Source organism: Pseudomonas marincola (genome assembly GCF_900116605.1).
Lineage (GTDB): Bacteria > Pseudomonadota > Gammaproteobacteria > Pseudomonadales > Pseudomonadaceae > Aquipseudomonas > Aquipseudomonas marincola.
In genome coordinates, this window is the sequence record NZ_FPBC01000014.1 from 1 (window position 1) to 115,343 (window position 115,343).

The window sequence follows — 115,343 nt, forward strand, 5'->3', positions numbered from 1 at the left end:
GACCTCAGCTATGACATTCCTGGCTCACTCGGGTGGCTCTCTGGTGTCAAGGTTTACGGTAACTACAGCCTGTTCGACAAGGATGAGTCCAGCTTCGAGGATTCCCAGCGCTTCATCCTTGGCACATCTTTCTCGCTGAAAGACCTATGGATCGCCGTCGAGTGGTTGCACGGCAAGCACGATCCCTACATCGGTGGCGGTAGCTACACCCAGAGCCTGGGCGCCGGCGGTAGCGAACGCTGGGAAAACCAGTTGTATACCAATATCGGTTACTACTTCTGAGGCAATAAGCGCCCCTAGCAACCACTCACGCTCCTATTTTCGCCAGCCATGTGCTGGCGTTTTTTTATGGTGCGCCAGGCATGGCGCGTAGCGCCGTGACTGGCGCTGTCGGGTTCACTGTGGTGGTGAGCCTGGCGACTTGGAGGTGAAAGTCCTCTACACACCCGGCAAGGGGAAGTGTTAGCTGAAGGCAAGGGTGTCGCGGGCGACTGCGAATCTGAAGGAAGCCCGAGACAAAATGCTGGCCTGACGAACAGGAAGCGGATGAGGCGGCGCAGCGGGGTGAGGTGGCCATAATCGCCAAAGCCCGATACTTGCACGGAACGCTGCGACGTAGATCCGACAGGCATAAGCAGGAAGGTCGCGCGAATTACCCTGGGAGATCTGTACGCTTGCCATTGTGCTACCGATTGTCGAGAGGCGACGGGATGGGCGTGCAGAAGTCAGCCGAGGCCGTAGTAAGTGGCGGTCAACCACGCCATCAAGGGCCGAACAGGTCATGCCGCCAGTAGGCGTCAGCGTCTCGTCGATAACCGAAATGCAGAAATTTCTCCAAGAGAAGACTGTCACCCCGAGTCCCGGCCAGAGGCCGAGGATGACGCCTGACAGCGCAGAGGTATCGGCGGCGTCGGTGACGTGGATGAACGCGGAGCCGGACACGCTGATGGAGCGGGTGCTTGCGCCGCTCAATCTCAAGCGTGCGTATCAGCGCGTGGTCAGCAACAAGGGGGCGCCGGGTGCCGATGGCATGACGGTCGCCGACTTGGCAGGCTACGTGAAACAGTATTGGCCCATCCTGAAGGTCAGGCTGCTGGCAGGTGAATACCATCCCCAGGCAGTGCGGGCGGTCGAAATTCCCAAACCGCAGGGCGGTATGCGGCAACTGGGCATTCCCAGTGTCGTGGATCGCCTGATCCAGCAAGCCCTGCTGCAACAGCTCACGCCGATCTTCGATCCGCTGTTCTCGGACTATAGCTACGGCTTCCGTCCGGGCAGAAGCGCTCACCAGGCTGTCGAGATGGCCCGCACCCATGTGGCGGCGGGTCATAGGTGTTGCGTGGAACTCGATCTGGAGAAGTTCTTTGATCGGGTCAACCACGACATCCTGATGTTCTGTGTTGAGCGCCATGTCGAAGACAAACAGGTGCTCAGACTCATCCGCCGTTACCTCGAAGCGGGCGTCATGTCGGGCGGGGTTGTCAGCCATCGGCAGGAGGGGGCGCCGCAAGGCGGCCCGCTTTCGCCGCTGCTGTCGAACATCCTGCTCGATGAACTCGACCGTGAGTTGGAGCGGCGAGGCCATCGCTTCGTGCGCTATGCCGATGACGCGAACATTTATGTCCGTAGTCCGCGTGCTGGCGAACGAGTGCTGGCCAGTGTCGAGCGGTTCCTGAATCACCGTCTGAAACTGAGACTGAATCGGGACAAGAGTCGCGTGGCTGGGTCGTGGAAATGCGACTACCTGGGGTATGGGATGAGTTGGCACTCGCAGCCTAGACTGCGAGTGGCAACCATGAGCCTGCGCCGTGTGCGCGACCGTCTCAGGGAACTGCTGCGAGGGGTGCGGGGCCACAAGATGGCGAATGTCATCGAGCGGGTAAACCCGGTGCTGCGAGGCTGGGCAGGCTACTTCAAGCTCAGCCAGAGCAAGCGTCCACTGGAAGAGCTGGATGGCTGGGTCAGGCACAAACTTCGCTGTGTCATCTGGCGGCAATGGAAGCAGCCCTCTACGAGGGCGCGCAACCTGATGCGCCTGGGATTGAGCGAGGAGCGTGCCTGCAAGTCGGCCTTCAATGGCCGAGGCCCGTGGTGGAACTCAGGAGCGCCGCATATGAATCAGGCGCTGCCGAAGAAGCTATGGGACAGACTTTGACTGGTCTCGATACTGGATACGATCAATCGGCTTAACCGCATGGCCTGAACCGCCGTGTACGGAACCGTACGCACGGTGGTGTGGGAGGACGGCGGCCGTGAGGCCGCCTCCTACCCGATCGCAGCGTTCCGGCCTCCCGGCATTAGATCTTGAGTAGATGCACCAGTAGAAACAGTTCACTTCAGGCCAAAAAACGGTGCGCTTGAAGACAAGCCAGCCGCTAGGCCCGCGCGTAGCTTAGCGATGTGGGCAAGACATCCGTCACGCCTCCCCAGACAAAAACAAGATTTGTGGTGACCCATGAACATAGTAGACCCGATCACCCTGGCAGTCGTGCGCGGTGCGCTCGAAACAGCCCAGCGAGAAATGACCCTGACGCTGGAAAAGACCAGTCGCTCGAGCGTGTTCAACCTCGCCCACGACTATTCCAACGCACTCTTCGATCACCTCCCGGAAATGATCCTGCAAGGCCAGGACCTTCCTATTCATCTCGGTTCGCTTATCCCAGCGATGAAATGCGTTGCTGGCTTCTTCGGTGATGAGATTGCCGAGGGCGATGTTATTTATCATAACGATCCAGCCTACATGGGCAGTCATATCCTCGACTGCTGCATGTACAAACCGGTGTTCTATAAGGGCGAGCTGGTGTTCTGGACGGTCTGCAAGGGCCACCTGACCGATATTGGCGGCCCGGTACCGGCCGGCTACAACCCGGACGCAAAAGAAATCTACGCAGAGGGCCTGCGCATCCCGCCTGTCAAGTTGTGGGCCCAGGGCCAGCGCCGGGAAGACGTAATCAACCTGCTGCTGACCAACATGCGCGCCCGCGCCTATCAAGAAGGCGATCTGAATGCCCAGTACGGTGCTTGCAGCGTGGGCGAGCGTCACCTGATCGAGTTGCTCGATCGCTATGGCGTCGACCAGGTCCGAGCGTGCATTACCGAGCTGAAAGATATGGCAGACCGTCATATGCGCGCATTGTTGCGTGATGTGCCAGACGGTTTCTACAGCGGCACTGCCATTCTCGAAGACTCCGGTCATGGTCTGGGAGAATTGTCGATCACTGCCCAGGTGGAAATTCGCGGCGACGAGGCGCACGTTCTGATAGAGAGCCCGCCGCAGGTGCCTTACTTCATCAACTCCTACGCGGGCAATTCGATCTCCGGGGTTTACCTCGGACTGATGATGTTCGCCCAGGTGCCACCGCCCTACAATGAAGGCCTCTATCGCTGCGTGAGTGTAGACCTTGGCCCGTCCGGTACTCTGTGCAACGCCCAGGAGCCGGCACCGCACGTCAACTGCACCACTACTCCGATGGAAACCCTCGCCGATGCCGTGCGTCTGGCCCTTGAACAGGCGGCTCCGGAGCGTGTGACCGCCTCCTGGGGGCATGCCAGCGGGATCAATATCGCTGGGCACGACCCACGCAACAACAACGATGAATATGTGACCATGGTGCTGGCCTCGGTCATCTCCGGCGCTGGCGCTAACAAGGCTATGGATGGTTGGCCTGCTTGCGGCCCGCTGTGCTGCTTCGGCGCGCTGACGTCCGGCGATATCGAACTGCTTGAGTACTCCTATCCGGTACTGATACACCGCTACAGCCTGATGACCGACAGTGGTGGCGCCGGTGAATTCCGCGGTGGCTCTGGTACTCGCCTGGAGCTCGAGCCGCTGAAGCACGCCATGACCGTGGTCGGTTTCGGTGAGGGCCGGCAGCTGCCTACCGCCGGTGCGGCAGGGGCGAAGAATGTTCTGCTCGAGCCCAAGCTCGGCCGCTTGATCCATAGACATGTCGACGGTGAGGAAGACCATTACATCCAGAACACTCTGCTGACCGCACAACCAGGTGAGCGCGTAATCAACGTCAACCCGGGCGGTGGTGGCTATGGCGACCCACTACGTCGTCCGCTGGCCACGGTTCTAGCCGATGTGCGCAACGGCTTGGTCTCGATTGACGGCGCGCGCCTTGAATACGGCGTAGTGATTGACGGCAACGGCCAACTCGATGAAGCCGCAACCCACGCACACCGAGCCGCGCACTGAGCACAGCCCCTTTGAGCAATGCAGAGAATTCGAAAATGAGCAAACAACAATATCGCCTGGGCATCGATGCCGGCGGCACCTTCACTGATTTCATCCTCGCCGACCATCAGGGCAACGTGCAGTTGTTCAAGGCGCCGTCCACCCCACATGACGGCACCCTGGCCATACGCAACGGTCTGGCGCAAATCGCCGATGCCCTCGGCCGTACACCAGCCGAGATCATTGCCGACTGCGATCTGTGCATCAACGGGACGACTGTGGCGCTCAACGCACTGATCGAAAAGACCGGGGTCAAGGTGGGCCTGCTGTGTACCGATGGCCATGAAGACAGCCTGGAAATTCGCCTTGGCCACAAAGAAGATGGCCATCGCTATGACGCCACTTATCCACCGGCGCATATGTTAGTGCCGCGCCACCTGCGCCGTCCAATCGGCGGGCGTATTATCAGTGACGGCAGCGAGTTCAGCCCGCTAGACGAGGCGGCGATTCATGCCGCCATCGACTACTTCCGCGAACAACAGGTGCAGGCGGTGGCGATCTCCTTCGTCTGGTCGGTGCGCAACCCTAGTCACGAGCAGCGCGCTATGGCTATGGTGCGTGCGGCTTTACCTGACGTATTTGTCTGCAGCGGCCACGAGGTGTTCCCGCAGATTCGCGAATACACACGCACCTCGACAACCGTGGTCAACGCCTACCTTAGCCCAGTGATGGGTCGTTATATCGAACGCATCGACGCGCTGTTCGAGGAGCTGGGCGCGCAGCAGCCTACCCGCTATTTCCAGTCCAACGGAGGTCTGGCTCCTGGCGTGGTAATGCGTGAGCGGGCGGTCAACGCGATCAACTCCGGTCCGGCATCTGCCCCGCAAGCCGGCTTGTGCGTGGCCCAGCCATTCGGTATCGACAACGTAATCACCGTCGATATGGGTGGTACCTCGTTCGACATCACTCTTAGCAAAGGCGGTCGCACCAACTTCAGCAAAGACAGCGACTTCCTCCGTTACCGTATCGGCGTGCCAATGATTCAGGTGGAAACCCTTGGCGCCGGCGGTGGCTCGATCGCCCACCTTGACGACTTCGGCATGCTCCAGGTCGGTCCACGCAGTGCCGGGGCTAACCCCGGGCCTGTGTGTTATGGAAAGGGTGGGGTCGAGCCGACTGTAACCGATGCTAACCTGGCGCTCGGTTATCTGGCTGATGGTGCACTGCTCGGTGGCAGCATCCGTCTAAATCGACAAGCCGCGATCGATGCGATCCGCAGTAAAATTGCCGAACCGCTGGGTATCAGTGTCGAGCGCGCGGCCGTCGGTATCATTACCCTGGTTAACCTGAGCATGGTTAGTGGTATCCGCCGCGTGTCCATTGAGCGTGGTTATGATCCCCGTGACTTCGCCCTGATCGGTGCCGGTGGTGCAGCGGGCATGCACGTGATGCGACTAGCTGAGGAAATCGGCAGCAAGGTTGTGCTGATTCCCAAGGTGGCTTCGGGGCTGTGCGCCTTCGGCCAGATTCTCTCTGACATCCGCTATGATCAGCTGACTACTTTGCCGATGCGTTTGGATGACGAGTTCGTCGATTTGGAGCAACTAAACCAGGCCCTGCAGCAGTTACGCGAGCGTGGTATGACGAACCTGCGAGACGATGGTTTCGGTGGTGACAATCGTATTGAATGCCAGTACAGCCTGGAGATTCGTTACCTCGGACAGATCCACGAGTGCAGCGTCGAACTGAGCTGCGACCGGCTCGACCGTAGCAGCCTGGCGGCCCTGCGCGAATCCTTCCACCAGCGGCACAAGGCGCTGTTTTCCTTCAGTGAGCCTAACAGCCCGGTCGAACTAGTTAATCTAGAGTGCTCGGTGATCGCGCGGTTACAGCGTCCACCAATGCCTGAACTTGCAACCCCGCTCAAGGCAACGGCCGCGATTCCGGCTGGTCATCGTCCGATGCTGTTCAATGCGCAAGACGATTGGCAGGACACGCCTGTGTACAACGGCGACCGCATAGAAGTAGGGCAGATTATTCAAGGTCCCTGTGTGATTGAGGAAGCGACCACAAACATCGTTGTTCCACCGGGCTGGCGGGTCAGTCTGGATCCCTCGGCCACATATGAACTGACTCCCGGTCATTGACCGTCAGGGATTTTTAACAAAGGATTGTGTAACAACGGCACCGACGGCATTCACCGTTGGTGCCGCCCTCATAATAACTACAAATTGAGGACCTTTCATGACAGATCAATTGTCTACGCGGTATTGGCCTGAGGGAGAAAGGCAATCGCGTTGGGCCGAAGCCATCGGCAATACATATTTTCCATTGTCGTTGGAGTTCAATTCCAGCGCCATTTTCCAAGGCAGCCTGAAAATTTGGAAAACGGGCAGTACGCCGTTGGCGTTATCGCGCCTGCGCTCCAGTCAGCTAGGCTATTCGCGCAGCGAGAGCCAGGTTAGCGAAGATACTGAACCCTGTTACCTTGTAACAGTGCCGCGCCTTACCGAAGTACACTTCGAGCAAGACGGTCGTGAGCTCCATTGTAAGCCAGGTGGGTTCATCTTCGAGCGAGGCGATGCGCCTTATCGTTTTCACTACTCCTGCGACAACGACCTTTGGGTATTCAAGCTGCCTGAGCGCGCGCTACATGGACAGATACGTGGAGCCGAGCGCTACACCCGTTTCTGTTTCGAGGCTCGGCGTGGATTGGGACGAATTTTTGTTGATCAACTGGCGATGTGTGCCGCGCGCTTCGACGAATGCGATGCGGATGCCCGTCATATGCTGCTGGAACAGGTGCTTTCGACGTTGTTAATGGCTCTGCGCCAAGATGAGCGCGTCCTTAATAGTGAGAGTTCGAGTCTAGCTGCCCTGCATTTGCAGCGTATCGAGCACTACATCGACCGAAACTTGTGTTCAGCTGAACTAAACCCGCAGCATATTGCTCAGGCCTGCGGCTTATCGGTTCGCTATTTGCATAAATTATTTTTCAGTACGCCCTACAGTCTCGGTGAATGGATTCGCCTGAAACGATTGGAGGCTGTATATCAACGCCTACGTGATCCCCACTGCCACCTATCAATCGGTGAGCTGGCATATCGTTGGGGGTTCAGTGATCAGGCACAATTTTCCCGGCATTTTCGCCAGCACTTTAGTTGTACTGCCAGTGAAGCCCGAGCCGTTTCGTTAAAGCCGTAGCCGGTTACTTTATTGTCAATGTGCTCTGGGGGATTAGAAGTCACTCGGCGTAGCTCCCCATAAAGGCTCCACGCCTTTTCACCGTTGCGGGAGTACCAGTTATATATCGGCGTCTGATATTCCATACGGGCGCTAACTTGGGTAAGCCTTTGTCGTCTGCATTGGCAAACTCATGCGTAGCTGGTGTTGCTGATCAAGCCAAGCTTATTGTTTTAGGTTCACGCGAGCGGGCTGAGAGCGGCGCAGGCTTCACAAGCGTAAGACGGAACCATGCTAGGTGCAAAGCTATGGTGTTGGGTAGTAATTGCTTCAGGTCTGTCCTGCAAAAAACATGCTGAAATTCCGCAGGCACCCCCTCTAAGGGCGAGACACGGTAACTATCCCATGATTTCAGGGGCGGACTGGGATGCTCTCAGGTTGCTGTTGCGCATGATCCCTTCGATGATCGGTACTGGTGTCATCAGATGAGCCTGCATCATGGCGCTTGCTCGCGTTGCGTCACGGGCAAGGATAGCTTCTACCAGTTCGCTGTGCTCTTGACGTTTCAGGGACAAGGCCTCCTCGGATAGCACCGTGCGCCGCAGCCACAGCTGGCGATAGCGCTCGGCCTGATCGAACAGATAGGCGCGCGCCTGCAGCAGGTGTCTAGACCCACAGCCGGAGGCTATAGCTGTATGGAAGGCCTTGTGTCGGGCATCCCATATTTCCAGCATCTGCTCCTGGGTCTTGACCTCCATTACCTTGGCCAATGTATGCGAATAGGCCAACACCTGGGCCTCCCAGGCGTCATCGCCGCGTTCGATGGCGAGCTTAAGTACCAGCGCTTCGAGATTGGCCCGTGCGTCATAGATGTCCTGCATTTCGCTCAGCGACATAGGAGCGACGCGGTAGCCACGCTGACTGATAGCTACTACCAGATTTTCCGCAATCAGATGCGATAGCGCTTCACGCAGAGGGCCTACGCCTAGGTCGTAGCGCTCCTTAAGCGCAGTCATTCGCAGTTTTTCTCCGGGCTTGAACATGCCCTGAATTATGTCCCGCTTGAGCCACTCATAGCCGCTGACTGCTGAGTTTTGGCGGGGGGCGAGCGTATCCATAAACCATGCTCCTCAACGGGTTTTATCCATCATACGCAACTGCAGAAATATTTACTAAGTGGAGATGCAGTTGCCGAGTGTCGCTATTTTATAAAAGCGTAGACATTTTTATAAAATAGCTATATTTTTAGTCCGGCTGTTCTGGTAAATCTCGGGGCGGCGTACAGACAATTTTTTCGTCAGGACTCTGCCATGAATGCCTTTACCCAGCTCAAAGATCTTGTGATGCCGCTACCGACCGCCGTTAAGGGGTTTTCTCTTTCACCCTCCGCTCAGTCGCCCCGTTTGTTCGAGCTGACCTTCACTAAGGCGACGATAGAGGCTTTCTGTGTAGCAGTGGCCGAGTGGCCGGTGCAGGCGCTGGAATACAAGTCCTTCTTGCGATTTCGCTTCGCCAAAATTCTTGACGATCTCTGCGGTAACAGCCTGCGCCCGGTGCTACTCAACGCCCTAATGGATCGTGCCACCGGAGGGCTGTTAATCAAGCAGGAGGCCCTGAATGATGTGGCACAAGCTGATGATATGGTCAAATTCTCGACTGCTGTGGCCCACCTGCTGGGGCGGTCGAACTTTGATGCGATGAGCGGCCAGTTCTACGCACGCTTCGTGGTCGAGAACGTCGATAATTCGGACAGCTACCTGCGCCAACCTCACCGGGTAATGGAGTTGCACAACGATGGTACTTTCGTCGATCAGATCACCGACTACGTGCTGATGATGAAGATCGATGAGCAGAATATCGAAGGTGGCAACTCGCTGATCCTGCATCTGGACGACTGGGAGGATCGCCATGCTTTCTTCCATCATCCGCTAGCACGGCGCGTCATGCGCTGGACCGCGCCGCCGAGTAAAAGGGTCGATACGGACGTGTTCCATTCGATCTTTGATGTCGACGCCGAAGGGCGGCCGACTATTCGCTATATCGATCAATTTGTTCAGCCCAAAGACTTCGACGAGGGCAACTGGCTGACCGACCTGTCTATCTCCCTGGAGGGCAGTAAACAGAAGCTTTCCGTGCCGGTGCCAGTTGGCTGCTTCCTGCTGATTAATAACCTGTATTGGCTGCATGGCCGCGATCGTTTCACCCCTCACCCTGGGCTGCGCCGTGAACTGATGCGCCAGCGCGGTTACTTCAGTTACCCCAAACTCGGCCATCAGCAAGGCCAATAATTGCCATTAATTGAACAGGGGCTGCGCGGTTTAGCCCTTGTCGTTTGTCCACGGGGCAAAACAGATCGAGTAGAGGTGATAGCGGTGTACGATTTTGTGATCATCGGGGGCGGCATTATCGGCATGTCGACTGCCATGCAATTAATCAAGGCCTACCCAGAGTCGAAAATCTTGTTGCTCGAGAAAGAGTCCGGGCCAGCTAAGCATCAGACGGGGCACAATAGCGGGGTCATCCACGCCGGCGTCTACTACACGCCGGGTAGCTTGAAGGCGAAGTTCTGCCTGGAAGGCAACCGTGCTACCAAATCGTTCTGTAACGAGCACGGCATTATCTACGATGAGTGCGGTAAGTTGCTGGTCGCCACCAATGAGGTGGAAATGCAGCGCATGCGCGCGCTTTGGGAGCGCACTGCAGCCAATGGTCTGGAGCGCGAGTGGCTGTCTGCGGAGCAACTGAAGGAACGCGAACCGAACATCACCGGAATCGGCGGGATCTTCGTGCCCTCCAGTGGTATCGTTAACTATGCCGAGGTCACCGCTGCCATGGCTCGCGAGTTCCAGAGGCACGGTGGCGAGATTCGCTACGACAGCGAAGTCATCGGCCTGGAAGAGCGCGCCACGGAGATGCGGGTTAAAACCCAGCATGAAGAAGTCATTGCACGCTTTTTGGTGACCTGCTCGGGTCTGATGGCCGACCGCATTGTATGTCTACTGGGCTTAGATCCTGGCTTTAGCATTTGCCCGTTCCGTGGCGAATACTATTTGCTGCCTGAGCAGCACAACCGGATCGTCAATCACCTGATCTACCCGATTCCCGATCCCTCCATGCCGTTCCTCGGCGTGCACCTGACGCGAATGATCGACGGCAGTGTGACAGTCGGTCCCAATGCTGTGCTGGCACTCAAGCGTGAGGGCTATCGCAAGCGTGACATATCTTTGTCCGACACGTTCGCAATGCTCACCAATCCGGGCATTCTTAAAGTGCTCAAGGACAATCTGCGGCCCGGCCTGATCGAGATGAAAAACTCGCTGTTCAAGCGTGGTTATCTACAGCAAGTACGCAAGTACTGCCCCAGCTTAACGCTGCAGGATCTCAAGCCTTACCCGGCCGGCGTCCGCGCCCAAGCGGTTTCAGCGGACGGCAAGTTGATCGAGGACTTCCTGTTCCGCAATACCCGCCGTAGCGTCAACGTCTGCAATGCACCATCGCCGGCGGCTACCTCTGCAATTCCCATAGGCGCCTACATCATCAAGCAGATTGATGCACAGCTGCAGGGGCTACCCAGGTTTGTAAAAAACCAACATCCCGCATGAGGCAGTGCGGGGCGAATTCGGCAGTGCACTGGAACGAACAAGACTGTGCGCAAGACGACAAGCCCCGCACCGGCTCAGTCTAATAGGCTATCGGCTAGTGCACTTAACGTCCCCGAGCCAAGTCATCGTTACTGAACTCGTTACCGAATTGAAGTGTGTGATTGTGATCAAAAGCCGGATGCCTACTTATAAGGCTACTCCCAGAAACCATGCTTGTTAGTCATATTGAGAGCGCCCCATGAACCAGTCAGTATCCTCGCTGCCAGAAAAAGACATTCAGTATCAACTGCACCCCTACACCAATGCTCGCCTTCATCAGGAGCTTGGCCCGCTGATCATCGAGCGCGGGGAGGGTATCTATGTTTATGACGATCAGGGCAAGGGTTATATCGAGGCGATGGCTGGGTTGTGGAGCGCCGCGCTTGGCTTTAGCAATCAACGTCTGATCAAGGCAGCTGAGCAGCAATTCAACACCCTGCCGTTTTATCACCTGTTCAGTCACAAATCGCATCGCCCGAGTATCGAGTTAGCCGAAAAGCTGATCGAGATGGCGCCGGTGCCTATGAGTAAGGTGTTCTTCACCAACTCCGGTTCCGAGGCTAACGATACTGTAGTGAAGATGGTCTGGTACCTCAATAACGCTCTAGGCAAACCAGCCAAGAAGAAGTTCATCAGTCGGGTCAACGGCTACCACGGCATCACCGTCGCCAGCGCAAGCTTGACTGGCCTTCCAGGCAACCAGCGCGGTTTCGACCTGCCGCTTCCAGGCTTCCTGCATGTCGGCTGCCCGCACCATTATCGTTTCGCCCTTGCCGGTGAAAGTGAAGAGCATTTCGCTGACCGCCTTGCCGTCGAGCTCGAGCAGAAGATTCTCGCCGAAGGCCCGGAGACTATCGCAGCGTTCATTGGCGAGCCATTGATGGGCGCTGGCGGTGTCATAGTGCCGCCTCGTACCTACTGGGAGAAGATCCAGAAAGTTTGCCGTAAGTACGACATCCTGGTTATCGCCGATGAGGTAATCTGTGGATTTGGGCGTACCGGGCAGATGTTTGGCAGCCAGACCTTTGGTATCCAGCCGGACATCATGGTGTTATCCAAGCAACTGTCATCTTCTTATCAGCCGATAGCGGCGATTCTGATCAATGCCCCAGTATTTGAGGGCATCGCTGATCAGAGCCAAGCGCTTGGCGCGCTTGGGCATGGGTTCACCGGCAGCGGTCATCCGGTAGCTACTGCCGTGGCCTTGGAGAACCTGAAGATTATTGAAGAGGAGAGCCTGGTCGAGCATGCGGCGCAAATGGGCCAGTTGTTGCGCAGCGGCCTACAGCATTTCATCGATCATCCCTTGGTGGGCGAAATTCGCGGTTGTGGACTGATCGCTGCGGTAGAACTAGTTGGCGATCGCGTGAGCAAGGCGCCGTATCAGGCGCTAGGCACCCTCGGACGCTACATGGCCGGCAGAGCCCAGGAACACGGCATGATTACTCGCGCCATGGGTGATGCCGTGGCCTTCTGCCCGCCGTTAATCGTCAACGAACAGGAAGTCGGAATGATTGTAGAGCGCTTTGCCAGGGCGCTGGACGACACCACTCAGTGGGTTGGTTAGATCAATCCGGGGGAGGAGAGAATTGCTTTTATGTGGCTCTCCTCGGCTTAAATTCATAGCTTGGAAAATAGCTGAGCAGCACTGAATGCAGTCTGCGAAGGAGCACGCCATGCAACTCAAAGATACCCAATTGTTCCGCCAACAGGCTTATATCGACGGAACCTGGTTGGACGCGGACAGCGGCCAGACCATTCAGGTCACCAATCCGGCCACCAACGAAGTTATGGGTAGTGTGCCGAAGATGGGGGCAGCGGAAACCCGTCGAGCCATCGAAGCAGCAGATCATGCCCTGCCAGCCTGGCGTGCACTGACAGCTAAAGACCGCGCCAACAAACTGCGCCGCTGGTTTGAACTGATGATTGAAAACCAGGACGACCTGGGTCGTCTCATGACCATGGAGCAAGGTAAGCCACTTGCCGAAGCCAAGGGCGAAATTGCTTTCGCGGCGTCCTTCCTTGAGTGGTTCGCCGAAGAAGCCAAGCGCGTGTATGGCGACGTAATTCCCGGCCACCAACCGGACAAACGCCTGATCGTGATCAAACAGCCCATCGGCGTAACGGCAGCGATTACACCCTGGAACTTCCCGGCAGCCATGATCACCCGTAAAGCCGGCCCGGCCCTGGCCGCCGGTTGTACCATGGTGCTCAAGCCAGCGTCGCAAACGCCTTATTCGGCGCTGGCGTTGGCAGTGCTGGCCGAGCGTGCCGGGATCCCCAAAGGCGTGTTCAGTGTAATCACTGGCAGTGCTGGCGAAGTCGGCAGCGAACTGACTAGCAACCCGATCGTGCGCAAGTTGAGCTTTACTGGCTCCACCGAAATTGGTCGCCAGCTAATGGCCGAATGTGCCAAGGACATTAAAAAGGTGTCGCTAGAACTGGGCGGAAACGCGCCGTTCATCGTATTCGATGATGCCGACCTTGATAAGGCAGTGGAAGGCGCACTGATCTCCAAATACCGCAACAATGGCCAGACCTGCGTGTGCGCCAACCGCCTGTATATCCAAGACGGCGTATACGATGCCTTCGCCGAGAAGCTGAAAATCGCGGTAGCTAAGTTGCAGATTGGTAACGGTTTGGACGAAGGTATCACCACCGGCCCTCTGATCGATGCCAAGGCGGTGGCCAAGGTCCAGGAGCACATTGCCGACGCCATTAGCAAGGGTGCCAAGCTACTCGCTGGTGGTAAGCCGCACGCCCTCGGTGGCACTTTCTTCGAGCCGAGCATCCTCATTGACGTACCGAATAACGCCGCCGTAGCCAAGGAAGAAACCTTCGGTCCGCTGGCGCCGCTGTTCCGTTTTAAGGACGAGGCCGACGTGATCGCGATGTCCAATGACACCGAGTTCGGCCTGGCCTCGTACTTCTATGCCCGCGATATGGGGCGCGTGTTCCGTGTGGCCGAAGCCCTAGAATACGGTATGGTCGGCGTCAATACTGGGCTGATCTCCAATGAAGTTGCGCCTTTCGGTGGTATCAAGGCATCCGGCCTGGGTCGCGAAGGATCCAAGTACGGCATTGAGGATTACCTGGAGATCAAGTACCTCTGCCTGGGTGGTATCTAAGAGCCCGGCGAATAGGCACGTGATTCTCGCTCAGGCCCCACTTGGCGAGCATCATTAATCTTGGCCCGGTCTATAAAACCCGGGCATGCTACATCGGTTGTGGCGCAGACAAAGATTGACGCGGGCTATTTCTACGTCACCGTCTACTTCTCACGGCTGTTGCCGCGCAACCAGAGTCTGGAGGCCTGTATCCGCGTCGACAGCGCCCCCTGTTCGAGCTAGGTGCCTAACATTTCTAACGATTGAGCGTTGCGCGGAGTCCTACACCTAGGCTCTGCGCCTTTTTAATCCCGCCGCGCTAGATTAGGCGAAGTAATGCTGCCTTCACAGCCAGTCCTGCTGGTATGGATAAAGGTGATATCCATCACCTATGCCATGTTAGGGGCGACGGTGAACTCTCTCTAAGATGGTTTGGTGCGATGATTTAAGGCGCCCCAGCGACCGTTGATTGCATCCAATGTGCTCATTAGCTTTTCTGTTCGAGCTGGCTGTTCCTGTGCGAATAGATCCTGTGTGTACTCATCACGCTTACACAGGTCTAGCAGCAACACTTGGGCTTTGGCATAGCTGAAACCCTCTCGTTACAGCCTTTTGATTCCCTCCTGTGCCGCTGCAATGATCAAACGCGTGTCATCGGTCGGGTAGGGCAGTTGGCAAAGCAGGCCGTTGGCGTACTTACCATCATTGAATTCGCTCGGTCGCAATCAGGCGAGCATTCGGGGCTTGGATCACGATCCCTCCAGTCGTAATAGCCACTGGCAGAAATCTTCAAGCAGAGGCACATAAGGTCGTAAGAACTGCGTAGCTGGTGACCCCGTCTTCCGTGCCATGAAAGTTGACCTGACCAACCGCTATCCGTCAGTCGGTGAGGCGAAGCAACTTCCTTTATGGCATGGTGCCACAGTCCCTTATTACGGAACGTGTAGTACCCGCATTGATTTCGTAGGGCGAGCAGCAGTGCCGCGTGATGAAGTGAAAGGCTTGGTCGCTTGCCCGACCTTCTACACGTAGGATCGCTATGGCATGTCCATGTCCTGTCAGCAACAGCAACAGCAACAGCAACAGCAATTGCTTATGGCTTGGGATCGACAGTATCCTTCCACCTGCAGCAACTGACCCACATCATGATTCTCGCCCTGGTCGCTCTCAGCCTCGACCTGTTGGTGGGCGTGACCGGCATGGTCAGCCTGGCCCAGGCGGCCTTCTTCGGCATCGCCGGCTACAGCCTGGTGTTGTTCGCCCCGGAGTTCGAGGCGGTGAACTTCTGGCTGGCGCTGCTGCTGTGCCTGGGCGTCAGCGCCGCAGCTGCGCTGCTGATGGGCCTGCTGATCATCCGCACCTCGGGCATCTTCTTCATCATGGCGACCATCGCCTTCTCGCAGATGCTCTATTACCTGTTCCACGACTCGGCCTTCGCCGGCGGCTCGGACGGCATCTACCTGTTCCTCAAGCCCGAGGTGGCCATCGCCGGGGTGCATCTGCTCGACCTGGAGAACCCGCGCAGCCTGTTCTACCTGGTGCTCGGCTCCCTGGTGCTGGTCTATCTGCTGCTGCGCACCTTCCTGCGCGCGCCGTTCGGCCGGGTGCTGCTGGGCATCAAGCACAACGAGGAACGGGTCCGTTCCATGGGCTACAACCCGCTGTTCTACAAGCTGGCGGCCTTCGTCATTGCCGGCACCATCGCCGGCTACGCCGGCATGCTCTCGGCCACCCAATACGGTTTCGTCAGCCCCGACCAGGTCGGCTGGCAGCTCTCGGCCCACGCCCTGGTGATGGTCATCCTCGGTGGCATGGGCAGCCTGTTCGGCGCCATCTTCGGCGCCTTCGCCTTCGAGGGCCTGCACCATCTGTTCGCCGGCCTGACCCCGCACTGGGAGCTGCCCATGGGGCTGGTGGTCATCGCCATGGTTCTGTTGCTGCCGCGCGGTCTCGCCGGGTTGCTGCTGCAGCTCTGCGACCGGCGCACAGCCACGGCCTGCGACGCAAGTACGGTATCCACCCCCGACGCGATGAAGAAGGAGGCCGGCGTATGACCGCCCATGTTCTAGAAACCCGCGGACTGAGCAAGGCCTTCGGCGGCCTGCGTGCGGTCAACGACATTTCCCTGAGCGTGGCGCCCTGCGAGGTACACGCGATCATCGGCCCCAACGGCGCCGGCAAGAGCACCATGGTCAATCTGCTGTCCGGCCATCTTCAGCCCAGCGCCGGGCAGATCCTCTTTCACGGCCGCGACATCACCGGCTTGGCGCCCAACCGGGTGTCGCACCTGGGCATCGGCCGCAGCTTCCAGCGCACCAACATCTTTCCCAGCTTCACCTGCCTGGAAAACTGCTGGCTGGCGGCGCAGTCGCGGCTGAAGAACTCCTTTCGTTTCTTCCGCCGCTGCGAGGCCTATGTCGAGGTACGCGAGCGCGCCGAACGGGCGCTGGAGCTTTGCGGCCTGGCCGCCCACCGCGACACCCTGGCCGATGCCCTGAGTTATGGCGAGCAACGCCAACTGGAGATCGGCATGGTACTGGCCACCGAGCCGAGCTTCCTGCTGCTCGACGAACCCATGGCCGGCATGGGCAAGGACGAATCGGCGCGGGTGGTCGAACTGCTCGCCAGACTGTCGCAGCAGTACGCCATGGTCCTGGTCGAGCACGACATGGATGCGGTGTTCAGCATCGCCCACCGTCTCACCGTGATGGTCAACGGCGAGCTGCTGGCCAGTGGCCCGCTGGACCAGGTGCGCAACGATCCGGCGGTACAGCAGGCCTATCTGGGCGACGGCGAGGAGCAATTCTGATGAGCGCACAAGCCCTGGTGCAGGCCACCGGCCTGCACACCTATTACGGCAACAGTCATGTGCTGCATGGCGTCGACCTGCAGATCCAGCCGGGCGAGACCCTGGCGCTGATGGGCCGCAACGGCATGGGCAAGAGCACCACCATTCGCTCGTTGCTCGGCCTGACGCCGGCGCGCCGCGGCGAGGTGCTGATCCGCGGCGAGCGCTGCAGCGGCCGCGCCACCCACCAGATCATCCGCCGCGGTATCGGCTATGTGCCAGAGGGCCGCGGCATGTTCCCCAACCTGAGCGTGCGCGAGAGCCTGATCATGGCCGCCCGCCCGGGCCTGGACGGGCGCCGCGACTGGAACCTGGAGCGGGTGCTGGCGACCTTCCCGCGCCTGGCCGAGCGCTTCTCCCACCTGAGCGGCAACCTTTCCGGCGGCGAGCAGCAGATGGTCGCCATCGGCCGCGCGTTGCTGACCAACCCCGAACTGATGATCCTCGACGAGGCCACCGAGGGCCTGGCGCCCTTGATCCGCAAGGAGATCTGGGACGTGATCCGCCTGATCAAGGCCAGCGGTATCGCCACTCTGGTGGTGGACAAGAACGTCAACGTGCTGCTCGACCTGACCGACCGCAGCATGATCATGGTCAAGGGACGGGTGGTGTTCGACGGGCCCAGCGTCGAGCTGAAGTGCCAGCCGCAGATCCTCCAGGAACATATTGGCCTGTGACGCCGGGGAGACTGACGATGAACGAGAAGACCGACGCCCCTGCCCGAAACTGGCAGAAGCCGCTGGCGGCGTTGCTGCAAGCGACGGCGGCGCTGGCCGCAGCCGGCCTGCTGCTGTTGGACAGCGGCCTGCACGGCCCACTGGCGGCCCTGGCGCTGGCCGGCGTCGCCCTGGCCGGCCTGCTCTACCACAGGTTGCCGCCGATCCTGGTCGAGTTGCCGCCACCAGCGCCAGCGCCAGCGCCGCCACCGGCGCCTGAGCCTGAACCGCCGGTGCTGCTGGCGGCGCCTGCTCCCGAGCCGCCTTCCGACCCTGGCCTGCCGCTACGCGCACCCCTGGCGAAGTTGCTCGAGAGCATCCTGCGCACCGAGCAGGACATGCTCTTCGCCACTGAACTGGCGCGCGCGGGCGGAGAAAAGGTGCAGTTCAGCGCCGCCAGCATCCAGGCCTGCGAGGCGGCGATCCGCGAGCTGGCCGGCTACATGGGCACCATCGATCAGGTATTCGACGAACTGTCGCAACAGTCGATGCGCATCGGCGCCATCGTCGGCAGCATCCAGGACATCGCCAAGCAGACCAACCTGCTGGCGCTCAACGCGGCCATCGAGGCGGCCCGCGCCGGTGAGCATGGCCGCGGCTTCGCCGTAGTCGCCGACGAAGTGCGTCACCTGGCCCAGCGCGCCAACGAGTCCAGCGGCGAGATCCAGCAGATCGCCGGCAGCCTGCAGAAGTCGGCGCAGGAGGCGCGGACGGGAGTCGAACACATCGGCCAGTCCACCAGCACCGGCCTGGAGAAGTCCGCCGCGGCCCTGGGCGCCATGGCAGAGATGCGTGCCGGCGCCGCGGTGCGGCTGGAGACGGTCGAGCGCATCGTTCGGCGCCTGAATGAGCAGCGCACCTTGACCCAGGACATGGTCGAGCTGCTGGGTTAGCGGGCTATCGCTGAAGTGGGCACCTTGCGACCCCATCGTTGTGACGCAGTCTTCGTCAGCCGATTCGACTGGCTGTGGAATCACGATCTGCAGCAAGACCTGAACTTGGCCTACAGCCGTTTAGGCTGGAAAGCGGCCCTGGCCGCATGACTCCGCCATTGCCGTGGACGTGATGCCTTCTCGCCTGGAGTTGGCTCGCAGGGTGGGCACAACGCCCATCTTCAATAGCCGGGTAGCAGATCCGGCTACGCGTAGTCGCGCAATCACTGACGCAGCTGCGCAGCGCAGTCCCATTCTGCGTATGCCCGGAGCTGCCGACTGAATGCGGTCGCGTCACACAATTTTCCTACTGTCTAAAAGGTCTAGAAATGAGTGCACAACTGGTAATCGACAATATCAAGCTGGACGCTACCGGAGGCAAGACGATCCAACGGCTTGACCCTGTGTCCGCCAAACTGGTCAGCACTGCGGCTGCCTGCACCCTGGAAGACGCAAAACGGCTCGCGGCCTCATCCGAGCGAGCATTCCGCAAATGGTCCAAGACCGGACCGACCGAGCGGCGTCGTCTCCTGCTCGCAGCAGCGGATGTCCTCGAGGCCAAGATGTCGGAATTCTGCCGGATCATGGCTGAGGAAATTGGCGCATCGCAGCTCTGGGCGCAGTTCAACGTAGGTGCATCGGCGAATCTGCTGCGCGAGGCTGCAGCGCTCACTACTCAAATCAAGGGTGAGACGATTCCAACCGATAAGCTTGGCGCTTTCTCGTTGACGCTTCGCCAGCCGGTGGGCACCGTGCTGAGCATTGTGCCGTGGAATGGGCCGGTGATCCTGGGGGCTCGCGCTATCGCGTATCCGCTGGCGTGCGGCAATACCGTGATCTTCAAAGGCTCGGAAAACAGTCCTCGCACTCATGCCCTTGTGGCCGATGCCTTCATTGAGGCAGGCCTGCCGGCGGGTGTGCTCAATTTCCTGATTACCGCGCCCGAAGACGCATCGGCTGTCACCGAAGCGTTGGTGGCCCACGATACCGTGCGCCGGGTCAACTTCACGGGCTCCACCAAGGTCGGCCGCATGATCGCCGAAACCTGTGCGTCCCATCTCAAGCGCTGTTTGTTGGAGTTGGGTGGCAAGGCTCCTTTCGTAGTGCTGGAGGATGCCGATATCGACGGCGCAGTGAATGCCGCAGTATTCGGCTCGTTCCTGTATCAAGGGCAAATCTGCATGTCGACCGAGCGTTTCGTGGTCGATCAGCGTGTTGCCGACGAATTCGTGAGTAAGTTTTCCGAGCGAATCGGCAAACTGGAGCTTGGCGACCCCACCGCATCTCCGACCTGCGTAGTCGGACCGGTCATCGCCCAGGGCTCGGTAAAGCGGATCAACCATCTGATCGAAGATGCGCTCGGCAAAGGGGCTGTCATCGCCGCGGGCGGTATCGCCGACAGTGCCTTGATGCAGCCCACGCTAGTCGACCGCGTGACCAAGGACATGGAAATCTACGACGAGGAAACCTTTGGTCCTATTACCACGATCGTTCGTGTCGACGGGGCAGAGGAGGCGTTGGAAGTGGCCAATGACACGGCTTATGGCCTCTCATCTGCAATTTTCAGCGCCAATGTCTCCAAAGCGCTTGAGCTGGCAAGTCGGTTGGATGCAGGTTGTGTCCACATCAACGGCGCCACCGTACAAAACGAAGCGCAGGCCCCCTATGGTGGTATGAAGCAGAGTGGATACGGCCGTTTCGATGGAAGCGCTGTGATTGACGAGTTCACAGAAATCAAGTGGGTCACTGTTGAGCCATCTGATCAGCCTTATCCCTTCTGATGTTTCGGGGCCGGCGGAGCAAGTGGATTCGCCGGTTCACGCGCGTTCGCATCATTTCTCCCAGATGATCGTAAAACGCTCGGATCCACGGCCAAGCGCGTCTTGCCGCGAAAGTGTTGCACGCGTGATAACAAATTGTAGCGGTGCGCGGTCGCCGGCTTTGTGTACGAGCAGGAAAAACGCGCGCTGATCTGACAATCGCCGTGGCCGCAGCTGTTGGCTTCAATGGCTGCTGTGGCGAGTAGTGACAAAGCGGTTGAGCAAGCGGTGCACCATGAACACGACGAACAGGGTCAACAGCACCGAGACACACACCGAACTCAGCCGGTAGAGGGTCGCAAATATGATGTCGTGGCTGGGCGTAAGCGACTGGCCGAACAGGATGGCCAGGGTGGTCAAAGCGCCGAAGCCGACGCCGGGCACCCCCTTTTCCAGCATGTGCCAGCGCGCGCAGACCATGGCGGCGATCCATAGCAGCAGGGCGACCAGCGGCAGTAGGTCGTGGTGATCATAGAGCAGCAGCATGATCAGCAGGGCAATCACGCAGCCGAGCAGGGTGCCATGCGCACGGGTACGGCCGGCGAAGCGTGAGCCGTTCCAGTGCATGGGAAACAACAGCAGGATGCTGGCGACCTGAGCCGACAGCGAGTCCTGCAGATCCAGGCACTGGAATACGCTGAACGACAGCGTCGCCACCGTTGCCCCGAGCAGTGCCTCGTGGCGCCGACTGGCGCGGTCTTTGGGCGGCGGCGTGCGTGCGGGGCGCGGCTCGCAGTCGGGAAACAGGTAGAACATCAGCACGGCGATCGCTGCGGCCAGCACGATGGCCAGGCCATTGCTCCCAAGCATGGCGATGACGTCGGTGTGCGGGTAGCTGGCGAAGTTCAGCTGGATCGACAGAAATACTGCGCCGAGGGCGCCGAACAGGAAGTTCGGGCCGCTGGCCATCAGCGCGAAACGGTAGAGAAACAGCAAGAACACCAGCGGAATCATCAGCAGCGGTCGGCCGCCGAACAGACCGTAGAGCAACGCGACCTCCAGGCTGACGACCAGTCCCTGGGTGAAGAACTGGCGCATCAGGTGGGCAGTCAGGCGCGGCACCAGGCCGAGCAGTAGCATCGGATAGACGCAGAAGAAGGCACCGTACTGCAGGTCGAACAGCTTGCACAGGACAAAGGCCAGACTGCCGCCAGTGGCGATGCGCAGACACTGGCGCAGGTCGTTCTTGCCCAGTGACAAACGGGGCGCTGTGGCCCTTTCGGCAAGTGTGTGTGCCGCCGCGGAGGGTTCAGTAGACATAGTGCAACCAACTGATCAGGCGGATCTGCAGCGTAGCGGCGAGGTTCACCAGCGGGTTGTCGAAGGGCTTCAGCTGAACCGTGGCCTTAGCCCCGGTGGGCAGCAGGAACGGCAGCTCTTCATCGAGTGCCAGGTGCACGCGTTGTCGTTGCGCGTCGCGAACCCAGCGCTCGGATTGCGCGGGCGTTGCCAGCTCGCCGTTGGCATCGATCTGGCCTTCCCGGACTCCGGCGTCGAAATGACTGACCCGGGCGCTGAACAGCTCGCCTGGACGGGCGTCGAATACGACCACGGCTGGGGTGTCGACGCCGATGTAGCGCAGGGACTTCTCGCGGAAGTCGGCGATGATGTCCAGGCGGTCCTCGACCAGAGCGGCCACCGGCGTTCCTGCCGCGACGAAGGTGCCGGGGGTGAGCTGCAGGTTGCTGAGCACGCCGCCACGTTCGGCGCGAACCTCGCTGTAGTCCCGCTGCAGGTGCGCCCGGAGCAGTGCATTGCGGGCTTGGCGTAGCCGTAGATTGGCACCGTCGGCGCCGCCGCGACGGGCCTGCAGTTCACGGACTCTGGCCTGCGCCGTACGCAGTTGGGCCTGGGCCATCAGATGCTGCGCTTCGGCCGCATCGTAGGCCTGGCGCGAGACATGCTGGCGTTCGAGCAGGCGCGACAGGCGTAGGGCCTGAGCGCCCGACTCGTTCGACTTGGCTTGGGCCGCGCTGACCTCGGCACGGGCGGCGGCCAGCAGGGCATCGAGTTCAGTGTTGTCCTGGTGTGCCTGTTCGAGCGCCAACTCGGCCCGCTGCACCTCCAGCTCGAATGGCTGCGGATCGAGGCGAAACAGTAACTGGCCAGGTTGTACGTACTGGTTATTGCTCACCGCCAGCTCACTGACCTGGCCTGCGACCCGCGGCGCGACCTTCAGTACCGGTCGGGTCAACTGCGCCTGTGGTGTCAACGGCATGCTCAGGTCGGCGGTTAGGAAGTAGATGAAGCAACAGGCTAGGGCCGAGATAGCGATTTGAACCCAGCGGGCAAATCGTTGATCGGGAGTCATGAATACCTCGGTTAAGCAAAGCGTCGGGGGACGGGCGCACGCTGGAAAGTCCGGGCCGGCCCGCGAAGGCGGCAGTATATTTCCCATGCTTTCATGCAAAAATAGCCGTCTTATGCAAAGAACACTTACTAAATAGGTAACAGTCAGATGGATGTTTTTCAGGCAATGCGGGTGTTTACTCGCGTGGTGGACGCGGGCACCTTCACGGCTGCTGCACAGACGCTGGGCTTGTCCACCGCGCAGGTGTCGCGGCAGGTGTCCGAACTCGAAAGTCATCTGCAGGCACGCCTACTGCAACGTACCACCCGCCGGCTGGGGCTGACCGAGGTAGGCAGCCGTTACCTGGAGCGCTGTCGGCATATTCTCAGCGAGCTGGAAGACGCTGGCGCCGAGGCCGGTGGTGCCTACCTGATGCCCAGGGGGCGCCTGCGGGTGCACGCGATCACCGGTTTGGGCACCCATCTACTTGCACCCTTGGCCGCCCGCTATAGCGAGCTCTACCCGGAAGTGAACCTTGAGCTGACGCTCTCCCAGCGCCACCCTGACCTGCTCGAGGAGGGGCAGGATGTGGTCATTACTCTGGCCCGGGAGTTGCCCGACTCCGAACTGGTCGCTCAACTGCTCGGCACTACCTACAGCGTGGTCTGTGCGGCGCCGAGCTACCTGGGGCAGCACGGTATTCCGATGACTCTCGACGAGCTGAGCCAGCATCGCTGCCTGCGCCTGCTCGACCCGGTTTTTGGCGACAGCTGGACCTTTACCGACAACGGCGTCGAGCGGGCGATCCGTCTGGGAGAAACATTTCAGGTCAACGTCGCCGAGGCGATGGCCCAGGCGGCAGGAGAGGGTATGGGTATTTGCGTACTGCCGGACCTGATAGCGGCCAAGGCCTTCGCACAGGGCCGACTGGTACGCCTGCTGGCCGAACATCGCCTGCACGAGCGGGGTATCTATGCGCTGTACCCGTCGCGGCGCTTTCTCGATGCCAAGGTGAGAACCTGGGTGGAGTTCCTCAAGGAGCAATTACCCCTGGTATTCCGCGGTAATCGAACCCTGGTGGAAAACCCCACCTATTGGGCGTGACCCTGGGAGCAAACCGGTGTGGCCAGGGTTGATGCCCTGTCGCTTAGCGCTCTTCGATTATTACGCTAAAGGCAAAACTACCTTGCCTGGAGTTCGCTGTTTCTTGCCGGAACCACTCCTTAAGCTGATGCTCATCGAGTCATTACGAGGTGCAGCATGAAAGCAAGATACTGGATGATCGGCGTGACACTTGTCGCTCAGTGGGCAGTCGCCGACGATGCGCAGCCATACCATTATGGCCAGGCCATGGATGTCGCCAGGGTCATTTCGATCGAGATGCCTCAGGGCTGTGAGGTGGGCGAGGCGACCATGGTCTATGAGGATTCACACGGCGAGATCCATACCCTGGTGTATCTGCGCCAGGGCGAGAGCTGCGTGTATTGAGTCCGTCGCAGGACTCGGCAGTCAGCCCGATCCCTCATGGCAGGCAATGGGCTGTCAGGCACTTCGGGCGCCGTCAGTCCGCAAATAGCTCGAACATCAGTTGCCTGAGCCAGCGGTTGGCGGAGTCTCGGTGATACTTGGCGTGCCAGAACAGGTTGATATCGATTTCCGGTAGCTGCACGGGGTGGGGCAGGGCCACCAAACCGAAGGGCTGGACGCAGCACTCGGCAAAGCGCTCGGGTACCGTGGCCAGCAGATCGGTGCGCTGGAGAATATGGCCCACAGCGACGAAGTGCGGCACTTCGAGACGGATGTCCCGCTCTATCCCCAGACGCGCCATGTGTGCGTCCACTTCGCCGTGGCCGGTGGTGGCGGCGATGACCCGCACATGACCGTGAGCGCAGAAGCGCTCCAGCGTGAGCGGCTCGCTGGTGACGGGGTGGTCCTTGCGACACATGCATACGTAACGATGATGGAACAGACGGCGAGTGAAGAAGCCTGCCTGCAGGTGTGGCAGCAGGCCTACGGCGAGGTCGACGGTGCCGCTCTGCAGCGCCTCGATCAGGGATACGGAGGTGTTGCGCACGGTACTGATGCGGCAGCCTGGTGCCAGGCGGGAGAGGGCATCCATCAGGCGCGGGGTGAAGTAGATTTCACCGATATCGGTCATCGCGATGGTGAAGGTGCGTTCGCTGGTTAGCGGGTCGAAACTGTCTTGGCGACTCAGCGCCTCGCGCAGGGTATGGATGGCCAGCGACACTGGCTCAGCAAGTTGCTGGGCGTAGGGGGTAGGCTCCATACCCTGATAGGTACGCACGAACAGGTCGTCCTGCAGGGCTGTACGCAGGCGCCTGAGGGCGTTGCTCACGGTGGGCTGGGTCAGACCCAGGCTTTCCGCGGCGGTGGAGACGCGGCGGTCGATCAGCAACTGGTTGAACACCACTAGCAGGTTCAGATCCAGGTCGCGCAGGTCCATGGTCTGCCTCATAGGTTGGTAGGAATATTCAGGTTTGAAATAGTTTGTATGCAGGCTGCGGTATTTATCAATATTTCTCGTGCGCCCATGATGACTTCACTCCAACAACAACATCATGGGTACAAACATGATCACCAAGCCTGCCCTGCGTATCGGCATCATCGGCGGCGGTATTTCCGGCGTCGCCCTGGCACTGGATCTGTGCCGCCATTCCCATCTCGACGTCCAGCTCTTCGAATCCGCACCGGCCTTCGGTGAGGTGGGAGCGGGCGTTTCCTTCGGTGCTAACGCGGTGCGAGCCATTGCCGGTCTCGGCATTGCAGAGCCTTACGCCCAGGTTGCCGATCGCACCCCCGAGCCCTGGCAGGACGTGTGGTTCGAATGGCGCCGCAGCGTCGACGCCGGTTACATTGGCGCGAGCGTGGCTCCTGGCGTGGGGCAGTCTTCGGTGCACCGGGCGGATTTCCTCGACGTGCTCGCCAGCCGACTGCCGGAGGGCATTGCCCGATTCAATAAGCGCGCCGTGGGCGTGGAGCAGCACGGCGATGAGGCCTGTGTGCGCTTTACCGACGGTAGTGAATATCGCGGTGACTTGCTGATCGCCGCCGATGGCATCAAATCGGCTATTCGTGGCCATGTCCTCGAGGGTATCGGGGCCCCGCCCGCCGTGCCGCGCTTCAGTGGTACCTGCGCCTACCGTGGCATGATCGATAGCCTGCACCTGCGCGAGGCCTACCGTGCCGCTGGCGTTGACGAGCACTTGGTGGACGTGCCGCAGATGTACCTGGGCCTGGATGGCCACATCCTTACCTTTCCGGTTAAGCGGGGGCGCATCATCAACGTGGTGGCCTTCGTATCTGACCGCAGTCAGCCCGCGCCCACCTGGCCCGAGAATTCGCCCTGGGTTCGTCAGGCCAGCCAGCGTGAGATGCTCGACGCCTTCGTCGGCTGGGGCGATGCTGCGCGAATCCTGCTGGAGTGCATTCCCTCGCCAACCTACTGGGCTCTGCACGACCTCGCCGAGCTACCTGGTTATGTCCACGGCCGTGTGGCGCTGATCGGCGATGCCGCCCACGCGATGCTGCCGCACCAGGGCGCCGGGGCAGGGCAGGGGCTCGAGGACGCCTACTTCCTCGCCCGCCTGCTGGGAGATGTTCAGGTGAGTCGCGGCAACCTCGATGAGTTGCTGGCTGCCTACGACGCCTTGCGCCGCCCGCGTGCCTGCCGCGTGCAGCGTACCTCCTGGGAAGCCGGTGAACTTTACGAACTGCGTGACCCGGCAGTGGGTGATGACAAACAGGCGCTGGGAGCTACCTTGGCTAGCCGCTTCGACTGGTTGTGGAACCACGACCTCGACGCTGACGTGCGAGATGCCCGCGCTCGACTAGGTTGGACAGCCCTGAGCCACTGCGCCTAGTTGCGCGTCGTTCTACCGGAATCGGCCTCGATGCCGGTTCCGGCTCTATAACAATGACAAGAAGAGCTATGCCATGCGTGATATCGACGTTTCCGCCCTGCTTGACGGGGCCCGCTTCAATACCTTTCACGGGCGCGTGCTGTTCTGGTGCGCGCTGATCATTATCTTCGATGGCTATGATCTGGTTATCTACGGCGTGGTGCTGCCGTCGCTGATGCAAGCCTGGAACCTCTCTGCGCTGCAGGCCGGTCTGCTAGGCAGCTGCGCATTGGTGGGCATGATGCTCGGTGCACTGTTCTTCGGCCCACTGTCGGACCGGATCGGGCGCCGCAAGACCATCATGACCTGTGTGGTCCTGTTCAGCGGTTTTACCGTGATCAACGGATTCGCGCGCACTCCCGAGGAGTTTGCCATTTGCCGCTTTTTCGCCGGGCTTGGTATCGGTGGGGTGATGCCCAATGTGGTGGCGCTGATGAACGAGTACGCGCCGAAGAAAATCCGCAGCACCCTGGTGGCGATCATGTTCAGCGGTTACTCGGTGGGGGGCATGCTCTCTGCGGGTCTGGGCATGGCGTTGATGCCCAGCTGGGGCTGGCAATCGGTGTTCTTCGTGGCGGTTGTACCGCTGCTGGTGCTGCCGTTGCTGGTGCGCCAGCTGCCGGAGTCGTTGAACTTCCTGCTGCGCCAGGGGGAGGTCGAACGCGCCAAAGAGCTGCTGGCCAGGGCAGAGCCCGACTACGTGCCCAAAATGCACGACCGGCTCAATCTGGCAAAGGGGCAGGCGGGCAAGGTGGCCATCTCCCAGTTGTTCCAGGATGGTCGCGCACTGAAAACGCTGATGCTCTGGGTGGCCTTCTTCTGCTGCCTGCTGATGGTCTACGCCCTGAGTTCCTGGCTGCCGAAGCTTATGAACGCTGCCGGCTACGGCCTCAACTCCAGCCTGGCGTTCCTGCTGGTGCTGAACTTCGGCGCCATCTTCGGGGCAATCGGCGGCGGCTGGCTGGGAGATCGCATAGGCCTGGGTCGGGTACTCCTGGCGTTCTTCGCCACCGGTGCGCTGTCGCTGAGTCTATTGGCGCTGAAGTCACCGCTGCCGGTGCTCTACCTGCTGATCGGCGTGGCCGGGGCCTGCACTATCGGTACGCAGATCCTCGCCAATGCCTGCGCCGTGCAATTTTACCCCGCGCATATCCGCTCCACTGGTCTGGGCTGGGCGATGGGAATTGGCCGTATTGGCGCCATCATCGGCCCGTTGCTGGGCGGAGCTTTGCACGCCGCGCAACTGCCGTTGCAGGCGAGCTTTCTGGCGTTCGCGCTGCCGGGGCTGGTGGGCGCCGCCGCCATTATGGGTTTTCTCTGGCACCGGCCGGGTCAGGTCTGCACGCTGATGGAGAAACCTCTGGAATCGACTGCCGGCTGATCCACTGCTATCAGGAACTGAGCACCGCACCCATGTCGGGTGTGGTGCTCTGGTTGACCGCTCGCAACCGGCATATGGAACCACCATGGTCTCGGCTGCTATAGATGCCGATCCGCTGTGCGTAGTCGGATCCTAGGCTAGGCGTTGGATCATGAGAAAGCCTTGAGACTCGAAGCGGCTGCCAACTCGATGGTTAGCAGGTGCTGAGGCGCCGGTCATCACATCCATACTTTTCAATGAACGTGACGGTTGCGCTGCACGTAGCCGTACTGACAGATCTTGAGCAGATTAGCCGGATCATAATCAGGACGCCCCGTACGATGAGACCGGGCCTTGTCGAACCCCAACGCCTGAAGATCGCAGCCTGCGAAATGGGTGGGTGAAGTCCTGCACGGGATTATCAAAGCACAGAGAGTCATCGCTGCCGGCCACCAGTTCTTCACTGCCGCGAACATCGAGAGGCTGGTACATCTCGGAGCCAAGTACAGCACGAAGGCTGCAATGATCGACGATCTTCGAGACGGTCGCTGAAGACCAGTAAGACCAAGACCTCAGCGATTTCGGACGCATCTCCCGTGATGACTTTTTCAATGACGACGGAAGCGCGACCTCCTGATTTCTTGCTGGCGCAGAAACGCGCCAGCAAGCAGATGGCATGTCCGCGAGTCGAGGTCGAGCATGCGCTGGTTGCATAACTCACCCATCACCTGAGCCAAGGAAAATTTTCTCGTTCTCAAGCTATGCGCGATGGCTAAACAAGTGTGTGTTTAATGGGCGTCTAACGTCTGATTGGAAGGCTTTTCACCGAGTGTGCCCGTTGTTCGTCCAGCGAGTTGTAGTACGTATTTTGGGTAGTGCTGAGACTATTGTGACGAAGGTCAGCCTGGAGGTCCTTCATCTCTCGATATGGTGCATCAAAGGTTGCGGAGGTGTGGCGTAACCAATGCAGTGAAGCTGAACGCAACTGGTCTATTTCGTCATCGCTCCAGCCTTCCTCAGCCATACGCCCCATAGCGCGATCAAATAGCCCTTGGAGCAGCAGGCGAATATGTCGATCAGATAGCCCACCACGCCCCTTCAGGGAACTGATCAACGGTGTTTTCTCGTGGGCAGATGGCTGGGGGGAGAGCTGTAAATGCTGGCGATAGCGTATCAGGTAGTTCTGGATGTATTCGTCGCGGATGCTGATCTTGGCGGCCTTGTTGCCTTTGCCCACCACATGAAACCACCAGTTGCCCATGCTATCGCGGCGGATGTCGCCCATGGTAGGCGTCCAGTTGTCACGCCCGACCAGATCGGAGACTCGCAGGTACATGGAGAACAGAGTCGCAACGATGAACAGAGTGCGTTCGTGTGTCGGGTCGGTCGCGGCCATCTGCTCGGCAGTCTCGATCACGTAGCTCCACTGCAGCGGAGTCAGGGAACGTGACGCCACATCCAAGGTGTTGCGTTGCTTGTAGATGGATTTCTGTTTTACCGCCCGGAAGGGGTTCACCTCGGTGAGACCCTCATCAATCGCGTGTTGGAAGAAGCTGCCGCAGACTGCGAATACCTGAGCCACCGATCCCTGGGACAAGCGGTAGGGACGGGAGGGAAGGGCGGCAACGGCCTCTTCGGCAATCTTGCGTTCGCGCTTGGCCACAGTGTGACTGAAAGGTCGCCATTGCAAATTGACGATGTAGGTGTCCGTGTCGAGCTTCTTGCGACCACCCACGCGCAGGAAGCGGGACTTTACGACCGGACCTATCCAGTCGGCGGGCGGGTTGAGGCAGAACTCCATGAAGGCCTCGGCGTCCCGGCGACGCAGTTCAACAAGGGGCTTGACAGCCACCAGTAGGGACCAGAGCAGCAGCCGCTCGACGTGGGTTCGATAGGAGTTGAACGTGGCTTCGTTGCCGGCGTAGGACTTCAGAAATCCCCGAACGGCGCGATAGCCCTCGACGGCCTGGAGCTCATCGGCACAACCATGGAGGAAGTCCCGAACCGCTGGAAGCTCGCCATTGAGGTGAAGAAAGTTGAGTTCGTGGAAGCGATCAAAGGTCTCGAAAAGCGGCTGGGGATGCTGCGACATGAAGTGGTTCAACCTGGGCGAATGCGTCTATATCGGTCTTTCAGCGTAGTATAGAGCAATATCCGGGTCTGGTGATTATCGGATATTGCTTAGATTTCTCCGATCAATCCTCGCTGTCCTTCTTAAAATCTGTAACCCCATGATCCTTACAAATAATACGTTTAATAACATGCAGTTACGATTGGAGTCGGATTTTTAAATGGGAGAAATGAGTCTGCCGGGCGTCCCGCCAGAGAAGCTTATAGGCCAGGAATTTAAGCTAGCGGGGAACGCTCTATCAACCATAATACCTTCCATAGGTATAAGCCAAGCTGAAAATGCCTAGATATTTCTGCAACTCGGCAGGGCGGAAGCTTTGCGCACGAATCTTTGCGCCGCTTTCTTTCAAAAAACGCATACTGCCACCAAGCAGGATATTCCAGTGCTCACCGCCTTTGTCTGTAGAAGTAATGCTTGCATGAGCTTTCATAAGCGCTTCTTTAACAATGCTTCGTATTTGTCGCACGGAAAGACCGGGGCGCCCGTGACTAGCCTCCAAGATAGGGATTTCTTCGTTCTGCTCTGGGAACGGGGGTAGTCCTCGGCTTTTTCGATAGCGTCTCAAGTAGGGCAGGAACTCTGGAGTGACTTCAACTTTCCTTAGCAGCCGACCTGGCGCCTCTAGTATCAACCACCATCTGGCATCGTCTAGAACAAAGCAATTCATGCATGGGCAGTAGTTATCAGCATTTGCAAGGTCTGCAGCATGCAAACACATAAGAGTCGTTGCTGCTATTATAAAAAGAGCACGCTCACCAGCAGGATCACCCAGCGCATGAAATTCTAGCGCTTGCAGAACCTGACCTAATTGCTCGGAAGTTAAATATCGTTCCACAGGGTAAGTAGCGCGCATTCCTCTTCCATAGAAAGTTCGTGATGATATAGCTGGATTTATCGCTATCACATCTTCCTCGCAGAGAAAACCATAAAATGAACTACAAACGCTACGAATGAAACGCAAGGTTTCCACTTTAGGGCTGCGCGCCCCTACATCTTTAGATGCTCGAATATTGAAAGGCCGCCATGATTCATTGAAAACCGAATTACCATCGACTTGAGCGAATCTAGCGGTTGTAGAAAATCCAACCCAATTTGAAGGTGGCATCTTGCAAAAAGGGCGGCCGCTAAAACTGAGTGCAACACCTGACCTTTCCGGTACGGTGCTGTCCCTATGTCATATTCTGAACTCAGCGTTGAAGAGCGCGCCACTATTCAAATTGGTCATTCCCAAGGTTTCAGTTTGCGCAAGATTGCTCATCTGATAAATCGATCGCCGTCGACCATTAGTCGAGAGGTACGGCGTAACCGAAGTGTCTGCGGCAGCTACTCAGCCCGTGTAGCTCAACAACAAATGCAGACTCGCCGCCAGGTTTGTCGACCCAGGCGAAAGCTGTTGTTGGGGAGCGAGCGCTTCGAGTTGGTGGCCCACATGCTGCGTGAGCGTTTGTCTCCCGAGCAAATTGCCGGCAAGCTGCGTAGCATGAACATACCCAATCTCAGAGATGCCTACGTCTGTCGCGAGACGATCTATAACGCGATCTATGCCTTGCCAGTTGGCGAGCTGCGTAAGGAACTGATCATCTGTCTGCGCCAAAGCAAGACGACGCGCAGACCACGCTCTGGCGGCGTGGATCGGCGCGGTCAGATCCCAGAGATGGTCAGCATTCATGTGCGCCCGCCGGAGATCGAAGACCGGCTGATGCCGGGGCATTGGGAAGGAGATCTGATCAAGGGTAAGGCCAACGCCTCGTCTGTAGGCACGTTGGTGGAACGCACCAGCGGCTACCTGATGCTGGTGAAAATGAATGACGCGACGGCGACCTCGGCGATGGAGGGCTTCAGTGCAGCGCTCAATGGCATGCCGCTGGTGATGCGCAAGAGCATGACCTACGACCAGGGGCGAGAGATGGCGCGGCATGCCGAGATCACCCAGAGAACCGGTGTGGCGATATTCTTCTGCGACCCCCACAGCCCCTGGCAGCGCGGCAGCAATGAAAACATCAACGGTTTAATTCGTCAGTACTTGCCCAAGGGCGCAGACCTGTCGGTACACAGCCAGGAAGAGCTGGATGCCATCGCCTTGCAACTGAACATGCGCCCGCGGAAACGCTTCGACTTCAAATGCCCGATCGAAGTCATGGGCGAGGTGATGCAGGCTGCCATGGCTATGCAGCATGATGCTCCGGCTTCAATTCAATAATCGTGTTGCACTCAGCTCCTGCAACCGCCAAGTAATAAAATTCGTAAACGTCTCTTTATCTAGTGTCAGTACAGTTTTTTCGGCGACAATCCAGCTCCATAGGAGCAAACGTTCAACGAATGTTCGGTAATTATTAAAGGTTCCAAGCGGGTGACTATGATATGCAAGAAAGCGGATAGCGCATTTTAAGTCCGTTTCTACATCAAGATTAGCGGAGAGACTACTGAGGAAGGCTTCGATGCAGGGGTAGCGAGCGTAGTACAGCCCGAGATCGAGAGACATACTTTCGGGACCAGCAAGGACAGGCCGAGGGTCTATGACTTTTGACATTGACGATCCCATTGGTCTAAAAGGAAGTCACGAGTACTCTTGAAAAATAGCACAGTATTTAGTCTTCTTTTTAGGCTTTTTAAACAGGCAAAAGCCTCATCAGGATTCTCCTTTTTTAACCGTTAACGAGGGGGGGCAAGGGAAACCTTGACAGCGGAGAATGCTGCATCTCACTGATATCTTGGTATTTTTTTTAATCAGTCATTTTCTACTTTTTCATCAGGCGTCACAGCTGAGCACCTAAATTGCAACACTCCTGAAACGGCACTCACTTAACATAATATACATTATGCGTAGTCACAGGTATTACATTCAAAGCATCCCCTCATGCAATTGCCCACTGTCGCTGATCTTTAAAAACGAGAAAATCCCCTTTAAAAGAAATAATCAATTAAAATCAATAACTTGGAGGCTAAATCGCGAATATTTTTACTCGTTACAGTTTTTAAGGTGCTAGATGGTCTTCGTTTACTCTGATTTAAAGCCTCGGAGGTGTAGGTTTGCCAGCAATTGCTCGCTTTCCACGCTTCAACTCTCTTACTTTCCATTTGTCTTTGCGATCAGTAAGCTCGTTGAGGCGTATATCCTTTTTCTGTATCAACTCAATGAAAAGTCGTCTTTCGTCGCCCATCTCAGCAATAGTTTTCTTTGCTGAATAGAGGTCCTCGTTAACCGAGGACAACTCACCGGAAAGTTCGCCAGCCTTATTTGTTGAGGCGATGAGCCGTTCGTTAAGCTTGACGTTCTCGGTTCGCATGCGGTCAATCAATTCATCGTGTGTCATCTGTAGAGATTCAAGCTTTGCGCTGAACATCTCTTCGGTATGACGTAACTGCTGGCGTACAGATATTACGTCACGCTCAGAATTGCTTAGTCGGGCTTTGAGATCAGTTACTACCAGGTTGGCTGAATCGAGTTTCTCTCTAACCTCAGCAAGTTCTATTCGCCTATCATTATGCGCATGATGTTCGGCCTCGAACATTGCTTTGGCGTTAGTGATCTCAGCAGACAGCCTATCTTTCTCGGCTTTTTGGTTGGCTTTCTGCTCAGCGATCGTTTGAGCAAGGTTTTGTGCTATCTGCGTTTTCTCTAAAATCGCTTCATCGCATCGCGCCTGCATAATACTAATTTCTGAGTCAACCATCTGCTTAAGCTGATTGTGCAGCTCCAGCACGGTGCTAGCCAGCTTGCCGTTTACGCTACCAAGCTCTCCCCACACATCCCCTTCTTCTACCTCTAGTTCTTTGAGGAAGCGATGGATTGTAGTCATCGAGCCAGATCCAATTTGGTCCCGGACAGCCTGTGCAGACGGATAGATTCCATAAATTCGTTTGAGCCGCGAGCTGATGGAGCGCATATCCCATTTGATGGGCATCCACAGGTCGCTTGCAATTATTTTTAGTACCCAAGGGGATGCTGTGTATCAGTGGATCAGCAAGCCAAACAGTGCTGCGCCGTTTAATGGGCAGAGTGCGCTACAGTTTATGCTGTCTGGTAAGGTAATCGCGCTGTCTGATGTTCGTCGCTACCTAGAAGGGATTCACTAACGAATAGGGATTTCTTCTTGTGAAAGCCTGAGGGTGAGTTCCCGTCTGTTCAGACTATCACGCCCATGCTGGTCTTAGTGTTAAAGCAGCTTAGCGACCCAGTTCCGCACAGTCGCACGATCTAAAAAAGAGCAGAAAACACCTTGCCTATTCATGTATGGCCATACTGAGTTGTCCACCGTCCCTTACAGGCGGCTTCGATTGCCCCGGCACCCGATGGCCAGGTGACGCCGTATCGGGATGACGGGATCCCGCAAGAGACTCCAGGAAAATGGTCTGAGTCTCACCTGGATACCACCTCAATAAGCGAGCCGCCGGCAATAGACGACTACATTTGTGTAGTGGCGAATGATCGATCGCTCGTGTCGCGCTTTATTGATCTCGCCCTGCTCATCAGTGAAGTCCAGATGATCGAAGATTTGCGTAAGTGGCTCGTGCTTTCGTCAGATACTTTATAAGCGATCGTCAACACTTTCCTAAAAGTGTATGTGCCAAGGCTCCCTCCCTGCTAGATAGACTGCCTCCCACGCATAAGCAAAGGTTGGGAAATCTATCGGCGCAGGAGGAGTCTATAGGTACCAGGTACAGATTTATCAGCGCTCGTCGACGGTTACAAACTCACGCAACTCTTTATGCATTGCCGGAACTTCGGCTTCATCCATGAAGAACTGCTGATACCACTCGCGCAATTGGTAGATCGGACCGTCGCCTGCAGCCAGTACAGGGTTATCGACCCGACGTTTATGAGCCCAAATGTCAACGTCCTGATAGAACGAGTTGCGGTTTTGCTGGACGTAATCCAAGGCCAATTGTTGATTCTGCTCTTCAGTCCATCCAGGAATCTTCTTTACCAACACGCCGAATCGCAACTGAAACTGGTTAGGACCAATAGGTACATGGCAATTGAGCAAAATACTCTCGACCGTCAGCCCATCATAAACGGCCTTCATTCGTGTGAAGTGGGTAGCGGGACCGTAATACGCAGAGTCGGCTACCAGATCACCGCCAAGCCGCTCGGAATCTCCGCAGAACATCTGCGTGCCAATATGTCCATGAAAGGTATTACGGAAATATTTGGTTGGGGTGCCATGCACTGGGCCGAAGTGCTGAGCATCCACAAGGTTATCGACTAATTCACGCGGGTTGGTATCAATGATCATCAGATCCATGTGCCAGTCATGATCCCAATCTTCACTTTCAAACTCAGGTAAGTGAGGAATCTCGATCCCTTCTGCAGGCGGATTACCTTCCGGGTTGTTCCATACGAATAGCAGCCCGTTAACTTCACTGCTTAACCACTTCCGTGTTTTTGCTTTTGGCGGAATGCGCTTGCAGTAAGGAATATCAGTGCATCGGCCGCTGGCATCGAATGACCAGTGGTGGAATGCGCAGACAACTTTTCCGTCAATCAACTCCCCTTGCGACAAGTCAGCGCCCATGTGCGGACAATAGGCATCAAGAATGCTGATGACACCATCGGGCGCGGCAAATGCCAATAGACGAGTGCCAAGAATATTCAGTGTATGCAGCTTGCCATCGCGGTATTCCTTGGCCTCGCCTACACAGTGCCAACCACGCGCATAGCGATGCTCGGCAGCTTCGACGACGGGTTTTATGTCGATCAACTGATTCATTTTGTGATCCTTACTGAGCATTTTTATAATTGTTCACTTCGGTTGAGTTCTGCCTGTTGCCCGACGCATAGGGCGCACTAAGGCAGATATCTACCCGGAGGAACCGAGACCGATGCCCTTCATATTGGTGTTACTGAACGAGACGTTCATCCTTCACTTGGACTATGTCAGGGCGTTACGAGCTGATGTTCAGCAGCAAATGGCTGTGCATTTATCGTGCGACTCTGCTGCTCACCAGCACAGTCCTGAGTCGCCAACCAGAGCATGACCGCTGCTGGTAGTTCTGGCGGGGCTGAACCTGCACCAAGGGCACGAATGCCGGCATCTCCGATTGTGGCCTGCAAAGCTTCAGTCGTGACCACACCCGGGTTGACTGTGTAAGCGCGAATACCCTGGTGGCCAAGCTCAACTTTAAGCACACCAGACAAACGCGAAACCGCGGCTTTGCCTGCGGCATAAGCGTAACCCCAGCCACCTTGAGCCGCAGAAATTGGAGGGTTTCTTTCACCTGCTCCAGACGTGACGTTGATGATTACACCGCCACCTTGCTCTGCCATTGCCTGCGCAATACGCCGGCTGAGAACAAATGGAGAGATCAGGTAGGCCTGCGCTACACGCTGGAGCGTTTCAATCTGCAATTGAGCCAAGCCCGAGTTCAGGTCACGACCCTGATATACAGCGTTATTGACCAGCACATCGATACGCCCAGCTTCAGTCAGCGCTTGTTCTGCAGCGAGCTCTACCGAAACTATATCGAGCAAATCCAGGTTTATGCACCATGCACGTCTGCCGAGGGCACGTATCTCAGCAGCCACACTGTCGAGACTCCCCGGCAGCGGATTGCCATCAAGGCCCTGTAATCTGTGTTCAGAGTAGGCACTTGTGTGACGACGGCCTGCTAGCACCACATCAAATCCGTGGGCCGCAAAAGCCAGCGCGGTAGTACGGCCGATACCACGGCTGGCACCCGTAATCATGGCGACGTTAGTCATTGTTCAGATATCCTTACTCAACAGACAGATACAACCGTATAAGCGCATCTGAGCCCCAAACCAGGCTATGGGCGTCCACTTACACGCGGATAATTCGATGAATGGCCTTTCAGCCCCGAACGATTACCAGAGTATCCAGAGCAAGAACATGCAGGATCATCGTCTGGACAGACTATCGGTACAAAACAAACCTTGATTGCAGAGGTATCAAGATTTGCATGCCACAAGCCTGCGAAAGCTCGCAGGCTTGCTCGAATGGCACTAGGAGACGCGTAACGAACGCAGCTCAGGACGGGGGATCACAGCACCTCGACTCACCAGAGGCGTGACATTGCACGTTCCTAATGAAACCACACTGTTGAGCATCACACGCACCAGCTCTGCCTGGCGGCGTACGCCAGTCTTGGAGAAAATCGCGCGCAGATGAGCCCGCGCGGTGTTACGCATGATGCCCAAGTTTTCTGCTGCTTCTTCCAGTGACAGTCCGTTAGCCAACTCTAATGCCAGAGCAGTTTCAGCCGGCGTGAAGTTGAACAACTCCTTGGCGACACGGTTATCAACTTGAGAGCGCCCGACAGAGTCACGGATATACATAATCACTGTTGGCCGCCCCTTCCCCTCTGCCCACTCAAGAGTAGGCACCGCTTCGATCACGACACCAAGGCTGACCTCGCCAGAAGGCCGAGCAATAGACAACGCTTCACGTGTTACAGCGCCGTCGCCGTTGGTCTGCACCTCTAAAGCGTCACGTATCAGCTTGTGCAATTCTCGGTTGTCGCTGGGATAACTGGCTTCCAGGCGTGTGCCTACCAGCTTGATGCCATCCGCCTCGTTCAGCATGCTTCGCGCTACATCATTAAGTTGCAGTACACAGCCCGTTTCATCGAGTATCAATGTGGCAACTGAGAGGCGATTTATCGCTTCAGCGTACAGACTGCCCAGCGATTCACTGCGGCCTAAAAGATTGTGCACGTGCAGTGAACGGCGAAGGTAAGGCAGTAGGCGGTTGCAAAGGGCTTTGTCTTCAGGACTGAATGCCGGTTGATTGTGACCGCGGGTGATTCGGAAGCGCAGCACACCTGCTTCTTGTGTAGAAATATCAGCCCCCATGATGTGATAGACATCATTGTGCTTGCTGTACCCAGCGTAATAAGGGTTGGCTTCCCACTCAGCTGTTGTCATCACATCCTCGATAGAAAACACCTTATCCGCTGGCATATGCGAGAAAGGACTATCGGTGTGGTAATAAGTAAAGTGGGTCAGTTTTCCACTGCCTTCAACCTCACCAGCAACCAACATCAAGGCCACATTATCAACGCCCGGAATACGAAGGATTAAGGTCGCGTAGTTCGCCGCGAACAAGCGCCGAAGCTCTTCAAGTGCGTCGGAGAGGCGGTCGTTATCTAGTGCACCATCCTGAATACAACCGACAATATGATCGTAGCTGTCCAGTGTCAGTAACGTACCGTTGGAGGTAACCAATGAGTTAGGCATTGCTGTATTCATTTTTTTGCGACCTCAAAATACACCTCCAATGTAGGAGGCTATTATTTTTATGATGTATTAAGGCGTCTTTTATCAGGCCCACAACTGACTAATAGGTGCGACACTCTGACGCAATCTAAACTATTTGCCCTGTCTTTAGAACGGGAACCGACGACCGCCCCGTCAGGCATTCATGTCTTCTTATTTCTCACCTCATTCAAAGGTTGTGTGGCATCACTTTGCTGCCCCAATGAAGCAACACTGTTCAGAATCAGACGCACCAATTCGGTCTGACGCCTAACACCTGTTTTGGAAAATATCGCGCGCAAGTGCGCCCTGGCGGTATTGCGGCGTATGCCCAGCGATGCTGCGGCATCCTCCAGCGATAAACCGTTAGCCAACTCAAGTGCCAGGCTTGTCTCAGAGGGTGTAAAACCGAATAGCTGACGGGTCATTGCAGAGCTCAAAATTGAGCGACCGAGCGCATCGCGCACATAGACGATTACACTGGGCTTGCTTTGACCTTCATCCCACTCCTGATCTGGAACAGGTTCGATGATCAGGCCTAAACTCACCTGCCCTGATGGCCGCGCAACCGATAAGGCTTCCGCCACAGTCGGCTGATCATGCCGTCTTACTGCCAAAGCGCTGCGTAATGCCTGATAGAGGCGCTTATTATCACCCGGATAATTAGCCTCCAGGCGCCCGCCTACGACTTTTAAGCCGTCACCTGTGGCCAGAATTTCGCGGGCAATCTGGTTGGCCTCGACAATGCTGCCATGCTCATCAAGCACTAGCGTGGCGATAGACAAGCGCCCAATCGTTTGTGCATAGAGCGTGTTTAGCGATTCTTTATGCCCGAGCAAGTTATGTATTTGAAGTGCTCGCGTCATGTGCGGAATCAACGAATGACATAATTGCTTATCAGCTTCTGAAAAGTCTGGTGTATCTTCCGGCCGAGTTATACGGAAACGAAAAACTCCACCGACGGGTAAGGCGATATCAACACCCATCACGTGCAGGACATGTTGTGGAAGGCAGTGGGTTCGGTAATAGTCAGACTCGAGCCATGTGCTGTAGCTCATCATATCTGTGACCGTAAAAACCTGATTCACAGGACAATTAATGAAGGGAGTCTGTGTGTGCGGATATGCAATATAAGTAATGCTACCCTCGCCCTCGATGTCACCACTGACAACCATCAAACCCTTATCGCTGTTCTCGGGCGCGCGAATGATCAAGGTTGCATAATTAGCCTTGAACAACTCCCGCACATGCCCGAGGTATCGACTCCAGCTGTGATCGTCAATTGCAGCGTCATAGAGTTCACCCAGCAGAACATCGTAGGCGTCTGGTAGCGCAGCTATAACCCATTCACGTTTGATCCCCATTTCAGAGCGGCCCAACGCCTTCAAGTGAAGCCTGAACGATAGGAGATTTAGCCCGCACCAGCGGCTTGCTGCGATGGAACCAGGCAGCTAGGCCTGGTAGGAGGAATATCGCTCCAAATACGTTGACCAAGAACATGAATGCCAGCAATGCACCCATGTCAGCCTGGAACTTAAGTGGTGCAAAGATCCACGTACCGACACCGATAGACATGGTAAACGCAGTGAACAACGCTGCTGTACCGCGCTGGCACATCGCCTCGTAGAAGGCATTTCGTAAGTCTTTACCGGCGGCAAGCTCATGTTGCATACGCTCGTACAAATAAATGCCGTAATCGACCCCGACACCAACCCCGAGCGCCATCACCGGTAAGGTCGCAACTTTAAGGCCTATCCCAAAAACCGCCATAACGGCACTGCATAGGGTGGCAACAATGGCCAACGGGATCAGGATGCACAAAACGGCACGTCCGGAGCGAAATGTCAGCCAGCAAAACAGTGCAACAGCCAACAGCAATGACCCATGCATTTGTGCTTCTGCCTGTTGCACTGCTTCATTGGACGCTGCCATTACGCCAACGTTGCCCCCTGCTAGCTTGAAGCTGATCTTGGGTTCATCAATGCTGGCAATAATTCGTTCAACCTGTTTGACAACGCGCGCGATGGTGTCGCCTTCATGATTATTTAGGAACAACAGCATCTGCATGGTCTGACAACCGTCCACCACCAAGCCAAGGGAGCTTGAATAAGCACGCGACCCTGCCATGAGTCCCCGAGTAGCGCCTGGTATAGCAGCCCAACGAGGATTGCCTTCGTTATTGCCAGCAATCGCAACTTTGCCCATGCCGGCAACACTCTGGATAGAGTTCACACCATCAATACTGCGGGCGTGAAAGTCGAGTTTTTCAACTGCGCGCATGACATCCGGGTCAAGACAAGCCTCTTCCACGCTGGCTTCCATGTATACAGCCAACACATCAAGGCCAATGGAATAGCTCTGACTAATTTGCAAGTTGTCTTGGTTGTAACGTGCTGTCTGGCGTAACTCAGGGGCGCCAACACCGACATCACCAACAATCAGTTCACGACTTTTCCATGAACCGGCTACCAGCAATGCCAAGCTTATGGCGAACACCATCAAAGCCGGACCCGGGGTTGCAAGGATCGAAAGACGCCACCACAGACGATGCTTTTCTTGTTTGTTGCCTGTGCGAGGAACCCATCCGCGACGATCAATTTTCAGATACGAAATGATCACTGGCAGCATCATCTTGTTGGTGAACACCATCAGCAAGCCGCCGATGCACGCAGACACTCCTAATTCACGAACAATTGGAATATCGATGAGCATTATCACGCCGAACCCCAAGGCATTGGTAAACAGCGCTAATGCACCTGGGATAAAAATTTTGCAGAAGGCACTTTTTGCAGCGGCCTCTGAATCCAGGCCAGCAAACAGTTCCTGCTTCCATGCGTTGGTCATTTGCACCGCGTGCGAGACCCCGATAGAGAATATTAGGAACGGGACCAGAATCGACATCGGATCGATTCCCATGCCGATCAGCGGCAATATACCTAATAGCCAAATGACCGGAATTAAGGCCACCAAAAGCGCCACAAGTGTTTGCACCAGCGAGCGAGAGTAAATCCAAAGCAGCAACGTTGTAATCAGGAAAGCGATGAAGAAGAACCCAACAACTTCAACCAAGCCGTCAATCACATCGCCGACAAGTTTCGAGTAACCAACAATATTGATCGCTATGTTGTCGTTTTCATATTTAGTCCGGATAGCCTCAAGCTGCTTGGCAATCTCGACATAGGAGACTCGCTCACCAGTTTCAGGATTCAACTCCTGCAACTCAGCATTGACGATCGCAGCGCTCAAATCATTAGCCACCAAACGGCCAATTTCACCCGAACGAGCGGCATTGTTGCGGACTTGATCCAAATCTTCTTGCGTGCCGCTGTACTGAGGAGGAATTACCACATCACCGACAAAGCCTTCCTCGGAAATTTCTACATAGCGCACATCAGGCGTAAATAGCGAACGTACGCTCGAGCGGCGAACACCGGGAATGAAGAAAACATCATCAGTGACTTGCCGAAGCACGTCGAGGAACTCGGGGTTGTAGATATCCCCTTCGCCTTTCCATTGGACGCTAACCAAAATGGTATTGGCGCCCGTAAACGTCTCACTGTATTGCCGGTAGTTCTCCATGAAAGGATGGCTGGCAGGAATCTGCTTATTGAATCCTGGATCAAGTTTGATGTGCGTAGCACTGTAACCAAGCGCGACAGTGATAAGAATGAACAACCACAGGAAAGCTTTGCGATGGCTTATCAAAAATTCGGCAAACGCGCAGACCCAGCGGTCAATAGTACGAACGGACTTAGTCATGACCACCTCTTATTGACCGGTGCGCGCTAAATAATCGCGCTTGCGCTGTTGCAGACCAAATTGGCCTGCAACAATGAACTCACTGTTGGGCAATACCACTGCCGAGGTTAGCGTGCCCAGTCCGCGCATATAACCGAGACCTTGCAGCTCACCCTCGCGTGAAATATTGACGTAAGCACCGCCCGTACCAACGATCACAACTCCGCGTGCATCTGTGGCATGTCCATAGAGAGGTAGTTGGTGAGGCAATGCAATCTGCTTCCAGTTAAGGCCATCGTCATGGCTGACGAAAACGTTTCCGCGCATGCCGTAGGTCACCCAGTTACTGCCTTCTAGGTGAGCAACACCAAACAACGATCCACGGTAGAATGGTTCGATGGTTTGCCAGCTCTGGCCTTCATCTTTACTGCGCATCACCAAACCCATTTCGCCAACCATAAGTTGAATGCGGTCGCCATCCCCATCCAGGTCGTTGAGGTGCTCGCCCTGAATATTCAACTGAACGGGGGTCCACTTGAGGCCCTTATCATTTGATTTGAAGAAACGGCCGAAGCTGCCATAAGCAAAAATTTTCTGACCATTAGGGCTCCATGTCCCCATCAATGGCTCACCACTGCTTTTGTCATCCATAATCACCTGCCAACTGTCGCCCGCATCCTCACTGCGCAGCATCAACTGGTCATGCCCCACTGCAATCAGCAGCTTCCCCCCAAGCCATGTGACACCGGTTAACGTCACAGGCGACTGCTCATCACTATGGGTTCGCCGCCAGCTGGCACCATCATCGTCGCTGACAATAATGGTGCCGCGTTCACCCACAGCGACCATGCGATCATCGAAGTGCACGAGATCATTGAATTGAATGCGTTTGAGGTCGAGATCGACCTGTGGGACAACGCCATCATGACGCGGTGAGAAGGCATAAAGAACCAGTGCGGTAACCACGAGGCAGAAGGAGTAACTGATCAGTTTGCTCATGACTCAATCCTGACTTTTGGACTCCAGACGGAGTACGTTTTATTTTTATGGGTCTGCCAAATACCTGTACGTGAGGGTCGCCAGATTTGAACAGCTCGTGAGGGGATACTCAGGCAGGAGAGTCGCGCCAACATCGTCCAAACGGCTTACATATGTTCACCGACATCAATGGGGCTAGAACCCCCGATATAGACGCAACAATGCAAAAACCCGCACATGGCGGGTTTTTGCAGGGTGTAGATCGTAAGTGGTATCAGTCGAGCTCGAATAAACCTGCTGCGCCCATGCCGCCACCGATGCACATGGATACAACGACATAACGTGCACCACGACGACGACCTTCAAGCAGGGCATGGCCAACCATGCGCGCACCGCTCATGCCAAAAGGGTGACCAATCGAGATAGCGCCGCCGTTAACATTCAGACGCTCATCAGGAATACCCAAGGTGTCACGGCAGTAAATTACCTGACTGGCGAACGCCTCGTTGATCTCCCACAGGCCAATGTCTTCGACCTTGAGTTTGAAACGCTCAAGTAACTTTGGAATGGCATATACCGGACCAATACCCATTTCTTCAGGTTTGCAACCCGCTACTGCAATACCCCGATAGGCGCCCAGTGGCTGTAATCCCCTGCGTTTTGCTTCCTCACGGCTCATAAGCAAACAAGCTGCTGCACCGTCTGAGAACTGTGAGGCATTGCCAGCCGTAATATGCTCGCCCTGAGTGACCCATTGCCCATCTTTCCACACCGGTGCCAAACTTTGCAGGGCATCAAGCGTGGTACTCGGGCGATTGCATTCGTCTCGATCAGCCAGCACTTGCTCATGCCCGCTGGGCTTTCCCTCTTTGTCGAACATCAGTTTATTCGCCAATAACGGCACGATTTCATCAGCGAACAAGCCTTTTTGCTGCGCGACCGCAGTACGCTGCTGACTCTGCAGCGCGTAAGCATCCTGCTCGGCACGGCTTATGCCATAGCGTTGCGCGACTATCTCGGCAGTTTCTATCATCGGAATATAGGCTGAAGGCATCACCTCCATTACCGCTTCCGATCGGGCCCGATAAGCATTTTTATGCTTGTTCTGGGTTAGAGAAAGCGACTCGACGCCGCCGCCAATCGCTACGTTCAACTCGCCTGCCATGATAGCTTTGGCCGCCTCACCAATAGCCATCAGGCCGGACGCACACATACGGTCAAGCGCCATGCCTGCGACGGTATCCGGCAGACCACCGGTGTAGGCGCATAAACGACCAATGTTGTAGCCCTGCGTACCTTGCTGCACGGCAGCGCCCATAATCACATCGCCCACATCCGCCGGATCAATGCCTGCGCGCTCAACCACAGCACGCACGACATGACCGCCTAACACCGGCGCTTCGGTATCGTTGAAGGAGCCACGAAAGGATTTACTCAGCGCAGTGCGCGCGGTAGCAACAATAACTGCTTCTTGCATTCGGAAAGTCTCCTCAAACTGCTGAATTGAAGGTGTAACGGCTGATTGTGTCGACCACGCAACCCGGGCGCTCCGAGCCTTCGACCTCAATACTAACGCGCACCACTACCTGTACCGCACCGTTCGCCATCGCTTCCACGCCAGTGATTTCACCTGTACCACGCACGCGCGCCCCAACCTTCACCGGCGAAGGAAAACGCACTCGATCACAACCGTAGTTAACGCCCATTTGCAGATTCTCGACCTGCATCAGTTGCGGCAGAAAGTAATTAACCAGCGCCAGGGTCAGATAACCGTGAGCAATCGTGCCACCAAACGGACCTGTTTTAGCCCGCTGAGGATCAACATGAATCCACTGGTGATCACCTGTAGCCTCAGCAAATTGATTGACCCGCTCTTGTTCAATGACCAGCCAATCGGTACTGCCCAACGATTGGCCAACAGCTGCCTCCAAAGCAGAGGCTGAAGCAAAAACCTTGTGCATGATTCAATTCCTAATCGATGGCCATCAAGCGCGTTGCGAACTGACCGGTACGATCTCACCCGTCATATAGCTGGAGTAGTCACTGGCTAGGAACATCATCACGTTAGCGACCTCCCAGCCTTCAGCCCCGCGGCCGAAGGCCTCACGATTTTCCAGTTCACGCAACAGATCCTCCGGAGCCGACTTACGCAACATCGGATGCACTGCAAGCGACGGCGCCACGGCATTAATTCGTACGCCAAACTCGGCAGCTTCCAGCGCAGCGCAACGCGTCAGTGCCATCACCCCCGCTTTTGCAGCAGCGTAGTGGGCTTGCTCTTTTTGCGCGCGCCAGCCGAGCACCGAGGCGTTATTAACAATGACAGCGCCACGGCCACGCGCTTTTACCTGCTGCAGGAAATAGCGAGTCATGCGCATGGTGCCGTTGAGGGTGACATCGATGACCTTGTTCCATTCAGCGTCTTCCATATCGACCAACGCCCTGGTCGTGCCAAGTCCCGCGTTATTGATCAATACATCGGTGCCATCAAGCTTGTCTTCTGCGAAGTCGACCAAGGCGCGCACTTGCGTCTCATCAGCAACGTTGCACACCAGCCCCCAAACTGCATCAAGGCCGGTCTCTTGTTTCAGCTTGTCTACCGAGGCGGCTAAACGTCCTTCGTGAACATCACTAATAACAATGGCGCGGCAGCCCTCTTCCACTGCTTTGGTGGCTGCAGCGAAGCCGATACCAGCACCTGCAGCCGCTGTGATGAGCACTGACTTACCCTGCAAAAGGCCATGTCCTTTAACGTATTGCGGCGCCTTATTCATGTCGTTCATCGCAAGTTTCCTTTAGCTTCTTTGGGCATTCCCAGACCGCGCTCAGCAATAATGTTGCGCTGGATCTGGCTGGTGCCGCCGTAGATGGTGTCTGAACGGGTAAACAGAAAGAGCGACTGCAACCGCGTAAGGTTGTATGGACCTGATTCGAGAATTTCAGCCTCAGGACCAAGCACATCCATAGCCAACGCACCCAAATTGCGGTGCCAACTAGACCAGTGCAGTTTGTACACCAACGCCTCCGGACCACTTTCAGTGCTGGTGTGCGAGAGCATACGCATGGCGTTGTAGCGCATAAGCCTCAGTCCAATGTGTGCCTCCGCTATGCGCTGGCGCAGCAATGGGTCACGCGCAGCACCGTTGGATTTGGCAATACGGACGATCTCGTCTAATTCGTTTTGGAACTGCATTTGCTGGCCGAGGGTCGACACGCCGCGTTCAAAACCGAGCAGAGCCATCGCAATTTTCCAACCATCTCCTGGCTCGCCGATCAGGTCAGCAGCTACAGCGTCATCAAAGAACACCTCGTTGAACTCACTGGTGCCAGTAAGCTGTTCGATTGGGCGAACGGTGACGCCAGGTTGGTGCATAGACACTAAAAAGAAACCTAAGCCTTTGTGCCCAACCGATTCGGAGTCGGTACGTGCCAACACAAAGCACCAATCAGACTCATGCGCCAATGAAGTCCAAACTTTTTGTCCGTTGATGCGCCAAGTATTGTCGGCATTTTCACGTCGCGCGCGGGTTTTAACGTTGGCTAAATCGGAGCCTGCGCCCGGTTCTGAATAACCCTGACACCACAAATCGGTGCCCGCCAAAATAGCCGGCAAATATTTAGCTTGTTGCTCCGGATCGGCAAAAGCGATCAGCGTTGGTCCAACCAGTCCTTCACCAATATGCCCCACTCGACCAGGCGCACCGGCACGCGCATATTCTTCGTGAAAAATAACTTGCTGCTCGATACTGCAACCGCGCCCGCCGTGTTTTAAGGGCCAGCCAATGCCAGTCCATCCACCTGCTGCGAGGCGCTTCTCCCAACGCTGGCGTTCAGCGGTGAACATGTGCTCATCACCGGGCCCGCCGCGAAATTTCAGCGCAGCGAACTCTCCAGTTAGATTGGTGCGCAGCCATTGCGCAATTTCGGCGCGAAAAGCTTCGTCTTCAACTGTAAATGTCAGCTTCATATCAGCCTCCTCAATCCAGCAACATACTGGCGATCAACTCGCGCTGTGCTGGAGCTGCACCCAGGTACAACTCGCTGGCTTTTGCCCGTTTGAAATACAAATGAACATCGTATTCCCAGGTAAAGCCGACGCCTCCGTGCAATTGAATGGCGCTACCCGCGTTATAAAACAGGGTGTCTGAGCAATAGGCTTTGGCCATTGCCGCCGCCTCACGTAAGGCCAGTACTGCCTGCTGGCTATTGCACTCAGCTAAGTATTCTTGTGCAACGCAAGCGGCGTAATACACCGCTGAACGTGACACTTCGCACTTGAGCATCATGTCTGCAGCTTTATGTTTGAGTGATTGATAGCTGGCAATTGGGCGGCCGAATTGCACACGTTCCTGCATATAAGCCACGCTCATATCCAGTACCTTTTGTGCTGCGCCCATTTGTTCTGCGGCCAGTGCAAGCTTGGCCAGATCCACTATCTGCGTAAGCAGCTTTGAACCATCAGTTTGCGCTGTCATTCGAGCGCTGTCGGGTAATGACACGTTTCTCAGAATGATCCGCGCCAAGCGCCGTGTTTGGTCCATACTTGGCTGCCATTCACGTTCAATCCCGACAGCTGTGGCAGGTACGGCAAACCAAGCCACAGTGTCGCCTTCCTTACAGTCCTTTCCTCGGGCAGCAATTATCAGCAAATCGGCGGTGTGACCATCGATGACGTAGCGCAGATCACCGTTTAAGCAATACCCGTCCTCAGTTTCTTGCCACTCGACACTGATCGCCTCGCAGCCCCATTGGCCACCTGAGTGAGCAGTCGCTGCACCTGTCCAGCCAACGGTGGCAGTAAGGCTGCCAGCAGCAATTTCAGGGAGGTATTGTTGTTTTTGCGTCTCTGTACCACCCAATACCAAAGCATTAACAGCCAAACCGACCGTGGAAAAAAATGGTGAACACAGCAGCACCTGACCCATCTGTTCCAGCACAATTGCCAGTTCTACTTGTCCCAGCCCCATCCCACCATAGGCTTCAGGGACAGTGATGGCCTGAAAGCACAGTTCTTCACAAATACGTTGCCATAAAGCGGGGTCGTAACCGCTTTCAGTGGCCATCGCCTGACGTACGGCAGCAGAGGTCGATACCTCATGCAGAAATGTCCTCGCGCTTTCACGGATCATTTTCTGTTCGTCACTAAACCGAAATTCCATGACCGCTCCCCCGCGTCAGCTACCGTAAACTTTCTGAGCAGGCTTCTCGTTGGCCAACAGTTGAGTCATTGCCTCAGCTACTTCACCTGGCAACCAGCGCTGGCCTTTGTCGACGCCTTCAGTGGTACGCCAGCCGTCGGCTATTGAAATTTTCCCGCCTTCAGCCTCAAACACACGCCCGGTCACATCACTTGCTTGCTCACTGGCCAACCAAGCCAGTAGAGAGCTGACGTTTTCGGGCGCCCAATAATCGAAGCTGCCATCCGTTGGGCTGGCCATACGCTGGGCCATCGCTTCAACGGCAGTGGTCATACCTGTGCGCGCAGCGGGCGCGACAGCGTTCGCAGTGATCCCATAACGGCCTAGTTCAGCCGCTTGGTTCAAGGTAAGCGCGGCAATACCACCTTTGGCAGCCGCGTAATTAGACTGCCCGATGGAACCCTGCAAGCCTGCGCCAGATGTTGTATTAATAATTCGCGCCGCAATCGGATTACCCGTTTTGGACTGATCGCGCCAGTAATGCACCGCATGAGAGCTGATGCAGAAGTGTCCTTTGAGATGAACACTCATGATGGTGTCCCACTCGGCTTCGGTCATGGAGGCAAACATACGATCGCGATTAACCCCGGCGTTGTTGAGCACCACATGCAGCGCGCCCCACGTTTCAATGGCCTGCTTTACCGCATTTTCGCTGTCGCTATAACTGGTGATATCAGAGCTGTTTGCAACAGCACGACCGCCACTGGCAATAATCTCATCGACTACTTTTTGCGCGGCTTCACGATTGATGTCATTGACCAGAACACAGGCGCCCTCAGCGGCGAATACCCGTGCATGTGCGGCACCTAAGCCACCGCCCGCACCGGTGATAATCACCACACGATCATTTAGAATTCCCATGTTTACACTCCTTTAAGCAAATCAACGGCAAGACTCAGGCACCAACCCCGCGAGCGGGGTTGCTTTAACCTGTTGCAATGAAGTATTTGAGCTCTAAAGCCGCTCAATAATGGTTACGTTGGCCTGCCCGCCGCCTTCGCACATGGTCTGCAAGCCGTAACGACTGTTACTGCGCTCAAGTTCATGCAGCAAGGTCGTCATCAACTTGGTTCCCGTGGCCCCTAACGGATGGCCGAGAGCAATCGCCCCCCCTACCACGTTGGTGCGGGCCGGGTCGTAATCCAGTTCTTTTTGCCATGCCATTACGACAGATGCGAAAGCTTCGTTGATTTCAACACGGTCTATATCGGCCATGCTTAATCCGGTTTTCTTGAGGGCATAGCGAGTGGCTTCAATCGGCGCAGTCAAATGCCAAATGGGGCAGTCACCGCGCACGCTGAGGTGATGAATCCGCGCCCGAGGCGTCAAGTTGTAACGCTTAAGCGCCGCTTCTGAAACCACCAGCATCGCCGAAGAAGCATCGCAGGTCTGGCTCGAAACAGCGGCCGTAATATCCGGGAAGGCAGGATCGACCGGTTCCAGCGAAGCCATTTTCTCCAACGTTGTATCACGGGGCGTTTCGTCGCAATCGAAACCATTGAGCGGCACAATTTCACGTGCAAAGTGGCCGTTGTTTATGGCTCGTAATGCCCGCTGATGGCTTTCCAAAGCAAAAGCTTCCATCTCTGCGCGACTGATATTCCAGTGGCTAGCGATGCGCTGAGCGGCATAGAACTGGTTAACGGGCTGGTCGGCAAAGCGTGCTCGCCAGCCTTCACTGCCAGAAAACGGATCACTAAACCCCAGTGCTTGACCGGCAACCATGGCCGAGGCGATCGGGATTTGGGTCATTGTCTGCACGCCACCTACGGCAACAACATCCTGGGTACCGCTCATTACCGCCTGGGCAGCAAAATGTACCGCCTGCTGGGATGAGCCGCATTGACGATCAACAGTCGTGCCTGGCACACAAAGCGGCAGACCTGCAGCCAGCCAGCTGGTACGTGCTATATCGCCTGCTTGCGATCCGATAGTATCGACACAGCCAAAAATGACGTCGTCATACTCATCTGCCGGTATGCCATTGCGTTCGACCAACGCTTTTAAAACGTGTGCACCGAGATCAATGGCATGAACATTGGACAAGCTGCCTTTGCGACGTCCTGTCGGGCTGCGCAATGCGTCAACAATATAAGCTTCAGTCATTTTGCAGCGCTCCGAAAGTGAAAGACGGGCCAATTTGGGCCGTATCAGCCAGTAAGGTTTCAGCCACCCGCGAGTTATGGAAAGCGCGATCACCCCACGCAGAGTCCAGTGCCCATGCGCGCTTCATAAACATTTGCAGATCAACTTCCCAGGTATATCCCATCGCCCCGTGTACTTGAATGCCGTTGCGAGCCGCCAACCAGGCCGCTTCACAACAGGCCAACTTGGCATGCGATACATTCAGGTTGGCCTGCGCGTCACCATGGGCCAGCGCATGCGCGGCGTGATAAAGCACAGGTTTAGCGAACTCAATTTTGCTCGCGACATCAGCAAGCTTGTGCTTAACCGCCTGAAAGCTGCCAATGGGTTTGCCGAACTGTTTGCGTTGGGTGACATAGTCGACTGACAGGTCGAGCATTCGTTGAGCCAGACCCAGACTTTGTCCCGCGACAGCCAAGGCACCGCGATTCAGGGTCTGTGCCCACACAGCCCGTCCCTGTTCACTGCCAACCAAACGCGTGGCATCGCTCGGCTCAAAGCTGATGCGGCTCAGGCGACGTGAGCTGTCGATACTAGGATTGCGTTCGAAACCGATGTTGTCACGGCAGAGCGCATGCACTTCGCCCTGATGCTCTTGCAGCACAACATCAGCCAAATGCACATCAGCTACCAACGGGTTGACTGAGTGGCCCACTGCGATACGCACTGAACCTTCAGCAATACGGCTGAGCAACTCTTCGCGCATACGAGTGCCCTCTGGCAAGGCACTCAGTAAGCCTGTCGCCACAAAGGCGGTATCGGCTAAAGAATCAGGTATCGCGTAATAACCCAGCTCTTGTGTAAGCAATGCCCACGTAATGTCGCCCATGCCCAAGCCACCCTGTGCTTCAGGCACGGACAAGGCAGTGAGACCCTGCTCAGAAATTTTGGCGCGCAGCTCTGGCGACCGGCCTTCCTCTGTATCCCAGATATCGCGAAGCAACTCGGGCGGAGCCTCTGTCATCAGAAAGCGACTGATGGCTTCGCGGAAAGCCAATTGGTCTTCGGTAAAGGTAAAGTCCATGGTTGGCTCCCTCAGGCTTTCGGCAATCCGAGCATGCGCTCGGCAATAATATTGCGCTGAATCTCATTGGTGCCGGCGTAAATCGGCCCCGCTTGAGCGAACAGAAACCCTTCAAGCCAGCTACCATTTGCAACCGCTTCAGGTGCTGTACTGCGCAATTCACCGCGCGCGCCCAAAATGCGCATGGCAGTTTCATGCATTTTCAAATCAAGCTCTGACCAAATGATTTTGTTGATGCTCGACTCTGCGCCAATTTTTGCGCCTTTCTGCACCAGCCCAACCGTGTGATAAGCCGACTGCGCATAAGCTTGAGCGCCCATCCAGCTCTCGATGACCGCATCGCGCAGGCCAGGATCACGCTCTGCTACTTGCGGATTAGCCTTGTACAGTTCAATCAGACGTTTAGCGGTTTGCTGGAAGCGCGCAGGTGAACGCAGTAGTAGCCCACGCTCGAAACCTGCGGTGGCCATCGCGACATTCCAGCCCTGCCCTTCAGCCCCCAGACGATGCGCAACCGGTACACGGACTTCATCGAAGAAGATCTCGGCGAATGCATCTTTACCGTTTAACGCCTTAATCGGCCGAATAGTGACCCCGGGGCTGTCCAACGGCACCATTAAGTAACTCAAGCCATGATGGCGTTGACTGTCGGGATCACTGCGGAACAAGCCAAATGTCCAGTCTGCAAAGCTGGCACGTGTTGACCATGTTTTCTGACCCGACACCACATAATGATCACCGTCACGAATCGCTTTGCTGCGAATCGCTGCCATATCCGAGCCCGCATTAGGCTCTGACCAGGCTTGTGCCCACATGTCTTCACTGGAAGCAATACGCGGTAAAAAATGCTGCTTCTGCTCCTCAGTGCCGAACTCGATCAACGTCGGGCCCAGCAACAGCTGACCGTTTTGGTTTACGCGCATTGGCGCATTTGCCGCGTAATACTCTTCTTCGAAGATCAGCCACTCAATCAAGTCGCAGCCGCGGCCACCCAGATGCTCAGGCCACATAACCATCGACCAGCGGCTGTCATAGAGCTTACGCTCCCATGCACGATGCTCTTCAAACCCTTCCCGGGTGTCATAGCTCGCGAGCGGTTTGGTCGGCAGGTTGGCCTTCAGCCATTCACGTAATTCAGCGCGGAAGGCATTCTGTTTATCGGTATAGGTCAGTTGCATGCTGTCACTCTCAGAAGCTGGCTTCGCGCTTTTCAACGAAAGCACTGCGGGTTTCCGCCGAATCCGGCAAGGTGTAGGCCTCAAGGGTGAAGCCTTGCTCCCAGCGATATTTATCTTCCAGATTGCCGTCTTCGATGCCGTTCAATGCTTCTTTAGCGATACGGATCATTGCAGGGCTCTTGGCCGCAATTTGCTGGGCAATTTCGCGCGCAGTCGCTGGAAGCTCATCACGTTCGACCAAGCGCTCGATGAAGCCGTACTGCATAGCATCTGGTGCGGTGACCGTTTCACCCGTGAAGAACATGTAACGGACCTTTTGCACCGGAAACAGCCGCTGCAGATGAGCGCCGCCGCCCATCGCACCGCGGTCTACCTCAGGTAATGCAAACGTGGCACAGCGTGATGCAACCACAATATCTGCTGCGCCAGTCATGCCAATGCCGCCACCCAGTACAAACCCGTGTACTGCCACGATAACTGGCACTGCACAACGGTGAATGGCCTTAAACGTGGCGTAATTCCCAGCATTTACCTTAACGATGCGTTCGGGATGAGCATCCAGCTCTTTGATGTCAACACCGGCGCAGAAACCGCGGCCTTCGGCCCGGATAATCAGAACACGCACGGCAGGATCAGAACCCAACTGGTCGATATGAGCCGCCAAGGCGAGCCATTCGTTACTGTCCAAGGCATTGACCGGGGGTTTATTAATTACCAATTCGGCAATGCCCTGCTGGATTTGACTGGTGAAGGGGGTTGTCATACGTGAGCGCTCCTGTGTTGTTCGGCATGCAGCGACGCCGTCTCTTGCTGCATACGTTGATGGAGACGCTGCAAGCAAACATCGGCCTCTTGGACTATCTCGTCGATAAGTTGCTGGCAACTGAGCAATTTATCGATCGCAGCTGCGACCTGCCCACTCGGCAGAATGCCTTCATCCGGAAAGCCTTCGACCATAGAGCGTTGCAATAGAATCGGCTGATTAGCGGCCATGATCACTTGCGACATCGCGCTCGGATCGTCCTTGATAGCCGCAATGAAGGTGCGCAGCATGTGCAACGTGCTCATGCCGGTTTGCGCTTTCCATTTGCGCGCACTGCGCAGAGCAATCCACAGACGCCCCATGGGGCTAGCAGCCTCAAGCTTGCGGATAAACGGGTTGTCGACCATGCGGTGACGCATGCCGTCGACAGCTAGTGTGACCCGTACCTGCTGAGTATCACGGGTCGCCAAATAGCGCTCGAGCGTGAGTGCTGGTGTGGGTGAGTCACTACTCATCATGAACCGCGTGCCCATGGCGATAGCATCCGCACCAGCGGCCAGGGCTGACGCCAGACCGCGGCCGGTTGAAAAACCACCCGCCGCGATGACGGGTATATCTACTGCGCTCAAAACTTGCGGCAGCAAAATACTGGTCGGTACTCCACCCGTATGTCCACCGCCCTCTCCGCCCTGAATGGTGATCATGTCGGCACCCAACTCAACCGCTTTGATCGCATGCTTGAGTGCTCCAACGGTCGGAATGCACAACACGTTGGCATCCTTGAACCGCTGAATAGTTTCACGATCCGGCCCGCGGCCATAACTCACCGCACGCAGGCGGTACTTGATCGCCAGATCGACACATTGCCCGGCATTGTCCTGGAACATGTGAAAGTTCAGGCCAAAGTTACTGCCACCCGTGGCGGCAATCACCTTGTTGATCTCGGCTTCCAACTGATCTGCGGCAATTGTCGCACCGGCCAGAAAACCGAAGCCGCCAGCGCGCGTTGTAGCAATCACTAAATTAGCGTCAGAGACCCAGCCCATTGCTGTTTGGATAATCGGAAACCGACAACCCAACGCCGCGGTTACGCGGGTGTCATGCCAGCTCATGAACACTCACCTTTGTGGCTGGCAGCCTGCTCCTTGTTAGCAGCCGCCATGGCCTTGCCATCAAAGCCACCAAGTTTGTCACCGGATATCTGTTCGTTGTGCACATGGGCAAAATGATGCCAAGCGAAAGCGGCCTCCATTCCTGCGCGCTTACCTTGCAGATCTTCAATGTGATTGACTGCCTGCTTCGTCAGAGCCAGCCCCATGCGGGGCTGCTTGGCGATGCGCGCAGCGATGTCGAGCGTTGTTTGTTCAAGCTGATCGCGTGCAACGACACGGTTCACCATACCCAACTCATATGCCCGCGAGGCAGGCATACGATCACCCATCAACAAAAACTCTTTGGCTATACGCGGGTGCATTTCAAAGGCGTGAGCAAAGTACTCAACGCCGGGAATACCCATACGCACAACTGGGTCCTGAAAAAAAGCATCCTCGCTGGCAATAATCAGGTCACACACCCAGGCCAGCATCAGCCCGCCGGCAATACAGGCGCCCTGCACCATGGCAATGGTCGGCTTAGGCATTTCGCGCCAACGTCGGCACATATTCAGGTACACCTCTTGCTCACGCGCATAGAGGAATTCGCCGCCTGGCTTATTGGTGTGATCCCACCATAGGTGCTTACGCTCGAAGGTCTTAGTGACGTCGCGCCCCGGGGTCCCAATGTCATGCCCAGCAGAGAAATGCTTTCCGGTTGAGCACAACACGATGACTTTCACCTCGTCATCGTTTATTGCCCGACGAAAGCAGTCATCGAGCGCGTATGTCATTTGTGAGTTCTGCACATTGTTGAATTGCGGACGGCTCATAGTGACAATGGCAACGCCCGCTTCGACTCGGTACGACACCGGCTCGTCAGTCTCATAGACCGACGTGTCGGCGCGCTCGACGAATTCAGTACCGTTGCTCATGCACGCACCTCTTCTGCGGTACGAATACCAGCAGGGTTGCCTTTAAGCTGTTTGCTGCGCAGGTTATGCGGGTCAAGCCGCTGCATCAAAGCTATCTGCTCAGCTGTTGGGTGCGCTGTCTCAGCCATATTCTCAGCTTTCAACAGTGCAAATCCGGTGCGTTCTTGCACAAGGTCAAAATCTACACCGGGATGCAGCGAAACCACGCGCGGCGCGTTGTCAGGACCGTTCCAATCCATGACACACAGATCGGTTACGGCAACCCCTACGCTCATTAAATCGCGGCGCATGCCTGGCCCCCAACGCTCAGGGTTAAAACCGACGCCTGAAACCATGTCCACTTCGCCGGCTACAAAAACACGGCTGTTGTGGTTCGGCACGAAGAACGAATTACGATGATTAATGCTGTTACCCGGTAAACCACGTACACCTAGCATGGCCACTTTAGGCTTATGGTAATCACCGATAACGGATAGATTGGTCTGCGCCCAGCAGTCGATTTGGGTGGGACCAATCATGGCGTGACGACGACCGTGCCAAACACAATCAAACACGCGCTCGAATGGCATGTAACCCGAATATTTAGGTACGTAATCACCGCGCGGCCCCACTGGGATAGGTTCCTCGACTAAATACGCCTCACTGTCGGTCATCAACAGCTCGGGGCTATGGGTCATTTTGGCCAAGCTGGCACCAAGACGCGGGATAATGCCCAGTCCAGAAGCGAGCCACTCACCGTTGTTACGCCAGGCTTCGGAAGCGGCGACTATCATTAGTTCTGCCAGGCTAAATTCAGGCTTGTTCATGATCGTCTCCTCAGAAAGTCGGCAGTGGCAGTTGACTGACGCGTTCGGCGCCGCCATTGCGCTCGAGGTAGTCTCCAGCGCCGCAATTAACGAAAGTATCCATATAGGTCTGCCAGCCAGACTCTTCGCCCGCACTGTCGCTATAGGTTTTCAGGTGTTTCATGTCCCAGCCGTACTCAGGGCCGCAACTGGTTGGGTGTGCCCCCAGAGGAGCCGCCACAACACCCGTCACCATCGAGCGCTCAAAAGTGCTGAAGCGTGCGGTTTCTGCGTCCAGTTCGAGCCGATCTTCAACGACCTCAGCGCTGACAAAGCACTGCTGTGCAGCGCGGGCAAAATGCTGATCGAAGTAGACATCGTGTCCGGTTATCAGCGTGTTGCCCAAACGATCGGCGCGGTTAACGTGGACAAAAGCAACATCCAGATTCAACGCAGGCATTGCCAACAACACTTCGGCATCGCCATAAGGTGAAGCAATGGTTTTCAGTGCGGGGTTGTGGGTCATCACATCCGTAGCCAAACCGGCACGTGCAGGCAAAAATGGCAAACGCATCGCCGCAGCCTTCAAGCCCCACTGGAATAAGCCTTCATCCAGCTCCATGACATCCAAGCTGCCAGCCTGGCGGGCTTTGCGGAAATACGGCTCTAATGGAATCGCATCCATCGTAGCGAAACCGAAGATCAACTTTTTAACCTTCCCTGCCGCGCAGAGCATTCCGACTTCAGGTCCGCCATAGGCGACTACGGTGAGGTCTTTCACGTCGGAACGTAATATTTCACGAACAATTGCCATCGGCTTGCGCCGCGGGCCCCAGCCACCAAAACCGATGGTCATACCATCACGCAACTGACCCACTACATCCGCTGCTGTCATCAACTTATTCATTACTGTTGCTCCTGCTGGCCGACACCAAAGTCATGGCCCCAAATGCTCACCTTGGTGAATTCAAAAGCTGTGTGCTGATCCCAGTCGACCTGCAAACCGCCCCAGCCATACTCCAGATCGAAGCCAGATGGCGTTTTCATATAAAACGAAGTCATACGATCGTTAAGGTGCTGCCCGAGAGTTGCTGAAAGCGGAACGTTATTGGCTACACGTCGATCGTGAGCGCGCCCTACTTCGGTCATCGAGTCGACTTCAACCATCACGTGCACACATTTACTCGGCACGTCGTACTCGGCTATCGCCAGGCTGTGATGGCGACTATTTCCACAGTGCATAAAATGGATACGAACCGGAGGCGCATCGGGGGCGGGGCGGAAATTGAAAATGTCTGTCATTTCAAATCCCAGCACGTTTTGATAAAACGCGGCGCAGGCTTCGAAATCAGGCGCAGGAAGGACCGTATGCCCTAAGCCCATATCCCCAGTAAGGAAGCGCGGCACGCCCTGCGGTGAGATGAATGGCGCACAATCAGATAAATAGCCCCAAGTCAGCTCATGACGATTGCCGCAAGGGTCATGCACCACTACTGCTTCATTGACCTGGCGCTGCTGGCAAAAAGCTTGATCTTCTCGGCGGTACTGCACATCCAAAGACTCAAGGCGCGCCACAAGGGCGTCAAAATCTTTTTTTCCGGCCAGAGTCCAACCAGATGCCACGTAGCAGACCGGTTCACCTTGCACGATCAATATGCGTTGTGGCCGGTCATCCATCTTGATATAGAGACCACCACCAGGCGCTTCATTGGTCATCATGCCGAGGACATTCTCAGCGTATTCACGCCACTTCTGCAGATCATCTATCTGCGCGACGAAATAGCTTAATGCGCGAATTTCACTCATGCCGCCACACCTCATAATTTGCTTTTAGGGCTTATGAGGATTGTTGCGCGGACCCTTGCGAGCATCATCGTCCATTGAGACTAACGGGCGACCTGCCTGATTTTCGCGGCAAATAGCGGCATAGAATTGACAAAAAAAACCGCTCCCGACAAAAGTCGACAGCGGTAAAGTCGCTAAATATGTAGCAACGGGAAGAACCGAATAAGCTATTACATATACAAAATAGCCAAGTCGTTAATTACCGCAGGACGCTCCTGCCCGACCACGTGAATATTGAACTCCATGATCATCTGAGTACCTTTAGGCAACACCTCGACTGACTTAACCCTCACCCGCGAATGCAAAAGTGAACCCGCCGGTACCGGGCTTGGAAACCTCAGACGCTCAGAGCCGTAATTAACCATATTGTTGAAACCAGTCACTTCAAAGCTGAGCGGCACTTGCATGCGCGACATCAGCACTTGAACCAACGCACCATGAGCAATAGTTCCGCCAAATGGACCTTCTTTACGGGCACGCTCTGGATCGGTATGAATCCAATAATCATCGCCGGAAAGCCGTGCAAAATCATTGATCAGCGCCTGGTCAACCAGCACTTGGTTACTCCAGTCACTAAACTGGTCAGAAACTAGAGCACGCAATGTTTCGATGTCTTTTACATCTATTTTTTGCCGGGTCGGCTCATTGCTCTGATCGGCGACTGGCGGCGCCTTGGGGCGTTCATCACGCTCAACCATTTGCACATCGGCACCGGTGTAACGCAGCAAAACAGTGCCATCATCGCTGACTATCGCCCTCACAGGCTTAAGGGCCATGCCTATTTTAATTTGGTCGGGTTCAAGTCCAATTAGGGTGGTATTCATACGCACCCCCTGCTCAAGCTCGACCACCGCGAGAATCTGTAATTCAGCACTGGCAAATTCTGGCAACGTCGGCACACGCGCAATCGTGTAGGTATAGAGGGTTGCGCAACCTGAAACCTGCTCCCAGCTCAAATCATGCGAAAGACAGTGACTGCAGTGTCGACGCGGATAGAAGGTCCACTCTTGGCAGCTTGCACATATCTGCAAAAGAATTCGACCTTCCTTCAAGCCTTCCCAAAAAGGTGCTGAGAGTGCAGTGGCTAACGGCATCGGTTTGTTTGACATGGATTACGCCCCCTGAAGAATCAAAACGCCCTGCTCGCTCATGACACCACCAGTGCCTGAAACGAACACCTGATCACAGACCTTAAGCTGACGGTCGCCCGCCTTGCCGGCAATCTGGTGATAGGCTTCGATCACTTGAGAGAAGCCACCTGCTGAACCCGCCTGACCGAAGCTTAACTGGCCGCCGTGGGTGTTCATTGGGAAATTGCCCCTGAAAGTTAGATCATTTTCCAGGACAAACCGCATGCCTTCGCCTTTTGCACAGAAACCTGCATCTTCGAGGCTCAACAACACGGTGATGGTGTAACAATCGTAAATTTGCGCGGCTTGCATGTCTGCGGGTTTTAAACCCGACATGGCGAACGCGCTCCGTGCGGCAGCGCCCACAGGCGTTTCAGTCATATCGGGCGAGTAACTGGGGGATTTATAACCCAGCCGCTCACCAAATCCAGTGATGTGGGCCCCGCGCGATTTACAACGTTTTGCGACCTCGGGAGATGCCACGATGACTGCAGCGCCGCCAGCAACCGGCATGACAATCTCGAGAATATGCAATGGATCGGCGACCATTTTACTCGCCAATACTTGTTCGATTGTCAGTTCCTGACCGCGGAATATTGCATCCGGATGCGCCTGCGCACTGGTGCGCTGGTCAACTGCAATCTTGGCCATAGCACGCTGATCATAGCCATATTGAGCGGCGTATCGCTGAGCAATCATGGCGTAACCGGTGTTCTGCCCCATATGACCATAAGGCAGATCGAATTCCGCCTCTGGCGCACCGTATTGCGTACTATGCCCACCATAGCGCATGGCACGAGCCATAGCTGAAGGGTCATCATTTGGTCCGAAAGGCGCCATGCGCTGTGGCAATACACAGAGCACCGCCTGACATATACCCAGTTCAATGGCAGCTGCTGCGCGCCAAATCATACCGACCGCAGTCGTGCCACCAAGGTCTACTACTTCTGCAAAGTTAACCGCCAGCCCTAGATATTCGGCAGCCATTGCGGGGACAAAGCTTGAAGCTTCGTGAAAGTGTGGCCCGTTGATGCACAAACCATCGATGTCTCGGGCTTTAAGTCCGGCATCGGCCAGTGCCTGAGAGGCAAGATCTGCCACCTGCTCCAGGTGAAACATCTGCGGCGCAGTGCTGTATTTCTCTGGCTTATATTGCGCGGCACCTACAATTGCCGCGTTACCTTTAAGGCCCATATAGATCCCCTTGTACGATTGCTAAGTTGCAAGGCCCTAAGCACATAAGTGGTAGGTCTGCTCAACTGCATGGCGTCATTGTTGAACAGACGATTTGACCCCCTCATCGTCCATAAGGCCTACATCCATAGACTGAACACATAGTTCGTGCTTGCACGCGGCATGCGGCTGCCCAGGCAAATGAGAAAAAATAATCCGGTCTACAAATCACCCTTATACCCCGGGCATAAAAAAGCCCCCTGAGCGCCAGGGGGCTGTGTAACACATGACTCAGCTCGGGGGATTAGCGTCCCCGTGCACGCAGCATATCGGGAGTGAAGAAGCTTGGCTCATAACCACCTTTGTTAATGATCGGACCTTTTTCGCGCTCCTGAACCAAGGTGTAACCCACGTACTGACCACTAGAAAGATCGTGGTAAAAAGAGGCACCCGCTTGCCACGCACTCATATCCGGATGGTAGTAGTAGTTAACGAATGAGTGTTTCCAAAGCTTGCCACGATTGTCATAGAAGTCAGCAATTACTGCATGCCAAGTATCTTCATCCAGATACATCACTCGTTCACGATAAAGGTGGCGACTACCCTCTTTGAGTTTGGCTTTGATGACCCACACACGACGCAATTCATAGCGCATGTAATCAGGATTGGCGTGATGCGGAGTCAGTAGGCTTGCATAGGTCACATCTTTGGTATTGACCTTATAGCCATTAGCTGGGATGAAAATTTCCTTTTTCCCAATCAACTCCCAGTCATACCTCTCTGGTGATCCATTGAACAGACGATCCGAGTCAATCGTCATGGCACCGTTTGACCCACCCAGTGGTTGATCGAAACCATAACCTGGCGCGAGTCGAACTCTGCGTGTACCGGTGTTATAAGTCCATGCTACACGCGGCGCGGCTGCGTAGTTGTATGGTTCATGGTTGACCGAGGTATTACCGCTTTCTCGCAGCGGCAATTGAACCTCGTTCATGCAGTAGGATGAAACTTTGTCGTCTGTATGAGGGCGGCCGGTAGGGCTGCTTGCAGGCGATAAACAGATGCCATGGGTACGGCCCCAACCAATGTCTCCGTTGGGTTGTACCGAGGCCAGATCCCGCACTACATCCTCAGTCCATGCACGATAAGGTAGCTGGTGATTCCACAGCACTTCGATGGCTGACTTCGGAATCGGGAATGGCGTGTTACCTAGCCCGGTATAGCCCATGCCATCGTCGACAATCTCGGCATTAGTCGCGTTCCACTTAGCTCTTTCGCAAACTGTCTCCGGGTAGGCGAAGTCACGGTGACTGGTATAAACATTGATTTTGAACGTTTCCGGATAACGCTCGAACATCGCTAACTGTCCTGCAGTCAGATTTTCACTATGTTCTTTAGCATTAGCGGCGGTAATCACTAAAATTGGCTTTTCATCTTTATATGGATCAACTGGGTGCGCACCGCTGTGCGTGGGGGCAGTCCAGCCTGGAACTTCACCGACATACTTACGGGTGTACGGTGGAATGGTTCCTGCCGCATTTCCTGCAGCTTCGGCGCCCACACACGTCAGGTCTTTGCCCAAATGATCAGCCTCTTCTGGGCTCACCTTTGCTTCAGATAGTGCACTGGCCATACTAACAGCGACGGCAATAGAGAGAACTGCACTGTATTTCAGCATTATTTTTATCTCCAATATGGGAGCGCAAACAAGCGCTCCGTGCGTGCTCGATCAATAACGTTAAAACGTGTATTTGGCGGAAAACGTGATGTTGTCGCGGTCAGTCAGCAGCCGGTTGTTATGCAGACTCGCCGAGCTCAAGTAGTTGGTGTACGTAGTGTTAAATTCGAGGTTGCCCAAGCGTTTTAACGTGGCGCCGATGGCTAAGCGCTTATCGCCCTCACCCGCGCTAATAGCACCCTGCAGTGGCGTGCGACCATCAAGCACTTGCGCAAAACTCACCGGAACGGTCAGGTCCCAACCCGCAAAAGTCCCCGGATAACTGAAACTTGCTTGAAGGGTGTAAGCCGTAGACGTCTTGGTCTGCCAGTTATTGCCCTGGTCGTATGTAAAATCGGTACTGCCCCATACTGGGTCTGCGTCCACATCATCAGCCCGCACATGCACGATTTCACCGAGCAACGTGGTGGAATCCGCCCAGGCCGCTGCACCCATTGTGTAGATGAAACTTAACTGCATCTGTTGGCCTGAACCCCGAGTTGGAGTCGGACCTGCTGGGGTCATTACATTGATCGGTGCGTTATCGCGGTAGCTCCATTCACCGCCCACCTGTGTATCCCCAATCAATGTGGAGAAACTGACGCCTGTGAGGTTGATATCCTCAAAGTAATCCACCATGTAGGTGGTAGGCAGTTTCGGACTGATCGGATTCAGGCCATAACCACCCAGCGTTACACCCGCAGGGTTGCGGTCGTGATAACGCACGTGAAACAGACCAAACTCCCATTGCAGAGTGGGCCGGTACATCATGCGCACACCATATTGGCCGCTGTCTCGGGGCTTGTTGGTCCCGGCATACTCAGCTTGCTGATAAAAGCCGGGAGCAAGCTGTAGAAGCAAATACTCACTGCCGGGGCCGGTGACATCTGAAGTCGACAGGTACGAGCCGACAGGATTCAGCTCATTACCTTTCCACTCATATTGGTAATACGCCGATATGCCGAGATCTGGATTAACTTCCCAGTTAGCCGATACCTGACCGACAGGCAATAGAATCTCTTTGGTTTCAACGCCGGGCTGCCCCGACTTAACTACGTCGACAGATGACTGAACGCCATTTACACCCGGATAAAACAACCCTTCCCCCCATGCAACCATGTGCTGGCCGAGACGTAAGGAAAGACGTTGATCGCTTGGCAGGTCGAAGTTGCCATAAACGTAAGCATCGAGAAACCGCCCGTAGCCACCAGACCATCGCTTGGTTTGTCCAGTGAACTCATCATTCGCGCCTGACTTATTGATGGTGCTTGGCGAGTTGTTGTCGTTGCTCTGGTGGTACACGTCGTCATAAAAAGCGCTGGCACGCAGAACAGCGCCCAGATTTTTATGGCTAAGCAGCAGCTCAGCCAAAGCCCCCACTCGATTACTGGTCAAGGAATGTCGGTCGAAATTTCGATTGCCGTCATCCCCATTGATGTTGCTGAGCAGCTCGCTGTCCTGATCACTCAGACGCATTCCAAGGCCATAGCTGGTGGTTACCGACCAGTTCAGCGTTGTTTCATCGCCCAGGCTTATGGGCTCTCCGGCAATAGCAGGAGACGAAGAAAACGTCATAACAGCCGCTGCCAATGAAGCCAGCGCAAAACCGCATGAAGTAGCCGGCAGATGGATCTTATTGTTGTTGTTCATAACTGCTCCTACGTTTGCAAGGTAATCGACCCTGCGATTGGGTGGTTACAGATGTATGTCTTCTGGCGAGCCGACTGACTGCTCGTTGGTTTGCGCCAAGCTATAGCGCCAAACCTCGCCAACTAGTTCGCGCCGCACAATGCCCTCTTCCATCAGGAAGTTCAGGTGCGCCAGGGTTTCACCCACGGCCATGAGATGATCGAAACCATTGCGTATCCGTGTGAAAAGCAATGCCCTCGCCTCCTCGGCTGTCAGCGGTTCACGCAATGCCTTAGTCAGGGTTTCTAAATGGCGTTCGTGATGCTGTTGGAGTTGGCTCAGTCGTTTGTGCAAACCATAGAAAGGCCTCTCATGCGCAGGCAAAACCAGCACCGAGTCAGGTAATTGGCGTAAGCGTTTGAGTGAGTCGAGCCATTCAAGTAGTGGGTTAGCATCGGGCTCGGTTACGGTAATGCACACGCTGGAGGTAATTCGTGGCAATACTTGATCGCCTGAGATCAACAGCTGATCTTCTTCGCTATACAAGCAGGCATGCTCAGGTGAATGACCTGCGCCAACCACTACCCGCCATTGGCGCGAACCTATTCGCAGAAGCTGGGCATCACGCAGGCGTCGATAGCTGTGCGGTTGCTCGACGCTAAAAGATGAACGACTTATGGTTGGAACGATCTGTTCGATGCCGGCTTCACTGACACCCGCACGCCGGTATAGCTGGAGAAATGCCCAGTTCGGCTCATCCCCTTTTGGATTGTGCAAACTGAGAGACTGGAATTCACCACAGGTCATATAGACCGGACATTTGAAACGGTCTGAGAGCCACGCCAGCAAACCAGCGTGGTCATAGTGAAAATGGGTGCAAATCACCGCAAGTACAGGCTGATCCGCAAACAGCCCAGTCATCACTCCTTCCCACACCTTACGTGCTTCGTCTGTTGGCATACCGGTATCAACAATCACCCAACCTTGCTCATGGCGGAGCAAATAGAGGTTGATGTGATCCAGAGCGAAAGGCAGTGGCATGCGTAACCAAAAAACGCCCTCGGCGACTTCGCGTACATCACCTTTTTCCGGCGCAGAGTCCCAAGGAAAACGCAGCGCCTGCTGGCCCTCTTGGCCACACAGGCTCACCTCGCTCACAACGAGTCTCCAATAAATGGCGGCAAGCCATTCCGTGCCAACACCGCATCACTGTATAGCTGGTAACCGCTACTGGAGTCATCGCGCACATACAGCGGTTCGCTGATCAATAGTGGGTTGTAACCCTGACGCTGAAGATCAACTTTGCGCAGCTTGAAGGTCGTGGTCATATCGGCCATCGGCGAGACGCGGACAAATACCGGCACTGCGTAATGCGGAACACGCTCGCTGGCAAACTGATAAAACGCCTGAGGATCAAAGGTATGACCTGGCTGCATCAGAATCGCAGCCATCCCCGCGCGTCCTTCATGACCGGGTACCAGAACACCATAAATATTGATCAGTTCAAGCCCAGGGAAATCTCCCAGTGCATCGGCTATCTCAAGGGTTGATACGTTCTCGCTTTTCCAGCGGAAGGTGTCGCCAATGCGGTCGACGAAGTAGCAATAACCATCCTCGTCATAACGCAGTAAATCACCGCTGCTCCACCATGCATCGCCCTCGGAAAATACATTGCGTAAGGTCTTCTTTTCGGTCGCCTCGACCGAGGTATACCCCTCGAAACGCCCGGCACCGATGTCTGGATGATCAACGATGAAGCCTACAGCCTCTCCAACTTCATGGGGTGCACAGTGCACGTAACGGCCTTGCTCATCACGAACATGGGTCTGAGTTTCAGTGTCAAACTTGAGCAGGCGTAGATTGGTCTTGTCCCAAAAAGGAATTCGCCCGCAGGATCCCACACGGTTGTCGACATTGAGCGTCGCGGTATTGGCTTCAGTCGAGCCCCAGCCTTCGTAGATATCCAATTCACCGAAGCGCTGTACCCAGCGTTGCCAGACATCTCGACTCAGTCCGGCGCCAAGCATGCAACGTAAGCTGTGCTCACGGTCATCTGACTGCGCAGGCTTGTTCAATAGGTATCGGCAAATTTCGCCAATGTACTGAAAAACACTGACATGATAACGGCGGATATCAGCCCAGAATTCACTGGCGCTAAACTTGCGCCGGAATACGATTGCAGCGCCGCTGACTAACGCAGTGGAGGTAATTGATGTCGCTGCAGCCCCGTGATAAAGCGGTAAACAGCAATAGAACACGTCCTCGGGCGTCACATCGAGCGTTACACGCATGACGTCCCCTGAGCTCATCCAGCGCATATGGCTGTAGCGTGCCGCCTTCGGCAGGCCCGTCGTGCCTGAAGTGAAGATGTACAACATGTCATCTTCAGCTTTAAGGCCTGCTCGCAAATGCGCTGCTGGCCTTGCATCAGAAGCGTTTGCTACGGCCGCTGAAAAATCACAATCAAAACGCGCAGGTACCTCACCGGTGTATGGTTTTTCGGCATCAGGCACTAACCAGCAGGGATAGTTACAAGTTTCTTGCGAGGCGATGAAAACACTCAAGCACTCTTCCCCAACGATCACGGCCTTCGCACGAGTACTGTGCAGTGCATGCAACAGTGCTTTTCCGGTTAGGTGATAGTTGATGAAAGCCGTGGTCACGCCGAGTTTCGCCAGGGCGAACCAGTAGAAGAAAAACTCTGGCCGGTTTTCCATGGCCAGCGCACATACATCCCCGGCCTGCAGCCCACGACGTAGCATTTCGTTGGCGCAGCGATTAGCTGCTTGATCGACTTCGGCATAAGTGAAGCGCTGACCGGCATAGATCAACATCGACCGCTGCGCATGCGTGTCAGCCTGACATTCAATGCGGTCAGCCAGCGTGTACGAATCGCGAGGTTTGATCAAACTGGCAGCGGCAGCTCGTTTGTCGAGTTTGGCCTGAGTCGCCTCACGAAGTGGCGGCTCGATACGGACGGATTGTTGTTCTTGTAGCGCCGTAACTTGGGTGCTCATGCGTAGTCCTCCTGAAGGCTCTCGCGATACGCCGGGTAATCTGTGTAGCCCTGGGCTCCTAGTGAGTAGAGGGTTTTACGATCAAATTCGGCGAGAGCAACACCATCGCGAATGCGCTCAACCAGATCAGGGTTGGCGATGTAGTGACGGCCGAAGGAAACGGCGTCCGCCATGCCGGATTCAACGGCGGCTAAAGCGCTGTCAGGCTCAAAGCCATCATTGATAATCAGCGCGCCCTGAAATTGCTCGCGAGCCTGAGCGAAAGCATCTATGCGCTTACTGTGTGCCCGCATGATGTGCAGATACGCCAAATTCATACCCCGCAGACCGCGTAGCAACTCGGTGAACGTGGCTGCTGGGTCACTATCCGCAATGTCGTTAAAACGATTGCTTGGGCAAAAGCGCAAACCGACTCGCCCCGCACCGATAGCATCGGCCATGGCAGCTAACACCTGATGACTAAAGCGCACACGGTTAGCCGGGCTGCCGCCGTATTCATCAGTGCGTTGATTAGCGTTTTCCGACATGAATTGCATCGGCAAATAGCCACTGGTGCAATGCAGTTCCACACCGTCGAAACCCGCTAAGCGCGCATTCAGCGCCGCCTGGCGATACTCAGCAATGATTTGCTGAATTTCCACGCGACTAAGGGCTTCAGGCTTGTCTGTTGGCGCCATACCCACTGTGTCTGTAAACAGCTCAGTTTCGGCTGCAACCGCTGATGGCCCAACTGTGCGACTGCCAACAGGTTTGTTGTGATGGTTGGCAACCCTGCCACAATGCATTAATTGCAATACAATCTGGCCACCCCGTGCATGCACGGCATCGGTGACCTGTCGCCAGCCGGCAATCTGCGCAATGCTGTAAATCGCTGGCGTACGGCAGTAGCCCAAGCCATCGACGGACGGAGCTGTCCCTTCGGCGACTATCATCCCGGCACTGGCGCGCTGCGCATAATATTCAGCCATCTGTGCGTTCGGTACGGCACTGGCATCTGAGCGACTGCGGGTCATTGGCGCCATTACAATGCGGTTGGTTAATATCAACTCACCGAATCGTGCGGATTGCATAAGTGCTTGCATGATTCAACCCCTCAGCGCACACGTATCTTTGGCGCTGGGGTATCAGCCCGCATCTGCCGCAGAAATTGTTCAAGGGGAGCCGGTTCAGCGACCTCGCGAAGCTGATCACGCACGGGAGAATTGGCCCAGAATGCTTTCCATGACGGGAATAGCTCATGGAAAGTACCGTGGTACGGAGCATGACCAGGCCAGCGCATTTTCATGTCGCCAATCGCGGGCTTGTTCAAGTCCGTGGCGTACCAATAACAAGGCAAGCGGCGACGGAAAAACCACTGCCCGTCAATCCGCTCGTAGTCATCCCAGTACAGCATCTGCATGATCACCCACTCGGCGCCCGCTTCATGCTCATTCTTGGAGTACACGACACCAATTGCATGGTCAGCATCAACAAACTCGATAATGTGTTGACCGATGTGGTGCGACGTACCCGTGAACTGATGACGCAAGGTGTCATCGACCCAGGCTTTGAGGTGTGCACGTCCGGTTTTTTCCCGGCCGACACGAATGTCAGCAGCGAATAAATTGACGTGTGCATCGAGGTCGCGCATGTCTAGAGATAATGCGTATTTGCCAACTAACTGGCGAATCGCTTCGAGTGACTCAAGACGATCGAGACGCTGTATGAGGGTATCGTTATCCATGCTATTGCCTTTATTGCGGGCAGATCCGGGCTAAACGCCGGTTATTCAAATACTGTGTAAAGGTCGGAGCTGCGTCCGCCATCTACCGCGAGGCTTGCACCGGTGATATAGCTCGCTTCGTCGGATGCTAAAAAGAACACTGCGTTGGCCAACTCATCCGCCTGGCCCACACGACCCATCGGGATTAGCTTCTCGGTATTAACGCGACTCTTGTCGTCACCGAGCATGCCGGCGGTGGCTGGGGTAGCAACGACGCCGGGCACTACCACGTTGCAACGAACGCCAACAGACGCACCTTCTGATGCAACGGCGCGTGAGAAATTGATCACAGCGGCTTTTGCGGCTGAGTAGCCGGTCATCCATGCCGTACCAAAAACACCGCAAATTGATGCAATATTGACGATCGACCCACCGCCCTGCTTTTTCATCAGCTGCATTGCAGTGCGGGTGCCCCAAAAAGTGCCATCAACAGTGGTGGAAAAATTGGCGTGCCAGTCCGCCGTAGACATTTGATCTACAGCACCCCAGGTATAAGCCATGGCGTTGTTCACCATGACATCGAGACGGCCGTACTCGGCAGCAGTCGACTCAATGGCGGCGACAAATGCCTGCTCATTGCTGACGTCTGCGACGCGGTAAGCGGCTTTACCGCCGGCATGGGTAATTTGCTCAACCACCCCTTGAAGCGGCTCTTCACTGCGACCACAAATAACCACCATGGCGCCTTCTGCAGCGAACTTGTGTGCTGTTGCAGCGCCAATACCAGAGCCACCGCCGGTGACAAAACAAACTTTATTTTGCATACGTGCTGACATCGTCTGACTCCTCAGATGAACGCAGAGCCGCCATTAACGGCGAGGTTTTGTCCGGTTACAAAACTGGCATCGTCACTGGCCAGGAAAACCACTGCATGGGCAATCTCAGCCGGCTGACCCAGACGGCCAAGCGGGATGGCAGCAATCATCGACTGCATCCACTCATCAGGGATGCCACTCATCATCGGAGTGTCTGTAGGACCAGGCACAAGCGTATTAACGCGTATTTTTTGTGCCGCCAGCTCACGCGCTAAACTGCGGGTGAGGCCCATAATTCCGGCTTTGGAGGCAATGTAATGACACGGCCCTTCACCGGTGGCAGCACCCGTGCTGGAAAAGTTGATAATGCTGCCTGCAATGCCTTTAGAGACCATCAAGCGAGCGGCTTCACGGGCGCACAAAAAGCTGCCTTTAAGGTTAACGCCAACAACTCGGTCCCAGTTTTCGACAGGGGTATCGAGGAAGCTATCAACTGAGCCGGTTCCAGCGTTATTGACCAAAATATCCAGCCGGCCAGCTTCATTGTTGATACGCGCCATAGCAGCCTGAACTGAGGCTTCATCCATCACATTGCAGACGACTGCGTGAGCCTTACCGGACAGGTCGGCAACACTGGCGTCAATTGCCTCAGCATTAATATCTGCCGCGTAAACGGTGGCGCCTTGCGCCACAAACTCACGGACAATGGCAGCACCCATTCCCTGAGCTGCACCGGTGACGAAGGCAATCTTATTCTTGAGTTTCATAGCTGCTCCTTATTGGCCGACATGGGTCTGGCCATTCACGGTTGCAGCTATGATTCATGCGCGAACTGGGTCGAACATCGTCCGATGAGACTAAGCAGTTTGTGCTGCACATTAGCCAGATATCACAGATCTGACTGACTGGTCTAAACGGACGATGAAAGCCAAGTGATGCCAACAGATGATCCGTGGAACTAATAAAAACAAGCGGAGCGATACCACGTGAGCGCACCTCCTAAAATTGCCGTACCTGAGTTACAAAAGGTCACGTGGCGTACCCACTACGCCTTGTTCATGCTGGCCATCATCTACATATTCAATTACATCGATCGTCTCGTCGTCTCCATTCTGATTGAACCCATCAAGGCTGAGTTCGGTGTTTCAGACACCCTGATCGGGTTGGTATCCGGCGTCGCTTTCGCGCTGTTCTATACAATTTTTGGAATACCATTCAGCCGTTTGGCGGACCGAATAGGCCGAAAACCAGTCATTGCGATGGCTTGTGTCGCCTGGAGTGTGATGACCATGCTCTGCGGCGTTACCACCAGCTTTGCCCTGTTACTGCTGTGTCGCATAGGCGTAGCAGTGGGTGAAGCAGGCGGTTCTGCACCGTCGGTGGCAATGGTGTCTGCCTTGTATCCGCCCGCGCAACGTTCGCGTGCGTTAGCAGTGCTGCTGATGGGGCCGGCATTAGGTGCAGTTTTCGGTTTAGGTATCGGCGGCTGGATCGCTGAAACTTACGGCTGGAGATGGGCATTTATTGCCACAGGTGCACCGGGTGTATTACTGGGGGTGCTATTGGCGCTTACGGTTCGTGAGCCCGCTAAGGCTCCGGTGCCAAAGGAACTGGCGAGAGACGAGGGATTTTTCGCAACGCTTACCAGCCTGCTGAAAACCCCTTCTTACCTTCTGATTATTCTTGGAGCCAGTATCGCTGCTATTGCGGGGTATGCCATCGCGACCTGGAATCCAAGTTTCCTTATACGTTCGCATGGCCTTAGCCTTAAACAAGCAGGGTTACTCATGGGGCTCGGGGGTGGTTTGATCGCCGTTCTGGGTACGCTCGCGTGCGGCTGGTTCACCGACCGGATGACCGCACGGCACCCAGGCTGGCAATTGGGCGCGGCATTATTCGGCAGTCTCTTAAGTATCCCTTTTTGCCTGGCTTTCTATCTCTGGCCTGCAGGCACCGCTTTTGAGTTAGGCGCAATGCCTATTCCGACTGCTTTCTTCTTCTACTGTGGGTTTGCCTTCTTTGGCATGTGGTGGTCAGTCCCCTGCTTCGGCTCTATGAGCTTGCTTTTTCCTCCACACAAGCTCGCCCAAGGCACGGCCATGTTGTTCATGGGCATTACTTTATTCGGTGTCGGCTTAGGCCCTCTGGTTATAGGCGTAATCAGTGATGTGCTTGAAGCCACAGTCGGAGAAGAGGCATTGCGCTATTCCTTGGCAAGCACCGCCGGCTTGCTCGCGCTGTCATGTGTGTGCCTGGCGATGGCTATTCCACGGTATTTGCAGCAAGTCACGAACAACCCCCTAGCGCCGGTAGAAACGGCGAATCCACTTAGGAGTTAACATGGATTTAACCAATCAGGATCTACCTCTTCCGACCGGCAAGTTCGTCACATTGGAATCAGGATTAACCCTGCATTACCTCGACATTGGTACAGGTCCAACCGTCGTCTGGTTACATGGCAGTGGTCCCGGCGCCAGCGGTTTTAGTAACTTCAAAGGTAATTATCCAACCTTTGAAGCAGCTGGGTATCGCAACATTATCCTGGATCTCCCAGGCTTCGGCCGTTCCGATAAGCCTGACGACGTTAATTATGATCTGGATTTTTTTGTTAGCGCACTTAAAGGATTGCTCGACAACCTAGACATAGAGCGCTGCACATTACTTGGTAATTCGTTAGGTGGCGCGATTGCGTTAGGCTTGACGCTTGCCCATCCGGATCGCGTTGGGAAACTAATTTTAATGGCGCCAGGCGGTGTTGAAGAACGCGAGACCTATTTCAAGATGAAAGGCATCGCGCGCATGGTTGAGGTTTATGGCCAGGGCCCGATGGGTATTGAGCAAATGCGTCAGTTGATGAGCTTGCAATTGTTTGACAGCAGCCAATTACAAGACAGCATACTTGCCGAGCGCGTTGCAGTCGCCGTCACCCAACCAGCCAATTTGTTTTCCACCATGATGGTGCCAAACATGACCGAACGTCTCAAAGAAATTCAAGCACCGATACTGGGCTTTTGGGGCACTAATGATCAGTTCAATCCTCCCGCTGGCGCGTTCAAGGTGCTCGACAATGCACCCAATGCCCGGTTTATTTTACTCAATCGATGTGGCCACTGGGTCCAGGTTGAACATCAGCAAATGTTCAATGACGAGTGTATTGATTTTCTTGCTAACGCCTGACTCCTGAAATAACCGTTGCCTCACTCGAGGCAGCGTCGAGGTTAGCCCCATGTCCTATAAGAATCTTCTTGCTCCGGGTCGCATTGGCGACTTGGAACTGCGTAACCGTATTATCATGGCGCCTATGGGCTCCAACTTCGCCGAAGTCGACGGTACTTGTGGCGAGCGCATCCAAGCCTATTATGAAGCACGCGCTGCTGGTGGCGCAGGTTTACTGATTATGGGCGTTTGCTCAATCGCATTTCCTGCGGGCACGGCCGAGCCCTATCAAGTTGGCGTGTCGGACGATCGTTTTATTCCCGGCTTGAGCCAACTGGCTGAGCGTGTGCACAAACACGGCGCAAAAATTGCGATGCAGTTACAGCATGCCGGTAAAACTGCAACCCGAGATATGGCAGAGGGCCGTGAACTGTGGGTGCCTTCCATGCCACCTCCCTTTCAGACCGACATGATGAAAGCATTGACGCCTGATGAGTTGAGCAACTTTATCAGCGCCAGTCGCACGCGCAATCGTCCAACTATCCGGGTGATGCAACAGCCAGACATCGAACAAATGATCGAATGGTTTGCCTCCGCCGCTGAGCGCGCTCAGCGCGCTGGTTTTGACGGGGTAGAAATTCACGCTGCACACAGTTATATCATCGCAGGATTTCTCTCGGCCTATTACAACCAACGCGATGATCAATACGGCGGCAGCCTGGAAAATCGTGCCCGTTTGATGGTCGAAGTGTTGCATGCAGTACGTGCACGAACAGTTAAAGATTTTGGCGTATGGCTGCGCCTTGATGCCTACGAGTTACACACTGACGGCGGCATTACACTTGAGGAATGCAAAGCATTCGCTGCGATGGCTGAAGCGGCAGGCGCTGATGCGGTATCCATTTCAGCCTACGCCGCAATCAAAAACGGCGTTGCCTTTACTGAAGCACCACTGGTGCAAAAGCCGGCAGGTTTTCTAGATTGGGCAGGTGAAGTCAAAAAATCGATCAGCATTCCAGTCATTAGTGTCGGTCGACTCGAGCCAGATGTCGCCGACAAAGCGATTGCTGATGGCACCTGCGATTTTGTGGCCATGGCGCGCAAAATGCTCGCAGACCCTGAATTGCCGAACAAGCTAGCGCGCAATGAAGCCGCATCCATACGTCCATGCATCTATTGTTACGTGTGTGTGAGCCAGATTTTTGTCAATGAGCGGGTAAAGTGCGCGGTTAACCCTTTCACGGGCGCGGAGTCTCAAAAGGTCATTATGCCCGCCGAAAAGGCTCGTCACGTGGCTATCGTTGGCGGTGGTCCTGCTGGTCTGGAAGCTGCACGACTGGCAAGTCTACGCGGCTTTAAGGTGTCGTTGATCGAGCGCAGCAATCGCTTGGGGGGCACATTGTTCTTCGCAGCCCTCGCCTACCCTGAGAACGGCAAATTGCTCGACAACTTGCTGCACCAAGTAGCGCAATTGCCAATAACGGTGCATCTCAATACAGCTGCTACGCCTGAGTTTTTGCAAAAAATTGGTGCCGAGCATGTGCTAGTCGCCAATGGCGCTCGCCGGGATGCTCCAGACATTCCAGGTACTGACGGTAAACAGGTCTGGAGTGGTGATGAGTTGCGTCGTTTAATGACGGGTGACCGTGCAGACGAGGTCGCCAAAGCCAAACTTTCTATCACGCAGCGCACAATGATGAAGGCCGGCAGCCTGACCGGAGCAACAAACAGTACCGACGCGCTTAAACAGTTATCACGTCTGTGGATGCCACTTGGCAAACGGGTGGTGATTATTGGCGGTGGTTTGGTGGGCCTCGAATTGGCTGAATTTTTGGTCGAAAGAGGACGTCAGGTCAGCGTGCTTGAACCGAGCGAAAGCCTGGGTCGTGAAATATCGATCGTGCGCCGCTGGCGAGTGCTGGATAACTTGAATAAGCACGATGTGCCGTTACTCACGCACTGCACTGTGCAACGCATTGATCAGCAAGCGGTGCATTATCAAGATGCCGAAGGGGTTAGTCTCAGCCTTACAGCAGACTCAGTCGTGCTAGCGATCGGTGCAGGTCCTGATGAAACACTGGCGAATAAGCTTCGCGAAGCCGATATACCGCTGCAAAGCATCGGCGACTGTAACAATCTGGGCTATATAGAAGGCGCTATTCGTTCAGCCACCGACGCGGTGCTGGCCCTTTAACGCCCTTGCCCTTTACAGCCTGCTCGGTCAATCACCATGCGGGCTGGTTCTTTTACCCCCCTTCGCTCTTCTCAACGACCAATCAGTACGTTCAACCTATCGATTGGACCTGTACGGGTCACAAAAAAAATCGCCGATACACTGATCGTGCATCGGCGATTTTTCATAAAGAAGACGTTAACTCATCACGCCTAAATGCTGCTTAATCAGAGGTTTCTGCAGTTTGCCTGTTGCATTGCGCGCTAAGGGTTCTGCACTGAACCATACCTGTTCAGGGCATTTATAGGCCGCCAAAGACTCGCGAATATAGGCGCACAATGCTTCTTTGGATAAATCCTCTCGACAATGTACGGCCAGTCCGACGACTTCACCGAAACGACTGTCAGGGCAAGCAAATGCCGCCGCCTCGATGACTGCCGGATGTGTGGCCGCTACCTCTTCAACCTCTATCGCAGAAATGTTTTCACCGCCGCGAATGATGATGTCTTTAATCCGATCGGTGATGTAGAGCATGCCGTCGGCATCCAACCGGCCTATGTCGCCGCTAAATAACCAACCATCCTGTAGCGTCTCACGAGTTTCTTCAGGTCGGTTGCGATAGCCTTTCATCAGTGTTGGCGAGCGCATCCAGATGGGGCCTGGTGTGCCTGCAGGCACGGGTTTATCCGGTCGATCACCAATCACCAGTTGCACGATTGGCAGCGGCCATCCTGCACTTGCCGGAAAATTCAGGAACTGCTCGCCACCGTGGGCCGCACCAATGCCGTTGCCTTCGGTCATGCCGTAACCTGAGCCGACCATGGCTTGTGGTTTGACACTCAGCAAACGATCCAGCAAAGCATTGGACGCCGCTCCTCCGCCAAGACCCAATGAGAACAGACTGGCGGTGGCTGGCGAATCAAACCGCTCGTGATTTAGCAGCTCCTGCATCATCACCGGCGCACCATTGAATTGTGTGCAACGCTCGCTCTCGATCAGCCGCAACGCTTCTTCAACATCCCATTTATACATAATCACCATGCGTCGACCGTTGCGCAGCATGCTGAGAAACTGTGCGTGTAAACCGCTCACATGAAATAACGGAAAACACAGCAAAGCCGTCGGCTGCAGTCCCGAGTCAATAATCGGCTTGATTCGTTCTGGTGAGGTCATTGCGGCCATTGCGCCTTGATACTCGAGCGCGTAAAGAGCTTGCCCAATGGCACGGTGACTGGACACAACACCCTTGGCACGACTAGTAGTGCCCGAAGTAAATAGAATCAATGCATCATCTTCCGGGTCCGGTTGATGCAAAGTGAACGCGGTGTCAGCCACTGCGATCAAGTCATCCCACAGTGCACTGACAGGCTCATCACCTTGCCCGTCCAACAAAACAACCTGAGTTGCTTCAGGCAGACCACCGGCCACTTGCTGCCAACGTGGCTCATCACATATCAGTAACTGCGCATCAGCCGCTTCAATGCTATATAACAACTCATCGCGCAGCCCCCAGCTATTGAGCGGCACAGGGATTAATCCAACTTGAGCACAAGCGACAAAAGCGATCATCCATTGGGGCCGGTTGCGCATTGCAATGGCCACGCGCTGGCCAGGCTGCATGTGCAATTGTTTTTGTAGTGCAGAACTTAAACGGTCCGCTTCAACAAAGAACTCTGAGACGCTGAACCGCTGGTCCTGCCAATGTAAAAATGGCACATCGGCATGCCTACGACCGGCCTGAATAGCCTCAACCAGATTTTTCGGCGCATGTCGAAAAGCCTTAATACCCTTAACGTCAGTGTCGAGCGCAAAGGGCGACTGATCGTGCAACAACTGCGCAACACTGGCGCGTGCTTTGTCGAGAAATGCTTGTTGATTACTCATACTATTCGCCTTGGATTTATTCATTGTAGGCAGGCTAAAACGGCATAAGTATGGCGCTGGACGTTTACCACCCAGCACACTTACACCGCTTTACTCAGGTCGAAGTTTGTTTATTGGACCTGCAGTCGCGCTTCGGCGTAGCGACTGACATGCAGTTCACTGTGTCCCAACTGAGCTTGTGCAATTCGAATGCGCTTGAGATAAAGACCCAGGTCAAACTCGTCAGTAACACCAATGCCGCCGTGCATCTGCACCGCTTCATTACTGATCAATTGGGCTGCTTGATTAGCTTTCCATTTCGCTAAGCTGACCAACCGGCGGCGCTGTTGTGGTGTGCAGCTGTCGCGATCAAGGCACTCGAAAGCGGCCATTACCGCACTGCGTGCCAATTGCACTTGCACATACAAACGGGCAGCCCGGTGTTGTAAGGCTTGGAAACTGCCAATCGGCGCATCAAATTGAACGCGGGTCTTGAGATACTCCAGGGTCATCTCGAACACCACTTCACACATGCCGAGCATTTCAGCCGCCAGGCATGCCCGACCGCGATCCAGCGCCCAATCGAGCACAGCTTCCGTATCGCCAGCATCAAGCATCGCGCTCACGGGTACACAGACGTTATCCATAATCAACTCAGCGGTGTTACGCGAATCAATCATGCTGCGTGAAGCGACTTGTATGCCGTGCACATTGTTTGGCAATAAAAACACACCTCGCTGGCCATTCTCCAGCCGTGCGACCACTAGCCAACCATCCGCACCCACCCCATCACTCACCCAACGCTTACGTCCGTTTAAGCGATAACCATCGCTGTCTTTTATGGCGACCGCATCGCAGCGCTGTGGTTGATGACGAGCGCCTTCATCAATTGCCAGGGCATAGCGCTGCTCGCCACTGATCAAACCGGGCAATAAGGTTTCTTGCTGCTGGACATTGCCTAAACGCTCAATCAGGCTGCCACACAGCACAACACTGCTGAGTAGCGGCGAAGCGCTCAAGTGCCGGCCAATTTGTTCGAAAACGGGGGCAAAGCCTGCAAAGCCGAAATCCAGTCCGCCTTGTTCTTCCGCGAAGGCCACGGCTGACCAACCCATCTCAACCATGCCTTGCCAGACCTGCGGCTCAAACCCCTGCTGACTGCCCGCATCACGCAGAGCACGCTGAACTGAAACAGGTGAGCGTGCCGCTAAGAAATCATGCGCACTGTCCTGCAACTGCACTTGATCATCGTTATATATCAGACTCACAGCGCGCTCCTCACTTTGATTCCGGCAGGCCAAGCACACGCTTGGCGATGACATTTAACTGGACTTCAGAAGAGCCGCCAGCGATCACCTGTGCGAAGCTCATTAACCATGATCCAGTTAACTCAAGGTCACGAGAGGCGAAACCATCCCCCTCCCAGCCAAGCGCCTCGTTGCCAAGCAACTCAAGCAGAAGCTCAAATTTTTCGCGCTCTTGCTCGGTATGCACCAGCTTCGAAATTGCCATAAGTCCGGAGGCATCTTGGCGTGCGCCCATACTGTCGGCCATGCGTCGATTGGTCAGGCTGTAGGCTTCTTCATCCATCATGCAAGCCACTGCACGCTGGTGTAGCGCTACTTCCTCAAATGTTGTGGGTTCTGGCAATGCTCGCTGTAGATATTCATCGAGATCAAAGTGGGTCGGCAGCGCCGACTCACTGAACTTCGACATGGCTCGACGCTCATGCTGAAGCAAGGCTTTGCCCAACTTCCAGCCATCATTCGGCTCGCCAATTAACTGCGATTTAGGCACCCGGACGTTGTCAAAAAACACCTGACAGAATGATGATTTGCCGCTGATTAAATCAATCGGTGCGACGCTAATGCCGGGCGATTTCATGTCCAACACTATCAAGCTGATACCTTGCTGTTTAGGTACCATCGGACCCGTGCGCACCAAGGCGTACATCCAATCGGATTTATTGCCGTATGAGGTCCAAATCTTGGTGCCGTTGACAATATAATCGTCACCATCGAGCACTGCACTGGTGCGCAGACTGGCCAGATCAGATCCTGCATTGGGCTCTGAAAAACCCTGGCACCAGCGCACTTCACCCCGGGCCATTGGCGGCAAGAAACGTTGTTTCTGCTCCTCACTGCCATACTCCAACAGAACTGGGCCGAGCATCCAGATGCCCAAGTTTATTTGCGGAGGACGGCAACGTAACCGGCGCATCTGGTTCGTCAGAATACCCTGTTGCTTGGCATCCAAGCCGCCGCCGCCATACTCAACGGGCCAATCAGGGCAAAACCAGCCCTTATCACGCATACGCTCAAACCAAAGACGTTGATCGTCATTTTTGAACTCAAGCGTTTGCCCGCCCCAGACCATTTCATCTGAAGGCATCGGGGTTCGCATGGAGGCCGGACAGTTAGCCTCCAGCCAAGCCGCAGTCTCTGCACGGAAGGTCTCTAGTTCGCTCATCGTGTACCTGTTCGGATTTGGAACCGGGCTAAAACCCGGAGACAGAATAAGAACTCGACTCTAATCAGCGGTAGCTCACACGGCGTCGTCCGTCTGGACGACGCTATGCTCTGCCGTTCAGTTCTGTGTTTGTTGAGCCACGGTGCGCCCCGCTAACCGCCCGAAGTAAGTCGAGTCACCCAGCGATAATCCAGAGCTATACCCCTCACCCCATCGCGGCAATCCACATGCCGTGCGCCCTGCGGCATATAAGCCAGCGATAGGCTTGGCATCACCATCAAGGACCTCGCCTGTGGGGCGCGTCGACAATCCGCCCAGCGTGAAAGCGTGCCCTTGATAGTCGCCGCGGCAATAACTGATTGCCGCAAAGGGCGGCACAGTTAACGGCCGCAACCACTCCGCCGTTTTGTGCAGATAAGGGTCTTGCTGCTCAGCCGCAAGTCGATTGAATTCGTCTACCGTTCTAACCAATGACCCAGTCGGCAGGCCTAGCTCTTGCTCAACTTCTTGCCAGGTTTCACCGACTGCGGAAATTTTCATATCTTGTTGAATGATTGGGCGACCAAAAATCTCATCATCAACCAATAACCATGCACGCTCCTCAGGCTGGCGCATTACATGGTGAGCCACACGTCCGTGGTAACTGTCCTCATTGATGAAACGCTGCCCGTGGGCATTGATGAAAATGCCTTTTACCAATGAGGCCGGTGGGAAAAACGGTAAGGTGGCGAAAAATTCCTGCATGTTCACTGTTGCAGCCCCGACACTGATGCCCATACGTATGCCTGAGCCATCGTCATTACCCGCCGAAACTTGTAATTCACAAGCTAATGCCGCGGGGACGAAACGCTTAACCATTTGGCTATTACAAATAAAGCCGCCGGCGCAGAGAATTACTCCCTGACGCGCCTCGATATAACGTATATCGCCATCAATTCGGGCTACTACACCGACTACCCGTGACTCGCGATCGCGTATCAATGCCAGTGCGCGACTGTTGTATTGAATCGTGGCACCGAGAGTTTGCGCACGCTCACACAACACCTGCATAAGTACCTTACCGCCACCCCAGCCTTCAAACTGCACGGTATGCCCACGCGGGGCTGGTTCAGCAACGATGTTATACGGCCAGGATTTCTCATTCCCAGACCAAAGCAACGTGTCATCTGTCGGCGGCTCAATCCATTTACCCGGCAGGTAACTACCTTTAAACGGCACGCCTTGCTCACGCAGCCAGTTAAAGTGTGACTGTGCATTCTCAGCGTAAACACTAATCCTTTCAGCATCGGCAGCAGGGCCGCCAGCCATCAGCAAGTATTGGCGCAAAGCTTCAGTGGTGTCAGCAAAGCCATGCTCGCGCTGGACATCTGTACCGCCGTTGCCGCCGACATAAACCTCGCCGCCAGAGAGTGCGGCGCTACCACCACCGCTAGTGGCAACCTCTAACACCGTCACTGACGCTCCAGCGACAACTGCTTCAATGGCAGCGCATGCGCCAGCGGCGCCAAAACCAACAACTAAAACATCAGTCGATAAATCCCAGTGCGGAACCTGCTCAAGCGAACATGCCCGACCAGGAGAGAACTGTTGTGCAGTGTTCATGCTCACCTCATTGTTATTATGCGTGCATCTAAGCCTTAAACTGCAGCGGGCTGGCGATTTAGTTCGGCACTCCTGGGATTACCAAGAATGCAAGATGTACCCCCTTCGCTGTACATCATGGTTACGCACCGATTGCATGCTGTGCAGCCAGAGCGGTCTGCGTCACCGGTTTGTAATTGCCCAATCCATTTGGGGTCGTGAATCAACACGCGACCTAATGCCATTGCATCAAAATCTTCATGGATCAATGTGCTGACGCCCGAAGCTGAAGTAAGTCCCCCTAAGTAGGCCAGTGGCATTTTCACGGCCGCACGTATCTGCCGTGAGTACGCCAGCAAGTACAACTCACTGAACGGTACTGGCTTCTCAGCCAACTGCTGCAGATACATGGCAAATTTCATGATGGGATTGGTGATCACTGCACGGTTTTCAGCCGGAAAAGAGGAACCAAACATAGTGGTAATGGACTCCGCATTCAGCCCCGCACTGAGCACCAACATGTGGGCACCTTCTGCTTCAAGTGCCTGTGCAATCGCAATACCATCCTCTATGCGATTACCGCCTTTGGCACCATCAGTTATGCTGAACTTGCAGATAACGGCGAGGTCTTGGCCTACAGCATCCAGTACGGCACGTAGCACTTGGCGCGGGAAACGCAGACGGTTCTCTAACGAGCCACCAAATTCATCTCGGCGCTTGTTGTACAACGGGGATAAGAATTGGCTTAGCAGATAACCATGGCCCATATGGATTTCGACCGCATCAAAACCTGCCTCGCGGGCTAAACACGCCCCTTGCGCAAAGTCACTGGCGATACGCTGCATATCACTGACGGACATTTCTCGTTTGAAAAACAACCCGCTCATCAAACCAATTTTGTTAAAACCGCCACTGGCTGAAAGCGGTCGTCCCTGCCCCGGCTGACGAGTAAACGTAAAACACCCACCGTGGGTGATTTGCGCAGAAACCCTGCCGCCTTCTGCATGTACAGCCCCAGTAAGGACGCGTAAATGCGGCAGTGCTTCTCGGTTAAGGCAAATTTGATTGGGCAATGTACAACCATCGGCACTGACTGCGCAGTAAGCAACCGTAGTCAACGCCGCCCCGCCTGCGGCAATCCCCGCGTGGAACTCAACTAACTGGCGCGAAGGCACCCCATCAGGTGACATTCCTTCATTTGTAGCCGCTTTGACAAATCTATTTTTCAGTGTCAGCGGACCGATCTGCAAGGGCGTGAAAGCCTGTTGAATGTCCTGCATCTTGAGCCTCTCCTACATGTTGTCCATTGATGCATGAGTGCAGTCGACACACTGTGTGAACAATGCGCCAGCCTTGATCGGTACGCTGATAACGGTCCTCATAAACACCACCCAGTTGACGCGTTACACCGGTGTTGGCATCGAGGTTGAAGTAGTACAACGCCCAAGTTGCATGGGCTTGATCAGCATTGTCGAGGCTGATTTCAGGGTTACTGCCATGATGCAAGTCCACAACTCGGGCATGGCAAGCCATTTGCCGATAAACCTCAATGAAGTCCTCTCGGCGCCTAAAACAGCCGATGGGACCGTAGTCGATGTAAATCTCTCCTTCGGCAAAACACGCTTCAATATTCGCCACATCCTTACGGTCGCAAGCATTCAAATAACGGTGTTTGAGTGCGCGTATCGCCTCAATGGCTTCAAGTCGCTGCACTCGCTGGAGTAATTCGTCCATGGTTTAACCCACCCTCGCACTGTGTCTTAAAGGGGGCGCACCGAGTTGCTCACGTAATGAGCGAGGTTGATGTCCGTCGAGATCACGCAGGCCATATTCCAGCGCCAGTTCAGCGCCAATCAGGGTTTTACCGCTGCGCTGTTTAAGTGCTGGGTCAGCGAGCAAGGCATATATGAGTTTTCCGGTGAATTCCGGGGTTTCAGCGCGCTCAAGAAACTCACTGTAATCAACAGAGTCAGCGCCGCTAACTAGTGCACTGCGCTGAGTTTTCTGCAGGCCCAACCACAACGAAACTGCAGACACCGATGTTGGTTCAAGTTCAACCGCCATATCGGCTGCCATCTTGTCGCAACCGGCTTTTTGCGCGCCATACGCCGGCCCATGCATATAGCAATTGGCACCGTAGCTGGAAGTAAACACGATAAGCCCGCGGTTACTTTTGAGCAGTAACGGCATAGCAAAGTGACTGGCGACATAGGCTGAACGCAAACCGACGTCGAACATGCCGGCCATCGCTAACGGTTTTTGCCAGAACGGCTGTGTGTCGGTGAGCATCGGCGGTAAGCATGCGGCGTTGTTTACCAAAAGATCCAAACGGCCGCGCTCGTAGTCAATGCGCTCGAAAATGGCCTTAACTTGCGCATCGTCGGCGTGATCGCAGCGTAAAGCAATTGCAGTGCCACCAGCCTCTCTAACAGCTTCGGCAGCTTGCAGCAAATTCCCCGAGAGCTGCTGACCATTAACAGTGTCTGAGCCAATACCGACCAGCGTGCGGCCGCTCAGATAGACGATCATCCCTTGCTGCCCGAGTGCTTTGGCAATTCCCGCACCGACTCCGCGACTTGCACCGGTGACCAGTGCGACCTTCGGTTGCGCATCCATGTTGGTCTCCAACCCATTGATCATCACTTGATTGTGGAAATCGCGGGCACAAGCAACATCGTCCACTTAGACGAGGCGACATCTGTTCGACTAGGCAGAATGGGCTTTAAGCAACAGTAAAAACCGGTCGCTCGAACAATCTCAATAAAAAGGGGCCCGACATGAAGCACTCAAGCATTAGAAGCTGGGTTTACGTCACTGCCATGTTAATGCTGTTTTCCGGCTTGATCGCAGGCGCGTTCTTCGCAACGCCAAGCCATCAGCACATGAACGCATGCAAGGCCAAGAGCACTTATTGCCATTTCCGCCCGTCACTGCAAAACCTTTTGCCCTGAGTTCTATGGAACGCGCAGAACTGCTCGTTTTTTAACTGCCCAGACATGCCAAAGGCCAGCACTAGGCTGGCCTTTGGCAATAGTTGCTCTAACGTGAGCGTGGCATGCCCAGACCGAACTGAGCAATCAGCTCGCGCTGGATCTCATTGGTGCCGCCGCCGAAAGTAAGCGTCACACATGCACGTACATCGTACTCCAGCTCACCCATCAGGAATGCAGCGCTACTGCCATCGCGCACCAGGCCGTTAGCGCCAACAATTTCAGTTAGCTTGCGCAAAATATCGATCACGGATTCAGATCCAAACACCTTGGTTGATGAAGCCAACGCCACATCCATCTGCCCTTGCTCCAACCCAGCGGCAATGCGGAAGTTAATCAGTCGCATTGCATCGATTTTCGCATAGCATTCGGCCAACAACGTGCGTACCCATGCATGATCTACCGCCCGCCGTCCTTGCTCATCTGGTGCTTTAGCCCACAAATACACCTTGCGAAACATGCCCACTACCCTGTCGGCCCAAGAACCTAACCCGAGTCGCTCATGGTTGAGCTGAGACGTGACCAAACGCCACCCCTTGTGCAACTCACCGACCAGCCGGTTGCCCGGCACAATAACGTTGTCGTAATAAGTGGCTGCGGTAGGATTGCTACAGGTCGGGATCAGCGTGTGCGAGAACCCCTCACTTTTACAGTCGACAATCAGGATCGATATGCCTTTATGACGCGGTTCATCCGGGTCGGTCCGCGCCGCGAGCCAAATGTAATCAGCGGAATGAGCACCTGACGTCCACAGCTTGTTGCCGTTGACCACAAAATGATCCGATTCAACACGCGCCGTGGTTTTCAACGGAGCCAAGTCCGATCCCGCGCCAGGCTCGGAGTAACCGATGGCAAAGTGGATTTCACCCGCGGCGATGCCCGGCAGAAACGCTTCTTTCTGTTCGTCAGTGCCCGCACTCATCAGCGCAGGGCCGACCGTACTGATGGTCACGAATGGCAACGGTGCTCCAGCGATGTTGGCTTCTTCGAAGAAGATCAGTTGTTCAGTCGGTCCATAGCCCTGACCACCGTACTTTTTAGGCCAACCCACTGCCAGCCAACCGTCCTTACCCATCTGCCGGACCAGGCGATGTGAAGTATCACTGCCTTCAACACCACGAAGTTCACGGCGCAAATCGTCGGTCATGAGGTTATTGAAGTAATCACGTACTTCAAGGCGCAGCTTGCGCTGCTCTACAGTTAAGTCAACGTACATAGTGGTGTCCTCACGCCTTGCCGAGAATAAGACCGCTGGTTGGCACGCCTGTGCCTGCCGTCACCAGCACGTTCTCAACATCTGCAACCTGGTTGACCGAACTGCCGCGTACTTGCCGTACACCCTCTGCAATGCCGTTCATCCCATGAATGTAGGCTTCGCCCAACTGTCCGCCGTGCGTGTTGATCGGCAAACGACCGCCTCGAGCATGATGCCCAGCGCGGATGAATTCCTTGGCTTCGCCACGATCAGCAAAACCGAACGACTCCAGTTGTGGCAAAACAAACGGTGTGAAATGGTCATAGATAACCGCCGTCTGGATAGCATCAGGACCTAGACCAGCCTGACGGTATATTTCCTTGGCGACTACATCCATCTCCGGCAAGCCCGTGATGTCTTCTCGGTAGAACGAGGTCATGCTCTGCTGACCTTGGGATATACCCTGCGAGGCACCTTTGATTATCACCGGTTTCTGCTTCAGGTCCTTGGCCCGATCAACCGAGGTGATAACCATCGCCACCGCACCATCCGACTCCTGGCAGCAATCAAGCAAGTGCAATGGCTCGCAGATCCAGCGCGACTGCTGATGTTCTTCCAGGGTAATCGGTTTGCCATGGAAAAAAGCAGCAGGATTACTGGCTGCAAAGTCGCGAGCAGCAACCGCTACGCGACCAAAGTCTTCCGATGTTGCGCCATAGGCATGCATGTAACGTCGGGCAAACATGCCGACCCATGCTGCCGGGGTATGAAAACCGTGCGGCATGTACCAGCCATAGTTTACGTTCTCAAAAATAGGCGAATCACCAAAACCATAATTGCCGTTACCGAAGCGATACCAGGAACGCTCGTTCATCGCGCGGTACACCACTACAGTTTTGGCAACCCCAGTAGCAACTGCCATTGCCGCATGCATCACCGGACCACAAGCCGCACCACCACCGTGAGGAACCTGCGAGAAGAAGCGAACATCCTTGCAGCCCAACAAACGGGCAACTTCATACTCAGGCACTTTATCAACTGAGTAAGAACTGAAACCATCAACTTCCTTTGGGTCAATACCGGCATCAGCCAGGGCCGCCAGAGTCGCTTCCATAGCCAATCGCAGCTCTGTTCGCCCAGACTTCTTGGAAAACTCGGTGGCGCCGAGACCGACAATCGCGGCCTTACTGCCTAGCGAATCACTCATGTTGGTGCCTCCATTATGCTGGCAGAACCACGGTGACCTTACCGGTCGCGTGATTGCCCATAGAATTTTTGCCTTTCAGACTGACCACCAACGTACTGCTGGCTTCGTCCCGCTCAACGACTTCACCACTAAAGGTCATGGTGTCACCCGGATAATTCGGCGCGCCTAGTTTGAGCTGGATGTCCTTGAGTATTGCCAACGGCCCCGCCCACTGTTCGACAAAGCGTTGGACCAGAGCCGTTGTGGTGAGAATGTTCATAAAAATGTGCGGTGAACCCAGCTCGCGTGCAGCATCCGCGTCATGGTGACCAGGAAAATAATCTCGGGTGGCAATAGCGCCGCCATTGATCAAGGTCACGGTGACTGGAATCGCCAGTTCTGGCAGTAGCTCACCCATCTGGGTTTCAGCAATGGCTTTGGTTTTCATCGAGGTCATATTTCCATCCAAGCTTGTCATTGTTGGCCAGCCAATCGCCTAGGCGTTCCAGCGTTGCCGCTGAGCCTCCGAGCACAACGCTCAAGTAGCGACTCCAGTAAAGGAAGCGGTGAATCGGGTACGTCAGGTCAACGCCAATACCGCCATGTACGTGCTGCGCTTTATGGCCGACCAGATGCGCGGCTTCAGTCGCCAAATACCGAGTCGCCAGTGCTTCGCTGTCGCACGGCAGATCAGAGTCGAGTCGATCACATAGCTGAAAAAGCGCGCTGCGTAGCGCCTCCAGGGACATATGCGCATCAGCCATCTCCATCTGCACAGCCTGGAATGAACCGATCGGCCGATCAAACTGCACTCGTTCGTTGACATACTCGACCGTACGCCTTAGCTGCTCTTCGCTAACACCCAACTGCAGCGCCGCAACTGCGGCAATTGCCCGCTGCTCCAACCAGGCAGTCGCTGCGACTGGCAATACTTGATCGAGACCGAGACATACCTCACGACAAACCACGTCGGCAACCGCCAGACCATGGGTGTAAACGCCTTCGACCAGCTCAACGCCTTCGGCGCGAGTATCGAGCAACACTAACTGGATGCCGTTTTCGCTACTGGCTGGCAGCAGCAGGTAATCTGCCTCCGCACCCAGGTCGACAGCGCCGACGTTGCCTGTAAGTACCCAATGATTGTCTTGTTGCTGAATGCTCAAGGTCACACCTTGGCTTGAAGCCAAGCCATTGAGAGACACGCTGAGCAACTTTCTTGCTGCTGCGGCCTGCTCGATCAGCTCACGCTGCTGGTCACCCGCAAAACTAGCCAAACAAGATGCGGACAACTGATGCTGCCATAACGGCACATGCGCCAGCCCACTGCCCTGAGCCTTAAGCACACAGTACAGATCGGTTAAGCCCATACCTGTCCCGCCGTATGCATCCGGGATAGCTAAACCATGCAATCCGGTTTGAATACAGGTTTGCCAAAGTGCTTGCATGTATGGCTGTTGGTCTAGGTCGAATTCGCGCATACGTTCGTCATCGCAATAATCGCGGAAAACACTTTCCGCCATCTCGGCAATCGCGCGCTGATCTTCACTTAATGAAAAGTCCATAGCTCCACCTCAACCCGCAACCGGGCGAAATTGCGGCAGCGTTTGCTGCTCATCAAAACGATGGAATTCGACCTGCAGACGCTGGCCGATTTGCAATGTACCCGGCTCCACACCGACCAGGCCGGCAATGAGGCGCACGCCTTCTTCAAGTTCAATCAGGCCGATGGGATTCGGATAATTAAATGGCGGTACCTCCGGATAGTGCATAACCACAAACGAATACAACTGTGCCTTACCCGACGCCTCAACGCTGTCCCAGTCAAAACTGTGGCATTCACTGCAAACAGGCCCAGGTGGATGACGTAGTGTCTGACAGGCTGTGCAACGCTGGATAAGCAACTTGCCTGCATCACAGCCTTCCCAGAAGAAACGCGTGTCATCACTGATTCCAGGCAAAGGTCGTTTAATCACAGAGGCTGACTTTTGCTCGATTTTTACGTCTGCGCGATGCGCTGGCTTGAACTTAAACACACGGAACAGTTGCTGCCCGACAGGCTCGTCATTACCATCGACTTTCTCCGAGAAATAATCCATCAGCACCGTGACAAAAAAACCGGTCCCGAGCCCTGTGGTTTTTTCTTCAGAAACACTGTCGAGCTTACTGGTGAAGTACAAACGTTCGCCCGCAACAATCTGGCGGTTAAATGCCAGATCAGAATTAACCGCTACCACAGCCGGATAACCGTACGGATCAATAACCTTGAGAACCTCAAAGTTATTTTCCTGGCTTGAGGGTGCCGGGAAATTCTCCGGACTGAGCCCACCCATACACCAGACTTGAAGCATTCCTGGCGGGGCTACCACGTCGCTATAACCCTGTGACCGGGCAAAATTGGAATCCGTGTAAAGCGGATTTTCAATGCCCATGATTTCGCACCAATGTCGAATCATCGGGGCGTTAACCTGGTCCCAGGCATAGACGCGACCGTACTCACGCCCGACCATGGCCTGAACCTTTTCGAGTAATACTTGATCAGCCAAGTTCGTCTCCTGATTGTTTTCCAAGACCCGCCTTTCGGCATGGTCGCGTTTACTCATGCCTTGTTGACGGTCGCAGCCGCCAAGAACGAAGGCTGCTCACCACCGCCATGTAACAGCAGATTGGTCCCACTGAAGTACGCCGCCATAGGTGAAGCGGCATACAGACAGGCATTGGCGATATCCGCAGGCTCGCCCATACGACCTGCCGGGATGGTCTGACCAACCGCAGCAATCCCTGGCTCGTCGCCGTAATGCAAATGTGATTGTTCGGTGCGAATCAGCCCCGGGCTTATGGTCAGCACGCGTACTTTCGGCGCCCACTCCACCGCCAACGAACTGGCCAATGACACAACTCCCGCCTTTGCTGCGCCATAAGCAGCGGTGCCCGGTGATGGACGACTGGCCGATACCGAACCAATGAAAATGATCACGCCGCCGGCAGCTTGTTGCTGCATCAAACGGTTGGCCTGTTGCGCCAGATTTAGAGGCGCCAGCAGGTTCAAGCGAATGATACTTTCGCTGAATCGCGGCGATGCCGTAGCAGCTTCTGCGGACGGACTGCCACCTGCATTGTTAATCAGTACATCAATGCGGCCGTAATGCTCATGCACAGCCGCCAGCAACTGCTCGGTCGCATCTGGGTCACGTACATCGGCACTGAGGAAACGTGCGCTGCGCCCCTCTACGCTTGGTAACTGCTCGGGCTTGTTACGCCCGCACACCACAACCGAAGCACCAGCAGCCAAAAATCCTGCTGCAATCCCGGCTCCGATGCCCTGAGTACCGCCAGTGATCAACACAACTTTGCCATTGAAGTCCAGGGACTCAGTTAAAGACTGCATGGAGCAAACCTCTTGCTTGTTCATGCATCCACTGTAATTGGCTGCCTCCACGAAGCTCGTCGTCTAAATGGACGATGAACCCAAACCCACCACTGCTGAGAATCGCCAATATCCCAAATTTCCCGTATGGAACCTGCCAAAGCCATGACCTTGCCGACGCTGTTATTGGACTTCCCCCTCGCACACGTTGCGCGCCTGACCCTTAACAGGCCCGAGGTCAGTAATGCCCTGAGCCTTGAATTGCAGGCACAGTTATCTGCGCGCTTTACCGAGCTAAGCAACGACCCTGAAGTGCGCTGTATTGTGCTGACAGGTAGCGAGAAGGTTTTTGCAGCGGGTGGCGATATATCGAGTATGGCCGGCGTCGGCCCAATCGAGATTTTGCAGCGCCATACCGAACGCGTTTGGGCGCCCATTCAACATTGCCCCAAACCGGTAATTGCCGCGGTATGCGGTTACGCCTATGGTGGTGGCTGTGAGCTCGCCATGCATGCCGATATCATCATTGCCGGCCGCAGCGCCAAATTCTGCCAACCGGAAATTCGCATCGGCATCATGCCCGGCATTGGCGGCACACAGCGCCTGGTGCGTGCAATCGGCAAAGCCAAGGCAATGCAAATGGCACTAACAGGCAAACCTATAAGCGCTGAGTACGCCTGCATTGCAGGATTGGTAAGCGAGGTGGTGGATGACGCTCAAGTTGCCGAGACTGCTTTGGAACAAGCGCGAGTCATTGCGCAAATGCCGCCCCTGGCAGCCGAGCAAATCAAAGAGGTTATGTTAGCGGGTATGGATGCCTCCCTTGATGCCGCGCTGGCGATGGAACGTAAAGCTAATGCGCTGCTGTTTGCGTCGCAGGATCAGAAAGAAGGCATGCAGGCATTTTTGGAAAAACGCAGACCAGAGTTCAAGGGTATGTAAGTAACGGTGGGCTATTGACCACTTCTGTTAAGAACGGCTGTTTCTGCCTGCTCGCCCCCCCCCCCCCGCCCTCATAGACATATCCAGCCTATGGCCGACAACCTCTTCCTCCTTCCCGAGTTTCGGTAGTGGCTTGACCCACTATGAGTGCGCACTGTAACTAGCCAGAACACCAGAAATACAACTTACCCCTAACACTAAAAGCCCCGCCAAATTTAATCGACGGGGCTTTGTCATAACGTGCACGGAGTTCTAGCGACCCGCTCTTCTCGCAGCTTCTGGACCAAAGTCACGCGGTGTTAGATCACCTCGATTCAGACTGTATCCCGCCGCCTGTTCGTTAATCAGGTTGAATGCCAGATAACTTTTAGCTTCCAAGTCGTGATACAGACCGACGCCCGCCTGCCAAGTCTTGGCCGCATAGTCGTAGAAGTAGTTGATCATCGAAGTGCGCCACAGACCACCACGGGCGTCGTAGTTGTCGGCCATTATCATCAACCAGGTATCTTCATCTACATACATGCGGCGCTTACTGTAAAGGTGGCGATAACCTTCCTTGAGGTCACCTTCCAGCACCCAGACGCGGCGCAGCTCGTACCGCATATATTTGGGATTAGCGTGAAACGGTGGCAGCAGGTCCGCGTATTTGATATCCGGTGAGTGAATACGATAGGCATTGGCGGGCACGTACATTTCTTTCTTGCCGACAATGGTCCAGTTAAAGCGCTGGCCGGAACCATTGAATATGCGCACTTCGTCGACGGTGATCGAACCACCGGTGCCGGGAAACTGCATGTCAAAACCATATTCCGGCGACTGCCGTACGCGGCGTGTTCCTGGGTCGTAGCGCCAGCTTTGACGAGGCTCGGTGGTGTGGTTGTAGAACTCCATGCCGGTATTGATCTCGCCGCGATCGCGTTGTGGCAGCAGGGTTTCGTTCAGGTAATAAGACGACTGACCTTCAGTTTTACCGATACGCCCCGGCTCTAGGCCAGGCGCCAGATTTTTCGAATGAACACGACCCCAGTTGATAGTGCCATTACTTATGACGTAGGCGTTGTCAGACACATACTCTTCGGTCCATGGCCGGTAGGTGAAGAACGATGAGGTCCACATCAGCTCCAGACCTGTTTTCGGGAAGGGAAACAGCATGCCACCGGTAGTTGCCTCTACGCCCTCCCCATCACTCACTAACTTGGCGTTCTTGGCATTCTCCAGCGTGGCTTTGCAGACACTTTCAGGAAAACGGAAGTCACGACGAGTCGGGTAGACCGGCATGCTGTATGTTTGCGGATAAGTTTCAAACAGAGCCTTTTGACCTGCGGAAAGACGATCAGCGTACTGACTCATATTCTGCGCGGTAATCACAAATAACGGCTTGTCGTTTGGATACGGATCAATCGGGTGTTTGCCAGTGCCCTCAAAACTCACACCTTCTGGGGCGCCTAGCCATTTGCCAGTCCACTCAGTAATGCTGCCATCGGCATTACCTGCTTTCTCGGCACCGACACAGGTTAGATCTTTACCCAACCGGGCAATCTCTTCGGGCGTTGCCGCCGCATATACAGCGCTGGAAAGCAAAATGCTCTGCGCTACCAACGCAGCAATCCATAATAGTTTAAGTATTCGCATGATTACTGTTCCCTCAGAAAGTGTATTTGGCGTTCAAGGACACATAGTCGCGGTCAGCAAGGGTACGACCCTTGTCCAGATCTGCCGAAGACAAGTAGTTGACCCACGTTGCGCCGAGTTCGAGGTTGCCGATGTAACTGAATGTAGCGCCTAGCGTCAGCCGCTTCTCATCGCGGCCCAAGCCCTGACTGCCACTGCCGTCGACGTTCTGCTGCCAAACGCCCGAAGTGGTCAGATCCCAACCATTGAACACGCTAGGAAAGTCGAGATAGGCGCCCACTCCCAGCAACGTATCGGAGCGAGTTTGACCGTCGTAAACAAAGTCATCGAACTTGCCATTTTCGCCCGGCAAACCGCCAGTAACGGTTAGCGTGTCGACGCTCTGGATGCTCGTGTTAACCAGCTCGCCCATTAGCGTGGTTTGATTGGCCAGGCCGTTGGGGCCGAGGATGTAAACAAGGTTGGCGTTGGCCATCAGCACATCCCCAGTGGTGGGAGCACCGTTGCTCAAATAAACCGGGGCTCCCTCACGCAGGCTCAGGTCTGAACCGATCTGCACATCGCCAACCTTCGAGGTCAGGCTGAGGCCTGTGAGTTTGAGATCTTCGAAGTAGCCAAATTTGAGCGTGGGCACGCCTGCACCGTATCCCGCATCATCAATACTGCTCAGCGATGAAAACTGCGTAGTGCCACTGGTGTCGAAGAACATCGATGCCACACGGTCGTGATAACGATAATGATAGAGCCCAAGTTCTGTGTTGAAGTCTAGATTCCAACGAGCACCAAGCCCCCATTGCCCTGAATCACGCGGGTCTTGAACGCGGGTTGAGTTGGCAACTGTGAAGGATGCATCAGGCAAGTTACTGATCACTCCCGGCGCGAACCGATAAAACTGCGATCCTGGTCCAAAGAAGTCCCCACCGAAGAAGTCTCCGACCGGATTGAGAAGCGTTTCTTCCCACTCAAGCTGGTAGAACCCCGTAAGTGCAAGGCTTTCGTTCAATGACCAGGTGAAAGACAACTGATTAACAGGTAAATAGGCGTCTTTAGCTTCGGTTCCCGGAACGTTGAACTTGGTCGAATCAACCGGCGCCTGTCCCTGGCTGATGTTCGGCCAGAACAAACTTTCGCCCCACGCCACCAGATGACGCCCTGCATTAAGTGACAAATACTGCGATTCGCCAACAGGAAAGTTGCCGTATAAATAGGCATCTAGGAGCTGGAAACGGCTGCCACTGTTGCGGCGGGTGGAGCTGGTGAAGCGACTCTCATCACCGGGTGTATTGACCACACGGTTTACAGTGGCGGCAGAATCGTTGTCGTTATCGCTTTTATAGACCTCATCGTAAAAATCACTGGCCCGTAACACGCCACCGATATTGTCTTTCTGCACCCGCAATTCGCCAAACACGCTGACACGGTTGTTGATCGGCGCATAGCGCTCAAAATTGCGCGTGGCATCGTCGTTGTTTATGTCTGCCAGATAATGACTGTCCGGACTGCGTGTTCGGAAGGAATAGGTGTAGTTGACAGTGACTTGAGAGTCTACTTTCAAGCCGTTTTCAAACTCGATACTTGGCAGCGCTAATGCCACTGCAGGTGTAAGCGAGGTTGCGACTGCCAGTGCAAGAGGTTTGAGCCTGACGTGAAGAACAGGTGCCTTAAACCTGGGTATTTGCATAGCGCGATCCTTGTTTTTATTTATAGACACGGCATGTGTTCTGGCAGTATTTCGCGCACTCAAAAAAAATGCCTACCCCAGACGGAGTAGGCATACTTAAAGGTTAACAGTCGCGTTACGGCGTGACATTTGAGACAGTTAAACGCTTAACTCTCGGGCTAACTGCAGCTTGTCGACCTTGTTCGAGGCATTCATCGGCAGCACCGGATAAAACTTCACCTGACGCGGGACCTTGTAGTTGGCCATATGCTCACGAGACCATGCGATTAACTCAGCAGCATTTAAACTGCAGCCTTTACGCAGCACGATGCAAGCGCATCCAACCTCGCCCATGCGTGCATCGGGCACACCCAACACTGCAACTTGGGCAACTGCCGGATGCTCACTAATGGCCGCTTCGATCTCCGCCGGGTAGCAGTTGAAACCGCCTACAATGAACATGTCTTTGAGGCGCCCGGTGATACGCAGGTTTCCCTGTGCATCTAAGCTGCCCACATCGCCAGTGTGCAGCCAACCCGCGCTATCGACGGCCTCGCTGGTAGCCGACGGATTATTGAAGTAGCCCTGCATGACATGGAAGCCTCGCAAGCAGATCTCGCCCGGCTCACCTGCAGGCAGCGGATTTGAGTCTGTATCAAGAATCGCCAATTCAGTACCGGGGATCGGTTTACCGCTGGTGGCAGCAATAATATGAGCGGAGTCCTGAGGGTCGCAAATAGTCGCCAGGCCGCCACATTCTGTAAGGCCATAGGCAGTGGTCACGACCTTGAAACCCAACTCTTCTCGCATGCGCCGAATCAGCACCGGCGGGATCGTGGATGCACCAGTGACCGCGACACGCAAACTTGACAGATCCGCTGTGGCCAAGCCTGGATGATCGAGCATCGACAGATACAACGTCGGTGGGCCGGGCAAAATAGTAATACGATCCTGCTCTACGCGGCGAAATACATCATCGGCGTCAAACACTGCCTGCGGCACAATAGTAGCACCGCCGAGTAAACAGGTGAGCCAGCCAGCTTTGTAGCCAAACGAATGGAAGAACGGGTTGACGATCAGGTATCGATCGCCCGGTACCAAGCCAATGATATGCACATACTCATTGAATGCCCTCAAACTCTGACCGTGAGCATACATCACCCCCTTCGGTTTACCGGTGGTGCCGGAGGTAAACAGCAAGTCGGATAAATCATCAGCACTAATCGACTCGGCCCGTTTCTGTGCAAGCTCGATGCTGATGGACTCACCTGCACTTATAAACTCATCAAGGCATTGGTCGGCAAAATATGAAGTCCCAATAACTACCATGTGTTCCAGACTTTGCGGACGTACAGCTGCAAGCATTGCCGGGTAATCGTTGCCGAGGAATTGGTCTTGTACAAACACCAGTCGCGTGCCACTGCGCTCAATTATATCTGCCGCCTCGTGTCCTTTCATGCGTGTATTCAGCGGCACCAGTACAGCCCCGGCAGCCTGCAATCCAACAGCTAGCAGCACCCACTCAACGCAGTTGGGTGCCCACACTGCGACTCGGTCGCCTTTGTTGATTCCTACCGCCATCAGACTGCGGGCGACCGCCAACATGCGCATTGGCAGCTCTGCATAACTGATGCTTTGCTGCGCGTCTTCAAGCGCTGCTCGTTGACCATGAATGTGCGCTGCGCGCAACACCAGAGCCGGAATCGAGGCTGGTAGATCAGCCGGCGTTGGGAACACAGAAGCCATCAGGTTGCTCTCTTCAGGTTATCAATCAGGGAAACGCAAATGAACTTTGGCGCTGGTCGCTACGGCCTGACAGGCTAGTGTCCAGCCTTCACTCAGCTCTTGTGCGTCCAGGGCGTCGTTGTGCAACAGATCTACTTCACCCGACACCAGCGAGCACATGCATGAAGCGCACGAGCCAACCAGGCACGAATGCGGGGGTTGCATGTTCACCCGTTGCATTGCAGCCAGCAAAATCTCGCCAGGCTCGCAGTCGATCTCGCGAGTTTCGCCATCAAGCTCGACGGTTAAACGTGTAGCCTCTGCACTGTCGTGCGCCACTATTGTTTCTTGCGGCTGCTCACTTTCGCTGGGGAGTGAAACAAAACGCTCCACATGAATTGCGCCGTGTTCAAGCCCTGCTTCGCGCAACGCTTTGCTGCCGGCATCCATAAACGGCCCAGGGCCGCAGATGAAACCCTGCGCACGATCAAATCCGGACGCTAAGTGAGCCAGTTGAATAACCGTTGGATGCCCCTGAACGCTGGCCAGCCAATGGATAACTTGCAAGCGAGGCCCAAACTCGGCCACCAGCTCTTGCAACAGTGAACGGAAAATCACTGATTGCTCGTCCCGGTTAGCGTAAATGAGCCTCACGCGTCCTTTGCCTTCACTGAGCACTGAACGCAGAATCGACAACACCGGCGTGATACCACTGCCACCCGCAAGTAGTATGAAATCTCCATCAAGATGGCGCGGCACAAAGATTCCGGCGGGCGGTAGCACTTCGACCGTGTGTCCAGGCTTAAGCTGATCGCACAACCAATTGGAGCCACGGCCCTCATCGACACGTTTAACCGTAACCCGCAAATTTTCAGGGCTGAACGGCGAACTGGACAACGAGTAGCAACGCGGCAGCCAATCATTCCCAAAGGGAATTCGAAGGGTTAAGAACTGCCCGGGGCGGTACTTGAATCTAGTCTTGTGCTCATCAGGAATACTGAACTCGAATGAGCAACTGTCGTGTGTTTCCTGAATAACAGCAGCGACGGGTAAAGAAATATAAGTCTGGCTCATAGTCAGATACTCATCACAAATTGCCCGCTGTCGACCCGCAACTCAATGCCGTTCACCGCTCTCGACTCATCACTGGCAAGATAAAGCACGGCATGGGCGACATCTTCTGGCAAACAGGCACGATTCATCGGATCGCTATCAATAGTGAAAGCTGCAGGCTCAACACCTTGCGGATATGAGTTACGTGTCATGGCTGTCATCACCCCATCTGGGTGGACAGAATTACAGCGAATTCGATACTTGCGTTTGCGACAATGCACAGCAACGCTGCGAGTTAATGCGGCGACAGCACCTTTGCTGGCACCGTATGCCAGATAATCATCACGGGCGGCCAATGCGGCAATAGATGAAATGTTGATGATCGACCCGCAACCCCGGTCTTTCATCAGTTGCACCGCCATCTTGCTGCCCAGAAATGCACTGTCAGCGTTCACGCGCATGAGTCTGTGCCACGTATCAAGACTGGTTTGTTCAATATCACCGGGTAACAAAATCCCAGCGTTATTAACCAACACATCCAAGCCTTGATTGTGTATGCGCAAGTTCTCTGCCAATTGCTGCCAGCTGTCCGGATCACTGACATCTTGAATAATAAAGCGGGCAAGCGATCCCAGTTCATCGGCGATTCGCTCGCCGTCTAGCTGGTTAAGATCGGTCATCACGACGTATGCGCCTTCCCCGACAAACAGACGCGCGCACGCCTCACCAATGCCGCTGGCAGCGCCGGTGACAACGGCCAGCTTGCCAGCAAGACGACCGCTCACACTGACACCGTTTGATGTTGCGCAATATGCAACGCGGCTAAATAACCAAATGTCATGGCTGGGCCGAGCGTTCCGCCAGCCCCTGGGTACGCTGTGCCAAGCACAGACGCGGATGTATTGCCGATGGCGTATAGGCCTGCAATAGCCTCGCCATTTTCGCGAACGACCTGCGCATGCTCGTTGGTCAACAAACCGCCTTTGGTACCAATGTCACCGGCATACATCGGCATCGCGTAGTAAGGCCCCTTCTCCATTGGTGCCAAGCACGGATTTGGGCTGATATTGCTGTCGCCGTAGTAGCAGTCGAAAGCATTGCCGCCGCGTTCAAATTCAAGGTCAACACCGGTTCTGGCGTAACCATTGACCCGCTGTACGGTGTTTTTGAGGCCAGCACCATCTATACCAATCTGCTCAGCCAACGCATCGAGTGTGTCGGCTTTGAAGTAGACATTGTTCAGCCAGGTCTTGCGCAAACGGCTGTCGGGCATGATCTGCGCAGGCATTAATGGACCCATGGCGTAATTGAAGCGGAATTTACTGTCGAAAATCACCCACGACGGAATGCATTTGCCTTCTGTAGCGGCGTTGTCGCGGTACATGGCGTCAACAAATTCGAGGTAAGGCGTCGCCTCATTTACGAAGCGTTGGCCCAACCCATTGACAACGATAGCGCCAGGAAAAGCGCGCTCAGCAAATACGCCACGGGCGCGATCTTCACCGGGCACCAGCAAGCTGGGGGCCCACCACCCCCAATCCAGCAGATCAGTCGCTGCGCCAATTTTTTGCCCAGCTTCAAGCCCCGCACCTGTATTCGCACCTGCAGGGGTAGCACTCCAAGCCACTTGAGTTGGTTGCGGCAAGTACTTATCACGCAGCGCTTGATTCTGCTCGAAGCCACCGGCAGCCAAAATGACACCGTGGCGCGCATTAATACGCCGCAACTCACCGTCGCGCTTGACCACAACGGCACAAACGCGCCCCTGCTCCTCAATCAACTCATGAAAGTCAGTGTTAAGCCACAGCGGAATATTGCGATCCATCAATGAAGCCCGCAGGCTCGCGACCAGTGCATTTCCTAATGCAGTACGCCGATCACGCTTGCTGCCGGTTTTTTTCCGCCACCTGAAATCGAGTTTGTAGCGCAGCAGCATCCAGATAATCATCATCCGCCAGCCAGTGCTTTTAGACATGGCTTTGTGCGCGTCGCGGGCGGTCCATGCAATCTTGCCCATGAGCATATTGCCAGGCGAACCTTCGCGCAGCTTACTCAGCTCATCACCCAACTGACTCAAATCAAACAGCTCGGGATCAAGGCTTCGACCACCTTCTAGTGAGCCCGGCAGATGCTGGTAGTAATCCGGGTACTTGGCTGCAACCGCATAACGAACGCGGGTGTTACGCTCAAGCCAGGCAATCATTTTTGGTGACTGCAACATGTAGGCGCGCAAACGACGCTCGTCTACCCGGTCACCGACTGCGCCCTTGAGATAAGTCCACGCCAGCTCCTCGCTGTCTTTTCCACCAATTGCTTTGAAATGATGATTATTGGGTATCCAGATACCCCCGCCAGACAACGCTGATGTACCGCCGTACTGGCCAGCCTTTTCGACCACCAATACCTCTAGACCCTGGTCGGCAGCCGTAACTGCCGCAGTCATGGCGCCGGCGCCCGAGCCGACGACGACAACATCATATTCGGCTACAGATTGATTTGAGTTTTGCATAGATTCGCTCGCTGGCCAGTTGAAGTTGCGCATCCAATTTCCGTCACTCAACGGAAATCGCCATTTGCAAAATCAGACGTATGGATCGGGGTTAGGCATACCAAGCTGCACAGTGCCGAACGCACGCCCATAGGCCGCCACGTTGTTGGAAATATGCCCACGCGCTTGGTGCAGATCACGGAATGTGCGCGCCACCGGATTGGAGTTATAGAGCCCAGAAGCCGCCATGCAGCGCAGTAGCTGATTAACCTTCTCGGCGCAGATATTGGTTACGTAGGCCGACTGGTAGCGATACAACAGACGGGTTTCTACATCCGGAAACTGGTTACGCTCAGCCATATCCCACAGATGCGCGAAGTTGCGTTCCAGCACCAACTTGAGTTGATCCAAGGTCAATACAGCGTCTGCCACTACATCTTGAGCCACCGGATCTTCTGCAGTCTTTGCGCCATGTTTACCGATATGCTTGGCAGCGTTAGCGCTGAACTCATTGATAGCACCTTGCAGAGCGCCCATGCATGAGCTTGAAACAGCGCGGCTGAACACCTGGGCGAATGGAATCGCGTAGAGCGGGCTGGTATTTATCGCCCGCCCTGGTGTGGCTTCCATACTGGTGTTGTTGGTGCGCTGCACACGATGGTGTGGCACGAATGCGTCATCAACGACAATATCGTGACTTCCGGTGCCACGCAGACCGAGCACATCCCAGTTGCGCTCTATGCTGTAGTCGCTGCGCGGCAACAGGAAGGTGCCATGCTCGCTGCCCTCACCGTTCGCGTCGGCCGGAATAATACCGCCGAGCAGGGTCCATTTGCAGTGTTCGCTGCCGCTGGAAAATCCCCAGCGACCGCTGATGCGGTACCCACCCTCAACGACTGTGACTTTGGCCACTGGCATGTAGGTTGAACCAATCAGGGTTTTCTGATCACTACCCCACACCTCTACCTGTGCCTCCAGCGGGTAGCGCGCCAACTGCCAAGGATGGACACCCATAACGCCGTAGACCCACGCTGTGGACATGCAGCCCTCAGCCAAGGTCATTTGAATTTCATAGAAAGCGCGCGGATCCAGTTCTAAACCACCAAAGCGCTTGGGCTGCATAACCTGAAAAAAACCGGCTTCCTGCATGTCGGCAATGGTTTCATCCGGGATTTTAAGCTCGCGGTCGGCCTGCTCCGCGCGAGCCCGCAGTGCAGGTATCATCTTGCGCGCCGCCTCTAGCAGCTCGATTTCTTTTTTTGTTCTTTCACGAGTGGCAACCATCTTTGGGTCCTCCGAAGACTTTCCGCACGACAATACAAGCGGGCTGTACTGATTATCTGAAGGCCAGTCCGGCAACTCATCGTCAATCTGGACTAATCAAAATAACAATCGAACCTGCACAAACTCGAAGGGCTGTCAGGTACTTGCCACACCGCTAACTGCGCGTATTTCTTGCTTTTCATGGCTCAGCAAAAAGACAAAGCGAGTCACTCACGCTCAGTGAGTGACTCGCCAGTAATAGGGGGAAATTTAGCGGCAGATCTGCGCTTTCATGGCCTCGCTAAACTCAGCGTGGTATGGCGCCAACATGCCCCATTCTGCCCTTGGATCATAAGCAGGCGCTTTGAATACTGTGCGCGCATGGCTGAACTCAACGAATCCCTCACGGCCGTGATAGTGGCCCATGCCTGATGCACCAACACCGCCAAACGGAGCATCTTCCATCGCTGCGTGCATCAATGCATCATTGATAGTCACACCACCAGACAAGGTGTGCGCCAATACCCAATCTTGTTCAACGGCATCAGTGCCAAAATAGTAAAGCGCCAATGGCCGCTGACCGAGGTTGATTTCACTGACCACGTGAGCAACTTCCTGATAGGTGAGCACCACTAGCGCGGGACCGAAAATCTCCTCCTGCATAATGCGGCTGAGTCGCGGAGGATTGAGCACAATTGACAATGGCGCTCGACGTCCGCTAGCTGGCATTGAAACGTCCGGGCAACGCAACACCTCTGCGCCCTGCTCTTCAGCTTGGTCGATACACGATTGCACGCGTGAATAATGCTGCGGGTTTATCACGCTGACCAGGTCCGCATTACCTTCAACGCTTGGGTACAGCGCACTGTAGGTCGCACAAAATGCGCTCAGGAAAGGCTCTCGCAACTCAACCGGTACATAAACAATGTCGGGTGAGATGCATATCTGTCCGCCATTGGTACCCTTGGCAATGGCCAGTCGACGCGCCGCTTCTGGAATATCTGCTGAGCGACTGATAATGACCGGCGACTTGCCACCTAACTCTAAAGTTACCGGCACCAGGTTTTCTGCAGCGCGCCGCATTATGTCGCGCCCCACCGCCGTGCTGCCGGTGAACACCAGATGATCAAATGGCTGACTGGCAAATGCTTGCCCCACCTCGACACCGCCGCATATCACCGCCAACTCCAGCGAATCAAAGCGCGCATCTATGGCCTTGGCCAATACCTCTGCGGTACGCGGAGTAATTTCAGAAGGTTTTAGTACGGCGCGATTACCTGCAGCAAAAGCGCCAGCCAACGGGCTAAGCAAAGTGAACAGCGGCGCATTCCAGGTACCGATAATACCGACGCTACCCTTAGGATGAAATTGCACCCACGCCTCACCCCCCAACTGATCGTATGGTGCGAATACCTGTCGTGCCTGGTTCGGTAACCAGTGAGCAAGATTATCTCGTGCATGTTTGAGCGAGGTCAGCGAGCCCAAAACATCATTCATCAGACTGAAGCCCGGATGGCGCCCGCCGAAGTCAGCATCCATTGCACGGGCGAGCGCCTCGTGCTCTTCAACCAGCAGATCGATTACTGCTTGGATCCGTTGCTTGCGAATTTCGATTGAAACGTCACCGTGGAGATTCGTTGCATTACGTTGCTCAGCCAACAGCGGCTTCAGTTGCTCGATTGATTGCAGATACGCACCCACGGTGACACTCCTTACCCGGCTCAGGGTAGCTCTTGTAATTGCGCCACACACTAATCCTGCAGGCCCCGCCGATCCTCGTCCATACGGACCATCAAGCGCCCATAAGCGTTAGTCCATAGAGACGATGTTTACGCCGTCTTGCGAACCAATACTGCGTCCATCATCGGCATAAATTGCGAGACAGATCATGACTGCTATGGCCAGTTTCAACCCAAAAGCGTTTCGCGACGCGCTCAGCACGTTTACCACCGGCGTTACGATTATCACTACGCGTAACGCACAAGGGGAACCGATAGGCGTGACCGCCAACAGTTTCAATTCAGTGTCGCTCAATCCGCCGCTGGTTCTCTGGAGCCTGGCTAAATCAGCCTTGAGCCTTGATGCCTTCTCCAGCAACAAACATTGGAATGTGCATGTATTGTCTGTTGAGCAAGAGGGCCTGTCAGGGCGCTTTGCATCCCGCGGCGAAGACAAGTTTGCGGATATAGAGCTGGATCGCGGTATCAACGATATCCCGCTGCTGCATAACTCTACCGCTCGTTTTCAATGCCGCACCGCCTTTATGTATGAAGGCGGCGACCATGTGATTTTTGTCGGTGAAGTTCTTGGCTTTGATAAGAGCGAGCTACCTGCACTGGCATTCCAGAGCGGTCAATATGCATTAACCGCTCGCAAACCGCGGGAAGGCGTACGGCTGTCATCGGCCAACGAATATCCACCCGAGTGCAGCTACACCGAAGACCTGCTGGGTTATCTGATCGGTCGAACGCACTTCCAGCTGGTAGCCTACCTGCGCACTTTGCTGCAAAACCACAAGCTCGACGAACACGCTTTCTTTGTTCTGTCAGTTCTCAGTATCCGCGATCGACTGACACTTGAGCAGATCAATCAATTTGTGTCCTACACCGGTCGTGAAGTTAGCCAGAGCATGCTGCTGTTTTTGGAAAAGCAGCGTTTTATCGCCGTCGAAGCGGACGGTGATGTTCAGCGCTTTGTGCTGACTGCAGACGGTCGCGAAGCTTCGCTTGAACATATTGCACTGGCCAAAGCAGTTGAACAGGACGTAACCGAAAAGCTCGGCGCAGGCGACGCTCAAGCGCTGAAAATTCTGCTCAAGCGAGTTATTCATGCCACCGATCCAGGCCTCCCCGATTTATGGGTCGCTGAACAAAAGAACTCGCCAAACATTTAGCTCATACCGGAGGCTGCATGCCACTTATTGATCAATTTACCCTTTGCGGACAGGTCGCCTTAATAACCGGCGCAAGCAAAGGCATTGGCAAGGGTATCGCTCTGGCGTATGCCGAAGCCGGTGCCAAGGTTGTATGCGTCGCACGCACATTGGGCGATGTTGAAGCAGTCGCCAATGAAATTCGCCAAGCAGGCGGTGAAGCCATCGCTGTGAGTTGCGACGTTAATGATGCTGGTCAGCGTGAAGCCGCCGTTGCTGCGGCCATCAATGCCTTCGGCAAGCTCACGCACCTGGTCAATAATGCGGGGGGCGGCGGCCCCAATCATCCGTTGAAACTGAGCTGGCAGGAGTTCGATAACTCCATGCACTTTAACGTCACCAGCGCTTACCACTTCATCCAGCTTTGTGCACCGCACATGACGGAGGCGGGCCAAGGAAACGTGATCAACATTACCTCGGGGGCGGCTCGATATATCCAGCGCAACTTCAGCCGTTATGCCGCCGCGAAAGCCGCATTGACGCACCTGAGCTGTATGCTTGCGCAAGACTTCGCCCCGACCATCCGCATTAACGCCATTGCGCCCGGACCGATTAAGACGGACGCACTTAATGGCGTGATGAGCGACGAAATCCGCCTGATCATGGAAGGCAATACGCCGATGAAGTGTCTGGGCGACGTGCAAGACATCGCCGCGGCTGCGCTCTACCTGGCTACACCAGCTTCTAAATGGGTGACCGGCAAGATCATCGAAGTCGATGGCGGAGCCGAAGCCAGCGTATTCCCAACCTAAGGACAATAAGCATGGCACTCGACAACAAGTTGATTCACGCGCTCGGCGATGAGCTGTTTAACGCCTTACAGCAACGCACTACCGTTGCCCCAATCACCACGCGTCACACCGAGATCAGCATTGAAGACGCCTATCGCATCTCACTGCGATTTCTGAGTCGCCGTGAAGCATTGGGCGAGATGGTCGTCGGCAAAAAAATCGGCGTCACCAGCAAAGCGGTGCAGGACATGCTTAACGTCCACCAACCGGACTTCGGATTTCTCACCGACCGTATGCAGGTGCCCAACGGTGCAAATGTGAGCCTGCTTGAACACCGCCTGATTCAGCCTCGCGCCGAAGGTGAAATCGCGTTCATTCTAGCGGAGGACCTCGTCGGCCCTGGCATAAGCGCCGAGGACGTGATGGATGCCACAGCGGCAGTCACGCCGTGCTTCGAGATCGTCGACTCACGCATTACGGATTGGAAAATCCGTATTGAAGACACCGTCGCCGACAACGCCTCATGCGGCGTGTTCTTGCTCGGTGAAGAGAGAATCGACCCACGCACTTTAGACCTTGCTGCTGTTGAGTTAACCATGCTCAAGAACGGCCAACCTGCTGGCAGCGGTTTGGGTTCAGCCGTACAGGGTCACCCTTGTGCAGCCGTTGCCTGGCTTGCGAACACTCTGGGCAAACTGGGGATTCCTTTCCAGCGTAACGAAATTATTTTATCCGGCGCCCTCGCCCCTCTGGTTCCAGTGGTTGCCGGTGACCATCTCGAAATGCAAATCAGCTCGCTGGGCACTGCCAGCCTGCGTTTTACCGCCTGATACTCAGGGAGAATCTTATGAGCAAGAAAATCCGCTGTGCCCTGATCGGACCCGGCAATATCGGTACCGACCTTTTGTACAAACTCATGCGCAGTGAGTTCTTGGAGCCCGTCTGGATGGTGGGTATCGACCCAACATCAGAAGGCCTTAAGCGCGCTGAAGAAATGGGCCTTAAAGTCACTTGCGAAGGGGTTGACGGGCTATTGCCACATATCGAGAGCGATGAGATTCGTATTGCTTTCGATGCAACCTCGGCCTATGTGCATGAGCAAAACAGCCGCAAGCTAACCGCACTGGGCGTGCTGATGATCGACCTGACACCCGCTGCGATTGGCCCGTATTGCGTCCCACCGGTTAACTTGCTGAGCAACCTAAAGGCGGGCGTCAACAACGTCAACATGGTTACTTGTGGCGGCCAGGCCACCATTCCGCTGGTGGCTGCGGTATCCCGCGTACAGCCAGTTGAATACGCCGAGATTATTGCCACTGCGGCCTCTAAGTCTGTCGGCCCGGGCACGCGCAAGAATATTGATGAGTTTACCCGCACCACTGCCAGCGCAATCGAACAAGTGGGCGGTGCTAAACAAGGTAAGGCAATCATCGTTATAAACCCGGCAGAGCCGCCATTGATTATGCGTGACACGGTGCACTGCCTGGTCGAAGGCGAACCTGACCAGGCGGCTATCTACGCCTCTATCGAACAGATGATTGGCGAGGTGCAAAAGTACGTACCTGGTTACAAGTTGGTCAATGGCCCGGTATTCGACGGCAATCGGGTGTCGATCTTCATGGAGGTCGAAGGCCTGGGAGACTTCCTGCCCAAGTACGCCGGTAACCTCGACATCATGACGGCTGCCGCAGCACGCACCGCCGAGATGTTCGCCGAAAACCTGCTCAAACAAACTGCTCTTTAAGGAGGCACGCCATGGATCTTCGCGGCAAAAAGATAACCGTCCACGACATGTGCCTTCGCGATGGCATGCACCCCAAGCGCCATCAAATCAGCCTGGATGAAATGAAATCCATTGCTCAAGGGCTGGATCAGGCCGGAATTCCACTGATCGAAGTCACTCACGGTGACGGTTTGGGTGGCAGTTCGGTCAACTATGGCTTCCCCGCACACAGCGACGAAGAATACTTGTCAGCAGTGATACCGTTGCTCAATCAAGCCAAGGTATCGGCATTGTTACTGCCCGGCATTGGTACGGTTGAGCACCTGCGAATGGCTAAAGACCTTGGCGTCAATACCATTCGTGTCGCCACGCACTGCACTGAGGCCGACGTATCTGAACAGCACATTACCCTCGCGCGTGAGCTGGGTATGGATACTGTGGGTTTTCTCATGATGGCGCATATGAATAGCCCTGAAGGGCTGACTCAGCAAGCGTTACTCATGGAAGAATACGGTGCCAACTGCGTGTACATAACCGACTCCGCTGGTTATTTGCTACCGCATGATGTCAGTGCGCGCGTTGAGGCACTGCGCGCTGTACTGAAGCCTGATACCGAAATCGGCTTCCATGGTCATCACAACCTGTCGATGGGTGTATCCAACTCAATTGCTGCTATCGCAGCCGGAGCAACTAGGATCGACGCCGCCTGTGCTGGCCTGGGTGCAGGCGCCGGTAATACACCGATGGAGGTGCTGGTTGCAGTATGCGATCGCATGGGCATCGAAACCGGGGTGGATGTATTTGGCATTCAAGACGTTGCTGAAGATCGCGTTGTGCCGATCATGGACTTCCCGATTCGCAGTGACCGCGACGCACTAACCATGGGTTACGCCGGCGTGTATGGCTCATTCCTGTTGTTTGCCAAACGAGCCGAGAAAAAATACGGCGTATCAGCCCGTGAAATTCTGGTCGAGATGGGCCGTCGCGGTATGGTCGGTGGGCAAGAAGACATGATTGAAGACACCGCACTGACGCTGCTCAAACAACGCAAGGGCTAATCCAGCCGCAGCACTTCCAACGGCTCCTTCACGGGGCCGTTGTTCATTTGGAGGCGGTACATATGTCCACTGCAGTGCAAAGCCCAGGGCTGGGTTGGCGTGCCCACGGAGTACTTTCAGTTTTGGTTTTCGCCTACGCTGGGTTCTTTCTCGGCCGTCAGATCATGTCCGTAATGATTGAGCCCATCAAGCTCGAGTTTGCAGCTTCCGATGGTGCAATGGGATTGATCTCCGGCCTGGCTTTTGCAGCTATCTACTCGGTAATGGGCCTCCCAGCCGGTCGCTTAGCCGATCGTATCTCAAGGAAGCACCTCCTCACTGTGACTGCGGTACTCTGGGCAACCGCTACTATTTTCTGCGGTATGGCGACAAGCTTCTGGGTATTGGTATTCGCACGCATGCTGGTGGCTGTATTTGAAGCGCCAGTGACCCCAGCCTCGTTTTCTTTGATTGCCGATCTGTACCCCGCACAGCAACGTTCTCTGGCCATCAGTTTTTTTACCGGCGCGCCGTCTGTCTCAGCAATCGTGGGTTTAGGTGTAGGTGCTTGGGTTATCGACAACTGGGGCTGGCGCAGCGGTTTTTACCTGATTGCGACACTCGTTTTGCTGGTCTCAACGGTGCTAGGAGTGTTTGTGCGTGAGCCGCAACGTGGTTATTGGGATGCGCCGCAAACCAAAGCACCACCCATGCACTCTATGCGTGAAGCCGCTGCTCACTTGCTTAGCAACCGCCCTTATATGCTGTTAATTTTCGCATGCGCACTGTTCAGTTTTAGCGGCTTTGCTTTTGCCATGTGGAACACAAGCTTCCTGATTCGCTCACACGGATTGTCGTTACAGCATGCCGGAATCTTTGCAGGTGTTGTAACTGGCTTCACCGCGACTATTGGCGGACTATTCAGCGGCTGGCTGACCGATCGCTTAGCCGCCATTGACCGCCAATGGCTACTGGGTATACCCATCATTGGCCAAAGTATCGCGCTGGTGTGTATGGTGCTGTATCTACTCTGGCCAACTGGCACCGCGTTCTACGTTACCAATATGCCAGTGCCAACGACCATGCTTTGGTGTGCGTTGATGGGGTTCTTCACCGTCTGGTGGGTCGCGCCCCTCTTCAATCTGCTCACACAACTGGTTAACCCTTGGGAGCGGGCTACAGCTGTGGCCATGCAAACCATTTGCACCACGCTCGCGGGCGTTGGTTTGGGTCCGCTGTTTATCGGCCTGGCCAGTGACGCATTAGCAGAGTCCACCGGTACCGAGTCACTGCGCTACGCATTATTGATCTCCAACAGCAGTCTTGTGATCGCGCTACTGCTATTGGTGCGGCTCTATCAGCAGCGCATATTGACGAACACTAGCCGCTGAAGCACAGAGAAACAAAAGGCCCGCAATGGGCCTTTTGTTTAGCAAGGAGCATGATCGATCAGAAACGATCTGGGCGGATCATCGCATCCATCCCGCCGTCAGCAAACACCACGGTGCCATGCATAAAACTGGCTTGTGCAGACAACAAAAAGCGAATGACATTGGCTAACTCGGCCGGCTGACTGCCCCGTCCCAGCGGTGCCACAAAATTGCGTGTGGCTTCACCGTAACGCGCGTCTTCAGTTGATGCCTTGTATAGCGGCGTTTCAACGACACCTGGCGCAACCACGTTTAAGCGCACGCCAAACTTGGCCCACTCGTGCACTTTACGCCGGACAAGAATACTGACCGCAAGCTTTGAGCCGGCGTAAGCCAAGTTGGGACTTAGCTCACCAGAGGCTGCCAAAGCGCCCTCTTCATCTCCGTCGAGCATCTGTCCGATAATGGGGTGCTCATCCACCCCTGGCTGCACCGACGCAACCGAGCCGACGACCACTGCAGCAGGATTATTGCCTTTACTCAACGCGTCAGCCAAACCTTCGAGCAAAGCACTGACAGCGAAGTAGTTGACTGCCAGTATCAGCCCGCAATTTGCTGCGGTGACACCCAAACCTGCGCACAACACCAGATTATCTAACCGCCCACCACAGCGATCAATAATCTGTTTGATCGCCTGCTGACGACCTTCCGCTGATGAAAGGTCTGTGTTGATATCTGCATTCGCACGGTCGATACCGATGACACTATGGCCAGCCTCACGCAACTGAGCGCAGAGCGCTGCACCAATGCCTGAGGCTGAGCCGGTAACTGCTGTGATTGGCATGTTGTCTCTCCTGACTAATTCACCAATCACAATGAACGTTACCTCATAGCCAGACATCGTCCTGAAAGACTATCGCCTCAAAGATTCGCTACGTTCTTGAACCAAGGGTGCGCTTGCTCCAGTTGTGCGGCTATGCGTAACAAGGTGCGTTCCTCGCCGAAGCGCCCTGCAAACATTATCCCTATCGGTAAACCACTTTCGCTCCAGTGCAGCGGCACGCTCATGGCAGGTTGCCCGGTGATATTGAACACCGTGGTTAGCGACGACATCCGGCTTGCCGCAGCACCGTACTGTTCAAGTGGTAGGCTCATGTTTACCGCGCCAAGCTTCGGAGGTAGATCTGGCAAGGTTGAACTGAGGATAAGATCGTACTTCTGCATAAATACCGCCATATCACTACCAGCACGACGTAACGCGTTGTGGGCGGAGTCGTAGTCGGCTTGTTTCAACTGTCGGCCCCAGACAAGCATCTGCCAATCCGCAGGTTCCAGATCCGCTTCGGTAACCTTACGACCGAGTTGCTGCTCCCGCTTATTAACTGTTTGCGCCAAACTGAACATGCTCATGACACCCGCAGCCTTAGCTGCAGCACTCAGATTAATACTTGGCCGCACCTCTTCCACGCTATGGCCTAACCCACTGCATAACTCTGCAGCTTGACTAACCGCCAACCGACATTGCGGGTCTAATACGCCGCCCATCAGTGGGTCAAACATCACAGCGATGCGCAATTTCCCGGGCTCACGTTGCATCTGCGCTAAATAGCTTCCCTCTTCTGCCTGAGCGGCAAACTCGGCACCCAGGTCTGTCCAAGCGAGAGCATCCAGTAATCCCGCGGTGTCGCGCACACTACGGCTGATCACGTGCTGCGCCGCAAGTCCACCGCGCACCTCACCCCTTCCAGAACCTATCGGTACCAGCCCACGGCTTGGTTTTAGCCCGAACAAACCGCAAGCAGAGGCTGGTATACGAATCGAACCACCTCCATCGCTAGCATGGGCGACCGGCACTATGCCAGCCGCTACCGCCGCAGCTGAACCACCCGATGAGCCCCCAGCGCTGTACGCCAAATTCCAGGGGTTATGGGTATCACCAAACAACGTGCTCTCAGCGCTAGGATTGTTGCCAAACTCTGGGCTGTGAGTCTTGCCAAATATAACCAGACCAGCCTGACGTGCACGCAGCACATACGGATCATCATGTGAGGCAACTGCATCCTTAAAAAACCGTGAACCATTGGTCGTCACTGTGCCTTTCATGCTTACGCCAAGATCTTTTAACAAGAATGGCACGCCACCAAAAGGCCCATTGGGTTTACTGTTTTTGACTAGCTCACGGGCCGCATCATAGTGTTTAAGCACCACAGCATTGACCGAAGGGTTGATCTCTTCGGTGCGTGAAATGGCAATTTCTAACAACTCTGCTGCGCAAACTTCACCACGGCGTAACAGATCCGCCAGCGCAATTGCATCATGTTGGCGGTACTCATCAAATCTCATGCTGCTGCTCGCTGCAGAAGCTGCCGAAAAGGGCAACTGGAGGGCAAACCCTCCTGCAAGGGCACCACTGGTCGCGAGAAAACTACGCCGCGAAATGGACTTCATTCGATGACTCCTGTTGTTATTAGTCTTTCAAGGAAGATACTTCACAAAACCCTGCTGCAACTCATTTCTAGAGGTCGCGTGAGTATGTACAGCAACAGCTCCGATAATCCCCGGGGTCACCCCAGCGGGTAGCAGGTGCGTCATGCAAGCAGTCACCGTCTGCATCCACAGAATTGCATCAAACGGAAAACGCTCACCTGCCAGTGGCTTAAGCATGTCCAAGCTCAGTTTTTGCAGAGTGCCTATATCCCAGCTCATTACTTGAGCAGCAGCTTCGACTCTTTGGCAAAACTCCGATTGTTCCATATCACATCGTTTGAACAACAGCGCGTAACGCGAAGAACTCACTGGCGACTCGGCGCAAGTCCGATCCAGCAATATGGTTTCATCCGCTCTCGCTACGCGAATTTTTTCTGGTTGCATAAACAGGTGTTCATCATCCTCCAGCAACTTACGCGAGCGCGAGTGCATGATGTTGCTGGAGTCAAAATCGCTGGCCATCTGAAACTCGCTAATGCAGTCGAAGTCGAGTCCCAAGGCATCTGACTTGAGGTAGTTGCGGGTGTATCGCTGATAGGGGAAATTTCTAATCGCCAATCGACAATGCGTATTTTCGTAATAGCGTCGAAAGGTGTCTCTACAGGTATCTGTTTTACGGGTTATCAGAGAAATCGCTTTCATCGGTCAGCTCGTACAACCATGCATTCTGGAACAATGACTGAGTTTTAAGCCAAATTTAGAGGCGTGCATCGTCCATTTGGACAATCCATCGAAATGCCTTGCGACCGTTAAACCATAGAGTCAGGAGCGGGCTTTGCATCACTGAGTTGCTGGCGGAGGACGTAAACACCCAACAGCAATAGCCACCAAGCCGTCGAGCAAAGCCGGTTGTTCGTGTTGCTCAGGCGACCTCTCCCCCGCCTTCAATAGAAGTTGGCTTTAGAGTCCTGAGTAAATGTAACGGTTTTGAGGCCAGTAGCACTGCAAAGGCGGATGGAGTTAATCCGCCGAGTACTTTATTGGGTCTCCCTTCGTTGTGCTCCCGCCGCCAAGACTCAATAATCACCTTGGCCTGCGACAGACTGGTGAACCAGTGGTCGTTCAGGCATTCATCACGAAAATGGCCGTTAAAAACACGATGTAAGCGTTCTGTTGGGCTTACCCGGCTCAATCAAACGCAACTTCACTCCACGTTGATGAGCCTAGTCAGCAGGGCGCGGCCGCAGACCTCCTTGCCATTGTTTGTACGGATCAACTTGGGTAATAGAGCGACATACCCAGACGATCCAAAATTCGAGATCGATCCGCTATCGGGATTTTCTAGCGCTTATGTGTTTTAAAAGATGGGTAATTGTATGGGCTTGCACACCCATTTGCATTCGAGCTAACCAATCATTTGCTTAGGATTTGACCAACGCCCTGCGTGGCTATGACCGACAGAGACTGGCCAGTAGCGGACTTTGGCATCCGTCTGGAATGCTACAACGAGGTCCTGCATGCAAGGGAAGAAGGATTAGCATTAGCGCTTGCATATCAGAGCCGGTGGATTTGTTCGGCTTTTTGGCAAAATTTGTAGTATTACTACAAATCAGGATGTTTCGTCAGGAGGACATGTGGTCTGTATTTTTTTGCGCGACATCAGTAATCGTGTTCTGGACATCTTTCGTTCTGAGAAGGGGCCTGCCAAAGAATCGTGGGAGCTGGTCTCGCTTACCCCTGAGTACCTAGCAGAAGAGCATGACGGCTATGTCGCCGCCATTGAAGCTGCCCTCGCGAACGATCAAGTCCGCAACATTGCGTTATCCGGCAGCTACGGGGTCGGTAAGAGCAGTATCATGCAAGAGGTCGCTCGGCGACAGGATAGTCGTATCGTGGAGTTATCACTCTCGACGCTTGCGCCTATCGAAGCTTTCCAGCTTGATGATTCATTGCCTACCCAGGCCAAAACCCCGACTAACCGTATCCAGCAAGAGATTGTCAAGCAGCTACTCTATCGCGAATATCCAAGCAGAACCCCTAGCTCACGGTTTCGGCGTATTGAGCGATTCCGATGGTGGCGGGCGCTCGGAACGTCGGTACTGCTGGGGTTTGTTATTGCTGTAATTTTCCTGCTGACTGGATGGACAGCAAAGATTGCTTCTGTGTTCATGCCATATTTGGATATCGCTGTTTGGGCTCACCTTCTAATTTGGAGCGCTGCGGCGCTTATTACCCTGCTGGTGAGCTGGATGTTCTATGGGAAATTGCATATCCATCAGTTCTCCGCAGGGGCTGCGACCGTCACGCTCAACGAAAGCTCCGTTTCGTACTTTGACCAATACCTTGACGAGATCGTCTACTTCTTTGAGGTCTCTGACCGCGATGTTGTTCTCTTTGAGGACATCGACCGGTTCAATGATTCTCATATCTTCGAGACGCTTCGTGCGCTGAATACGTTGCTAAACGCTTCGCCCCAGATAAAGAAACCGATCCGGTTCATCTATGCCATCAAAGACAGCATCTTCGACCGCATCGGCCTAGAGTTAGAAGGCCATAAGCGTAGTGCAGAAGTGCTCGCGACGGACGATCCGGCACAGGTCGAGGCTATGCGCGCCAACCGAACGAAATTTTTCGATCTCGTCATTCCGGTGGTTCCCTTTATCACGCACCGGAGCGCTCGTAACTTGGCGTTACAGCTACTTGATCAAGTCAAGCACCAAGTAGCTCCGGAGCTACTTGACTTAGCCGCGCAGTACGTTCCGGATATGCGGTTGCTCAAGAACGTGCGTAACGAGTTCATCGTCTTCCGCGACCGAATCTTCTCCGGGGATGGCAAGCAGCTCAAGCTGAGTGAGACTGATCTATTCGCGATGATGCTCTACAAGAGCACACACCTTGCAGATTTCGAGACTATCCGGCTCGGCCAAAGCAAGCTGGACATACTGTACAAGCTCAGCCGTGAACTGGTGACGGAGAACATCAAGCGAATCGAGGTCGAACTTCGCTTACTTCGCCAGCAGATCACACGTATCAACGGTGCTGCCACCCGAAGTACTCAACTGGGTGAGCTTCTTTTGGCGCACGTGCAGCGGACAATTAAATCTGCGAACTTCCGTCCCCAGAATGCAAATTACTTGCTCGCGGGTGTACAGGTGCCTCCAGATGACCTGAAGGGAGCGCAGTTCTGGACAAACTTTGTCTCGCAAGACGGAGACTCGGTACTTCAATGGCGTAACAACAACTACAACCAGACGCTGACGTTCAGTCGTGACAGCCTGGCAGCTGCGCTCGGTGATCCGTTGGACGCCGAGAGCTGGAATGAAGCGGAGCGTGAAGCACTCACTGAGCAAATCGATGAGAACAAAGAGGATATCAAGTTCCTGCGGAGTGCTGATCTTGGTGATCTCATCAAAAGACCGGAATTCCTCGTCCAGTTTAAGGATAGCAAGCAGTCCTTCGACGCAATCGCGAAGATCATCCTAACGCCGGGTGCGGCCTATCATATGGTACGTGCCAGATATATCAATCGCAACTTCACGCTCTACACGTCAACCTTTCACGGGGGGCGCGTGGGTTCCGCTGCCACGAACTTCATCATCCACCACGTCGAGCGAGACCGGATGGACGAGCACTTCGAGCTTGTTCCGGAGGACGTGGATGCAGTTGTCCGCGAGCGAGGGAAGAGCGCGCTGACGGAGCCTGCTCTTTACAACATCGCTATCCTCGACCATCTTCTCGCTACCGACATCGAAACGGCTGATATCATGATCCGCTCCCTGGCTGGTCTCGGGGAGCGTCAGGCGAGCTTTCTGCAGGCGTACCTGACCGCTGGGAGCGAGCGCCTCAGGCTTATCGAACGGTTTACGGTCGCGTCCACACGAGTGCTCACATATCTTGTGAGCCAGGCGGACTTGGACGACGCCTTACGGCTAGAGCTAGTGGATGGGGCTCTAACCCACCTGACGCCTTTAACGCAGCGGATAGATTCTTCGGTGTCGACCTACCTGTCGGCGCACTACGTTGAGTTTACGGCGCTAACGTCTGATGCGACTGCATCGTCCCAGGCCGAACGTATCGGTGTGCTCTTCGAGGATGCCGGAATTAGCGTTCCTCGTCTGGAACCACTGGGCCGTCCGGTTCGTATTTCGTTGGTGTATCTTAATTTGTATCAGATCACGTACCAGAATCTCACGATCGCCATCGACAATACGACAACCGTGGCGCTCGACGTCATCCGTTCGGGGAGCAAGGCGGTGTATGACTACGTGCTCAGGCATTTGAGCAACTACTTGGATGCTATTGATGGCACTTCCGCGTCTATAGATGCGAACGAGCACTTCCTCGCGGTGATCGAAGAGGTTCTCTCGCAAGAAGCACCTCGTCTTAGTGATGTGATCGAGCGTGCGGCTTCAGATTGTGAGGTTACAGATCTCATAAAGGTGTCTACGGGCGCCTGGCCAGCCCTGGCCGAGCATAGGCGTTTCCCTGCAACGTTCAGCAACGTTAGTAACTATGTTGAGGCTCTCGGGTGGGTCGATGTGCATCTGGCGAAAGTCCTGACGGCCACGACAAAGATTGCTGACGCTAACACCGCTGAGGAGAAGTCTAAAGCAGTGTTGGCGTTCGCCATCTTGGCGACAGCGGATCACCTCCCATCCGCGGCACTACGGGCGGAGCTAGTCCACAGCTTAGGTCTGGAAGACTATCTCTCTGTTGATAAAATCACCGCAGAAGCTGGCGATCTCTTCGCGCTATTGGTCAAGTACAGCCTAATTGCCGATGACGCAGTGTCTTATGGGCACCTAGCCGGCACAGACTGGCCGACGCGCAAAGCGTTTATTCGAGAGTCACGGAAGTTTTCGAGCTACATGACCCCAGCGTTGCTTAGGGAAGACTTGGCGGAGCTTCTAGAGAGCGGTGAAATTGTTTCGGCAGTCAAGAATATAGTTATCGAGCAAGCCGCAAGTTATGCGGAAGTTGCCGATTCTCGAGGGCTGCACGAATTGGCGCGATTTGCTATACAGTCTGAGAGCGAACTCTCTCCTGATGTTGTACAGAAGATGGCACAAGAAAATGTCTCAGCGGAGCAGATCATTCTGTTATTAATGCCACATCTAGATGTGATTAGTCGTGACCAGCTCTTCACTATCCTGCAATTTCTTGGCAGCGATTACCCT

At 55.1% G+C, this 115,343-nt stretch carries 92 protein-coding genes and 4 pseudogenes (1 of these 96 running past the window's edge); 32 read left to right on the forward strand and 64 right to left on the reverse strand.

Going from position 1 to position 115,343, the window contains the following annotated elements; translation table 11 throughout:
* From BM395_RS18685 to BM395_RS18705, 5 genes and pseudogenes are all read left to right on the forward strand, one after another.
* Positions 1-282 (forward strand): annotated as a pseudogene (locus BM395_RS18685) (hypothetical protein); the annotation flags it as partial.
* Between the two features lie 499 nt (positions 283-781).
* Positions 782-2,155, forward strand: a complete 1,374-nt coding sequence (gene ltrA, locus BM395_RS18690; RefSeq protein WP_049950174.1) for a group II intron reverse transcriptase/maturase — start codon at positions 782-784, stop codon at positions 2,153-2,155.
* A 300-nt stretch (positions 2,156-2,455) separates the two neighbouring features.
* On the forward strand, positions 2,456-4,201 hold the full coding sequence (gene capB, locus BM395_RS18695; protein WP_033902868.1) for a caprolactamase subunit beta: 1,746 nt from the start codon (positions 2,456-2,458) through the stop codon (positions 4,199-4,201).
* Between the two features lie 35 nt (positions 4,202-4,236).
* Positions 4,237-6,327 (forward strand): caprolactamase subunit alpha, encoded by a 2,091-nt coding sequence (capA, locus tag BM395_RS18700; RefSeq protein ID WP_023662936.1) that lies wholly within the window; start codon positions 4,237-4,239, stop codon positions 6,325-6,327.
* Positions 6,328-6,424: 97 nt separating this feature from the next.
* A complete protein-coding gene (locus BM395_RS18705; RefSeq protein WP_033902870.1) occupies positions 6,425-7,384 on the forward strand; it encodes an AraC-like ligand-binding domain-containing protein in 960 nt (319 codons plus the stop codon).
* Positions 7,385-7,761: 377 nt separating this feature from the next.
* On the opposite strand, the gene csiR is transcribed toward BM395_RS18705, so the two are convergent.
* Positions 7,762-8,481, reverse strand: a complete 720-nt coding sequence (gene csiR, locus BM395_RS18710) for a DNA-binding transcriptional regulator CsiR (RefSeq protein ID WP_023048102.1) — start codon at positions 8,479-8,481, stop codon at positions 7,762-7,764.
* Between the two features lie 192 nt (positions 8,482-8,673).
* On the opposite strand from csiR, the gene glaH reads away from it, so the two are divergent.
* The 10 genes and pseudogenes from glaH (at position 8,674) to BM395_RS18760 (ending at position 20,388) form a co-directional block, all read left to right on the forward strand.
* Entirely contained in the window at positions 8,674-9,651 is a 978-nt protein-coding gene (gene glaH, locus BM395_RS18715; protein ID WP_023628647.1) for a glutarate dioxygenase GlaH, read from the forward strand.
* 84 nt (positions 9,652-9,735) lie between these two features.
* Entirely contained in the window at positions 9,736-10,965 is a 1,230-nt protein-coding gene (lhgO, locus tag BM395_RS18720) for an L-2-hydroxyglutarate oxidase (protein ID WP_023048104.1), read from the forward strand.
* Between the two features lie 238 nt (positions 10,966-11,203).
* Positions 11,204-12,571, forward strand: a complete 1,368-nt coding sequence (locus BM395_RS18725; RefSeq protein ID WP_023048105.1) for an aspartate aminotransferase family protein — start codon at positions 11,204-11,206, stop codon at positions 12,569-12,571.
* Positions 12,572-12,680: 109 nt separating this feature from the next.
* Positions 12,681-14,132, forward strand: a complete 1,452-nt coding sequence (gene gabD / locus BM395_RS18730; RefSeq protein WP_024075423.1) for an NADP-dependent succinate-semialdehyde dehydrogenase — start codon at positions 12,681-12,683, stop codon at positions 14,130-14,132.
* Positions 14,133-14,918: 786 nt separating this feature from the next.
* Positions 14,919-15,230 (forward strand): annotated as a pseudogene (locus tag BM395_RS23660) (endonuclease); the annotation flags it as partial.
* The gene (locus BM395_RS18740) at positions 15,212-16,165 is read left to right on the forward strand and encodes a branched-chain amino acid ABC transporter permease (protein WP_024075422.1); all 954 of its coding nucleotides are present in this window, start codon (positions 15,212-15,214) and stop codon (positions 16,163-16,165) included. The pseudogene BM395_RS23660 and the gene BM395_RS18740, both read left to right, overlap by 19 nt.
* Positions 16,162-16,920, forward strand: coding sequence for an ABC transporter ATP-binding protein (locus tag BM395_RS18745; RefSeq protein WP_023048108.1), 759 nt, complete (start codon positions 16,162-16,164; stop codon positions 16,918-16,920). Before BM395_RS18740 ends, BM395_RS18745 begins: the two co-directional genes overlap by 4 nt.
* Positions 16,920-17,636, forward strand: a complete 717-nt coding sequence (locus BM395_RS18750) for an ABC transporter ATP-binding protein (RefSeq protein ID WP_024075421.1) — start codon at positions 16,920-16,922, stop codon at positions 17,634-17,636. Before BM395_RS18745 ends, BM395_RS18750 begins: the two co-directional genes overlap by 1 nt.
* A gap of 539 nt (positions 17,637-18,175) precedes the next feature.
* Positions 18,176-18,568 (forward strand): annotated as a pseudogene (locus tag BM395_RS23890) (methyl-accepting chemotaxis protein); the annotation flags it as partial.
* A 368-nt stretch (positions 18,569-18,936) separates the two neighbouring features.
* On the forward strand, positions 18,937-20,388 hold the full coding sequence (locus BM395_RS18760; protein ID WP_023630205.1) for an aldehyde dehydrogenase: 1,452 nt from the start codon (positions 18,937-18,939) through the stop codon (positions 20,386-20,388).
* Between the two features lie 222 nt (positions 20,389-20,610).
* Here the strand turns inward: BM395_RS18760 and BM395_RS18765 are convergent, their stop codons facing one another.
* A complete protein-coding gene (locus BM395_RS18765) occupies positions 20,611-21,687 on the reverse strand; it encodes a DUF2955 domain-containing protein (RefSeq protein WP_078451698.1) in 1,077 nt (358 codons plus the stop codon).
* On the reverse strand, positions 21,677-22,738 hold the full coding sequence (locus tag BM395_RS18770) for an HlyD family secretion protein (protein ID WP_023663266.1): 1,062 nt from the start codon (positions 22,736-22,738) through the stop codon (positions 21,677-21,679). Before BM395_RS18770 ends, BM395_RS18765 begins: the two co-directional genes overlap by 11 nt.
* Positions 22,739-22,885: 147 nt before the next feature.
* Here BM395_RS18770 and BM395_RS18775 point away from each other — a divergent pair, with 147 nt between their 5' ends.
* Together BM395_RS18775 and BM395_RS18780 are read left to right on the forward strand one after the other, a co-directional pair.
* Complete coding sequence (locus BM395_RS18775; protein WP_023629250.1) at positions 22,886-23,821, forward strand: LysR family transcriptional regulator; 936 nt, start codon at positions 22,886-22,888, stop codon at positions 23,819-23,821.
* 156 nt (positions 23,822-23,977) lie between these two features.
* Positions 23,978-24,205, forward strand: a complete 228-nt coding sequence (locus BM395_RS18780; RefSeq protein ID WP_023629249.1) for a DUF2790 domain-containing protein — start codon at positions 23,978-23,980, stop codon at positions 24,203-24,205.
* Positions 24,206-24,278: 73 nt separating this feature from the next.
* On the opposite strand, the gene BM395_RS18785 is transcribed toward BM395_RS18780, so the two are convergent.
* Together BM395_RS18785 and BM395_RS23670 are read right to left on the reverse strand one after the other, a co-directional pair.
* The gene (locus BM395_RS18785; protein WP_023629248.1) at positions 24,279-25,181 is read right to left on the reverse strand and encodes a LysR family transcriptional regulator; all 903 of its coding nucleotides are present in this window, start codon (positions 25,179-25,181) and stop codon (positions 24,279-24,281) included.
* 67 nt (positions 25,182-25,248) lie between these two features.
* Positions 25,249-25,392, reverse strand: a complete 144-nt coding sequence (locus tag BM395_RS23670) for a hypothetical protein (RefSeq protein ID WP_244529018.1) — start codon at positions 25,390-25,392, stop codon at positions 25,249-25,251.
* Here BM395_RS23670 and salA point away from each other — a divergent pair.
* Complete coding sequence (gene salA / locus BM395_RS18790; RefSeq protein ID WP_244529015.1) at positions 25,327-26,598, forward strand: salicylate 1-monooxygenase; 1,272 nt, start codon at positions 25,327-25,329, stop codon at positions 26,596-26,598. The two genes, BM395_RS23670 and salA, sit on opposite strands and share 66 nt — an antisense overlap.
* Before the next feature lie 73 nt (positions 26,599-26,671).
* On the forward strand, positions 26,672-28,018 hold the full coding sequence (locus BM395_RS18795; protein WP_023629719.1) for an MFS transporter: 1,347 nt from the start codon (positions 26,672-26,674) through the stop codon (positions 28,016-28,018).
* A gap of 778 nt (positions 28,019-28,796) precedes the next feature.
* Here the strand turns inward: BM395_RS18795 and BM395_RS18800 are convergent.
* Together BM395_RS18800 and BM395_RS18805 are read right to left on the reverse strand one after the other, a co-directional pair.
* Positions 28,797-30,089, reverse strand: a complete 1,293-nt coding sequence (locus BM395_RS18800; RefSeq protein WP_028688854.1) for a tyrosine-type recombinase/integrase — start codon at positions 30,087-30,089, stop codon at positions 28,797-28,799.
* 277 nt (positions 30,090-30,366) lie between these two features.
* On the reverse strand, positions 30,367-30,981 hold the full coding sequence (locus BM395_RS18805) for a hypothetical protein (RefSeq protein WP_090514774.1): 615 nt from the start codon (positions 30,979-30,981) through the stop codon (positions 30,367-30,369).
* A 318-nt stretch (positions 30,982-31,299) separates the two neighbouring features.
* Between BM395_RS18805 and BM395_RS18810 the strand changes: the two genes are divergently transcribed.
* The gene (locus BM395_RS18810) at positions 31,300-32,328 is read left to right on the forward strand and encodes an IS30 family transposase (protein ID WP_090514777.1); all 1,029 of its coding nucleotides are present in this window, start codon (positions 31,300-31,302) and stop codon (positions 32,326-32,328) included.
* Positions 32,329-33,136: 808 nt separating this feature from the next.
* Here BM395_RS18810 and BM395_RS18815 read toward each other — a convergent pair.
* Positions 33,137-34,033: a DNA-binding protein gene (locus BM395_RS18815; RefSeq protein WP_090514779.1), complete on the reverse strand. Its 897-nt coding sequence runs from the start codon at positions 34,031-34,033 to the stop codon at positions 33,137-33,139.
* On the opposite strand from BM395_RS18815, the gene BM395_RS18820 reads away from it, so the two are divergent.
* Positions 34,026-34,205: an antitoxin Xre/MbcA/ParS toxin-binding domain-containing protein gene (locus tag BM395_RS18820; RefSeq protein ID WP_244529016.1), complete on the forward strand. Its 180-nt coding sequence runs from the start codon at positions 34,026-34,028 to the stop codon at positions 34,203-34,205. The two genes, BM395_RS18815 and BM395_RS18820, sit on opposite strands and share 8 nt — an antisense overlap.
* A 593-nt stretch (positions 34,206-34,798) precedes the next feature.
* Here BM395_RS18820 and BM395_RS18825 read toward each other — a convergent pair.
* From BM395_RS18825 to BM395_RS18975, 31 genes are all read right to left on the reverse strand, one after another.
* Positions 34,799-35,839, reverse strand: coding sequence for a 3-ketosteroid-9-alpha-monooxygenase, oxygenase component (locus tag BM395_RS18825; RefSeq protein WP_090514782.1), 1,041 nt, complete (start codon positions 35,837-35,839; stop codon positions 34,799-34,801).
* A 167-nt stretch (positions 35,840-36,006) separates the two neighbouring features.
* Positions 36,007-36,831 (reverse strand): SDR family NAD(P)-dependent oxidoreductase, encoded by an 825-nt coding sequence (locus BM395_RS18830; protein ID WP_090514785.1) that lies wholly within the window; start codon positions 36,829-36,831, stop codon positions 36,007-36,009.
* 261 nt (positions 36,832-37,092) lie between these two features.
* Positions 37,093-38,325: a helix-turn-helix transcriptional regulator gene (locus BM395_RS18835; protein ID WP_090514788.1), complete on the reverse strand. Its 1,233-nt coding sequence runs from the start codon at positions 38,323-38,325 to the stop codon at positions 37,093-37,095.
* A gap of 182 nt (positions 38,326-38,507) precedes the next feature.
* Entirely contained in the window at positions 38,508-39,707 is a 1,200-nt protein-coding gene (locus BM395_RS18840) for a helix-turn-helix transcriptional regulator (RefSeq protein WP_090514791.1), read from the reverse strand.
* Between the two features lies 1 nt (position 39,708).
* Positions 39,709-42,102 carry an efflux RND transporter permease subunit gene (locus BM395_RS18845; protein WP_170860628.1) on the reverse strand — a complete coding sequence of 798 codons (2,394 nt, stop codon included), beginning with the start codon at positions 42,100-42,102 and terminating at the stop codon, positions 39,709-39,711.
* A gap of 9 nt (positions 42,103-42,111) precedes the next feature.
* Complete coding sequence (locus BM395_RS18850; RefSeq protein WP_090514794.1) at positions 42,112-43,080, reverse strand: WD40/YVTN/BNR-like repeat-containing protein; 969 nt, start codon at positions 43,078-43,080, stop codon at positions 42,112-42,114.
* A gap of 253 nt (positions 43,081-43,333) precedes the next feature.
* Entirely contained in the window at positions 43,334-44,536 is a 1,203-nt protein-coding gene (locus tag BM395_RS18855; protein WP_090514797.1) for an acetyl-CoA C-acyltransferase, read from the reverse strand.
* A gap of 13 nt (positions 44,537-44,549) precedes the next feature.
* Entirely contained in the window at positions 44,550-45,020 is a 471-nt protein-coding gene (locus BM395_RS18860) for a MaoC family dehydratase (RefSeq protein WP_090514801.1), read from the reverse strand.
* Positions 45,021-45,044: 24 nt separating this feature from the next.
* The gene (locus tag BM395_RS18865) at positions 45,045-45,833 is read right to left on the reverse strand and encodes an SDR family oxidoreductase (RefSeq protein WP_090514946.1); all 789 of its coding nucleotides are present in this window, start codon (positions 45,831-45,833) and stop codon (positions 45,045-45,047) included.
* Positions 45,834-45,838: 5 nt separating this feature from the next.
* On the reverse strand, positions 45,839-47,026 hold the full coding sequence (locus tag BM395_RS18870) for an acyl-CoA dehydrogenase family protein (RefSeq protein ID WP_090514804.1): 1,188 nt from the start codon (positions 47,024-47,026) through the stop codon (positions 45,839-45,841).
* Positions 47,027-47,036: 10 nt separating this feature from the next.
* On the reverse strand, positions 47,037-48,218 hold the full coding sequence (locus BM395_RS18875; RefSeq protein WP_090514808.1) for an acyl-CoA dehydrogenase family protein: 1,182 nt from the start codon (positions 48,216-48,218) through the stop codon (positions 47,037-47,039).
* A 15-nt stretch (positions 48,219-48,233) separates the two neighbouring features.
* Positions 48,234-49,118: an SDR family oxidoreductase gene (locus BM395_RS18880; RefSeq protein ID WP_090514811.1), complete on the reverse strand. Its 885-nt coding sequence runs from the start codon at positions 49,116-49,118 to the stop codon at positions 48,234-48,236.
* A gap of 93 nt (positions 49,119-49,211) precedes the next feature.
* On the reverse strand, positions 49,212-50,363 hold the full coding sequence (locus BM395_RS18885; protein ID WP_090514813.1) for an acetyl-CoA C-acetyltransferase: 1,152 nt from the start codon (positions 50,361-50,363) through the stop codon (positions 49,212-49,214).
* The gene (locus BM395_RS18890; RefSeq protein ID WP_090514816.1) at positions 50,356-51,426 is read right to left on the reverse strand and encodes an acyl-CoA dehydrogenase family protein; all 1,071 of its coding nucleotides are present in this window, start codon (positions 51,424-51,426) and stop codon (positions 50,356-50,358) included. The genes BM395_RS18885 and BM395_RS18890 overlap by 8 nt, the downstream gene beginning before the upstream one ends.
* Positions 51,427-51,437: 11 nt before the next feature.
* Positions 51,438-52,604, reverse strand: coding sequence for an acyl-CoA dehydrogenase family protein (locus BM395_RS18895; protein WP_090514820.1), 1,167 nt, complete (start codon positions 52,602-52,604; stop codon positions 51,438-51,440).
* Positions 52,605-52,614: 10 nt separating this feature from the next.
* Entirely contained in the window at positions 52,615-53,367 is a 753-nt protein-coding gene (locus BM395_RS18900; protein WP_090514823.1) for an enoyl-CoA hydratase family protein, read from the reverse strand.
* Positions 53,364-54,479: an NAD(P)H-dependent flavin oxidoreductase gene (locus BM395_RS18905; protein WP_090514825.1), complete on the reverse strand. Its 1,116-nt coding sequence runs from the start codon at positions 54,477-54,479 to the stop codon at positions 53,364-53,366. The genes BM395_RS18900 and BM395_RS18905 overlap by 4 nt, the downstream gene beginning before the upstream one ends.
* Positions 54,476-55,393: an enoyl-CoA hydratase gene (locus BM395_RS18910; protein WP_090514828.1), complete on the reverse strand. Its 918-nt coding sequence runs from the start codon at positions 55,391-55,393 to the stop codon at positions 54,476-54,478. The genes BM395_RS18905 and BM395_RS18910 overlap by 4 nt, the downstream gene beginning before the upstream one ends.
* Positions 55,390-56,199: a CoA-transferase subunit beta gene (locus tag BM395_RS18915; protein WP_170860629.1), complete on the reverse strand. Its 810-nt coding sequence runs from the start codon at positions 56,197-56,199 to the stop codon at positions 55,390-55,392. The genes BM395_RS18910 and BM395_RS18915 overlap by 4 nt, the downstream gene beginning before the upstream one ends.
* A 10-nt stretch (positions 56,200-56,209) precedes the next feature.
* The gene (locus BM395_RS18920; protein ID WP_090514830.1) at positions 56,210-57,085 is read right to left on the reverse strand and encodes a CoA transferase subunit A; all 876 of its coding nucleotides are present in this window, start codon (positions 57,083-57,085) and stop codon (positions 56,210-56,212) included.
* Entirely contained in the window at positions 57,085-57,984 is a 900-nt protein-coding gene (locus BM395_RS18925; RefSeq protein ID WP_090514833.1) for a VOC family protein, read from the reverse strand. Before BM395_RS18925 ends, BM395_RS18920 begins: the two co-directional genes overlap by 1 nt.
* Before the next feature lie 209 nt (positions 57,985-58,193).
* Positions 58,194-59,132, reverse strand: coding sequence for a bifunctional OB-fold nucleic acid binding domain-containing protein/MaoC family dehydratase (locus tag BM395_RS18930; protein WP_090514836.1), 939 nt, complete (start codon positions 59,130-59,132; stop codon positions 58,194-58,196).
* Between the two features lie 3 nt (positions 59,133-59,135).
* Positions 59,136-60,347 carry a thiolase family protein gene (locus tag BM395_RS18935; RefSeq protein ID WP_090514839.1) on the reverse strand — a complete coding sequence of 404 codons (1,212 nt, stop codon included), beginning with the start codon at positions 60,345-60,347 and terminating at the stop codon, positions 59,136-59,138.
* 283 nt (positions 60,348-60,630) lie between these two features.
* Positions 60,631-62,004: a DUF1329 domain-containing protein gene (locus BM395_RS18940; RefSeq protein ID WP_090514841.1), complete on the reverse strand. Its 1,374-nt coding sequence runs from the start codon at positions 62,002-62,004 to the stop codon at positions 60,631-60,633.
* Positions 62,005-62,064: 60 nt separating this feature from the next.
* Positions 62,065-63,693, reverse strand: a complete 1,629-nt coding sequence (locus BM395_RS18945) for a DUF1302 domain-containing protein (RefSeq protein WP_090514844.1) — start codon at positions 63,691-63,693, stop codon at positions 62,065-62,067.
* 45 nt (positions 63,694-63,738) lie between these two features.
* Complete coding sequence (locus tag BM395_RS18950; protein WP_090514845.1) at positions 63,739-64,830, reverse strand: MBL fold metallo-hydrolase; 1,092 nt, start codon at positions 64,828-64,830, stop codon at positions 63,739-63,741.
* Positions 64,827-66,689 carry a long-chain-acyl-CoA synthetase gene (locus tag BM395_RS18955; protein ID WP_090514848.1) on the reverse strand — a complete coding sequence of 621 codons (1,863 nt, stop codon included), beginning with the start codon at positions 66,687-66,689 and terminating at the stop codon, positions 64,827-64,829. Before BM395_RS18955 ends, BM395_RS18950 begins: the two co-directional genes overlap by 4 nt.
* Positions 66,686-67,771, reverse strand: a complete 1,086-nt coding sequence (locus BM395_RS18960; protein ID WP_090514849.1) for an alkene reductase — start codon at positions 67,769-67,771, stop codon at positions 66,686-66,688. Before BM395_RS18960 ends, BM395_RS18955 begins: the two co-directional genes overlap by 4 nt.
* An 11-nt stretch (positions 67,772-67,782) precedes the next feature.
* Positions 67,783-68,412, reverse strand: coding sequence for a nuclear transport factor 2 family protein (locus BM395_RS18965; RefSeq protein ID WP_090514851.1), 630 nt, complete (start codon positions 68,410-68,412; stop codon positions 67,783-67,785).
* A 41-nt stretch (positions 68,413-68,453) separates the two neighbouring features.
* Positions 68,454-69,227, reverse strand: coding sequence for an SDR family NAD(P)-dependent oxidoreductase (locus tag BM395_RS18970; protein ID WP_090514854.1), 774 nt, complete (start codon positions 69,225-69,227; stop codon positions 68,454-68,456).
* Between the two features lie 11 nt (positions 69,228-69,238).
* Positions 69,239-69,973: an SDR family NAD(P)-dependent oxidoreductase gene (locus BM395_RS18975; RefSeq protein WP_090514856.1), complete on the reverse strand. Its 735-nt coding sequence runs from the start codon at positions 69,971-69,973 to the stop codon at positions 69,239-69,241.
* 291 nt (positions 69,974-70,264) lie between these two features.
* Here BM395_RS18975 and BM395_RS18980 point away from each other — a divergent pair, with 291 nt between their 5' ends.
* From BM395_RS18980 to BM395_RS18990, 3 genes are all read left to right on the forward strand, one after another.
* Entirely contained in the window at positions 70,265-71,545 is a 1,281-nt protein-coding gene (locus BM395_RS18980; protein ID WP_090514950.1) for a spinster family MFS transporter, read from the forward strand.
* A gap of 1 nt (position 71,546) precedes the next feature.
* Positions 71,547-72,383, forward strand: coding sequence for an alpha/beta fold hydrolase (locus tag BM395_RS18985; protein WP_090514859.1), 837 nt, complete (start codon positions 71,547-71,549; stop codon positions 72,381-72,383).
* Positions 72,384-72,507: 124 nt separating this feature from the next.
* The gene (locus tag BM395_RS18990; protein WP_244529017.1) at positions 72,508-74,556 is read left to right on the forward strand and encodes an oxidoreductase; all 2,049 of its coding nucleotides are present in this window, start codon (positions 72,508-72,510) and stop codon (positions 74,554-74,556) included.
* A gap of 177 nt (positions 74,557-74,733) precedes the next feature.
* Here the strand turns inward: BM395_RS18990 and BM395_RS18995 are convergent, their stop codons facing one another.
* The 13 genes from BM395_RS18995 to BM395_RS19055 all read right to left on the reverse strand — a co-directional run bounded on the left by BM395_RS18995 (position 74,734) and on the right by BM395_RS19055 (position 89,204).
* Complete coding sequence (locus tag BM395_RS18995) at positions 74,734-76,443, reverse strand: class I adenylate-forming enzyme family protein (RefSeq protein ID WP_244529013.1); 1,710 nt, start codon at positions 76,441-76,443, stop codon at positions 74,734-74,736.
* 86 nt (positions 76,444-76,529) lie between these two features.
* The gene (locus BM395_RS19000; RefSeq protein WP_090514867.1) at positions 76,530-77,666 is read right to left on the reverse strand and encodes an acyl-CoA dehydrogenase family protein; all 1,137 of its coding nucleotides are present in this window, start codon (positions 77,664-77,666) and stop codon (positions 76,530-76,532) included.
* 10 nt (positions 77,667-77,676) lie between these two features.
* Positions 77,677-78,867 carry an acyl-CoA dehydrogenase family protein gene (locus BM395_RS19005; protein ID WP_090514869.1) on the reverse strand — a complete coding sequence of 397 codons (1,191 nt, stop codon included), beginning with the start codon at positions 78,865-78,867 and terminating at the stop codon, positions 77,677-77,679.
* A 117-nt stretch (positions 78,868-78,984) separates the two neighbouring features.
* On the reverse strand, positions 78,985-80,469 hold the full coding sequence (locus tag BM395_RS19010; protein WP_090514871.1) for an FAD-dependent oxidoreductase: 1,485 nt from the start codon (positions 80,467-80,469) through the stop codon (positions 78,985-78,987).
* Between the two features lie 35 nt (positions 80,470-80,504).
* Positions 80,505-81,728: an NADH:flavin oxidoreductase gene (locus BM395_RS19015; RefSeq protein ID WP_090514873.1), complete on the reverse strand. Its 1,224-nt coding sequence runs from the start codon at positions 81,726-81,728 to the stop codon at positions 80,505-80,507.
* Positions 81,667-82,182 carry a nuclear transport factor 2 family protein gene (locus BM395_RS19020; protein WP_090514875.1) on the reverse strand — a complete coding sequence of 172 codons (516 nt, stop codon included), beginning with the start codon at positions 82,180-82,182 and terminating at the stop codon, positions 81,667-81,669. Before BM395_RS19020 ends, BM395_RS19015 begins: the two co-directional genes overlap by 62 nt.
* A gap of 3 nt (positions 82,183-82,185) precedes the next feature.
* A complete protein-coding gene (locus BM395_RS19025; RefSeq protein WP_090514878.1) occupies positions 82,186-83,064 on the reverse strand; it encodes an SDR family NAD(P)-dependent oxidoreductase in 879 nt (292 codons plus the stop codon).
* Between the two features lie 423 nt (positions 83,065-83,487).
* Positions 83,488-84,654, reverse strand: coding sequence for an acyl-CoA dehydrogenase family protein (locus tag BM395_RS19030; RefSeq protein ID WP_090514881.1), 1,167 nt, complete (start codon positions 84,652-84,654; stop codon positions 83,488-83,490).
* Positions 84,655-84,664: 10 nt separating this feature from the next.
* Entirely contained in the window at positions 84,665-85,840 is a 1,176-nt protein-coding gene (locus tag BM395_RS19035; protein ID WP_090514883.1) for a lipid-transfer protein, read from the reverse strand.
* A 13-nt stretch (positions 85,841-85,853) separates the two neighbouring features.
* A complete protein-coding gene (locus tag BM395_RS19040) occupies positions 85,854-86,276 on the reverse strand; it encodes a MaoC family dehydratase (RefSeq protein ID WP_090514886.1) in 423 nt (140 codons plus the stop codon).
* A complete protein-coding gene (locus BM395_RS19045) occupies positions 86,245-87,381 on the reverse strand; it encodes an acyl-CoA dehydrogenase family protein (protein WP_090514888.1) in 1,137 nt (378 codons plus the stop codon). The genes BM395_RS19040 and BM395_RS19045 overlap by 32 nt, the downstream gene beginning before the upstream one ends.
* 9 nt (positions 87,382-87,390) lie before the next feature.
* The gene (locus BM395_RS19050; RefSeq protein ID WP_170860631.1) at positions 87,391-88,362 is read right to left on the reverse strand and encodes a bifunctional MaoC family dehydratase N-terminal/OB-fold nucleic acid binding domain-containing protein; all 972 of its coding nucleotides are present in this window, start codon (positions 88,360-88,362) and stop codon (positions 87,391-87,393) included.
* A gap of 53 nt (positions 88,363-88,415) precedes the next feature.
* Positions 88,416-89,204 carry an SDR family oxidoreductase gene (locus tag BM395_RS19055; RefSeq protein ID WP_090514952.1) on the reverse strand — a complete coding sequence of 263 codons (789 nt, stop codon included), beginning with the start codon at positions 89,202-89,204 and terminating at the stop codon, positions 88,416-88,418.
* Between the two features lie 126 nt (positions 89,205-89,330).
* On the opposite strand from BM395_RS19055, the gene BM395_RS19060 reads away from it, so the two are divergent.
* Entirely contained in the window at positions 89,331-90,125 is a 795-nt protein-coding gene (locus tag BM395_RS19060; protein ID WP_425287647.1) for an enoyl-CoA hydratase, read from the forward strand.
* Between the two features lie 252 nt (positions 90,126-90,377).
* On the opposite strand, the gene BM395_RS19065 is transcribed toward BM395_RS19060, so the two are convergent.
* The 8 genes from BM395_RS19065 to BM395_RS19100 form a co-directional block, all read right to left on the reverse strand.
* Positions 90,378-91,757 carry a DUF1329 domain-containing protein gene (locus BM395_RS19065; RefSeq protein ID WP_090514893.1) on the reverse strand — a complete coding sequence of 460 codons (1,380 nt, stop codon included), beginning with the start codon at positions 91,755-91,757 and terminating at the stop codon, positions 90,378-90,380.
* 13 nt (positions 91,758-91,770) lie between these two features.
* The gene (locus BM395_RS19070; protein ID WP_090514896.1) at positions 91,771-93,438 is read right to left on the reverse strand and encodes a DUF1302 domain-containing protein; all 1,668 of its coding nucleotides are present in this window, start codon (positions 93,436-93,438) and stop codon (positions 91,771-91,773) included.
* Positions 93,439-93,576: 138 nt separating this feature from the next.
* Positions 93,577-95,163, reverse strand: a complete 1,587-nt coding sequence (locus BM395_RS19075) for a FadD3 family acyl-CoA ligase (protein WP_090514898.1) — start codon at positions 95,161-95,163, stop codon at positions 93,577-93,579.
* A gap of 21 nt (positions 95,164-95,184) precedes the next feature.
* Positions 95,185-96,216, reverse strand: a complete 1,032-nt coding sequence (locus BM395_RS19080) for a ferredoxin--NADP reductase (RefSeq protein ID WP_090514901.1) — start codon at positions 96,214-96,216, stop codon at positions 95,185-95,187.
* A gap of 2 nt (positions 96,217-96,218) precedes the next feature.
* On the reverse strand, positions 96,219-96,980 hold the full coding sequence (locus BM395_RS19085) for an SDR family oxidoreductase (protein WP_090514903.1): 762 nt from the start codon (positions 96,978-96,980) through the stop codon (positions 96,219-96,221).
* The gene (locus tag BM395_RS19090) at positions 96,977-98,704 is read right to left on the reverse strand and encodes an FAD-binding protein (protein WP_090514956.1); all 1,728 of its coding nucleotides are present in this window, start codon (positions 98,702-98,704) and stop codon (positions 96,977-96,979) included. Before BM395_RS19090 ends, BM395_RS19085 begins: the two co-directional genes overlap by 4 nt.
* Before the next feature lie 72 nt (positions 98,705-98,776).
* Complete coding sequence (locus tag BM395_RS19095) at positions 98,777-99,967, reverse strand: acyl-CoA dehydrogenase family protein (RefSeq protein ID WP_090514906.1); 1,191 nt, start codon at positions 99,965-99,967, stop codon at positions 98,777-98,779.
* Between the two features lie 249 nt (positions 99,968-100,216).
* Complete coding sequence (locus BM395_RS19100; protein ID WP_090514909.1) at positions 100,217-101,647, reverse strand: coniferyl aldehyde dehydrogenase; 1,431 nt, start codon at positions 101,645-101,647, stop codon at positions 100,217-100,219.
* Positions 101,648-101,834: 187 nt separating this feature from the next.
* Between BM395_RS19100 and BM395_RS19105 the strand changes: the two genes are divergently transcribed.
* From BM395_RS19105 to BM395_RS19130, 6 genes are all read left to right on the forward strand, one after another.
* Entirely contained in the window at positions 101,835-102,839 is a 1,005-nt protein-coding gene (locus tag BM395_RS19105) for a flavin reductase family protein (RefSeq protein WP_090514913.1), read from the forward strand.
* A gap of 17 nt (positions 102,840-102,856) precedes the next feature.
* On the forward strand, positions 102,857-103,630 hold the full coding sequence (locus BM395_RS19110) for a glucose 1-dehydrogenase (protein WP_090514916.1): 774 nt from the start codon (positions 102,857-102,859) through the stop codon (positions 103,628-103,630).
* Between the two features lie 11 nt (positions 103,631-103,641).
* Entirely contained in the window at positions 103,642-104,439 is a 798-nt protein-coding gene (locus tag BM395_RS19115) for a fumarylacetoacetate hydrolase family protein (protein WP_090514919.1), read from the forward strand.
* A 17-nt stretch (positions 104,440-104,456) separates the two neighbouring features.
* The gene (locus BM395_RS19120) at positions 104,457-105,353 is read left to right on the forward strand and encodes an acetaldehyde dehydrogenase (acetylating) (RefSeq protein ID WP_090514923.1); all 897 of its coding nucleotides are present in this window, start codon (positions 104,457-104,459) and stop codon (positions 105,351-105,353) included.
* A gap of 11 nt (positions 105,354-105,364) precedes the next feature.
* On the forward strand, positions 105,365-106,390 hold the full coding sequence (gene dmpG / locus BM395_RS19125) for a 4-hydroxy-2-oxovalerate aldolase (RefSeq protein WP_090514925.1): 1,026 nt from the start codon (positions 105,365-105,367) through the stop codon (positions 106,388-106,390).
* 62 nt (positions 106,391-106,452) lie between these two features.
* Positions 106,453-107,760, forward strand: coding sequence for a spinster family MFS transporter (locus tag BM395_RS19130; RefSeq protein ID WP_170860630.1), 1,308 nt, complete (start codon positions 106,453-106,455; stop codon positions 107,758-107,760).
* Between the two features lie 58 nt (positions 107,761-107,818).
* On the opposite strand, the gene BM395_RS19135 is transcribed toward BM395_RS19130, so the two are convergent.
* From BM395_RS19135 to BM395_RS19150, 4 genes and pseudogenes are all read right to left on the reverse strand, one after another.
* Positions 107,819-108,583: an SDR family oxidoreductase gene (locus tag BM395_RS19135; protein ID WP_090514928.1), complete on the reverse strand. Its 765-nt coding sequence runs from the start codon at positions 108,581-108,583 to the stop codon at positions 107,819-107,821.
* A 77-nt stretch (positions 108,584-108,660) separates the two neighbouring features.
* Entirely contained in the window at positions 108,661-110,187 is a 1,527-nt protein-coding gene (locus tag BM395_RS19140; protein ID WP_090514930.1) for an amidase, read from the reverse strand.
* 27 nt (positions 110,188-110,214) lie between these two features.
* Positions 110,215-110,868: an EthD domain-containing protein gene (locus BM395_RS19145; RefSeq protein ID WP_090514933.1), complete on the reverse strand. Its 654-nt coding sequence runs from the start codon at positions 110,866-110,868 to the stop codon at positions 110,215-110,217.
* A gap of 220 nt (positions 110,869-111,088) precedes the next feature.
* Positions 111,089-111,451, reverse strand: a pseudogene (locus BM395_RS19150) (integrase core domain-containing protein); the annotation flags it as partial.
* Positions 111,452-111,800: 349 nt separating this feature from the next.
* Here BM395_RS19150 and BM395_RS19155 point away from each other — a divergent pair.
* On the forward strand, positions 111,801-115,343 hold the 5' portion of the coding sequence (locus BM395_RS19155; RefSeq protein WP_090514937.1) for a YobI family P-loop NTPase. The gene runs 147 nt beyond the window's last position; the window shows 3,543 of its 3,690 coding nt (coding positions 1-3,543); the start codon lies at positions 111,801-111,803; the stop codon falls past the right edge of the window.

Bases quoted from the DNA above. Each gene is read 5' to 3' on its own strand.
- ltrA (WP_049950174.1), top strand. From the start codon at position 782: ATGCCGCCAGTAGGCGTCAGCGTCTCGTCGATAACCGAAATGCAGAAA.
- capB (WP_033902868.1), top strand. From the start codon at position 2,456: ATGAACATAGTAGACCCGATCACCCTGGCAGTCGTGCGCGGTGCGCTC.
- capA (WP_023662936.1), top strand. From the start codon at position 4,237: ATGAGCAAACAACAATATCGCCTGGGCATCGATGCCGGCGGCACCTTC.
- BM395_RS18705 (WP_033902870.1), top strand. From the start codon at position 6,425: ATGACAGATCAATTGTCTACGCGGTATTGGCCTGAGGGAGAAAGGCAA.
- csiR (WP_023048102.1), bottom strand. From the start codon at position 8,481: ATGGATACGCTCGCCCCCCGCCAAAACTCAGCAGTCAGCGGCTATGAG.
- glaH (WP_023628647.1), top strand. From the start codon at position 8,674: ATGAATGCCTTTACCCAGCTCAAAGATCTTGTGATGCCGCTACCGACC.
- BM395_RS18725 (WP_023048105.1), top strand. From the start codon at position 11,204: ATGAACCAGTCAGTATCCTCGCTGCCAGAAAAAGACATTCAGTATCAA.
- gabD (WP_024075423.1), top strand. From the start codon at position 12,681: ATGCAACTCAAAGATACCCAATTGTTCCGCCAACAGGCTTATATCGAC.
- BM395_RS18745 (WP_023048108.1), top strand. From the start codon at position 16,162: ATGACCGCCCATGTTCTAGAAACCCGCGGACTGAGCAAGGCCTTCGGC.
- BM395_RS18750 (WP_024075421.1), top strand. From the start codon at position 16,920: ATGAGCGCACAAGCCCTGGTGCAGGCCACCGGCCTGCACACCTATTAC.
- BM395_RS18760 (WP_023630205.1), top strand. From the start codon at position 18,937: ATGAGTGCACAACTGGTAATCGACAATATCAAGCTGGACGCTACCGGA.
- BM395_RS18765 (WP_078451698.1), bottom strand. From the start codon at position 21,687: ATGTCTACTGAACCCTCCGCGGCGGCACACACACTTGCCGAAAGGGCC.
- BM395_RS18770 (WP_023663266.1), bottom strand. From the start codon at position 22,738: ATGACTCCCGATCAACGATTTGCCCGCTGGGTTCAAATCGCTATCTCG.
- BM395_RS18775 (WP_023629250.1), top strand. From the start codon at position 22,886: ATGGATGTTTTTCAGGCAATGCGGGTGTTTACTCGCGTGGTGGACGCG.
- BM395_RS18780 (WP_023629249.1), top strand. From the start codon at position 23,978: ATGAAAGCAAGATACTGGATGATCGGCGTGACACTTGTCGCTCAGTGG.
- BM395_RS18785 (WP_023629248.1), bottom strand. From the start codon at position 25,181: ATGGACCTGCGCGACCTGGATCTGAACCTGCTAGTGGTGTTCAACCAG.
- BM395_RS23670 (WP_244529018.1), bottom strand. From the start codon at position 25,392: ATGGCGGCACAGATCCAGTGCCAGGGCGACGCCGGAAATACCGCCGCC.
- BM395_RS18795 (WP_023629719.1), top strand. From the start codon at position 26,672: ATGCGTGATATCGACGTTTCCGCCCTGCTTGACGGGGCCCGCTTCAAT.
- BM395_RS18800 (WP_028688854.1), bottom strand. From the start codon at position 30,089: ATGTCGCAGCATCCCCAGCCGCTTTTCGAGACCTTTGATCGCTTCCAC.
- BM395_RS18805 (WP_090514774.1), bottom strand. From the start codon at position 30,981: ATGCGCGCTACTTACCCTGTGGAACGATATTTAACTTCCGAGCAATTA.
- BM395_RS18810 (WP_090514777.1), top strand. From the start codon at position 31,300: ATGTCATATTCTGAACTCAGCGTTGAAGAGCGCGCCACTATTCAAATT.
- BM395_RS18820 (WP_244529016.1), top strand. From the start codon at position 34,026: ATGGGCATCCACAGGTCGCTTGCAATTATTTTTAGTACCCAAGGGGAT.
- BM395_RS18815 (WP_090514779.1), bottom strand. From the start codon at position 34,033: ATGCCCATCAAATGGGATATGCGCTCCATCAGCTCGCGGCTCAAACGA.
- BM395_RS18825 (WP_090514782.1), bottom strand. From the start codon at position 35,839: ATGAATCAGTTGATCGACATAAAACCCGTCGTCGAAGCTGCCGAGCAT.
- BM395_RS18830 (WP_090514785.1), bottom strand. From the start codon at position 36,831: ATGACTAACGTCGCCATGATTACGGGTGCCAGCCGTGGTATCGGCCGT.
- BM395_RS18835 (WP_090514788.1), bottom strand. From the start codon at position 38,325: ATGCCTAACTCATTGGTTACCTCCAACGGTACGTTACTGACACTGGAC.
- BM395_RS18840 (WP_090514791.1), bottom strand. From the start codon at position 39,707: ATGGGGATCAAACGTGAATGGGTTATAGCTGCGCTACCAGACGCCTAC.
- BM395_RS18845 (WP_170860628.1), bottom strand. From the start codon at position 42,102: ATGACTAAGTCCGTTCGTACTATTGACCGCTGGGTCTGCGCGTTTGCC.
- BM395_RS18850 (WP_090514794.1), bottom strand. From the start codon at position 43,080: ATGAGCAAACTGATCAGTTACTCCTTCTGCCTCGTGGTTACCGCACTG.
- BM395_RS18855 (WP_090514797.1), bottom strand. From the start codon at position 44,536: ATGCAAGAAGCAGTTATTGTTGCTACCGCGCGCACTGCGCTGAGTAAA.
- BM395_RS18860 (WP_090514801.1), bottom strand. From the start codon at position 45,020: ATGCACAAGGTTTTTGCTTCAGCCTCTGCTTTGGAGGCAGCTGTTGGC.
- BM395_RS18865 (WP_090514946.1), bottom strand. From the start codon at position 45,833: ATGAATAAGGCGCCGCAATACGTTAAAGGACATGGCCTTTTGCAGGGT.
- BM395_RS18870 (WP_090514804.1), bottom strand. From the start codon at position 47,026: ATGAAGCTGACATTTACAGTTGAAGACGAAGCTTTTCGCGCCGAAATT.
- BM395_RS18875 (WP_090514808.1), bottom strand. From the start codon at position 48,218: ATGGAATTTCGGTTTAGTGACGAACAGAAAATGATCCGTGAAAGCGCG.
- BM395_RS18880 (WP_090514811.1), bottom strand. From the start codon at position 49,118: ATGGGAATTCTAAATGATCGTGTGGTGATTATCACCGGTGCGGGCGGT.
- BM395_RS18885 (WP_090514813.1), bottom strand. From the start codon at position 50,363: ATGACTGAAGCTTATATTGTTGACGCATTGCGCAGCCCGACAGGACGT.
- BM395_RS18890 (WP_090514816.1), bottom strand. From the start codon at position 51,426: ATGGACTTTACCTTTACCGAAGACCAATTGGCTTTCCGCGAAGCCATC.
- BM395_RS18895 (WP_090514820.1), bottom strand. From the start codon at position 52,604: ATGCAACTGACCTATACCGATAAACAGAATGCCTTCCGCGCTGAATTA.
- BM395_RS18900 (WP_090514823.1), bottom strand. From the start codon at position 53,367: ATGACAACCCCCTTCACCAGTCAAATCCAGCAGGGCATTGCCGAATTG.
- BM395_RS18905 (WP_090514825.1), bottom strand. From the start codon at position 54,479: ATGAGCTGGCATGACACCCGCGTAACCGCGGCGTTGGGTTGTCGGTTT.
- BM395_RS18910 (WP_090514828.1), bottom strand. From the start codon at position 55,393: ATGAGCAACGGTACTGAATTCGTCGAGCGCGCCGACACGTCGGTCTAT.
- BM395_RS18915 (WP_170860629.1), bottom strand. From the start codon at position 56,199: ATGAACAAGCCTGAATTTAGCCTGGCAGAACTAATGATAGTCGCCGCT.
- BM395_RS18920 (WP_090514830.1), bottom strand. From the start codon at position 57,085: ATGAATAAGTTGATGACAGCAGCGGATGTAGTGGGTCAGTTGCGTGAT.
- BM395_RS18925 (WP_090514833.1), bottom strand. From the start codon at position 57,984: ATGAGTGAAATTCGCGCATTAAGCTATTTCGTCGCGCAGATAGATGAT.
- BM395_RS18930 (WP_090514836.1), bottom strand. From the start codon at position 59,132: ATGTCAAACAAACCGATGCCGTTAGCCACTGCACTCTCAGCACCTTTT.
- BM395_RS18935 (WP_090514839.1), bottom strand. From the start codon at position 60,347: ATGGGCCTTAAAGGTAACGCGGCAATTGTAGGTGCCGCGCAATATAAG.
- BM395_RS18940 (WP_090514841.1), bottom strand. From the start codon at position 62,004: ATGCTGAAATACAGTGCAGTTCTCTCTATTGCCGTCGCTGTTAGTATG.
- BM395_RS18945 (WP_090514844.1), bottom strand. From the start codon at position 63,693: ATGAACAACAACAATAAGATCCATCTGCCGGCTACTTCATGCGGTTTT.
- BM395_RS18955 (WP_090514848.1), bottom strand. From the start codon at position 66,689: ATGAGCACCCAAGTTACGGCGCTACAAGAACAACAATCCGTCCGTATC.
- BM395_RS18960 (WP_090514849.1), bottom strand. From the start codon at position 67,771: ATGCAAGCACTTATGCAATCCGCACGATTCGGTGAGTTGATATTAACC.
- BM395_RS18965 (WP_090514851.1), bottom strand. From the start codon at position 68,412: ATGGATAACGATACCCTCATACAGCGTCTCGATCGTCTTGAGTCACTC.
- BM395_RS18970 (WP_090514854.1), bottom strand. From the start codon at position 69,227: ATGTCAGCACGTATGCAAAATAAAGTTTGTTTTGTCACCGGCGGTGGC.
- BM395_RS18975 (WP_090514856.1), bottom strand. From the start codon at position 69,973: ATGAAACTCAAGAATAAGATTGCCTTCGTCACCGGTGCAGCTCAGGGA.
- BM395_RS18980 (WP_090514950.1), top strand. From the start codon at position 70,265: ATGCTGGCCATCATCTACATATTCAATTACATCGATCGTCTCGTCGTC.
- BM395_RS18985 (WP_090514859.1), top strand. From the start codon at position 71,547: ATGGATTTAACCAATCAGGATCTACCTCTTCCGACCGGCAAGTTCGTC.
- BM395_RS18990 (WP_244529017.1), top strand. From the start codon at position 72,508: ATGGGCTCCAACTTCGCCGAAGTCGACGGTACTTGTGGCGAGCGCATC.
- BM395_RS18995 (WP_244529013.1), bottom strand. From the start codon at position 76,443: ATGAATAAATCCAAGGCGAATAGTATGAGTAATCAACAAGCATTTCTC.
- BM395_RS19005 (WP_090514869.1), bottom strand. From the start codon at position 78,867: ATGAGCGAACTAGAGACCTTCCGTGCAGAGACTGCGGCTTGGCTGGAG.
- BM395_RS19010 (WP_090514871.1), bottom strand. From the start codon at position 80,469: ATGAACACTGCACAACAGTTCTCTCCTGGTCGGGCATGTTCGCTTGAG.
- BM395_RS19015 (WP_090514873.1), bottom strand. From the start codon at position 81,728: ATGCAGGACATTCAACAGGCTTTCACGCCCTTGCAGATCGGTCCGCTG.
- BM395_RS19020 (WP_090514875.1), bottom strand. From the start codon at position 82,182: ATGGACGAATTACTCCAGCGAGTGCAGCGACTTGAAGCCATTGAGGCG.
- BM395_RS19025 (WP_090514878.1), bottom strand. From the start codon at position 83,064: ATGGATGCGCAACCGAAGGTCGCACTGGTCACCGGTGCAAGTCGCGGA.
- BM395_RS19030 (WP_090514881.1), bottom strand. From the start codon at position 84,654: ATGTACGTTGACTTAACTGTAGAGCAGCGCAAGCTGCGCCTTGAAGTA.
- BM395_RS19035 (WP_090514883.1), bottom strand. From the start codon at position 85,840: ATGAGTGATTCGCTAGGCAGTAAGGCCGCGATTGTCGGTCTCGGCGCC.
- BM395_RS19040 (WP_090514886.1), bottom strand. From the start codon at position 86,276: ATGACCTCGATGAAAACCAAAGCCATTGCTGAAACCCAGATGGGTGAG.
- BM395_RS19045 (WP_090514888.1), bottom strand. From the start codon at position 87,381: ATGGACTTTTCATTAAGTGAAGATCAGCGCGCGATTGCCGAGATGGCG.
- BM395_RS19055 (WP_090514952.1), bottom strand. From the start codon at position 89,204: ATGCAGTCTTTAACTGAGTCCCTGGACTTCAATGGCAAAGTTGTGTTG.
- BM395_RS19060 (WP_425287647.1), top strand. From the start codon at position 89,331: ATGGAACCTGCCAAAGCCATGACCTTGCCGACGCTGTTATTGGACTTC.
- BM395_RS19065 (WP_090514893.1), bottom strand. From the start codon at position 91,757: ATGCGAATACTTAAACTATTATGGATTGCTGCGTTGGTAGCGCAGAGC.
- BM395_RS19070 (WP_090514896.1), bottom strand. From the start codon at position 93,438: ATGCAAATACCCAGGTTTAAGGCACCTGTTCTTCACGTCAGGCTCAAA.
- BM395_RS19075 (WP_090514898.1), bottom strand. From the start codon at position 95,163: ATGGCTTCTGTGTTCCCAACGCCGGCTGATCTACCAGCCTCGATTCCG.
- BM395_RS19080 (WP_090514901.1), bottom strand. From the start codon at position 96,216: ATGAGCCAGACTTATATTTCTTTACCCGTCGCTGCTGTTATTCAGGAA.
- BM395_RS19090 (WP_090514956.1), bottom strand. From the start codon at position 98,704: ATGCAAAACTCAAATCAATCTGTAGCCGAATATGATGTTGTCGTCGTC.
- BM395_RS19095 (WP_090514906.1), bottom strand. From the start codon at position 99,967: ATGGTTGCCACTCGTGAAAGAACAAAAAAAGAAATCGAGCTGCTAGAG.
- BM395_RS19105 (WP_090514913.1), top strand. From the start codon at position 101,835: ATGACTGCTATGGCCAGTTTCAACCCAAAAGCGTTTCGCGACGCGCTC.
- BM395_RS19110 (WP_090514916.1), top strand. From the start codon at position 102,857: ATGCCACTTATTGATCAATTTACCCTTTGCGGACAGGTCGCCTTAATA.
- BM395_RS19115 (WP_090514919.1), top strand. From the start codon at position 103,642: ATGGCACTCGACAACAAGTTGATTCACGCGCTCGGCGATGAGCTGTTT.
- BM395_RS19120 (WP_090514923.1), top strand. From the start codon at position 104,457: ATGAGCAAGAAAATCCGCTGTGCCCTGATCGGACCCGGCAATATCGGT.
- dmpG (WP_090514925.1), top strand. From the start codon at position 105,365: ATGGATCTTCGCGGCAAAAAGATAACCGTCCACGACATGTGCCTTCGC.
- BM395_RS19130 (WP_170860630.1), top strand. From the start codon at position 106,453: ATGTCCACTGCAGTGCAAAGCCCAGGGCTGGGTTGGCGTGCCCACGGA.
- BM395_RS19135 (WP_090514928.1), bottom strand. From the start codon at position 108,583: ATGCCAATCACAGCAGTTACCGGCTCAGCCTCAGGCATTGGTGCAGCG.
- BM395_RS19140 (WP_090514930.1), bottom strand. From the start codon at position 110,187: ATGAAGTCCATTTCGCGGCGTAGTTTTCTCGCGACCAGTGGTGCCCTT.
- BM395_RS19145 (WP_090514933.1), bottom strand. From the start codon at position 110,868: ATGAAAGCGATTTCTCTGATAACCCGTAAAACAGATACCTGTAGAGAC.